The organism is Phycicoccus sp. CSK15P-2, assembly GCF_016888005.1.
Lineage (GTDB): Bacteria > Actinomycetota > Actinomycetes > Actinomycetales > Dermatophilaceae > Phycicoccus.
On the sequence record NZ_JAFDVE010000008.1, the window covers coordinates 57,672 to 173,014 of the forward strand.

A 115,343-nucleotide genomic window follows, 5' to 3' on the forward strand; every position below is an offset into this window, starting at 1 on the left:
CCGACCCCGGCCACCTGCGCCTCGGTCGCCGAGGTCGTGTAGTTGCCGATGTCCGGGTTGTAGCCCTTCCCCGGGTTCTGAGCCAGCTTCGAGCCCAACGCCGGTTGCGGAGCCCGTGTGTAGAACGAGTACCTCGGAGACCGACCACTGTGCACCTGCGACTCGTCGTGCGCGTGTACCTTCCACGAGTACGTCGTGTTCCACCTCAGCGTCCCGGCTGGGACCCTCGTCGTGGCCGAGCCTTCCCCCTCCGGTTGGACGAAGTCCTTGCTGTGCACGACGACGCCATCCTCGTCATAGACGTCCACGGTGTAGTGGATATCGCCGGGCCCGTCGGGGTCGTGGCCTCTCACCGTGATGTCCGGCGTCAGCGTCTGCACCACATCTCCGTGGCGCGGCCGCCGCGTGTCCACTTGTGGCGGCAGACCGTCGGTCATGACGAGCACCAAGGTGGGCGCATACGCACCGTCGGCGTAGTCGGCCGACGTGTACAACGCTCGCTGGGCCGGGTCGCTCTCGTCCGCGGTCACGGCCAGACCGAGGTTCCGACCAGAGGTCCATCCCTCGATCAGAGAGTTCGCGGAAGCGGGGATCCACCCACCGACCGACGGGTCGAGCGCAGTGTTCGTGCACGCCTCCTCGGCCGGGGGCTCCCACCTGTTCCCTGACGTGTCGATCCGCGGCCCCGGATACTCGGCGCCGGCGAGGTCTGCGGATGTCCATTCCTCCTCGACCTCGTGGACGTACATCGGCGCCGCGCTGCACTCCGGCCGGTACATCAGGTGCAAGCGCACGTGCGCGTCGAAGATCGTCGGCTTCTCGGGCGTCACCGCCGAGTCGATGTCGAACTGGAGGAAGGTCCGGGACTTCACCCCGGCCTCGTCGATCCCCGTCGACAGGTAGTCACCGTTCTGCACCGACGCACCCGTCTCGGGGTCGCTGTCGACGAAGACGTCACCGTCGGTGAGGATGTTCTCGTCCGGTTGAGCCGTCACCGTCGGGTCCACCCGCACCGGGTAGACCCGCTCCGGGTCCGCCAGCCACTCCCGGTCGGCGGCCAGCTCGATCGCCGGCCCACCGTTCACGATCACCAACCGCATCGACACCGCCGAGGAGCGTGCCGGCAGCCGGGTCTTCTCGTCCACCGACGAGTCCTGCATGAACGGTGCCGGGATCGACGCGGACAGCTTGCCCTTCGCGTCGACCAGCTCGATCGTGCCGCCCTCGCCCTCGCGGGCCGCCAACCCGTCCAGGGCCAGCGGGAACACCCACTCCGACGCCGCCTTCTCGGACGCCAGCACCAACGTCTCCTTCACCCCGTCCGGCCGTGCCACCAGCTCGAGATCGGTCTCCGGCAGCACCCCCGGGTAGGTGGCCGTCGTGCCGTCCACCCTCGCCTCGACCGCCGCGGCGTCCGCGAGGCTCCACCCCACGGAACCACCCGACGGCAAGGACACCTCCACCAGAGCCTCGCCGTCCGATGTCGCCCGGGCTGCCCTTCCGTCGGTCGACGACTCGGCGTCCCCCGTGCCGGCAGGCGTCTCGTGGCGGGGCGCCCCCCCCGCCCCCCGGGGGGGGGGGGGGCCCCCCCCCCCCGGGGGGGGGCGCCCCCCCCCCCCCCCCCCCCCCCCCCCCCCCCCCCGCCCCCCCGGGGGGGGGGGGGCCCCCCCCGCGGGGGGGGGCCCCCCTGACGATGTGCTGTGCGGATGCCTGGGCCGGTCCTCGTGACCGCCCTCGACGGGCGTCGTCCCCCGCCGGTTCGTCCGTCCCCCGGACGGTTGTCCACAGGTTCTTCCACAGCTGGGGACGAATCACACGCATGTAATCCACAGGGAGCGGCCGGGCCACACGCGCACGTCGCCCTTGTCAGGCGAGGGCGTACTTCGCCACGGCCAGGGCGAGGAGCACGAGCCCGAGCCCGCCGAGCGCGGCCCAGTGGACGCGCCGGTCCGGCGGCTGCATCGGGCCCCGCGACCGGCCGAGGTAGGCGATGGCCGCGGCGGCCGCGGCTCCGGTGACCAGTCCCCCGAGGTGCGCCTGCCAGGCGATGTTCGGCACGACGAACCCGAGGACGGCGTTGGCACCGATGACGACGTACATCCCCGCGGCCGAGCGACCGAGCCGGCGCTGCAGGACGAGGAACGCCCCGAACAGCCCGAAGACCGCGCCGGACGCGCCGACCGCCCCTTGGTACCAGGAGCCACCGTCCCCGACCGCGAGCTGGGCCGGCGAGGGCGGGAACGCGAGGAGCAGGAGGACGACGGAGCCGCCGAAGGCGCTCAGCAGGTAGAGCGCGATGAACCGGGCACGGCCGAGCAGCGGCTCGAGGTACTGCCCCATGATCCACAGGGCGTACATGTTGAACAGGATGTGCAGCACGCTCCCGTGCGCGAAGCCCGAGGAGAGGAAGCGCCAGGGCTCGGTGTCCCCGTAGGCCGGCACCATGGCGATCCGTCCGCTGAGACCGGGGACCACCTGCTGGAGCACGTAGACGACCGCGCAGATGCCGATGACCCACGTCGTGACCAGCGGCCGGCCGTCGGTGGCGGCGCCCCCGAAGACCGTGCGCCCCTGGCGCATTGAGCGGGCGCCCTCCTTGACGCAGTCGACGCACTGGATGCCGACCGCCGCCGGCCGCTGGCACTCCGGGCAGGTGGGCCTGCCGCAGCGCTGGCAGCGCACGTAGGACTCACGGTCGGGGTGCCGCGGGCAGACGGGGACCTGCTCCTCGGCGGGCGGCAGGGACGACGGGTCGGTCATGGCGAGGGCTGGCCCGGGATGCTGCGGGTGGTCAGTCGTCGATCTCGACGCGCTCGATGACGACGTCCTCGACGGGCTTGTCCTGCGCGCCCGTGCGGACGGCGGCGAGCGTGTCGACGACCTGGCGGCTGGCGGCGTCCGCGACCTCGCCGAAGATCGTGTGCTTGCCGTTGAGCCACGTGGTGGGCGCGACGGTGATGAAGAACTGGGAGCCGTTGGTGCCCTTGCCCATCCGCTTGCCGGCGTTGGCCATCGCGAGGAGGTAGGGCCGGTCGAACTGCTTGTCGGGGTGGATCTCGTCGTCGAAGGTGTAGCCCGGGCCGCCCATCCCACGGCCGAGCGGGCAGCCGCCCTGGATCATGAAGTCGGGGATGATCCGGTGGAAGACGAGGCCGTCGTAGAACGGCGTGGGGTTGGACCGGCCGGCGTCGTCGGTGTACTCCTTCTCGCCCTTGGCGAGACCGACGAAGTTCTCGACGGTCTTCGGGGCCTCGTTGGAGAAGAGCTCGACGACGATCGGGCCGTGGTTCGTGTGCAGCGTTGCCTTCATGCCGTCGATCCTCTCACGCGGGCCCGGCGCCGCCCCGGGGGACGTCCGCGACCCGCCATCGAGGAGGACCTGATGTACCCCGAGCAGGCGAAACAGGGCAGGATGGGGGAAAGACGTCCAGCCAAGGAGGACATGTGTTCCGCAAGAAGAGCAGGACCGACCAGGCCAGGGACGCCGTGAGCGACGCCGCGGCGTCGGTGGGTTCGGCCGCCGGGGACGCCGCCGACCGTGCGTCGCACCAGGCGAAGGACCTGCGCAAGAAGGGGAAGGCGGAGGCCAAGCACCTCCGGAAGACCACCAAGGCCGAGGCGAAGGAGCTCCGCAAGCGCACCGAGCAGGCGCAGCGGGACGCCGCCGACCAGTACGAGGCCGCCCGCGGGCGGGCTCACGAGTACGCCGGCAGCGCTCGCGACGCCGCCGACACCGCGCGGATCAAGGCTTCCGCCTACGCCGATGTGACGCGCGAGAAGGCGCACGAGGCCGCGGACACGCTCGGCCCGAAGGTCGAGCATGCCCGGGACACGTTCGTCGAGGACGTCGTACCGAAGATCGCCGCCGCGGTCGCCACCATCCTGGCCGGCGCCGCGACCGCGAAGGAGCAGGCCCAGGAGGCCGCCGAGCGCGCGCCGGACGCCTACGCCGTCCTCAAGGGGGACGCCACCGCCAAGCCGTCGAAGAAGGGCGGCAAGGGCAAGTGGCTGCTCCTCGGGGCGGTCGCCGCCGGTGCGGCCGTCGTCGCGTACCGCAAGAGCACCGAACGTCCGGACCCGTGGGCCAGCGCGGGCACGTACACGCCGCCGCAGTCCGCGTCGGCGAAGCTCAGCTCCACCGTCGGCGCCGCGAAGGAGAGAGCGGGCGAGGCCAAGGACGCCGCGACCGCCAAGGCTGCCGAGCTCAAGGACGCGGCGGCCACGAAGGTCGAGGAGGCCAAGGGTGCCGCCGGCCTGGAGACCGACAAGGGGTCGGCCACGTGGAGCGACGCCGGTGCCGGCTCGTCCGACGTGCCGTCCACCACGGGGACCTCCGAGGGCACCGACCTCTCGACGCCGAACCTCGACGCCGGGACGGGCGAGGCCGGCGAGGAGCCGCTGACGCTCGCGGAGCACGCCACGGAGGAGGCCGCCGAGACCCCCGCAGGTGCGGTCACGCTGCCGGAGAAGGCCGCTGCCCCGCAGGAGGACGGCACGGCCCCGGAGGGCTTCTCCGTCAAGGGCAACGCCGGCTCCGGGCTCTACCACGAGCCGGGCAGCCGCTGGTACGAGTCCACTGTCGCCGAGTTCTGGTTCAGGTCCGCCGAGGACGCCGAGTCCGCGGGCTACAAGAAGGCCGGGTCCCCGAAGGGCTGACCTCCGCCATCCATGCCGACGCCGGCCGTCCCTCCGCGGGGTGGCCGGCGTCGTGTGTGGGGGCCTAGGCGGTGACGCGGTCGACGAGGCCGACGAGCTCGGCGACGTCCCGGTCCCCGTCGAGGATCTCCGGGAGGACGGACGCCTCGCGGCGCAGCACCTCCGGGCCTGCCCAGCGGGACCAGGGGCCGCCGGTGAGGTGGTCGGTGAGCATCGCGACGACGAGGTCCTGCCGCAGCCGTGGCGACGCCTCGGCGAGGTCGCTCGGGCAGTCGCCGATGGTGAGCCACCGGAAACGCTCGACGGGGCGGCCGGAGTCGTCGAGGTACCGGACGGTGGCGGTGACGAAGGCGTCCCGTCCGCCGCCGTCGCGCAGCTCGACGTCGTAGAGGGCGGTCGTCGCGTGTCCCGCCAGCACCTCACCGCCGTCCACGGCGTCGTTGCGGAAGTCGCGGTCCGCGACGGCACGGTTCTCGTAGCCGATGAGGCGGTAGCCGGCCACCTGCTCGGGGTCGAACTCCACCTGCGCCTTGGCATCCCGGGCGGTGACGGCGAGGGTCGCGGTGAGGTCGTGGGCGAAGACGCGCTCGGCCTCGTCGGCGGTGTCGACGTAGACGTGCCATCCGTCGCCGTTGTCGGCCAGCTGCTCGAGGAGCTCGTCGTCGTAGTCGGCGATGCCGACGCCGACGGACACGAGGTTGATGCCGGCACGCGCCTCGGTGCTGATCCGCTCGAGGATGCCGCCGGACGTCGTCTCACCGACGTTGGCGACGCCGTCACTGACGAGGACGACACGGGTCATCCGTTCCTCGGAGGCCATGTCGGCGGCGAGGTCGTACCCGAGAGCGAGGCCGGCGGCCGCGTTCGTGGAGTCCATGGGGCGCAGGCTGTCGACGGCCTCGAAGATGCGGCCGGCATCGGCCACGCGGGTCGGCTCGAGCGCCAGCCGGGCCTCGGTGGAGTAGCAGACCATGGCGACGCGGTCGTCGCGGTCGAGGGAGGAAACGAGTGCGCGCAGCGCGGTCTTCGTCGTCTCCATCTTGCCGGCCTCCCGCATCGAGCCGGAGCAGTCGACGACGAGGGAGAGGTCGACCCCGCTCCGGTTCTCGTGGTCGGGGTCGGCGGCGCGGATGCCGACACGGACGATGCGGTGGCGCGGCTGGAACGGGAGGGTGGCGGCATCGATGTGCACGTCGAGGCCGTCGCTCGGCGCGTCGTAGTCCTGCTCGAAGTAGTTGACGAACTCCTCGGTGCGGACCTCGTCCGCCGGCGGCGTGTACCCGCGGGAGACGGCGTCGCGGAAGCGGGTGTAGGAACCGGTGTCGATGTCGAGGGCGAACGTGGACAGCGGGTCGGCGGCGGCGTCGGTCATCGACTCGTCGAGGGGACGCTCGCGGTCCCGGAGGTCACGCGGCGGGTTCTCGTCGAGCTGCGTCGAGGGCGGTTCGGCGCCGCGGTTCGGGCCCGGCTGGATGGGGCCTGCCGCGCGGTCCCGCGCGGATGTCTCGTCGCTCGTCGAGCCACTCGCGCATCCGGTGGCGGCGAGCGCGATCACGAGCGCGGCGCCGGTCAGTGTGCTGGTCCTGCGGTGTGTGGTCCCCATGATGCCCCTCCGGGTCGACGTCGGTGTCTCGCTGTGACCGGACGCTAGGGCTCTCGGATCCGCTCCGGCGCAACGGTTATCGGGACGTGACCGGACCGATGTCGGTTCGTGTCCGACGAGTCGCGTTCGTGTCCGTCCCGTGGCCGCGCCGTGACCAACCCGGGATCGCTGGTCGCCTCGGCGGGGCGGATCCGCCCGTCCGGGTGACAGGGAGGCAACGGCGGACGGATGATGCTGGGGTGCGACGGTCGCGCCGGCTCGGGTCGTGGGTCGTCGCCGCGGTAGCCGCGGTGACGCTCCCCGCAGTCGTGTGCGTGCCCGCATGGAGCGCCGAGCCACCGCCGGCTCCGTCGTCCGATGCCGGCCCGCCGAGCGACGAGGACGTCGAGAAGGCGGACGAGGCCGCGGCAGAGGCGGCCGAGGAGGTCGCCGCGATCACGGCGAAGCTGGAGAAGGCCGAGGAACGGCTCGAAGCGATTCAGCTGCAGGTGAGTGAGGCCGTCGCAGCGCACGAGCTCGCGGAGCGCCGCCTGACCGCAGCCGAGGAGGCAGAGCAGCGGGCCCAGGATGAGCTGTCGGCCGCGCAGGCCGCGCACGCGTCGGCGACCGAGGCGCTGGCCGGCGAGGCGGCGCAGCTCTACATGCAGGGTGGAGGCCTCCAGGACCTCACGACGCTGCTGCTCTCACCGCCCAACACGATGTCGGACCTCGCGTTCGTCCTCGACGGCAACGCGCGCCGCGCCCAGCGGCAGCTCGACCGTGCGACGGCTGCCGAGTGGCAGGCCACCGTCCGGGCGGAGGAGCTGTCCCGGGCTCGGGACGCCCGGGAGTCGGCTGCCGGTCGGGCGGCGACCACCCGCGCGTCCACCGAGGAGGAGGCCGAGGAGGCGAGCGCCGAAGCCGCGAGGCTCGGGGAGGAACAGGAGCGCCTGGCCACCCGACTGGCCGAGCTCGAGAAGGGCGCGGCCGACCTGGCGCGCCAGCGGGAGGCTGCGGCCGGGTTGGGTAGCGCGCTCGTCGGGGTGCAGGCGGGGGACGCCTCGGGCGCCGGGCCCGCGGCCGCCCAACGCATCGCGCGTGACGCGATGCCGGCGTTCGGCTGGGACGACGACGAGTTCGCCTGCCTCGTCACGCTGTGGCACTTCGAGTCCGGATGGAGCTGGAGCGCGACGAACCGGTCGTCCGGGGCGTACGGCATCCCGCAGGCCCTACCCGGCTGGAAGATGGCGAGCGCCGGCAGCGACTGGCTCACCAACCCGGCGACGCAGATCGCGTGGGGGCTGGGGTACATCGACCAGGTCTACGGCTCGCCGTGCACGGCGCTCAAGGCCTTCAACTCCCGCTCCCCCCACTGGTACTGAGGTTCCACGTCCGCATCCGTCGGCGTCGGAGGGGCCGGCCGGCTGCTGCCTCGTGGGGCGAGGGGCGGGCGAGCCGCCGGCTCAGCTCTCATCAGGCTTGTAATGGAAAGTATTTATGCCATTAAGCGCTATAGTGGAAGCGATAATTGCCATTGAGGAGTTCCATGCGGCGCCCCACCCCCGCCAAGACCCGGCGTGCCGCCGCCCAGATCGGCGAGCACGTCCTCACCTGGCGCAAGCTGCACGAGCTCACCGCCGAGCAGGTGTGCCAGCGTGCCGGCATCTCGCGCCCCACGCTGCGTAAGGTCGAGTCGGGCGACCCGACCGTGAGCCTCGAGACGTTCCTGAACGTCCTGCGCGCGCTGGGGCGGCTCGACTCCGTCGTCACCGCGCTGGATCCGTACGAGACCGAGCTCGGGCGTGCGCGCGCTGACCAGGCGCTCCCGGAGCGAGTACGTCGATGACCGAGGAACTGGAGGTTGCCGGTGAGGTCTCCGAGGCGACCCGGGCCTGGCGCGAGGTGGCTGCGTCCAACGGCATTCCGGATTCGGAGATGACGCGCTTCGAGGGGGCCTTCGAGGGGCTGCGGGACGACATGGACCGCCGCAGCTGATCGAAGGCGGGAGCACCGAGGAGCGCCTGGTTCGGGCCGGATCAACGCGCCGGTTCGGTCACCCGTCGACCTCTGCAAGAAGGCGTTCCTGGGCGGCCTCGAGCGCCGAGCGGTGCATCCGTCGGTACTCGATGGCCACCGGCGGAGCTTCTCAAGCCACACGACATCCAGCTACCGGAACGGTGGAATCGCACGTAGTTCTCGGACTGCGGATCCGAGGTGCGCTCAGCCCCTCCGCGTCCCCTTGATCCGCTTGTACTGGTCGACGGCCTTGCGGGAACTGCGCCAGACACCATCGGAACCTTGGACGGCATCGAGACGCCCACGCTGCGCCGCCTGTCGGAGGGCAGCGATGCTGAACTCCTCGTTGGCCAGGGCTGCCAGTGGGACGATCCGGGCCGGGCCGGCAACGTTCGGAACGATGAACCGGTTGAGGTTGTCGTACATGGCCCGAGCGAGGAGCTCGCCAAGCGGCCCGACGTCGCCCACGTCGGCCTTCTGCAGGGCCGTCAGATACGTGGTCCGCTGCTTCTTCAACACCACGACCGGGGGGTATCCCAAGCGCACGAGGATGAGGTTGAGGACCAGGCGGCCGGTTCGGCCGTTGCCATCGATGAAGGGGTGGATCCGCTCGAACTGCTCGTGGATCCGGGCAAGTCGCTCCGGGACAGGCGTCTCCGACTCGGCGAGGAGCCCGCCTTCCCTGTCGTTGACGGCCTGAACCCAACCCTGCACCTGGGCATCGACCAGCGGCCAGGCGGGAGGGGTCATCCCTCCGCCGAACGGATGGATGTCGTGCTGGCGGAAGTTGCCCGGGCCTTCGTGGTCGGTGGCGTCGGGATGGGGAGCGACTTGCCAGATCGGGTCCATGGCGAGCTTGTGGATGTGCCGCAGCTCGTGGACGGAGACAAGACCCCCGTCGTGCCAGTCACCGGGTTCGAGAGCCTGTGCGTACACCCACTGCGCCGCATCCCCGTACCCCTTGACCTCCATGTACTCCTTGAGGGGCTTGGCACCGACTGCCCTCCCTCGCTCGAGCAGGAGCTCGACCTCCCGCAGGACAAGTGTGTTGCCCTCGAGCGCTGTTGAGTGGTGCGCCTCCAGATGCCAGATGTCCGACCAGATTGCCTCTGACTCCTTCGGTGACGGAAGGCCGCCCAGACGGTCGCGCAACTCTGCGAGGGCTGCCTCGAGCCGGGTGTAGACGGTCGCCCGCGATGGCCGTCCGCGAGCCATGCCGCCTCCGTTTGATGCGCTGGTCGACTAGATGCTGGATCTTATCAACTTAGTTGATCACCCTAGGCGGGACCCAATTGATCTGATCAACGAGCAGCACATCCATCCGGGTACGGCCCTACCCGCCGACGGACAAACTGCTGGGCGCTAGCAGGTATCCGCGACGAGAGCACAACTGCTGCCACGCCTCCTCGTCGACCGCTGCATAGTTGCGTCCCCGGCACCTTGCACAACCGCGTCCAGGCAACCTTGCTGACGAGGTCCTCCGAGGCGACCGAAGCCGTGTTGATCGCTCTGACTGTCTCCTCGTCCGTGGCCACGGCTCAAGGGTATGGCGCGCCCCTCGCGAGTCGCAGCCAAGAGCCGCCGCACAGCGATGGCGCCGTCTGACGGCACTAGGGATCTGCAACCTCAACCTTGAGGTGTCCGTCGTCGCGGGCAACCCAGAACACGTCCAGCCTCAAGCGGTCCTTCGCCAGCCTAGGCAGCCGGTCGATGAGCCCCCCGTATTGACGGTTCCGAGGGAGCGCTATGCCGTACCGGGCGTGAGGGTCGTTCATTCGCTGCACTAGTTCGCCGAGGGCGCCGAGGAAGTAGTTGACCTGCTGAGGTCCGCTCTGACCGACTTCGCCCTTGGCCTCGATGACGTAGCGTCGGCCATCTGCGTGTCGGGCATCGATGTCGATGCCGCGGGTGCGTCCCCAGGCGACAGTGACTTGGAAGCCGCGATCGACGAGATAGGCCCGAACCGCTTCCTTGACCTCGTCTTCAACGATGCGGGTGGCGCTCGCTGCTGCGGGGCGTGCCGGTGATGGTGATACGACGCTGAGATCGTCGGCGGCGCCATCGAAGAGTGCGTTGACGATCTTCCCATTCGGACCGGGGAGACGCCGGAGGCGACCTTGGGCCTCCAAGCGGCGCGCCACCTGGTTCACCGACTGCCGATGGGGCACGTCCAGACGACGAGCGAGGACGTCGTCGTCCAGTGGTTCGAACCGGATCGCCGCCAAGACCCGTTCGGCCAAGCTGCTCATGCAGCCAATCTGCCAGAGCTCAGCAAGGACGGCGGGTCGCGGCGCACCTTGCCCCGCGTGGGTCGACGAGTACATCGAGCGGCGGGCCGCCGAGGCCGACTGGCCATTCGAGGTGGAGGACGACTGGCCGTGAGCCGGCGGCCGAACGGGGGGTCGATCTACCCGCACCGCAACGGCTGGTCCGCGCACGTGTGGATCGTCACCCCGACCAGGCGCCGGCAGCGCAAGTCGGTGTACGGGAAGACCCGCGAGGAGGTCCACGCCAAGTGGCTCCGCCTCCACCAGCAGGCGCGGCGGGGACCGGTGGCGCCGGTCTCCCCGCGCCTGTGGGACTTCCTCCGGCGGTGGCTGCGCGAGACGGTCAAGCCCAACCTGCCGCCGGCGACCGCGGCGAACTACGAGATGTTCGCCCGCCTCTACATCGTCCCCGACCTCGGCAACCGCCCACTCGACAAGCTCATGGTCCGCGACGTCCAGGTCTGGGTGAACGCGCTCCGGACACGGTGCCCGTGCTGCGCCCAGGGCAAGGACGCGGTGCGTGCCGTGCCGCACGCGGATGACGCTGAGTCAGCTGGGAAGTCAGCTCGGCCAGGTGTGATCGCGGATACCCGCAGCTACTTCGTTTCGTTCGGATGGTTGGTGTGGCAGTCGACAAGCACCACTGTCTGGCCGTTGACGTAGAACCAGATGCGAGCTCCGTTACTGAGCTCGTGCTGCCAGCGCTCGTGTGTACCGCCCTGGTGGGTCACCTGCGCCAGGTCTCCCTTCAGGGGATGGTTCTTGGGCTGCCGCTCTTTGGGGCGCTTGGTCAAGAAGTCCCAAGCATCCACGAGCGCGTTGCGCTGGGTCGCCTTGAGATCCGTCCAGCCCTTCTCGGCTTGACGCGTACCGAAGACGATCGTGTACTCAGCCTTCTTGATCGGCCTGGGAACCTCGTGGCGCTTCGCCATCAGGCCTGACGCGGGTCGGTGGCCTCGGGCAGGTCATCGTACCAATCCAGCTCGTCGTCGGGAGTGAATCCGGCAGCCTTGGCCTGTGCGGTGTTGAACCACTCATGAAGGTCGACTAGAAACGGTCCGAAGTCCTGAACAGCAGCACAGCCTCGAGCGCTCTGGACGATCTCCATGGCGAAGGTCTCTCGCTCGGATTCGCTGAGGAAGCGCATCCATGGGAACCGATCCTGCAGCCGATCCACGAATGGTTGAGACTCAGGCCCAAGGGAAGCCGCGATCAAGTCAGCCGCCATGCGAAGCACGGTGCTCTGTCGCTCAACCTCACTCTTTCGCGTGAGGACAAGCGTCTCTCCATCACGCCGTGTGATCTCAACAGCCCCCTGATCCGCAGCCTGGAAGACCTCGGCCGAGTTGCGGGACAACGCCGAGGACTGGACGACACGGGACATGGTCAGGCTCATGCGGACCATTGTTCTGAATATGTTCAGAACTGTCAAGTCGCACCGTCGAACCGCTTGCCACCCCGACCTTGGCGAAGCGCTGCAGTACTTCACTGGGGTACGGACGCGAAAGAGGCCCTTCCCGTCGAACGGAAAGGTCCTCTGACCTGTGGTGGAGCCAAGGGGACGCGCCACGGCTCGCTGGCGCTCACCGCGGGGATCCGGAACCTGAGCGTTCGAGTCGCTTGGGCCGTGAACACGGATGGGACCGGCTGTCGCCGGTCCCATCCGTGTTCACTCGAGTGGAGCCAAGGGGACTCGAACCCCTAACCCCCTGCTTGCAAAGCAGGTGCGCTACCAATTGCGCCATGGCCCCTGGGTGTCCGGCGGCCCCCGGAGGAAGCCCGGCCGGACGAGGGTTCAGCTCTGGGGGGTGTCGGTGGCCTCGGCCCAGAGCCGGTTCTCGGCCTGCTTGTCCTTGATCTGCTTCGTGATCGCGAACGCGCCGGCGGCCGACGCGAGGAGAACGAGGAGCTTCTTCACGGAGTACACCACCTGTGGCCGGGGGAGGTCGGATGGTGGGCCTAACAGGACTTGAACCTGTGACCTCTTCCTTATCAGGGAAGCGCTCTAACCGTCTGAGCTATAGGCCCGTCGCCGACCGGCGTAGCGCCCCCGACGAGGGAGGCGCGGTTGACGAGGTTACCCCACCCCGAGGCCCCGCCCCAAAACGAGCGGGACGCGACGAGCGCGGCGAGATGCACCCCCTGAAGGTGGGGGTGATGGCATCGGAACTGGGGTGATCACCCCACATCCGGCGCCATCAAAGGAGCCACCAGCGCACCGCACGGACCATCGGGCAACCAGCCCGCAGCACAGCCGGTGCAGGCCCGGACGGCGCCGGCTCGATCAGTCGTCCGTGAGGGTCAGCTGGAGGCCGCCGACCAGGGCCGCGGAGACGTTGTAGAGGAACGCCGCCAGCGTCGCGATCGCGGTGAAGAGGATGACGTCGACGACCCCGACGACGATCGACAGCGACACGACCCGCGAGAAGCCGACGAAGTCGAGGATGTCGAAGCTCTGGCTGCCGTCCTGGATGACCTGACCGATGACACCGTTCACCTGGTCGAAGACGCCCATCGCGTCGAGGACCGTCCAGCAGACCACCGTGGCGACGACGAGCGCGATGCCGAGCGCCACCGACAGGAGGAACGACACCTTCATCGCCGACCACGGGTCGATGCGCGAGACGGTCAGCCGGGCCCGGCGCCCCATCGGCCCACGAGCCCCGCCCGTGGCACCGGACGGGCGAACCGACGCCTGGCGGACCTCCGCCGACCCCCGGCCGGTGGGACGAGTGGCCGGTGGCTGCGGACGCTCGGTACGCGTGGGGAGGGGAGCGGTGCGGCCGTCGGACGTCTGCTGACCGACACGGCGCAGCGAGGAGTTGCCGTGGGAACCGGACGCGCCGTCGCTCTGCCCGGCCGACGGCCGACGCGGAGACGAGGAGCGCACCGGGCGCCCCGCGTGGTCTGCGGTGCTCACTCAGTACCTCCTGGGATCATGCGTCGCTGTCCGACGGTACGGCATCCGGCTCGACGACTGCGAGTCCGCCACCCTACGGACGCTCAGGAAGGTCCGAACCGCCGACCTCGTCGGCCGCGTCCGAGCCACTCGGAGCGCCGGCCGCACCGGTCACGTCGCCGTCGACGACGGCCTCCGTGGCCTCGGCCGTGACCGCCGCGGCCTCCTCGGCGGACTCCAGCCCGGCCTCGACCGCGGCCTCCTCGGCGACCTTCTCGGGGTTGCGTGCCACGGCGACCACGCGGTCACCGTTGCCCGGCTTGACGAGGATGACGCCCTGGGTGTTGCGGCCCTTCGGCGCGATGCCGTCGGTCGTCGCCCGGACGATGTTGCCCTTCTCGAACACGACGAGCAGCTCGTCACCGCCGACGGTCGTCAGGGCCCCGGCGAGGTCGCCGTTGCGCTCGGTGATCTTCGCGACCGCGACACCCAGCGTGGCGCGCCCCTTGGCGTTCCATTCGGTGGCCGAGGTGCGCTTGGCCATCCCGTTCTCGAAGACGACGAAGACGTCCGGCTCGGTGCCCTCGGCGATGACCGACATCGACAGCAGCGTGTCGTCCCCGCGGAACTTCATCCCCGTGACGCCGCTCGTGCCCCGCCCCATCGGCCGCAGCTGGGCGTCGTCGGCGTGGAAGCGCACCGACTGCCCCTTGCGCGAGACGAGGAGGAGGTCGTCGTCCGCGGAGACCAGCCCGACGCCGACGAGCTCGTCGCCCTCGCGCAGGTTGACCGCGATGAGCCCGCCCGTGCGGGGGCTGTCGTACTCGGTGAGCCGGGTCTTCTTGACGAGCCCTCCGCGGGTCGCGAGGACGAGGTACGACGCGTCCTCGTAGGACCGGATGGCGAGCACCTGGGCGATCTCCTCACCCGGCTGGAACGCGAGGAGGTTCGCGACGTGCTGGCCCTTGGAGTCGCGGCCGGCATCCGGCAGCTCGTACGCCTTGGCCCGGTAGACCCGGCCGAGGTTCGTGAAGAAGAGCAGCCAGTGGTGCGACGTGGTGGCCATGAAGTGCTCGACCATGTCCTCGCCGCGCAGCTGCGCCCCGCGCACGCCCTTGCCGCCCGGCTTCTGCGCGCGGTAGGCGTCGACCCGGGTGCGCTTGGCGTACCCGCCCCGGGTGATCGTCACGACGACGTCCTCCTCGGGGATCAGGTCCTCCATCGACATGTCGCCGTCCCCGGGCATGATCGTCGTCCGCCGCTCGTCGCCGTACTTGCCGACGATCGCGCCGAGCTCCTCCGACACGATGTCCCGCTGCCGCCCCGGCTTGGCGAGGATGTCCTGGTAGTCCTCGATCTGCGTCTGCAGCTCGTCGTGCTGGTCGATGATCTTCTGCCGCTCAAGGGCCGCGAGCCGGCGCAGCTGGAGGTTGAGGATGGCCGTCGCCTGGATCTCGTCGATCCCGAGCAGCTCGATGAGGCCGGTGCGGGCCTCCTCGACCGTCGGGCTGCGGCGGATCAGCGCGATGACGTCGTCCAGCATGTCGAGCGCCTTGAGGTAGCCGCGGAGAATGTGGATCTCCTCCTCGGCCTTGCGCAGCCGGTACTCGGTGCGCCGGCGGATGACCTCGACCTGGTGGTCGACCCAGTGCCGCACGAAGGCGTCGATCGGGAGGGTGCGCGGCACGCCGTCGACGAGCGCGAGCATGTTCGCGCCGAACGTCGTCTGCAGCTGGGTGTGCTTGAACAGGTTGTTGAGGACGACCTTCGCCACCGCGTCCCGCTTGAGGACGATGACGAGCCGCTGCCCCGTGCGCCCCGAGGTCTCGTCGCGGATGTCGGCGATGCCCGCGAGCCGGCCGTCCTTGACGTGCTCGGCGATCTTCTGCGCCAGGCTGTCCGGGTTCACCTGGTACGGCAGCTCGGTGACGACGAGGCACTGCCGGCCCTGGATCTCCTCGACCTCGACGACCGAGCGCATGATGACCGAGCCGCGGCCGGTGCGGTAGGCGTCCTCGATGCCCTGGTGGCCCATGATGAGCGCGCCGGTGGGGAAGTCCGGGCCCTTGATCTCCCGCATGACGGCCTCGAGCGTCTCCTCGCGGGAGGCGTCCGGGTGGCGCAGCACCCACTCGGCGGCCGCGGCGACCTCGCCGAGGTTGTGCGGCGGGATCTGGGTGGCCATCCCGACCGCGATGCCCGCGCTGCCGTTGACGAGCAGGTTGGGGAAGCGGCTCGGCAGGACGGTCGGCTCGAGCGTCTTGCCGTCGTAGTTGGGCGCGAAGTCGACGGTCTCCTCGTCGATGTCGCGCACCATCTCCATCGACAGCGGCGCCATCCGGCACTCGGTGTACCGCGGGGCGGCGGCCGGGTCGTCACCCGGGGAGCCGAAGTTGCCCTGGCCCTGGACGAGCGGGTAGCGCAGCGACCAGTCCTGGACGAGGCGGACGAGGGCGTCGTAGATGGCCGTGTCGCCGTGCGGGTGGTACTGGCCCATGACGTCGCCGACGACGCGGCTGCACTTGTTGAAGCCACGGTCCGGGCGGTAGCCGCCGTCGTACATCGCGTAGAGCACGCGGCGGTGCACCGGCTTGAGGCCGTCGCGGACGTCGGGCAGCGCCCGGGAGACGATGACCGACATCGCGTACTCGATGTACGAGCGCTGCATCTCGGCGTTGAGGTCGATCGGCTCCGTGCGGTCGGTCTCGACGGGCTGGTCAGTCATCGGTGTCCTTGCTGGCGATCAGTGAAGAGGCGGCTTCGGGCGGGAACCTCCGGTCGGACACCCCGAAGTTCGGGGTGCGTGACCGAACGTTCCGGCACCAGGCGAAAAAGAGGAGGCATCAGATGTCGAGGAAGCGGACGTCGCGGGCGTTGCGCTGGATGAACGAGCGCCGCGACTCGACGTCCTCGCCCATGAGCACCGAGAAGATCTCGTCGGCCGCGGCGGCGTCGTCGAGGGTGACCTGGAGGAGCACCCGCTGGTCGGGGTCCATCGTCGTCTCCCAGAGCTCCTGGTAGTCCATCTCGCCGAGACCCTTGTACCGCTGGATCGGGTTGTCCTTCGGCAGCCGGCGGCCCTTGCCCTGGCCCTCGGCCACGAGGGCGTCGCGCTCGCGGTCGGTGAAGGCGAACTCGTGCGTCGCGTTGCTCCACTTGAGGCGGTACAGCGGCGGCTGCGCGAGGTAGACGTAGCCGGCCTCGATCATTGGCTTCATGAACCGGAAGAGCAGGGTGAGCAGCAGCGTGCGGATGTGCATGCCGTCGACGTCGGCATCCGCCATCAGCACGATCTTGTGGTAGCGCGCCTTCTCGATGTCGAAGTCCTCGCCGATGCCGGTGCCGAACGCCGAGATGAGCGCCTGGACCTCGGTGTTGGCGAGGATCTTGTCGAGCCGGGCCTTCTCGACGTTGAGGATCTTGCCGCGGATCGGGAGGATCGCCTGGGTGTACGGGTTGCGCCCGCGCACCGCCGAGCCGCCGGCCGAGTCGCCCTCGACGATGAAGACCTCCGAGACCGCCGGGTCCTTGGCCTGGCAGTCGCGCAGCTTGCCGGGCAGCCCGCCGGACTCCAGGACCCGCTTGCGGGTGGCCTCGCGCGCCTTGCGGGCCGCCATCCGGGCCGTCGCCGCCTGCACGGCCTTGCGGACGATGTCCTTGCCCTCGCTCGGGTGCCGCTCGAGCCAGTCGCCGAACTCGTCGGTCATCGCCCGCTGGACGAACCCCTTGACCTCGGAGTTGCCGAGCTTGGTCTTCGTCTGGCCCTCGAACTGCGGCTCGCCGAGCTTGACCGAGATGACGGCCGTCAGGCCCTCGCGGACGTCCTCGCCGGTGAGGTTCTCGTCCTTGTCCTTGAGGAGGTTCTGGCGCCGGGCGAAGTCGTTGACGAGCTTGGTGAGCGCCGCGCGGAAGCCCTCCTCGTGGGTGCCGCCCTCGTGGGTGTTGACCGTGTTCGCGTAGCTGTGCACCGACTCGCTGTACGCGGTGGTCCACTGCATCGCGAGCTCGAGCGAGAGCGCGCGCTCCTCGTCCTCGACCTCGATCGAGATGACCTCGTCGTGCACCGGGTCGGTCTTCTTGCTGCCGACGAGGTGGTGCACGTAGTCGACGAGGCCGCCGTCGTAGCGGTACGTGACCGAGCGGGCGGTGGTCGTGCGGGTCTCGCCGGTGGACTCGGCGTCCTCGGCGTCCTCGACCTGTGCGACGTCGGCGTCGACGCCGTCGAGGTCCGGCTCGTCGTCGGCCTGGACCCGCTCGTCGGTGAGGCGGATCGTCAGGCCCTTGTTGAGGAACGCCGTCTGCTGGAACCGCGAGCGCAGCGTCTCGTAGTCGTAGGTCGTCGTCTCGAAGATCTCCGGGCTGGCCCAGAACGTGATGGTCGACCCGGTGCGGTCGGTCTCCTCCTCCCGGCGCAGCGGGCCGGTGGGCACGCCGCGGTCGAAGGACATCCGGTGGGCGTGGCCCTTCTGCCGGACGCAGACGTCGAGGCGCGTGGACAGCGCGTTGACGACCGAGGAGCCGACGCCGTGCAGACCGCCGGAGACCTTGTACCCGCCGCCGCCGAACTTGCCGCCGGCGTGCAGCTGGGTGAGGACGAGCTCGACGGCGCTCACCCCCTCGGTGGGGTGGATGTCGGTGGGGATGCCGCGGCCGTTGTCGCGGACCCGGACGGCGCCGTCGGCCATGAGCGTGACGTCGATCGTGTCGGCGTACCCGGCCAGGGCCTCGTCGACGGCGTTGTCGACGATCTCCCAGACGAGGTGGTGCAGCCCCCGCTCACCCGTGGAGCCGATGTACATGCCGGGGCGCTTGCGGACCGCCTCGAGCCCCTCGAGGACGGTGATCGCGGCCGCGTCGTAGGCGGGACCGTCGGGGAGGACCGGAGCCTGCTCCGGCGGGACCGTGGGGTCGGTGCCGGGGGCGTCGGGGGTCTGGTCGGGCTGGTCCGCCACGGGTCTCCTTCAACGGGCACGGCGCCGCCGACGGGTGGTCGGCCACGCTCACGGCACGCGCCCTCGGGTGGAGTCCACCCGAGGGCGCGGGATCACCCTCCATCCTAGCGGTCGGGTCGGACGGGACAACGCCCTGGGAGGCCCGTGGCGGTGGTTTTCCCGGCAGTACGCACCCCGGGACGGCCCCCTCCACGCGAACGGGGCCCTCAGCGGCCCTGACGGGCCGTCATGGGAGGCGCCCGAGCCATCCGACGGAAGAACCCCCGGGCCCGCACCGCCGTGCGGGCCCGGGGGTCCCGGGGGAGGAGGCGGAGGGGGTCAGGCGTCCGGCACGCAGCACCCGATGAGACCGGCCACCGCGTCGGCGAGCACCTGGGTGCGCTCGGCGTCCACGGGGGCGCGGCCGAGCAGCATCCCGACGACGTGCAGCGCGCGCACCGCGTCGGCGACGTCGGTCCCGTCCGGAGCCGCGAGGAGGCGCCCGACGGCGGGGTGCGCGCCGTTGAGGACGAGCACGGATGCGCCGCCCTCGCTCGGGTGCCAGAGCGCGGGACGGGTGGCCGGCACGAAGTCCTTGACCTCCACGGCGACACCGGCCTCGGCGAGAGCGTCGGAGGCGCGGCCGGCCAGGCGGGCCGCGGCCTGCTCGTCGCCGTGCTCGCTCGGCCGCGCGATGGCGACGACGTCGCCCGGGCCGATCTCGTGGAAGGTCTTGCCCTCGGGGTCGACGACACCGAGCAGCCGCGCGTCGTGTGCGCCGCCGGCGTCGAGGACGAGGGTGCCGGCGTGGACGGCGACGTCCTCGAGGGCGGCGTAGACGTCGGCGTCGGTGACGTAAGGGACCTTCTCGCCGGACGACGTCAGCTCGTCCAGGGTGCGGTTCCCGAGCGTCGTCGTGAACGGGATGGTCGAGCGCAGGAGGTCGCGCATGTTCTCGTCGTCGACCGCGAGCGCCTTGAGCCCGTGCGAGTGCAGCCGCATGACGTGGACGTACGCGCCCGGCTCCATCGCCTGGATCATGATGAGCTCGCTGAGCAGCGCCTGGCCGAGCCGGTCCCGGACCATGTCGAGCGAGCCGGTCTCCTGGAAGGCCTCACGGGACGCGGTCAGCGAGAGGTCGCCGCCGTCGATCACCGCGCGGCAGAAGAACGCCCAGCCGGGGAGGATGTGGCTGTCGCTGTCGGCGACGAGCATCCCGCGCGAGTAGAGCAGGTCACCGGTGCGGTGGCCCGGCAGCGCGGTGTACGGCAGGACGAAGCCGACGCCGCGGACGTCGCACGTCGACGAGTCGAGCGGGACGATGCCGAGCGGCTCGAAGCCGAGGCGCTCGCGGCACCAGCGCACCTGCTCCTCGATCGGCAGGTCCCACGGCGGGGTCTCCTTCGAGACGAGCCGGCCGTCGACCTCGACGTGCACGGGGAGGTGCTCGACGAACGCGGTCGCGAGCTCGAGGGCGGTCTCCGGGGAGCACCAGGACAGGTCGCCGTGGCGCGGGTGGACGCGCACCTCGGTACCGGGGGTGTCCAGCGGCTCGTCCGCGACGGTGACGCTGAACGTGCCGTCGGCGCGGCCGACCCAGTGGATCGTCTCGGCGTCCGGCTCCTTGGCCGAGCGGGAGCGCATCTCGACCTCGTCGGCGACGAGGAAGCAGGACAGCAGGCCGATCCCGAACTGTCCGAGCAGCTTGCGGCGCGCGCCGGCGAAGTCACCGCCCTTGCTCGTCCCGCCGACCGTCGCGAGAAGGGTGCGGACCTCGTCGGCGGTGAGGCCGATGCCGTCGTCGCGCACGACGAGCGGGCTCTTGCCGTCGGCGGAGGTCACCGTCACCTTGCCCTCGAAGCCCTCCTCGACGCGGCCCCGCGCCTCGAGCGCGTCGGTGGCGTTCTGCAGGAGCTCGCGCAGGTAGACCTTCGGGCTGCTGTAGAGGTGGTGGCTGAGGATGTCGACGATCCCGCGGAGGTCGACGTGGAACTGCTCACGGTCCTCGGCGGCGTCGGGGTCGTCGGTCTCGACGCGGTCAGCGGTCTGGGTCACGGCGGGGGCCTTCCTCGGATGCGGTCGGGTGGCTCGGTCGTTCGGCCGACGTTTCTGCGGGTCCGGCCCCCGTCCCCGGTCGGTCTCCCTACTGTCGCCGGTATGGGCTACTGGAGAACGACCGGACTGACGGCCGGGACCGGGACGGACGAGCCGACCGAGGTCTCCTCCGCGCCCGTGTCCGGTGCGCGCGGGACCTCCCTGGAGGGTCGGGAGGGCCACGGTGCCCCGAACGGTCACGAGGCTGCCGTAGCACGCTCGGCGTCGGGCACGACCGACCCGGGTGTCGGCTCTTCGGGGGACGCCATCGGCCCGAACGGCGGATGGGCCTCCGGGACTCCGACCGACGGCTACGCCGCCTCGCTCGACCAGGTGCTCGCCGTACGCGGCGCCCTCGGTGCGGCAGTCGTGGACAGCAGCACCGGCCGTGCTCTCGCGACGGCCGGCGACCCTGCTGACGTCAACCTCCACGCGGCGGCCGCCGGGACCTCGAACGTCGTCCTCGCGCAGCAGCTGACGCTGGACGACCTCGGGAGCGAGGAAAAGGTCACCGACATCGTCGTGACCCTGCGGACCCGCTACCACCTGGCCCGGATGGTGGAGGCGTTCCCCGGCGTGTTCGTCTACGCCGTGCTCGACCGCGACCGCGCCGACCTCGCCACCGCGCGCGCCGCGCTGGCCGAGGTCGAGCGTGGGCTCGTCGCCTGAGCCCTCCGGACCGGTAGCGCCCGGGCGGCCCGGGGGTCTGCTCAGAACCCCAGGGTGCGTTCGAACAGCGCCCGGACGTCGTCGTCGAGCACCGGCTCCGGGAGCTCGACGGCCCCCGGGTGCACGGGGGAGGACACCGAGTAGTGGAACGCATCCGGCACCTCACGCCTGCCCTGGGCGGCCTCGGCGATGCCGGACAGGCGACCCTGCACCAGCAACCCCTGCCAGGCGTGCAGGTCGGGGTCGGGGAGGTCGCCGATGACCACCGTGCGCTCCAGGACGATGCCCGCCACCCCGCCGGTGCGGCGCACGCTCACCTCCGTGTGCGGTGACGGCCTGTCGGCACCCGCCCCGCCGGGGTCCCCGACATCGGTGCCGTCGAGCTCGATGTCTCCCGGCACCTCGTCCGCCGGGCCGTCGCCGGCCGCGGCGTCCGGGCCGAGGCCGACCCCGGCCCATGCGGCCCGCAGCGCCTCGACGACGGGCGATCCGTCGCCGTGCCGGGCGGTGGCCGCGGCGAGGGTGAGCCCGGCGAAGGTCTCGAAGTCGCAGTCCGCCCGGATCTCGCCGGTGACCGTGTCGTACCAGACCTGGCCGGCGACCTCCCACGCGAACCCACCGACCGCGACCGCGAAGTCGTGGAAAGCCTTGTTCGGGATGCCCGAGTTGATGTGCACCCCACCGTTGTCACCGGTGGTCTCGACGTAGTCGCGCATGTGGGCCGGCTGCGGGTCGGTCCCCAGCCGCGGGTCGTCGTACGCCGTACCCGGTGCGGCCATCGACCGCAGGGCGACGCCCTGCACGCCCGGCGCGAGGAGCTCGGCGCCGACGAGCCAGTCGGCCTCCTCCGCGGTCTGGCCGAGCACGCGCTGCTTGACGAGGACCCCGAAGACGTCCGAGACCGACTCGTTGAGCGCCCCGGACTGGTCGCGGTAGTTGAGCCCGGAGGTGTACTGCGTGACCCCGTGCGCGAGCTCGTGACCGATGACGTCGAGGCTGCGGGTGAAGCCGAGGAAGACGACGCCGTCGCCGTCGCCGAAGACCATCTGGGTGCCGTCCCAGAAGGCGTTGTCGTAGTCGCGGCCGTAATGGACGGTGGCGAGGAGCGGCAGGCCCTTGTCGTCGAGCGAGTTGCGGTCGTACGCCTCGCGCCAGAGCGTCCAGGTGTCGCCGAGGCCGTCGTAGGCCTGGCCGACGGCCTCGTCACCGGTGGCCGGGCCGCCCTCGCCGCGGACGAGGACGCCGGGCAGCGTGGTGCCCTGCTCGGCGTCGTACACGGCGCGCTGCGGGGACTCCGGCGTTCCCGGGTCGAGCGCCGGACGCTCGACGAGCCCCTCGGGGCGGACCTCGGCGGTCATCCGGCCGCGGCGCAGCTGCTCGTCGACGAGGAGGGTGGACTCGGCCGGCCCCTGCACCCGTGGGTCCTGGGACGCGGCCAGTGCCGTGAGCACGTAGGGCGGGACGATGGTGCATGACGGTGTGTGAGCGGTCATGTGTCCACGATGCACGGCCGCACCCACACAGGGCGCCCGAGCGTGCGGGGGAGTTCTCCCCGTGGTCCGGTCGCGGGCGCGCCGCTAGCGTCGAGCCATGGGTGACACCTCCTTCACCGTCGACCTCGGCGCGGTCCGGGGCGTGGCGACCGACATCACGACGACGTCCGAGAGCGCGGGCGAGATCGACGTCGCCACCCCGCTGTCCGCCGTGGCGGCGGCGCTGCCCCGGTCCGAGACCGCGGGCCGCGTCCCGGACGCCTCCTTCGAGCTCGGTGCAGCGGTCGCCGTGTGGGCCGGCCGGGTGGCCGGCGCCGCCGAGGACGTCACCGCGAGCGCCGACCAGTACGCGGAGGACGACGCCCGCAGCGCGGCACGCGTCCAGCGGCTCGGAGGGCCGACGCCATGACCACGGTCGCCGAGGTCCTCGCCTGGAACCCGGACGCCGTCACCACGGCCGGCACCGAGGTCTCCACCGCCGCCGACACGCTGCTCGACCGGGTCCGTGACCTCGAGTCCGCCGCCGACACGCTCTCCGACGGATGGCAGGGCGTCGCCGCCGACGCCGCGCACCGTGCCGTCGTCTCGCAACGGGACACCGGCAAGGACCTCGTCGCGGCCCTGGACGCCGTGAGCTCCGCCCTCGAGACGGGAGCGACGTCCATCGCCACGGCCCGCTCCTCGCTCATCTGGATCCGGGACGACGACGCGGGCCGCGGCTACCAGGTGATGGACGACGGCAGTGTCGTCCCGCCGCCCATCCAGCCGGTGCTGTACGCCCCGGAGGACGCCGCGCGCGTGCAGGCCGAGCTCGACCGCGAGCGCACGGCCCGCGAGGAGGAGGCCCGGCACATCGCCGGCGAGGTCGGCCGGGCGGTCGACGACGCCGTCCTCGCCGATCACACGCTGGCCGAGGCGCTGCGCACGGTGGAGCTCCCGCAGGACCTGCGCACGACCGTCGAGGAGATCCGCCGCCGGCACGACGCCGGTGAGGACACCTGGGACATCCTCGGCAGCCTCGGGTTCGTCGGCGGCGCGGCGGTCACGGTCAAAGCGCTGCTCGGGGTGTGGAAGGCCGGGACGAAGCTCTCCGCCCTCGCGTCGTTCTACGGCAACGCGGTCCGCGGCGGCCTCGCCTACGGCCAGGCCGTGCGTTGGCTGACCACCGGCGCCGGGGACGCGTCGGCGTTCCTCCGGGCGGTGCGTGCCGCCGAGGGGCTCGAGACGGCGGCCGGTGTGTTCCAGTTCGGGAAGACCCCGACGTGGCTGGTCGGGGCCCGCACCGCGGCAGGCAAGGCGTTCCTCCCGCTGACCATCGCCACCGGCACGATGGACGCGATCACGGGCGGCGGCTACGACGGCTCCCGGGGCACCGCGACCCGCGTGCTCGGAGGTGCCGGGGCGGCCGGCGCGGCCGGGCTCCTCGGTGGCGCCGCGATGTACGGAGGTGCGGCGGCCTTCATGGCGAGCAACCCCGTCGGTTGGGGCATCGCCGCCACCGCCGTCACCGCCTACACGCTGTGGACCGCCGGGAACTTCGTCTACGACCACTGGGACGACATCAGCGACTTCGCCGGGTCGGCGGCGTCCTGGGTCGGCGACCGGGGGGCCGACATCGGCAACGCCGTCGACTCCGCCACCGACTGGGCGGGCGACCGGCTCTCGGGAGCCGCCGACACCGCGGGAGACATGCTCTCGGGCGCGGCGTCCGGCCTCGGCGGTGCACTCGACAAGGTCGGCATCTTCTGACGACGATGACGGACATGACCGACCACGTGCCTGCTGCCGGTGAACGCGTCGTCCTCGGCCGGATGTCCTCGGCCGGCATCGACCGGTGGATCTTCGTCGGGAGCGCCGTCATGGCGCTCGGCATCGGCGGGTGGGCGCTGGTGACCCGTCCGGAGAGCCGCGGCTGGGTGCTGGCCGTCCTCGTGCTCATGGTGCTGACGCCGCTCGCGATGGTCTCCCGCGTGTGGCTGGAGCCGGCCATGGCCGGCCGGCCGGCCGCCCTCGTGCAGAAGTACCTGTGGCGCCCGGCCACCCGGGTCCCGATGGAGGAGGGTGCCCGGGTCGAGGTCGTGCACCGCGGTCCGGCTGCCGCGCTCGAGGCGAGGGGCCGGTCCGGGCGTCCGGTCCGCGTCCCGCTGGCGGTCGGGGGCGACTCGCACCAGAGCCGGACCCCCGACGAGCTGCGGGCCCTCGCCGCCGCCGTCGCGGCTCCCGGTGTGCAGGGCGGCCGGTCGGTGGGGGTGCTGCTGCAGGCCCAGGCCGACCACGTCGAGATCGCCGCGCCGGTCCCCGAGTCACCCGTGTTCGGCGGGGGGAGTGCCACGTGGTCCGCCCTGCGGCCGAAGGGCCGCCGGACCGGAGGAGACGACGGATGAGTGACGGCTGGGAGCCCGGGACCCGCTCCGGCGCAGGGCCGGACGCCACCTCCGACCCGCACGCCGCAGGGGAGACGGCGGGCCCCGCCGAGCCCGACGGCTCCGGACCCCTCACCGTCGGACGGCTCACCGACGAGGAGCTCGCGGTCGTCGCGGGCCTCGACGATCTCGCTGTCCTCCCCGTGCTCGGCGAGATGTCCGACGAGCACCGGGACGTGGCGGTCCGGACCGCCTACCGCTCGCTCGTCGCGCGCGGGCTGCTCGAGGCCCCGACCCCGGAGGAGCAGGCCGAGGCCGTGCGGCAGGCGGAGGCCGAAGGGCCGGACGACGTGCAGGTGCCGGTCCGGGTCCCCGAGTCGCTCTCCCACGTCCTCGCCCTGCGCCGCGGCGCCGAGCGGGCCGTCGCCGTCTCCCGCACGACCTCGCTCGGCGAGGAGTACCGGTACGCCTACCTCGCGGCGGACGTCGTCCTCGAGGAGCACGTCACGGCGACCGGCCTGCACACCTTCCACGTGAGCCGGGGCGAGTCGGTCGTCGACACCCTCGCCGGGTGGGCGCTGCACCCGGAGGCCGGCGACGGCCACGGCGACCCGGTCCTCCTGCCGGCCGCGGACGACCCCGCCCCGCCCCGCGAGCTCCTCGAGACCCTCGGTGCGGCGCTGCTGCGCGCCGACCTCGTGCTGCGCGTCCCGGGCGACGAGCACCCGCCGATGCTCGGGGTCTTCAGCGGGCCCGCCGGCACGTGGCTCGGCCGGGCCCGGCTCGGTGGCGGGTCGGGCGTCGAGCTCGAGCCGGTGCCGGTGGAACAGGTGCGCGAGGTGCTCGCGGCCTTCGTCGCGTCCGACGCCGGCTGACAGCCCGGACGGTCTGCCGGTCCGCTCAGCGGCGGACCGCGGCGGCCATGAGCCGCTGGGCCAGCTCGGAGTGGAAGAGGTCGCCGGAGATCCGGGCCATGACGTCGCCGTCGGAGTCGAAGTCGGCGAGGAGGTCGGCGGTGAGGATGCCCTTGGCGATGCTCAGCCCCTGCCGTGTGCCGGCCCGCAGGTCGTCGAGCACGGCGGCCACGGCGGCGTCCATCCCCGTCTCGTCGGCCACGTGCGTGACGAGCCCGCCCTCGCGCCCCTCGGCGGCGTTGACCGTCCGCCCGGTGAGGAACCAGTCGGCAGCCGCACGGGCCGTGAGCCGGTGCCGCAGCGGGATGGAGATCGTCGCGGCCGCGAGCCCGAGCCGGACCTCGGTGAGCGCGAACGTGACGTCGTCGCGGCAGACGACGATGTCGGCCGAGGCCACGAGACCGAGGCCGCCGGCGCGCACCGGGCCGTCGAGCCGGACGACGACCGGCACGGGGAGCGCGACCATCCGGCGCTGGAGGTCGATGAGCCCGCGCGCGGTCTCGACCATGTCGACCTCGGCGGCCTCCTTGAGGTCGGCGCCGGCGCAGAACACCCGGTGGCTCGAGCACAGCAGCACGCCGTGCACGGACTCGTCGGTGCCGAGGGCGTCGAGGTGGCCGACGAGGTCGGCGACGAGGCGCCGGGAGAGGGCGTTGCGGTTGCCCGGGGAGTCGAGGGTGAGGACCGCGATGCGGTCGGTGTCCTCGCGGTGGACGAGGGGTGCGTCCCCGGTGTCGTCTGCGTCGTCGGCCACGGGGCGACCCTAGCCGTAGGTGTCGCGGGGGCCGCGGCCGTCCTGGGCGCGGTGCCGGCCGCGGGACCACGTGGGTGCGCTCGGGCCGACCACCCGCAGCGCCGTGACCGTGCCCTCGCCGACGTCCGCGGCGAGGCGTGCCATGAGGCTCGACTCGAGCAGCCGCAGCTGGGTGGCCCACGCGGTGGAGTCGGCGCGGACGGTGAGGACGCCGTCGACGAAGTCGGTGGGCGTGCTGTGGGCCGCGACCTCCTCGCCGACGATCTGCGGCCAGCGCCCGATGACCGACCCCACGGCGACGTCGGCGCCCCATCCGCGCTCGGAGACGAAGCGGTCGATCTGGTCGCCGAGCAGCTGGGGGTCGCGGCCGCCGTCCCGGCGCGAGCCGCCGGGAAGGTCCTTGGCGCGGCGGCGTGGCTTGAGCCCGGGGCGCAGCCCCTTGGCGCGGGCGGCGGCCCGGGCCCGGGCGAGTGCCTCCGCCGGTGCCGGCACGGCGGGGTCGGACGCCTCGGGCGCGGGCGTCTCGGGCTCGGGCGGGCCCGTCGAGGACGGGTCCGTCGAGGAGGGGTCAGGCATCGGCGGTGTCCTCGGGTGGTTCCTCGGAGCCTGCGGGGGCGTCCTCCGGTACGTCGGCGGACGAGTCGCCCGGCGCCTCGGCCGGTGCCTCTTCCGCCGTATCGGGTGCGTCGTCCGGGGGGCCGCCCACGGCTCCGAGGGTGACCGGGACCGTCCGGCCCGTCAAGGACTCCGGCACGTCCTCCGGCACCGCGGCGGTCACGAGCACCTGCTCGGCGTCGGAGACCATCGCCGCGAGCCGCTCGCGCCGGCCGGAGTCGAGCTCGGCGAAGACGTCGTCGAGGACGAGCACCGGGTCGTCGCCGAGGTCGGTGCGGAGCAGCTGGAACGCCGCGAGCCGCAGCCCGAGCGCGAACGACCACGACTCACCGTGGCTCGCGTACCCCTTCGCCGGGAGCTCGCCCAGGGTGAGCACCATGTCGTCGCGGTGCGGCCCGACGAGGCACACCCCGCGCTCGACCTCCTGGTCGCGGACCTCGGCGAGCGAGTCGACGATCTCGGCGTGCAGCTCGGGGATCTCCGGGACCTCCCCGGACGCCACCCGCGCGGCCGTCGGCTCGCGGAGCGACGAGCGGTAGGCGACCCGGGCGTCCGACTGGCCGTTGCTCACCTCGTCGTAGGCCTTCGCGAGGTACGGGACGAGGTCGCGCAGCAGCCGCAGCCGCGCGTAGAGCAGCTGCGAGCCGACCGTGGCCAGCTGGTCGTCCCACACCGAGAGCGTGTGCAGCGCCGACGCCGCCTCGGACGCCGGGTCGAGCGACTCCGACCCGGGGCGCGGCCGCCGCCCCCGGCCACGCCGTGACAGGTACGGCTGGGCCGACTTCAGGAGGGCCGAGCGCTGCTTGACGATCCGGTCGTACTCCTGGCGCACCCCTGCCCAGCGCGGCTGGCGCGCGACGAGGAGGTCGTCGAGGAACCGCCGGCGCTCGCCGGGGTCGCCCTTGACAAGAGCGAGGTCCTCCGGCGCGAACAGCACCGTCCGCAGCGTGCCCAGGACCTCACGCGGCCGCACCGGCGAGCGGTTCAGCCGCGCCCGGTTCGCCTTCCCCGGGGTGATCTCGAGCTCGACCGTCGTCTCACGCCCGCGGCTGACCACCGCCCCCCGCACGACCGCCCTCGGGGCACCGAACCGGACGAGCGGGGCATCCGTCGCGACCCGATGGCTCGAGAGCGATGCGAGGTAGCCGACCGCCTCGACGAGGTTCGTCTTGCCCTGGCCGTTGAGCCCGACGAGCGTCGTGACCCCCGGCTCGAGCGGCAGCTCGGCGACCGGGTAGCTGCGGAAGTCGGCGACCGACAGGTGCCGGACGTGCACCCGGTGGGTCAGCCCTTCTTCGCGGCGCGCGTGCGGGTGGAGCCCGAGCGCCCGGGGGAGGCGGGCCCGGCCTTGGCCGCCTTCGCCGCCTTCTTCGCGGCGGTCTTCTTCGTCGGTGCCTTCTCCTTGCGGGCGGCCTTCTTCGTCGCGGCGTCCGCGCTGCGCACCCCGGACCTCGCCTCGGCGCGCAGCTTCTCGCCCTCGGCGACGGTCATCACCTGGTGGCCGCCGAAGCCGCCGCGCAGCGCGGCGACGGCCTGCATCGTCGGCGAGGTCTCCTGCCGGGAGGCGAACCGCGCGAAGAGCGAGGCGCTGATGACCGGCATCGGCACGGCGAGCTCGATGGCCTCCTCGACGGTCCAGCGGCCCTCGCCCGAGTCGGAGGTGTAGTCGGAGACGTCGTCCAGGGTGGGGTTGTCCTCGAGGGCGGCGACCATGAGGTCGAGCAGCCAGGACCGGACGACCGTGCCACGGCTCCAGGCCTTGAAGGCGCCCGGGACGTCGTCGACGATGTCCTTCTTCACGAGCAGCTCGTAGCCCTCGGCGTACGCGGCCATCAAGCCGTACTCGATACCGTTGTGGACCATCTTCGTGTAGTGCCCGGCGCCGACCTTGCCGGCGTGGACGAAGCCCTCCTCGCGCGGCCCCTCCGGGCGGAGGGCGTCGAAGATCGGCATCGCCTTGCGGACGTTCGCCTTCGTGCCGCCGGCCATCAGCCCGTAGCCGTTCTCGAGCCCCCAGATGCCGCCGGAGACACCGCAGTCGACGTAGCCGACGCCCTTGTCCTTGAGCAGCGCCTCGTTCTCGACGTCGTCCGTCCACTTGCTGTTGCCGCCGTCGATGACGAGGTCGCCCTTGTCGAGCAGGTCACCGAGCGCCGTGACGGTGTCGCGGGTGGGGGCACCGTGCGGGACCATGACCCAGACGACGCGCGGGGCGTCCAGCCTCTTGACCATGTCGGCGAGGCTGCTGGCGTCCGACACCTGCTTGTTGCGGTCGTACCCGACGACCTCGTGCCCGGAGCGGCGCAGCCGCTCGCGCATGTTGCCGCCCATCTTCCCGAGGCCGACCAGTCCCAGCTGCATCAGAGGCTCCTTGGTTCGTCGGTGACGCGTGCGTTGTCCTGCAGGCTACTCACCGACCGGGGACCGGTGGAGCCGCCGGCCTCGACCGCGGACGGGTCAGGACGCGTAGCGCACCGGCATGAGGACGTACCGGTACGAGGTGTCGGCCTCGCTCTCCTGCTCGGCCTGGCCGGTGAGCACCGCCGGGCGGGACGCCTGGGTGAACGAGATCCGCGACCAGTCGGTGCCGACGGCGCCGAGGCCGTCGAGGAGATAGCCGGGGTTGAACGCGATCTCGATCTCGGGACCGGTGAGGACGCACTCGACCGCCTCCGACGCCTGGGCGTCGTCGCCGGTGCCCGCCTCGATGGCCACCTGGTCGTCGCCGAAGCGCAGCCGCACCGGGGTGTTCCGCTCGGCGACGAGCGCGACGCGCTTGACGGCCTCGACGAGCTCGGAGGTCTTGACGACCGCCTCGGTCTCGGACGACGTCGGGAAGATCGACGCGACCTTGGGGTACTCGCCGTCGAGGAGACGGGTGGTGGTCCGGCGGCGGCCGGCCTCGAAGCCGGCGAGCCCGTCCCCGCCCGCGGTGGCACCGAGCGCGACGTCGATCGACCCGCTCGCGCCGAGGCTGCGCGCCGTCTCGGACAACGTGCGCGCCGGGACGAGGACGACGTGGCTGGCATCCGTCGCCGTGGGGTTCCAGTGCAGCTCGCGCATCGCGAGGCGGTAGCGGTCGGTGGCGAGGAGGGTCATCGTGTCTCCCTCGACCTCCACGCGCACGCCGGTGAGGATCGGGAGGGTGTCGCCGCGGTCGGCCGCGACCGAGACCTGGGCGACCGCCTGGGTGAAGAGGTGGCCGTCGACCTGGCCGGTGGGCTCCGGGCTCGTCGGCAGGGTGGGGTAGTCGTCGGCCGGCATCATCAGGAGGCTGAACCGGGAGGCGCCACACGTGACCTGCACCTTGCTGCCCTCGGCCTGGACGTCGATGGGACGGTCCGGCAGGTTGCGGGAGATGTCGGCGAGGAGACGACCGAGGACGAGGACGGTGCCCGCCTCCGCGACGTCGGCCGCGACGCTGATCCGGGCCGAGACCTCGTAGTCGAAGGCCGAGAGGGTCAGGGTGCCGTCGTCGGAGGCCTCGAGGAGGATGCCCGCGAGGACCGGGACCGGCGGGCGCGCGGGCAGCCCGCGGGCCACCCAGGTGACCGCCTCGGCCAGGACGTCGCGCTCGACGCGGAACTTCACGGCATACCGCCCTATCCGGTGCGCGCTCGCGCACCCGTGAGTCGTGCTGGGTCTTCCCCGCGTGCGGGCGTGCGAGGACATCCGGTGACGGGGGAATGACACTAGTGCAACCAGTGCCGCTCCGGTACTCGGTCGTCCGGGGCGGCCCAGCCGGGTCGTGATCGGGGTGGACTCCTCTCCTTCCAGGTCTCGTCACAGTGGTAGGAGCTGTGGATGCTGTGGACGGTGCGGTGTCCGTGCAGGTCATCCGATGCGTCCGGGATGTGGAGGACCTCGTGGGCGGACCGTGGAGGACGGCCACGTCCTGTTGACGGACATCCGGCGTTCACACGACGTCCACCGGAGACGCCATGGTCGTCCACGGTGCTCGACCGCTCGTCCACAGCCGTCCACAGGGTCATGTGGACAACGGGGTGGGGATTGGTGGAGGAGGCCTCTGGTGGGGGCTTTGTCCACAGGCTTGTGCCCAGGGCGTGGACGCGCGTGTCGAACCCTGGACGCGGAGTGTCGCGCCCGGCGTGTCGTCGATGTGGTCCGGAGAGTGTTGGCGCGGGGGCTTGGACGGAGGTTCCACACGGCCTGTGGACAACGTGTGGACGACCGGTGGACGCCGTACACGGCGTGATGTGGACGAGGTTGTTGACCGAAGGTGGACGAAGCCGGCGGACTTCACGACGGCCCCCTCGGGCGCGAGCCGGTGAGGACGTGCTGGCCGGCGCGGCGTGCGCGGGGGAGGAGGCGGTGGGTCAGCGCGACTGCTGCTTGATCCGGTTCGTCAGCTCGGTCACCTGGTTGTAGATGGCGCGGCGTTCGGCCATGAGCTGGCGGATCTTCTTCTCTGCGTGCATGACGGTCGTGTGGTCACGACCGCCGAACTGCTGGCCGATCTTCGGCAGCGAGAGGTCGGTGAGCTCACGGCACAGGTACATCGCGATCTGCCGCGCCGTGACGAGTACGCGGGAACGGGACTGGCCCTGGAGGTCCTCGATCGTCAGCCCGAAGTACGCGGCGGTCTGGGCGATGATCGTCGCCGGCGTGACCTGGCTCGTGGAGTCGTCCGGGATGAGGTCGCGCAGCACGATCTCGGCGAGGCTCATGTCGACCGGCTGGCGGTTGAGGCTGGCGAACGCGGTGACCCGGATCAGGGCACCCTCGAGCTCGCGGATGTTCGTGGAGATCCGGGAGGCGATGAACTCGTGGACGTCCTCGGGGACGCTGAGCCGCTCCTGGATCGCCTTCTTGCGCAGGATCGCGATCCGCGTCTCGAGGTCGGGGGGCTGGACGTCGGTGAGCAGGCCCATCTCGAACCGGCTGCGCATCCGCGCCTCGAAGCCCGTGAGCAGCTTGGGCGGGACGTCGCTCGTGATGACGACCTGCTTGCCGGCGTTGTGCAGCGTGTTGAAGGTGTGGAAGAACTCCTCCTGCGTCTGCACCTTGCCCTGGAGGAACTGGATGTCGTCGATGAGCAGGACGTCGACGTCGCGGTACCGGCGCTGGAAGTTCGCGGCCTTGTCGTCGCGGATGCTGTTGATGAAGTCGTTGGTGAACTCCTCGGAGTTCACGTACCGCACCCGGACCCCACCGAACAGCGCGCGGGCGTAGTGGCCGATCGCGTGCAGCAGATGCGTCTTGCCGAGCCCGGAGTCGCCGTAGACGAACAGCGGGTTGTACGCCTTGGCCGGCGCCTCCGCGACGGCCACCGCCGCGGCGTGTGCGAAGCGGTTGGACGCGCCGATGACGAAGGTGTCGAAGGTGTACTTCGCGTTGAGCCGGGTGACCTCGACCTGTTCGGGCTGGCTGCTGCCCGGGCGCGGCCTCCGGGCGCCGGGGACCTCGACGAGGCCGTCGAGCGAGTCCGTGGTGTCGACGCCGTTGGTGGACCGGCCGTCGGCGGACGGCAGGGGTACGACGCCGCCCACCGGGGTGTCCTGGCGGCCGACGTAGTCGCCCGGGTCGGTGTCGTCGTCGAGGTCGAGGTCGTCGATCGCCCGTCGCCGGCTCGCGGCCCGCTCGGCGTGGCCCTCGTCGCCGCCGTCCGGCACCGTCGCAGGGGCCTCGGCCAGGGCGGGGTCGACGGTGACGGCCAGCCGGACGTCGCGGCCGATCCGCTCGCTGAGGGTCTGGGTGACGCGGTCGCGCAGCCGGGTCTCGACCTGGTCCTTGGTGAAGTCGTTGGGGACGGCGATGAGCGCGGTGTCGTCGAGGAGGCCCACGAGCCGGGCGAGGGAGAGGAAGGCGCGCTGCTGGACCGCGATGCCGTCCTCGTCGAGGGCCTCGAGGGTGGCCTGCCACAGCTCGGCCATCATCTGGTCCGGCAAGGTGTCTCCCCTGTTCCTCTCGGCGCTCGCCAATCACTGCGCCGCACCACAGCGGGATGCGACCTGTCCACACCGTTGTCCACAGCTTGTGGGTACGTGGACGAGAACCGCTGGGCCGGGTTCCCCAACGACGGCGACACCCCGTGTGTCGCTGCCCGCGCTGGACGATGCTCCGTGCGATGGTAGATGGTTCGGCCGCCTCGTGGCGAAGCGACGTCCGAGTTTGGTCGCCCGGCTCGGCCTCCGGTACCGTAAGGCGGTCTGTTCGTCGGCTGTTTTCGCCTGTCCTTGACCACCGCGACCCGTGGGTGGGACCGGTCACGGGCCTCCGATGACAGCCGACCAGGCTCCCCCGACCACCGGGCCCCCTCGGGCCCGCTCAGTGCGAAAGAGACGATCGTGAGCAAGCGGACCTTCCAGCCGAACAACCGCCGCCGCGCCAAGACGCACGGCTTCCGCCTCCGGATGCGCACCCGCGCCGGCCGCGCCATCCTCGCCAACCGGCGTCGCAAGGGCCGCGCGCAGCTCTCCGCCTGAGGCTGCCGGTGCTTCCGGCGCCGAACCGTCTGCGGGAGCGGGCGGACTTCGCGTCGGTCGCCCGGGGCCGCGGAAGCTCTCGCGCCGGCTCACGCCTCCTCGTGGTCCACGCCACCCGAACCGACACGCGTGCGGACGCCCCGCCGCGGGTCGGTTTCGTCGTGTCCAAGGGGGTGGGGAACGCCGTGGTCCGCAACCGCACCAAGCGGCGCCTGCGCGCCCTGGCGGCACCGCTGGTCCGTGAGCTCCCGGCCGGTGTCGACGTCGTCGTCCGGGCCAACCCACCGGCCGGGTCCGCCGGCTGGGATCAGCTGGCGCAGGCATTGGAACCGTTGTGGCACAAGGCTGTTCGCCGCGCGATGGGGGCGGCATGAGCATCGGCCGCCTCCTCGTGACGCCGCTGGTGTGGCTCGTCAAGGGCTACCAGCGGTTCATCAGCCCACTGCGTCCGCCGACCTGCCGGTACTACCCGTCGTGCTCGGCCTACGCCGTCACGGCGCTCGAGCGCTTCGGGCCGGTGCGGGGTGGGTGGATGGCCGCGAGCCGTCTCCTCCGGTGCCACCCGTGGACCCCGGGAGGGGTCGACCACGTCCCGGACCGCGACCCCGTCACGGGGCGTCCGGTCCCCGGGACCACCGGCCCCAAGCCCTACGCCGGAACCCCAGCTCCCCGGGAGTCGTCCTCCCACTGACCCCCGTCATCCCCGGGTGACACCAGCCGCCGGCCCAGCGTCGGCCCGTCGAAGGACATCATGGTCGACCTGTTCAACAGCATCATGGCCCCGATCGAGTGGCTCGTGGCCACGATCATGTTCGGCTTCCACACGGTCTTCACCTCGATCGGGCTGCCCTCGGCGGCCGGGGTCACCTGGGCGCTGTCGATCGTCGGTCTCGTCATCGTCATGCGGGCGGCGATGATCCCGCTGTTCGTCAAGCAGATCAACGCCCAGCGCAAGCTGCAGCTCATCCAGCCCGAGATCCAGAAGATCCAGAAGAAGTACAAGGGCAAGACCGACCCTGAGTCCCGCCAGGCGATGACCCAGGAGACGATGGACCTCTACAAGAAGGAGGGCACGAACCCGTTCAGCTCGTGTCTTCCGATCCTCGTCCAGTCCCCGTTCTTCTTCGGTCTCTTCCGGGTGCTCAACGGTCTCGACGAGATCGCCCGCGGTGAGCGGGAGGGCATCGGCCCGATCACCCGCGGCGTCGCGTCCGAGGCGGAGCGGGCGCAGCTCTTCGGAGCGCAGCTGTCCGACACGTTCCTCGGCGCGGACGGCCTCGCCACCCAGATCGTCACCGTCATCCTCATCATCCTCATGTCGGCGACGACGTTCCTCACGCAGCGACAGCTGATGACGAAGAACATGCCGCAGTCCGCCCTGGACAGCCCCTTCGCGAAGCAGCAGAAGATGCTGCTCTACATCTTCCCGGTCATCTTCGCCGTGTCCGGTGTCAACTTCCCGATCGGTGTCCTCATCTACTGGTTCACGACGAACGTGTGGTCGATGACCCAGCAGTTCTACGTGATCCGCCGGATGCCTGCGCCCGGTTCCGCGGCCGAGCGCGCGTACCACGACCGCCTGCGCAAGAAGGGCAAGCCGGTCCCCGGTGCCCCGTCGCCCGAGGAGCAGGAGGCGGCCGATGCCGCCGCGAAGCCGGCCGGCCAGCGAAACCAGCCCAAGTCGAAGAAGCGGGCCAAAGGCAGCGGCGGCAAGCCGCGCAAGAACGGCCCCACGCAGTAGCCCGGTCCGCGGCGGCCGTCCCACGTGGCGCGTCGCGAAGTGACGGACCCCCTGAGCCCATTCCCCCTGATCCGGAGGACCTCATGAGCGAGCACGACACCGACCACGCCGGCGTGGAGCCGGACGACACCGTCACCGACGAGTCGGGTGCGCCCGACACGGCACTGCCGGAGGAGGTGTCGGCTCCGGAGCGGATGGCCGCCGAGTCGACGACCGCCGAGGCCGAGGCGCCTGCCGACGAGGTGAGTCCCACTGTGGAGGCCGGGGCCGAGGAGGACGGTGCGGACGGCGGGACGCCCGAAGGGGGCGCCACCGCGCACGAGAACGGGGCCACCGTCGCGGCCGGGGCGGAGACGGCCGCTGCGGTGACGCCCGGCGAGCCCGCCGAGACCGGCACCCCGGGCGGCAACGCGGAGGCTGCGGCCGTCATGTCCGCCGGTGTGGTCGCGGAAGGTGCGTCCGACGAGACGGGCGATGAGCCACGAGTCGGCGACGACTCCGCGGGGGTTGACTCGTCGGGTGAGGAGTCGTCGGGCGACGACTCGGCAGATGATGAAGCGGGGAGTGAGGAGGAGGCGTCGGCCGGCGGTTCCTCGGGGGGCCGGTCGCGCCGCAGCGACCTCGAACGCGAGGGCGAGGTCGCGGCCGACTTCATCGAGACCCTCCTCGACATCTGCGACCTGGATGGCGACCTCGACGTCGACGTCGACGGTGACCGCGCGGCGGTCGCGCTCGTCGACAGCGACGAGGGGCGCGTGCCTCGTCGGCTCGTGGGTCAGGACGCCCAGGTGCTCGATGCGCTCCAGGAGCTCACCCGTCTGGCGGTGCAGTCCGAGACCGGGGAGCGCAGCCGCCTCATGCTGGACATCGCCGGTCACCGTGCGGCTCGCCGCGCCGAGCTCGTCCGGATCGCTCAGGAGGCGATCAGCGAGGTGAAGGAGAACGGGTCGCCCGCCTCGCTGTCGCCCATGTCCGCGTTCGAGCGCAAGGTCGTGCACGACGAGGTCCTGGCGGCCGGCCTGTCCTCCGAGTCCGAGGGGTCCGAGCCGCGACGGTACGTCGTGATCAGCCCTGCGTGAGGGTGCGTTTCACGTGAAACACGAGCACGACCGTCCGGGTCCGCCAGCCCCACCGGCCGCACCTTCGGGTGCGGCCGTGGTGTTCGGTGACCGTCTGCCGGCCGCGGAGCGCTTCGTGGCCATCCTTGCCGACACCGGCGTGAGCCACGGACTGATCGGCCCTCGGGAGGTTCCGCGCCTCTGGGAACGACACGTGCTCAACTGCGGGGTGCTCGAGGACGCGTTCCCCGACGGAGCACGTCTCGTCGACGTCGGTTCCGGTGCGGGTCTCCCGGGTGTGGCGCTGGCACTGGCTCGTCCTGACCTGACCGTCACGCTCGTCGAGCCGATGCTGCGCCGGACGGCTTGGCTCTCGACCGTCGTCGAGGAGCTGGGCCTCGACGAACAGGTGACCGTGCGGCGGTCCCGAGCCGAGCAGGTCCACGGTGAGCTGATCGCGCCGTTCGTCACGGCGCGTGCTGTGGCCCGCCTCGACACCCTCGCTGGGTGGTGCGTGCCCTTGCTCGAGCCGGGTGGCGTTCTCGTCGCGATGAAGGGACGCAGCGCCCATGAGGAGCTCGCCGACTGCCGGCGGGTGCTCGGGAAGCTCGGCGTGGTCGAGGCGACGGTGAGCCTGCACGGCGACGAGGTCCTCGAGGAGCCGGTGCTCAGCGTCGACCTGCGGGTCGGGGAGCCCGGCGCGGTGGGGGTCGACCGGGCCGGTCGTGATCGCTCGCGGCGGCGAGGTCGGGGTGGTTCTGGAGGGTCTGCGCGAGTGTCCCGGTGAGAGGCCTCCGAACGCCTGACAGCACGGTCGAGTCCGGGGCGGTGTGCCGAACGGGCGGGGCGCTGTCGTGATGGATGGGGTCCGTCGGGACGCCTCGCCGTGATGAACGGTCACCCGCGACGTCCGGGCGTCCAGCACTGCGTCGCCTCGTCGGGGTGGAGTGGCGTCGAGTCGAGACGTCGGATCGGGCGACGAGGTGCCCGGCTCGCTGCCGTGGCCCGGTGTGCACCGGGCCGCTGGGGTGGGCGCGAACTGAGGGGCGTTTCACGTGAAACGGGAGCCTTTGCCGGGTGTCTGCGGAAGCCTCCGTGATCGCTCCCTTCCGGGTGGTCCCCGAGGTTGAGCGTTTCACGTGAAACGCGTCGTCTCGTCCGGGCTCGTGTCGGGCAGGTGTCACGAGGATGCCGGTCGGGAGCGTCCGTCACGACGTGGTCTCACTGTGTCCAGCTCGGCCTGACCGAGCCGAGACGGTGCCGCCGGTCGCTGCGCCGGCCTGGCGTCCTCGAGTGAGCCGTTCCTCTCCGGAGGGCGTGCTGCGCGTGGCCGCCGGTCGCGTCCTCGGCCGGGAGCTCACAGGGGTCGGGGCGAGGACGGTCAGGAGCCGACCCCGGACGTGATGACACGCTCGTCGGCTGCGGCGTTCGCGGGTTCCGACGTACCAGCTGCGGGTGTCGTGCTCGAGCCCTTCGCGGGCAGGAGCGTGGCGGTCTCGACGAGGTCCCGGATGGCCGGCTCGGTCGTCGCGGGTGGTCGCGTCGGCGACGTGCTCGGTCGGTTCGGTGCCAGGTGGACAGGTCCGGACGCACCGTCTCACTCGTGTGCGGAGGTGGACGAACCAGCGCCGGGCTGCGGACCGTCGGGTCGCACGGGGGTACATCGGCCGGGGGACCGGCGTCGGCCGGCCGATGAGACCCGCGGGACCACCCCGGGCGGACGAGGCCGACGGACACGAGACCCACGCGATGTCACCGGTCACTCGGGGCCCGGAACGCGGGGTCTCCCTCCTACCCCCTCGGGCACGCCTGTCGGCGTGCGTGCCCGAGGCCGGAGGGTTCGCTGCGGACTGCACGTGCAGGGCTGTCGGCGTGCGAGCAGGAGGAGGAGCTCATCCGGACCCTCCTTCTCGGGGCCGCCGGCTCCCGGGCGGAAGGCCCGCTGTGGGACCCCCGCCGGAGGAGGGCCGTTGGTCGAGCGATGCGTGGACGGGTGCGAGGTCGACCGCGGGCCGAGGGTCGCCGCCGGGGGACCGTGGCCGAGACGAGCAGTGACCCTCGGCCATGGGGCCTCTGCGCGACATGTTCGGGTAGGTCGGTGTCCCCCCGAAGGCTCCCTCGGCATGGGTCCTCTACCGGGAGCGTCGAAGGGTGTCGTGTGGGGGGACCGGGTGGATGCGTCGCCCGACCGGGCCGAGCCGGCGCCTGAAGCTCGTCGGCCGGTCGGGGTCGCCCGTGCTCGACGCGGGGTGCTCGGCGAGGGGCTCGACGTCGCATGAGCCCGGCGGACCGCCGGAACATCTGCGGCGCCGAAGGATCCGTGCCGTTGCCGGCCCGAGGGCATGAGCCGAGACAGCACGGCACGGGGAGGCCCAGCGAGCGCTGTCCAGGCGGTGGGTAACCGGTCGGCCGTCGAGGCGTCGACATCGCACCCCAGGCGGGCGGGGGAGTGGACGCCGGGGAGCGAGCCGAGAACCACGCCGCCGTGTCCCAGGGTGGGGCCGGTGCGGCCGACCTGCGGTGGACGCGCAGGCAGCCCGCGTCGACGAAACGATCTGAGCGTCGTTGACACTGAGGCGGGCGCGTCACCGTGAGTACAGGACGGGAGGGGCCGCGCACGCGTGGATGTCGATCAGCAGCCGTGACCCAGGCGCCCCGATCGTCAAGGGTGCCGCGGTGCCGCGCGGGTGGCCACCCCGGTGTCGGGGCAGCTGGGTCCGGGCGTTCACCACCTGTTCGGAAGGCGTGCACCGTGAAGGGTTGTCCACAGGTTGTCCACCGGGGTCGTGGACATCGAAACCACGACCCTGCCTACGTCGTTTGCCCACGTCGGCCGCGCCAGGAGACAGGTTTCACGTGAAACAGGCTCGGCGGAGGAGCCCGTCGTCCCCTGGACTACCCCCATGTTGTCCACAGGGTGTCCACGGCTGCTTTGGCGTGTCGCCCGGCGGTGATGTTGGATGGCCTGGTTGTCGTGAGGAGGTTTCACGTGGACGACACCCACACCGAGTCGGTCGTGGCACGCGGGCTCGGCTTCCCACGAGCTGATGGCGTGACCAGTCCCGGACTCGGATGGCCCATGCTCGAGAGCATGAGCGCCACGCTCACGCCGTCGGTCGCAGCCGTTTCACGTGAAACGCTCGATGACGAGGCTCCTCCCATCGTCGACGGACCGAGCCCTGACCTTGGCACCGTCGGCCATGTTTCACGTGAAACCAACGGCGCGGCATCGAGCGCTGGTCCGACGACTTCGAACCGCACCACCGATGACTCCGAGGAGCGAGCCGCCATCGCTGCATCCATCCCAGGCGCCGACGCCCACACCCCTCTCGCCCAGGCGGTCGCCGAAGACGCTCGCAAACGGATCACGCTGAGTGGTCGGTCCGTGCCTCGTCCCGCCCGGACCCGTGTGCTCACGGTCGCCAACCAGAAGGGTGGCGTCGGTAAGACCACGACGACCGTCAACGTGGCCGGCGCCCTCGCTCAAGCCGGCTCGACCGTGCTCGTCGTCGACCTCGACCCCCAGGGCAACGCGAGCACGGCCCTCGGCATCGACCACCACTCGGAGGTGCCCAGCGTCTACGACGTCCTCGTCGACGGCGTGGAGATCGAGGACGTCGTCCAGCCGTGCCCCGACATCCCCAACCTCGTCTGCGCGCCCGCGACGATCGACCTCGCGGGTGCGGAGATCGAGCTCGTCTCCCTGGTCGCCCGCGAGACCCGACTGCAGAAGGCGATCGCCGGATACGTCGAGCGACGCACGGCGGCGGGGGAGCGACTCGACTACGTCCTCGTGGACTGCCCACCGAGCCTGGGGCTGCTCACGGTCAACGCGTTCGTGGCGGCCAGCGAGGTCTTCATCCCGATCCAGTGCGAGTACTACGCCCTGGAGGGTCTGTCCCAGCTGCTCAAGAACATCGAGCTGATCCGCAGCCACCTCAACCCGGCGCTGCACGTCTCGACCATCCTCCTGACGATGCACGACGCTCGGACCCGCCTGTCCGCCCAGGTCGCGGACGAGGTGCGCAGCCACTTCGGACGCGAGACGCTGCGCGCGACGGTACCGCGCAGCGTCCGGATCTCCGAGGCGCCGAGCCACGGCCAGACCGTCATGACCTACGACCCCAACAGCAGCGGGGCACTCTGCTACCTCGAGGCGGCCGTCGAGCTGGCCGAGCGGGGAGCCCCGGAGACGGAGGACAACCGATGACCGAGAAGCGACGAGCTCTCGGCCGTGGCCTCGGCGCCCTGATCCCGAGCCAGCCGTCGACCGACCGGCCGGTCGACGTGTTCTTCAAGGACCGCGAGGGCGGCCCGACCGCGGCCACCGCGGGGAGTGAACGGCCCCAGCCGACCGATGGCCCAGCCGGTCCTCCCGCCACCGGCCCCATCGAGCCGACGGAGGTCACCGGCGAGCAGCTCAAGCCGGTGCCCGGCGCCGAGTTCGCCGAGGTCCCGCTCGACGCGATCCGCCCGAACCCCCGTCAGCCGCGCACCGTCTTCGACGAGGAGGCGCTCGCCGAGCTCGTCCACTCGATCAAGGAGATCGGCGTCCTCCAGCCGGTCGTCGTCCGTCCGGTCCCCGGTGCGGGCCCGGACGACGACGTGCGGTACGAGCTCATCATGGGCGAGCGGCGCTGGCGGGCGTCGCGCGAGGCCGGCAAGGAGACCGTCCCGGCGATCGTCCGCTCCACGGAGGAGGACGACCTGCTCCGGGATGCCCTGCTCGAGAACCTGCACCGCAGCCAGCTGAACCCGCTCGAGGAAGCGGCCGCCTACCAGCAGCTGCTCGACGACTTCGGCTGCACCCAGGAAGAGCTCGCCGGCAGGATCGGCCGGTCCCGCCCGCAGATCTCCAACACGCTCCGCCTGCTGCGGCTCCCCCCGCACGTGGCTCGCCGGGTCGCGGCCGGTGTGCTCAGCGCCGGGCACGCCCGAGCACTCCTCGGGATGAGCGACGGCGCCACCATGGAGCGGATGGCCCAGCGCATCGTGGCCGAAGGGCTCAGTGTCCGGAGCGTCGAGGAGCTCGTCGCCCTGGGCCAGGACGACTCATCGCCCACCCCACGGGCCAGGCCTCGCCCGGGCGGCCGCCGGCCGCAGCTCGACGATCTCGCAGCCGACCTGTCGGACCGGCTGGACACGCGGGTACGGATCGCCCTCGGCCAGCGCAAGGGCCGGCTGACGGTGGAGTTCGCGTCGGTGGAGGACCTCAACCGCATCCTCGACACGATGCACCTCCGTACCCGCGCCGACGAGGCGGACCGAGCCGGCTGAGGTGACCTGGTCCGCGAGGCCGGGCGCCCGCGGTGGTCGGCGGCCCGGTCGGGTGGGCGTGCGGCCTGTCGGAGGCCGCAGGCGCTCGTCGGTCGCCCGCCGGCCCCAGGGCGCGACCCACGCACGAGGCGGAGTGCTGCGGCCGGCCCTGGCCACCGACGACGAACGGGCCCACCCGGGAAGGGGTGGGCCCGTTCGTCGTCGGGGCTGCTCAGCCCAGGAACTCCTCGAGCTCGCGCAGCAGGACGGGCTTGGGCTTGGCGCCGACGATCGTCTTGACGATCTCGCCCCCCTGGTAGACGTGCATCGTCGGGATGCTCGTGATGCCGAGACGTCCGGTGACACCGGGGTTCTCGTCCGTGTTGAGCTTCACGACGGAGACCTTGTCCCCGTGGTCACGGGCGATCTCCTCGAGCACCGGGGCGACCGCGCGGCACGGGCCGCACCACGGTGCCCAGAAGTCGACGAGGACCGGCTTGTCGTTCTGGACGACGTCGGTGTCGAAGGTGGCGTCGGAAGTGTTCGTGACGTCTGCCATGGGGTTCCTTTCGGGATGCCCACCGGGGGTCGGCCGGTGGGTGGTCGGGACGAGGGGTGTGGTCGGGACGGGGTGGAGTGGACGATCGGAGGTCGGCGGGGGAGGGGCCGGGTCGGTCCGGTCGGGAGTGCCCGCCCCCACCGACAGGGGCCCGTGGGTCAGTGGGCGAGGAAGCGTTCGGCGTCGAGGGCCGCAGCACAGCCGGAGCCGGCGGCGGTGATGGCCTGGCGGTACGTGCGGTCGACGAGGTCGCCGCAGGCGAAGACACCCGGGACATTGGTCTTCGAGGTACGGCCCTCGGTGAGCACGTAGCCCTCGGCGTCGAGGTCGACGACGCCCTTGACGAGCTCGTTGCGGGGGTCGTGTCCGATCGCGATGAACAGGCCCGTGACCTCGAGGTCGCTCGTCCCACCCGTCACGGTGTCGCGCAGGGTGAGGCCGGTGACCTTCTCCTCGCCGTGCACGGCGTCGACGGCGCTGTTCCACGTGAAACGCACCTTCTCGTCGGCCATCGCGCGCTCGGCCATGATCCTGCTCGCCCGCAGCTCGTCCCGCCGCACGACGACCGTGACGGAGCGGGCGAACTTCGTGAGGAAGGTGGCCTCCTCCATCGCCGAGTCCCCACCGCCGACGACGGCGATGTCTTGGTCGCGGAAGAAGAACCCGTCACAGGTGGCGCACCACGACACCCCGTGACCGGAGAGCCGCTTCTCGTCGGGGAGACCGAGCTCGCGGTATGCCGAGCCCATCGCGAGAATGACTGCGCGAGAGCGGTACTCGTTGCCCGAGCCGTCGCGGACGAGCTTGACGTCGCCCTCGAGCTCGACGTGCTCGACGTCGTCGGTGACGATCTCGGCGCCGAAGCGCTCGGCCTGGGCCCGCATGTTCTCCATGAGGTCAGGGCCCATGATGCCGTCGCGGAACCCCGGGAAGTTCTCGACCTCGGTGGTGTTCATCAACGCGCCACCGGCCGTCACGGATCCCTCGATGACGAGCGGCTCGAGGTTGGCCCGCGCCGCGTACACCGCGGCGGTCCAGCCGGCGGGGCCGGAGCCGATGATGATGACGTTGCGGACGTCGGAGGTCACGGGACACATCCCCTTGTGGTGATCGCTGGGCGGGACCGCTACATGCGGTGGTTCCTACAACCGATCCTAGGGCCGGGAATGTTCCGCCCGGACGCCGCCCCGCCGACGCGGGTTCAGGGGACCGGGACCGGGCCGGCGAGGACGTCGGGCTCGACAGCGGGGGTGCTCCCGCAGGTCGGCGCGACCGCCCAGACCGTTCGGGTGCCGTCGTCGCCGCGCGCGACGACCAGGGCGGCCGGGACGGTGTCGACGGTCGTCAGGACGACCACCACGGCGTCGGCGGGCCGGACCCCGAGTGCGGTGGAGCAGGCCCGTGCGACCACGGGGTCGGCGAGTCCGGACGCGCCGGAGCCGTCCGCCTGCTCGTTCGGCGCGACCTGCGGTTGTTCCGGCGCTGCGGCCATCCCGCCGATGAGAGAGGCCGTGGCAGGCCCGAGGTCGTCAGCGGTGACGTCCATGCCGCTCGCGACCACCTCCACACGCATCGCCTCGTCGCCGCCCAGCCGCTCGGTCGGGGCCAGGGCGCCCGACCGGTCGGCCTCGGGGCCCGTACCGGCCGACTCGTCAGAGCCTGGCTCGGGGACACCGAGCGAGGCGACCGTCCCCCCTGGACGCAGTGACTCCAGCACGACGCCCCCGACGCCCAGCGCCGCCACGACGGCCGCGGCAACCCCGACGAGCCGCCAGCGTGCCCGGCGGGGCATCGGGACGACGACGCCCTCCCCGGCCCTCGCCTCCGACGGGGCCTCCGGGGCGGACCAGCCGTCACGCAGGCGAGCCTCGTCGGCGAGGGCGGCACCGATGCGGTCGACGAGGTCCGCGGGCATGGGTGCGGGGTCGGGCAGGCTCCCGAGCAGGGCACGCATCCCCGTGGGATCGTGGTCGACCGGGTCGGTGTCGTCGTGGCGTCGGCTCACGAGCTGCTCCGGGACTGGGGGTGGACGGGCGGTCGGGCATGCTGTTCCGCGCCACGACAGGACGCGGCACGGACGTGCGGCATGAGGTAGGACGTCACGTCGCCTCCTGCGGTTCCCCGGGACCTGACGAGGTCTTCACGTCGGCTGAGGACGGCCTCAGCATCTCGGCGAGCGCCTCACGCCCGCGGAAGCACCGGGACTTCACCGTCCCTTCGGCGATCTCGAGCGCCGCGGCCGCCTCGGCGACCGACATCCCGTGCATGTCGACGAGCACGAGCGCGAGCCGCTGACCTTCGGGAAGCCGGGCGAGGGCCTCTCGGACGACGATGGCGGTCTCGGTGGACCCGTGGTGGTCGTGACGGTCGGGGAGGTCGAGCTCCCCGAGGTCCCCGGCGCGGCGCAGGGCGGTCTTCTCGCGGCGGAGGCGGTCCAGGCAGGCGTTGACGACGATGCGGTGCAGCCAGGTCGTGACCGCGGCGTCCCCGCGGTAGGCGTCGGCCCGGCGGAACGCGGACACGAAGGCCTCCTGCACGGCGTCGGCCGCGAGCTCGGGGCTGCCGCAGGTACGCATGGCGACGGCGTACATCCGGTCACGGTGGCGCCGGAAGAGCTCTCCGAAAGCCTCACCCCCGTCTCCCTCGACATGCCGGGCGAGCAGCGCCGCGTCGTCGAGCGCGCGCACCTCGTCCACGGTCCCCACGAGAGCCCTCTCAGCCGACGACGACGACCTCGTCGAGCGTGGCACGTCGCTTGCCCCGGTCGTCCGGGTAGAGGCGGGTGTACCAGACGACGATGTACTGGCCGGAGACGTCTTCCGGGACGGCGATCTCGAGGTCGCCGCTGGCTTCCTTCTCCTCGCCGACCTTCTTGGCCTCCTCGAGGGAGGCGTTCGGCCCGACGTAGACCTCGAGGTCGACCTTCTGGGGGATGGTGAGGCGCACGGCCTGTGGCTTCTTGTTCGGCCCGAGGTCGACGATGAGACCGAGGCCCTTCTTCAGGCCACCGAACTCGTCGGTGCGATAGTTCTCGCTGAACCAGCCGGTGCCCTTGTCGCCGTCGTACGTCTTCGGCGTGAGGTTGTTGTTCTCCGCGCCGTCACCGCCCGGGTCATGGGCCTCGACCTTGAGGATGGCGAGCGGCTCGGGCTCGCCACCTCCTTCGTCACCGGAGTCGCCGCCGGCACCCTGCTCGCCACCGTCGGCGGACGCGGACGGGTCGGAGGTGGGGACGGGCCCGGCGGTGGGGCCGGGGTCGCCGAGTCCGAGGTCGGTGCGCGAGCCGATCTTGCTGACGCCGACGATCCCGATGACGAGGGCGACGATGAGGAAGGCGGCGACGATGCCGAGGGCGAGCCGCGACTCGTCACGGGTCAGCGGCTCCGCCGGCACCATGGGCGCGATCGCGGCGTCCTCGTCGTCCCACTCGGCGGGCGGCTCGGCGCGCGAGGTGTCGGGGGAGAGCTCGGAGACGCGGTCGACGGCGCGGCGGGCCAGGACGGACACCCGCGAGCCGACCGTCCCGAGCGCGCCGGCGACGGCAGCGCCGGCGGCCCCGGCGCGTGCGGGTACCGGTGAGGCGCCGGTACGGGAGGCCGGGACGAGCGCGGCGGGACGACGGACGGGCAGGGAGCGGACCCCGCCGGACTGGCCCGGGCCGGATGTGGACGCACCGGATGTGGACGGGCCGGAGGAGAACCGGCCGTTCGCCGAGCCACCGTTCGCGGACGCACCGTTGGGGCCGGCGTCCGCGAGCAGGGGAGACGACGCGGCGGGGGTCGCGGCCTTCCCACCGCCCCGACCGAACGGCTCGGAGCCGGGACCGGCGAGCCACGCCGGGGGCGGCGGGCGACCGTCCGCGTCGTCGTCGGTGTCCGCGCCACCGGGCTCGTCGGCCGACTCGGTGGGCGTGGTCGGCCGGGTGGGGGAGGGCGCGGGCGCGCCGGACCCGGCCGGCGCCTCGGACGTGGGCTCCGACCGCGGCGGGTCCGCGGGGTCGGGGACGGAGTGCAGCGGCTCGAACGTCGCCGTCGCCTCGGGGTCTGACCGGTCACCGGTGCGGCGGGTGTCCGTGGAGGCGGACGCGGACGCGCCCCGACCGGCGGCTGCAGCGGCGACAGCGGCCGTGGCCCCTGCTGCTGCCCCGAGGGCTCCACGGCCGGCGGCGGCGGTGGCTGCCGTGGCCCTCCGGGCCTGTGTGCCGGCCTTCCGCGCGGCCGACCCGGTCTTCCTCGCCGCACCGCTCGTGGGCTCGCGGTCGTCGTTCGCGGCGCTGACGGCGGGCAGGGTGGCGGTGCTCGAGGTCGTCCCCTCGGCGTCCGGACGTGCGCCGTCGGCGTCCTCCGCCGTCGTCGGCCCCTCCACGGGCCCGGTCGCGGGTGCCGGCTCGGGGGTGGTCCGGGTGGGGGTGGTCCGGGTGGGGGTGACGGGGCGGCCGAGGACCTGGCGGGAGGGCCACGGTGCGACCTGGCGTGCGTAGTCGCCCGGGCTCGTGGGGCCCTGGTCCTCGTTGAGCGTCAGACGGCAGAGGGCATCGAGGTCACGCGGCACGCCCGCGGCGATCTCGGACGGCGACGCGACGCCGCCGGGGACGCGGGGAGCGGACGTGAGACCACCCGACCCCGCGGCGAGCGGCCAGAGACCGGTGAGACCCGCGTAGGCGAGGGCGACGACGCCGACGGCGTCCTGCCGCGCGGCCTCCTCGCCGTCGCGGCCCTCCTGGCCCGCGCGGACGGCGGCGAGCTCGATACCTCGCAGCCGGACCTCGCCGTCCGTGCTCCGCAGGACGTCCTCGGGGGTGAGGTCGAGGTGGTGCAGGCCGCGCTGCCGGGCGGTCTCGAGGGCGGAGGCGACCTCGCCGGTGACGCGGCGCACCTCGTCCCCGGGCATCCCGCCGTCGGTGACGAGGGAGGTCAGCGTGCGGGCGTCGCCGAGGTCCTCCTCGACGACATAGGCGACCTCGCCGTCCTCGCCGACGTCGAGGACACGGACGAGGACGGGGTGTGCGACGGACCCGGCGCGACGAGCGGCATCGAGGAACGCCGGCGCCCGGTGGTCCTCCCGGGAGATGACGAGGAGGGAGACCGTGCGCCCGAGCGTCGTGTCGTCGGCGGTCCAGCGCTCGACGTCGCGCTCCTGGGCAAGGCGACGGTGCACCGTGTAGCGACCCCCGAGGACGGTGCCGGGACCCACACCTTTCACCGGCTCCTCCTTCCGGTCGCGTGTCATGCTCGCCCCGCGCCCCGACGGCGCAGGTCAACCCATCGTAGGGGGTTGCTCAGGCCCGGCGGAGACCGCGCACCCGGCGAAGCACGGGGCCCAGCAGCCGGCCGACCTCCTCGACACCGAGGAGATGCGCCACGCCCCACGTGACGGCGACCTCGACGACGCCTGCCGTACCGAGGACCAGCACCCCCGTGACGAACGTGCCGATGCCGCGCTCGACCCCGAAGTCGGGGAAGAGCGCGCGGATGACGAGGCCCAGCACGACGGCCGTGACGACGGCCGGCACACCGACCCGCAGGTACACCGACCCGGCGCCGCGGAGCCCGATGTGCCCGTGCTGGCGGCGCAGGACGGCCCATCCGACGGCGGCACCGACGACGTACGCGAAGGTCTGGCCGAAGGCGAGGACGGTGGCGGTGCGCTGCGGCGGCAGGGTGGCGGCGAACGCGGCGACCGTCATCGACAGGCCGGTGACGACGCACTGCGTGCGGAACGACCAGAACGTCTGCTGCTGCGCGTAGAACACCCGGTCGTTGAGGTACACCCAGCCGAGCGGGACGACGCCGCCGAAGAGCCCGACGAGCACGGAGGCGATGGCCTCGGTGTCGGTGAGCGGGTTCTCGAAGAAGAAGGTGGCCGTGACGAGCGGCACCGTGGCGAGGACGAGCGCGGCGACGGGCAGCAGCAGGGGAGCGGGCATCCGTAGCCCCTGCTCGTGGTGCCGCATCACCGAGGCGTGGTCGTCGCGGCTCGCCGCCTCGGAGAGCTGGGTGTACAGCGCGGTGACGAGCGAGACGGTGACGATGCCGTGCGGGAGCATGAGCAGCAGCTGGGCGGGGTTGAAGGCCGCGATACCGGCGGCGCCCTGGATGCCGGCGTCGTCGGCGCGGCTCGCGGCGTTGGTGAGCACCTTCGTCGTGACCCAGTACCCGACCTGGACGACGACGATCGACCCGAAGCTCCACTTGGCGACGTCCGACACGGCCTCGAAGCCGTGCCCGCGCAGGCCCCACCGTGGGCGGTACCGGAAGCCCATCCGGCGCAGTGGCACGACGAGCGCGGCCGCCTGCACCGCGATCGAGATCGTCGCCGTACCGGCGAGGATGAGAACCATCCGCGGCGTCCAGGCGCCGGGGTCGACCCGCACGGGGAGGTCCTCGGCGAGGAACCAGAGCAGCCCGCCGATGGCGACGAGGTTGGCGGCGAGCGGCGCCCACGTGAAGGCCGCGAAACGGCCGTTCGCGTTGAGCACCTGGCCGAAGATCGTGTACAGCCCGTAGAAGAGGACCTGCGGAACACAGATGAACGCGAAGACGGTGGCGAGCTTGAGGGCGCCGGCGTCCGTCGTGTCGAAGTAGAGCCGGACGAGCAGGGGGGAGAGCGCGGTGAGCACGACCGCCGCGACGGCGAACAGCGCGATGGCCGCGGTGATGAGCCGGTTGACGAAGTCCTCGCCGGCGTCGGGGCGGGTACGGGCCCGGATGATCTGCGGGACGAGGACGGCGTTCAGCGTGCCGCCCGCGAGGAGCAGGTAGAGGCTGTTCGGCAGGGTGTTCGCGACGGTGAACGCCTCCGCCGCGAGGCCGGTGCCGCCGATGACGGAGGTCAGGAGCAGCGCCCGGAGCATCCCCGCGAGCCTGCTGCTCAACGTGCCTGCTGCCATGACCGCCCCGGAGCGTCCGACGCTCTGGGCCGGCGCGCTCACCCCGAGTCCCCCGCGAGCCGCTGCCAGGCGAGCCGAGCGATCCGCCGCTCGTTGGGGAAGGTGAGGTGCCGGTGCGCGTCCTCGAGCGCGAACCAGGCGACGTCGATGGCCTCGTGGTCGGGGTCGTTCTCGATCGTCAGGATCCCGCCGGTGGCCTCGAGGAGGTAGTGGTGCACGTACTTGTGGATGCGCCGGTCGCCGGCGGCGAACCAGTAGTCGATGGTGCCGAGCTCGATGAGGACACGGCCCTCGATGCCGGTCTCCTCCGCGACCTCCCGGACGGCCGTCTCGGGGAGGGTCTCCTCGCCCTCGATGTGGCCCTTCGGAAGGCACCACTCGACCCGCCCGGCCCGGTTGCGACGGGCGATGACGGCGATCCGCGCGCGCCCTTCGTGGACGTCGACGACGACGCCGCCCGCGCTGCGTTCCTCGACCGCCGGGAGCCGCCGGGCCGGAGCCCCGGTCGGATCGGCAGCGGCGTGGCTCATCCGCTCACTGTAACCGCCGGGCCGTCGACGGACGGGGCGTGCGGGGCCGATCGCAGGCCCGTCGTCGCGGCTCCGCAGGCGGCCGGCAGCCCTCGCGGAGGACCGTAAAGGTTTCGTAAACCATGCCCTCGACACGGGTGCACGAAGACGTCGGTTCCGCCAGACTCTCGCATGGCGTCGAGGGCCCGTGCCCTCGTGACGCCCATGGCGTACCGGTCGGCGCCATGTGGACGAGGGGTGTCGGGGAGCTGGTCGGTCGTGGGGTTCAGGCGGTTCGTGGTGGTGGCGCTGACCGCGCCTCTGGTCGTCGTGGGAGCGGTCCCTGCCTCCGCGGCCCTCGCACCGACCGTTGCCTCTGCCGTCGCGGGGCCGTCCGTCGCATCGGTCGACGACCAGGAGGTGACCGAGCCGCCGACGGTGGGCTCGGTGTCGCCGAGGAAGGGCGCCGCCGGCACGACCGTGACCGTCGTGGGCTCCGGTTTCGCCACCGACCCTGACGCCAACCACGTGACCCTCAACGGTCATGACGTCGAGGTCACGGAGGCGTCGGCGTCGTCGCTCTCACTGGTCGTCCCGGAGTCGGCCACGTCGGGGCGGTTCGTCGTCGAGACGCCGACGGGGTCGGTGCGCACGAACGACTTCGTCGTCCCGCCGGCGGGCGCGACGGTCGAGCACGTCGCGGGCGTGGCACGGCTCGAGCCGGGCGGGGCCGCGGAGACGATCACGATCCCCGAGCGGGACGACGTCGGGATGTTCCTCTTCGACGGATCCCCGGGGCAGAGCATCAGCGCGCTCTTGTCGGAAGGCACCATCGGGTCCTCCCCGTGCTGCGCGTTCAACCTCTCGGTGACCGCACCCTCGGGTGCGGTGCTCATGTCGCCGAACTTCCGACCCACCGTCGGCACGTTCATCGAGCCCATCACGCTCGCCGAGGCGGGCACGTACAGCATCGTCGTCGATCCTGTCGGATCGTCCACAGGCTCGATGACCGGCACGGTCTTCGACATACCGGAGGACTCCGAAAGCGACATCGAGCCCGGGGGTGAGCCGGCGACGCTCACGACGACTGTTCCCGGCCAGCGTGCGCTGGCGAGGTTCACCGGCACAGCAGGCCAGCGGGTCAGTCTCAGCACCGCTCCGGCGACGTTCGGGACCTCGTCGTGCTGCGATGCCGTCCTCGCGATCGTCGGACCGGCGGGGACGGCAGTCCTGGGGCCGACATCGGTGGGCGTCCACGCCCAGTTCAACGGGCCCGTCACTCTTGGAACGAGTGGCGAGTACACCGTGTCGGTCGATCCTCGATCGCACTTGACCGGCAGCGTGGAGCTGACTCTCCATGACCTCCCCCCTGACCCGAGGTACACCCTGGAGGTCGGCGGTGAGCCGGTCGAGGTCGTCACGGAGGCTCCGGGTCAGGACGCGGTCGTGGCATTCACCGCGAAGCAGGGGGACCGGGTCGCGTTCCGCTTGAAGGACGTCACCTTCTACCCGTCGGCGTGCTGTGCGATGGACTTCTCCTTGCGCTCTCCCGATGGCGTGACGATCTCGGGGCCGTCCGCCGTCGGCCCGGGGTACCGCTACGTCGAGCACATGACCATGCCATCCGACGGCATCTACGAGGTGGTCCTGGACCCTCGGCACGACAGCACGGGGCACGCGACGGTCGAGGCACTCGTCGTTCCCGACGACCAGGTCCTCGGCGTGGAAGCGGACGGCACCAAGGCAGTGGTGGAGACCACCGGTCCTGGCCAGAACGCCGTCGTGGAGTTCGACGCGGAGGCGAACTCCACCGTCACCGCGATCCTCAGCGACGTGGCCCTGGGGACGAGCGGATGCTGTGACGCCAGGTACGGCATCACCGGGCCGGACGGCCGCTACGTCGTCTCCCCGTGGTGGTTCGACAGCAGGGGAGCCTTCATCGACCAGACGGTCCTGCCGGCCACCGGGCGCTACCGCTTCACCATCGACCCGAACGGCGAGAACACTGGGGTCGCGACGTTGCAGGTCTTCACCATCGGGTCCGAGATGACCAAGGAGGTCGTGCCGGGTGGCGACGCCGTCGAGCTGAGGACGACCATCCCGGGCCAGAACGCCCATGCCACGTTCGTGGGTGCCGCCACTCAGCGGGTATCGGTGCAGGTCAGCGGTAGCACGTTCGACGGGTGTACCTGGTGTGGGGCCCATCTGCGCGTCAAGGATCCCTCGGGGCAGTTCCTGGTCAACTCGACGCTCTTCGGGACCAACGGAGTCTCGAGCGACGTCGTCCTGCCGACGGACGGCACGTACACGATCGACATCGACCCAGAGGCGACGCGAACTGGCACGGTGCTCGTCAAGGTGACGTCCGGTCCGAGCGCTCCGGGTATCACCAGCACGACGCACCCCGACCCGGACCTGGCGTATGCAGATGGTGACTTCGCCGCGACGTGGGCTCCGGGAGCCGGCGGCGAGGTCGTCGGCTGGTCCGTGGTCGTTGACGACGAACCGGGCACGGTGCCGGACGAGTCCGTCTCACAGACCGAGGCCGAAATGTCGACGACCGTTGGCGAAGGCCAGTGGTACCTGCATGTCCGGGGCATCGACGACGCCGGCTTCGGGGGGGCCACCGCCCACTTCCCGTTCCGCTACGACGTGACGGGACCCCCGGCACCTGAGATCGAGAGCTCCTCCCACCCCGACCCCGAGGCCTTCTACAACGAGACCCGGCTCGTCGCCTCATGGGACGAGCCGGCCGACCCGAGCGGGATCGCGGGGTACGCGGTCGTGGTCGACGACGCACCCGGGACCGTGCCGGGCGAGGCGGTGACGCAGACGGAGAGGTCGCTGGAGCTCGAGCTCGACGAGGGGCTGCACTACGTGCACGTCCGCGCCGTCGACGGGGCGGGGTACTGGGGGGAGACGGCGACCTTCGGCGTCCGGGTCGACACCACCGGGCCGGGGGCTCCCGAGGTGACGAGCAGCACGCACCCGGACCCTGACACGACGTACACCTCGACCGCGCTCGTCGCCGCCTGGGACGAGCCCACGGACGTGGCGGGCATCGAGGGCTACGCGGTGGTGCTCGACAAGGAGGAGGGCACCGAGCCCCGGAACGCTGTCACTCAGACCGAGCGGTCGTACTCGACGACCGTGGGCGGCGGGGTCTGGTACCTGCACGTGAGAGCGGTGGACTCCGCAGGCAACGCGGGGGAGACGGCGCACCTGCGGGTCAACGTGGACGACGCGGACGGTGCCGGGCCCACGATGGTTCCGGGATACATCGAGGAGGACACGGTCTGGGGCCCGCAAGGGTCTCCCTATGTCATCGACCGCACTGCAGTTCGACCGAACGCCTCTCTGACGATCCTGCCGGGGACGGTCGTCAAGTTCACACGACCGGACAGGATCAGCGCCCTGGAGGCCGACGGCCAGCTGCTCGTCCTCGGGAGCCCCACCCGTCCCGTGGTCTTCACGTCCTTCAAGGACGACACCGCCGGAGGCGACACGAACGGCGACGGCAGCGCCAGCGCGCCGGGGCGCGGCGACTGGCGGACCATCAGCGTCTCCGGGGGCGGAGACCCGTTCACGCTGGGCGGGCAGCGCCCGGTGAGCGTCATCGACCACGCGGACATCCGTTACGGGGGCTGGGGCTCCGGCATCATGCTGTGCAGCGGCGGCTCGCAGGTCAGCGTCGGGGCGAGCGCCCGGGCCGTCGTCTCGAACTCGCGGTTCCGCGACTCCCAATACAACAGCATCACGGGGGGCGGCTCGGAGGGGTTCCTGGGCATCTACGGGAACTCTTTCGAGTCGGGCAACTGCGGGGTCAACCTGCGGGCCGGCGACGTCGTCGGGAACGTCTTCGAAGACAACTTCGGGGAGTACGCGTTCTTCTCCAACTCCCCGTACGACCTGCGCTTCCAGCGCAACGTCGTGCACGGCGGAAGTCTCGTCATCGGGGCGGCCCCCACCCGTGAGCAGGCCGACGTCCGGTTCAACTCGTTCTACGGCAAGACGTGGGACTGGCCCGCAGCGGACCAGGACCTCACCGACTACTCCCTCAACTGGTGGGGGTACGACCTCAACGCCGAGGTGCTGCCGGAGTGCATGCACATCGACGCCGTCAATGCCCACAACCCACCGTTGGACGCGCCGGGGACGGTCGAGTGCATCCAGCAGGGGAAGGACCTCGTCCATCCGCAGGGGTACTTCACCGAGGTCAAGCCCGCGCTGAGCTCACCGCCGGCGTCACTGCCGATGAGCGTCCGCGAGGCGAGCTCGCCTCGGGTCGGTCCGGTCAACGCGTACTCCGGCGCGCTGACGTACAGCATCGAGGACCTGGCCCTCGAGGACGCCGGCAAGCTGATCAGCGCCGTCCGCACCTACCGCAGCGACCGACCGGCCGGCTCCGAGCTCGGCCCGGGATGGTTCACCGCCTTCGACGAGAAGCTCTCGACGAACGACAGCACGAGCATCATGGCGACGGCCACGGGGGACCTCACCTTCACGGACGACCCCGCGGCGGGCGTCGTCCCGACGGCGGGTGTCTCCGCGGACTTCACGACCGGAGAGGACGGCAGTGCGGTCACGACGACGGACCGGACGACCTACCGGTTCGACGCGAACGGCGAGCTGTCCGGGATGCTGCTCGGCGACCCGGGGCACGAGGTCGACGTCGACCGTGCGGACGGGAAGCTCAGCCGGGTAACCGGTTCATCGGGGCGGTCGATCACCTACGAACGCGCCGACGGTCACCTGCGGACGATGCGTGACTCCACCGGACGCGAGGTGACGTACACCTACGAGGACGGCCGGGTGGTCACGGCCACGGGTGTCGACGGCAGGACGACGACGTACTCGTACGACCCGGACGGTCGACTCACGAAGGTCACCGCACCGAGTGGGGCCGAGCAGCTGGCCGTCCACTACGACTCGTCCGGACGCGTTGACTGGGTCGAGGAGGCCGGCTCGGGCCGCTCCGAGCTGACGTACGACCCGGAGGGGCAGCGAACACTCGTGAAGCGGGCCGACGGCAGCACGCTCGAGCTCCTCTACGACGAGTACGGGCGCAGCGTGCAGGAACGGGTGCGCGGGGGTGCCGGCACGCACACCGTCTACGACGGTGAAGGTCGCGCCGTCGTCTCGGTGGCCGGTGTGCCGTCGAAGCCGATGACCCGCTACAGCGCGGCTGCCACGGCGACCCTGTTCGACGACCGCGGCGACCCCGTGCTCGAGGTCGACCCGGTCGGTCGCAGCACTGCGACCACCTTCACCGCTGCGCACAAGCCGCTCGTGACGAAGCGGCCGGACGGCTCCACCATCGTGCGCACGTACGACGACGACGGCCGCCTGGACACCGTGAAGGACGCCGAGGGCCACGTCCAGGAGTTCACGTACAACGACCGCGGACAGGTCACCTCCGCGAAGGACCCGGTGGGTCGGACGTCCACGCTGACGTACGAGGACGACGGCGACCTGGAGAAGGTCGTCGACGTCCACGGCGGCACGACGGGCATCACCAACGACGACCTCGGCCGGCCGGTGTCGGTCACGACGGCGGACGGCGCGGTGCGGCGTTCGACGTACACCCCGTGGGGGGCGGTCCGCACCGAGACCGCACCCCGCGGAGGGGTCACGACATCGGTGTACGACGCCGACCGCGCCCTGGTGCGGGTCACCGACGCCGAGGACGGGGTCACCCGGATCACCCGGGACGACGCCGGCCGGGTGGTGGCGTCCACCGACCCCGCAGGTGGGACGACGAAGGTCGAGTACGACGCGGTCGGCCGGGTCGCGAAGGTGACCGACGCCCGGGGCCACGCGTACGCCCGGGCCTACACCGTGGACGGGTTCGTGCGGTCGACGACCGCGCCCGACGGTGCACGCACGACGATCGACACGGACCCACTCGGACGCCCCGTGCGGGTGACCGACCCGCTGGACAACGTCACCCAGTACACGCTCGACCGCACCGGCCGGTTGCTCCGGCGGGAGGCCCCCGACGGTGCGGTCCACCGGTACGCCCTCGACGCCCTGGGCCGGGTGACGGCGTACACCGCGCCGGACAGTGGGGTGTGGAAGACCTCGTACAGCCCGAACGGGAAAGTCACGTCGTCGACGGACCCGCTCTCGCGCACCGTCACCCGGAGCTACGACCCGGTCGGGCGGCCGACGCGGGTCGTCGACGCGGCCGGGGTCGCGACGGACACCACCTATGACGACGACGCCCGGCAGGCCAGGACGACCGATGCACTGGGCTTGGTCGGCAGGGTGACCCTCGACCGGATGGGCCGCGTCGTCGTCGAGGCCGACGGCAGCGGTGCCGAGACGAGGACCGCCTACGACGCCGACGGGAACGTCGCGACCGTGACCGACCCGGACGGGGGTGTCGAGCGTTTCGACTACGACCTGGCCGGTCGTCTGGTCGAGCAGACGGACGGCGAAGGCCGCACCACGACACTGACCCTGGACGATGCGGGCCGGGCCGTGCAGGCCCACCTCGGGGACGGGTCGGCGGAGGCCTACGCGTACGACGAGAACGGCAACCTCGCGTCGAGGACGGACGGCGAGGACCACACCTGGAGCTTCACCTACGACGAGGCGAACCGGCTGCTCACGGAGACGGACCCGCTGGAGCACGTCACCTCGTACGTCTACGACGCCGCTGGACGGACGACGAAGGCCACCGACCCGACCGGGGTGTCCAGAGGATGGCGCTACGACGCCGAGCACCGGGTGACCGCCGAGGTCGACGGTGCCGGCGAGGCCTGGACCTCCACCTACGACCTCGCCGGCAACCTGACCGGGACCCGCGACCCCGCCGGTGTGACGCGGGCGTTCACGTACGACCGGGCCGGTCAGCTCCTCCGGGACTCCGGCGGGCCCACAGGTCTCGTGCAGTACACGTACGACGAGGCGGGCCGGATGGCCACTCGGAAGGACGCGCGGAACCAGACGCGGACGTTCGAGTACGACATCCGGTCCCGTCCGACGGCGACCGTCGACGAGCTCGGCCAGCGAAGCGAGGTGGCCGTCGACCTTGCCGGGCGGGTCACGAGGACGACGAGCCCGAGCGGGCGGGTCGAGTCCTGGGAGTACACGCCCGCGGGCAGGCTCAAGGGTGCCGTGAACGGCGCCGGCGAGAAGAGCGTCTACGGCTACGACGCCTCGGGCCTCCTCGGCAGCGTGACGAACCCTGCGGGCCACGAGTGGCGCTTCACCTACGACACTGCGGGCCGGATGGCCACGCAGAAGACGCCGACCGGGGCCGTGACGAGCTTCGGCTACGACGACGCGGGCCGGTTGAAGACCAAGAACCTGCCCTCCGGCGACACCGTCACGTCGGTGTGGGACGCCGCGGGGCGCCTGCGGTCCGAGGCCGGCTCGGGCATCACGCGGTCCTTCGAGCGTGACGCCGCCGGGCGGCTGACGGAGGCGTCCGCGGGCGGTGTCACGACGAGCCTGACGTACAACGGACGCGGCCTGCTGCGGTCGACGACCGACGACCTGGGGGCCACGACGTACGAGTACGACGCGGCACAGCGGCTCTCGGAGACGACGCTCGCGTCCGGCTCCACCGACCGGTTCACCTACGACAGCCACGGACGGCTCGGCTCGGTACGGGGCAGCACCAACTTCGACAACGTCTACGACGACCTGGGGCGCGTCGTCCAGCGCACGGCCGTCGGGCCGACGCGGGGTGACAACCACGAGTTCCGGACGTTCGACAAGCTGGGTCGGCTCACGGGGAAGCGGGACTTCTCGAGGCGGTACGAAACCGCCGTCACGTACACCGCCGACTCGCAGATCAAGACGCTCTCCCAGGTCGCCCCGGGCAACGACGCGTCGAACAGCACGTCCTACGAGTACGACGACGCGGGCCGGCTCGTGGCCGAAGCCGTGACTCCGACCGACGGGGCGACGAGCACCACTCGGTACGGCTGGGACGCCGCATCCAACCGGGCGTCCGTCACCCTCCCCGACGGGTCCACCGTGGAGTCCACGTACGACGACGACGGCGTCCTTCTCGGGTCGAGCGACGGGACGCAGGTCGACCACGACGCGAACGGCAACATCATCGGCGTCACGGGCCCGAGCGGGCCTCGGTCGTACGAGTACGACGCCTTCGGGCAGCTGACGGCGGCCACTGTCGGCGGCACGGAGGTCGGGTACACCAACGACGCGCTCGGACGCCTCGCGGTGACGTCCCAGGGCACGGCGACCTCTCGGGTCGGGTACGTGGGGTCCACCGACCTGGTCGCCTCGTACGAGGACGCGCAGGGCGTCGCGACCCTGATGTCGCGTGACCCGGCGGGTGAGCTGCTGGCACAGGAGACAGTCGGAGGGTCGACGAGCAAGGTGGTGTCGAGCGTCCACGGCGACGTCGGGGCGGTCCTCGGCGAGCGGGACACCTCCTCGGCGTCGAACGTCTACACGGCGTTCGGGCAGGCCTCCACGGCGGGTGAGATGCCGTCGCCACTCGGCTTCCAGTCGATGGTGACCGACGAGGTCACGGGCCTGGTCGACATGGGCTTCCGCAGCTACGACCCGACGACGGGGCGGTTCACCGCGCCGGACGACGTGGTCGGTGCGCTGGGTTCGCCGGTGACGTTGAACCGGTACACGTACGCCAACGCCGACCCGCTCAACTACTTCGACCCGGACGGCCACTGGGGCTGGAGCGACGTGAAGAAGCTGAGTCAGAGTGCCCTTGGGCGGATCTCGGACGGGAAGGACAGCGTGACCTCTGCGTTGTCCGGGGCGTGGGAGTCGTTCCGGACCGATGCCGGGCGCGGATGGCGGCAGCTGAAGAACGACGTCCAGAACTCTGCGGCGTATCGCCAGGCGCGCAGCTCGTTCCGTGACGCGCCGCAGGTCGCGAACCGGTATGCGCCGGTGGTGATGAGCAAGGTCGCGCAGATGGATGGGCACGACTTGCTGGGCGCCGTCGGCCTGTTCCCGTTCGCCGGTGAGGCCGCGGATGCGGTCAACGCGGTGTGGTACGCGTCGGAGGGGGACTACGCGAACGCGGGGTTGTCGGCTGCGGCGACTTTGCCTTTCGTCGGGTGGGGTGCGACGGGCGGGAAGTTCTTGTGGAAGTCGGCTCGTGCTGAGCGGCGGGTCGCGGGTGTGGAGCGGTACTCGGTGCGGTCGGGGCTGGATCCGCCGGTGTCGGGGGGTCGTCCGGCGGCGCGTGTGGAGGGTTCGCCGGGGCGTGCCCCTGGCCCGAGCAACGCGTCGGCTGCGGCAGAGACCCCAACCTCGCTACCCTCAACCCATGCCGCAAACGGCGCAGAGGACGCTGCGGGGATTGTCTACCGCCGCACGGATCTGATGGGTGGGAAGCCGTACATCGGCCAGGCCAAGAACGACGCACGGTACATCGTTCGACAGTCGGAGCATGCCAGGGCGCATCCTGATGCGGACTTCGAGTTCGAGATCATCGGCCGGGCGGAGCCGGGCGCTCAGTTGGATCGGATGGAGGAGTTCTACATCCGGCGCGGTGGCGGCCCGACGAACTTGAGCAATCCAGACGGTGGACTGTCGAACTGGCGCCATCAAATGAACGACTCGCGCTATCTCGGAGCTGGAGGGGACCTTTGGTAGCCAAGCGACCTCAGGTAGGTGACGTCTTCACCATCCCTACCGGTGACGGCAGGGCCGGCATCGGCCAAGTCGTTGCGACCTATGGGAAGGACGCCTACTTCTTGGCTGTCTTTGAGCGCGTTGTCCCTGAGGGCGATAGCTCGTCGGCGGCCACTGAAGCTCTTTCGGGCGTGGTCCGGTTCCTGGCTCTCTCTCTGGATGCCAAGTTCCACGCCGGCCACTGGCCGATCGTCACTCAAGCGCCGGTTCGTGCAGACCTGCCGCTTCCGGCCTACAAGGAGGCTGTTACGACGGCCGACCACATCGACGTTGTCGACTACTCCGGGACGAGGCGACGTAGGGCCAGCAGGGATGAGGCCGCGCTCCTGTCGAACCGTAAGGTCGTAGCGCCCGTGCGACTGGAGCGTGCGCTTCGGGCGAGTTTGGGCCTTGAGCCGTGGTTGGAAGCCTTCGATGACCTCAGACCGCACGGGATCACCACACGGGAGGCGTTCGCCTGACGGACGTCCTTAACCGGCGGTGCTGAGGGCGGCGCGGATGCGGGTGTTGGCGAGGAGTCCGTCGAGGATGTGTAGGAGGGCGTCGCGGTCGGCGTCGGTGAGGTTGTCGAGGTCGGCGAGGCGGTCGGTGAGGGGGTTGTCGCCGCGTAGGGCGCGCCTGGGGGCGTCGTCGAGCAGGAGGTAGTCGCAGCTCACGTCGAAGATGTCGGCGAGGCGCAGGACGGCTTCGACGGAGGGGGTGATCTTGCCGTTCTCGTAGCGGCTGATCTGTCCGGCGTCAGCGTTCTGGCGCGTGGCGAGGTCGGCTTGGGACCAGCCGTGTACCTTGCGGAGGCTCTGAGGCGTTCGCCGAGCTCAGCGACCACGGGTGATTCTCCACGGGCGAGCTGATCCTCGACCTGCCAGACGTGTGACCCCTTCTGGTCGCAGGGCGTGAAGGACGCAAGGCCTCCGATCATTCGATATGTAGTCGATTGGTATACACTCCAATGGTGGACGACCTGCTCGATCTGGACCAGTTCGGCGACGACCCGTTCGAGGTCGATTCGCAGGTCGCCCACCTCTTCAATCACCCCACCTTGGACTGGAAGACGTCGTGGACGTCTGGGAGAACGACCCGCTGTTCTACCCGGCGAAACCTCCAGCGCACTGGCTGATGGTCGCCGAGGTGGAAGGCCGGGTCCTGGTCGTCCCGATCGCACCACCGCGATCCGGCGACCCGAGCAGTTGCCGACCGATCGGCTGTTGCGAGGCCAGTCCTGGCCTTGCATCCACCTACCGGAGGGACCGTGATGAGTACTGAGCAGATGACCCCGGACGAGGAGTACGAGTTCTACGCCCGTCCCGAGAACCAGAAGCCCCAGGGCAGCCCGCGTCGGCGCAACCGCCGGTTGACCGCACCGATCCCAGTGCGGTTCACCGACGAGCAACTCGATGCGATCCGCCAGCGCGCGGAGGCTGATGACCGGTCGGTGTCGGCGTGGATCCGCCGTGCCGTCGAGCACGAACTGGACCGCCGCCCCGCGTGACCCGACAGCCATGAGGCTCGCGGCCGTGTCCGGAGGGTGGACTCAAGGTGCGAGACTCCAGGAGTTGCTTGGGTTGAGTGGTGAGTTCAGTGCGCGGTCGCGGAAGGCCCGAGGCCAAGTGCGGATCGCGGTGACGGGCCGCTGACCTCACGACTCGGGACCGGTGTCACCAACGCCATGAGCAGCTACACCTAGGCTTGTCGCCTGTGTCCACCGCCCAGCCCTCGGCCGCGCTGATGCGCGAGGCCGTCGCCAACCTCGCGCCCGTCCTGCCCGTCCTCACCGACCTCGGTGAGCGGTTCACGGCCGCGGGCCACGAGCTGGCGCTCGTCGGAGGGCCGGTGCGCGACGCTTTCCTCGGCCGCCCGGCGACCGACCTGGACCTCACGACCTCGGCCCGCCCCGACGACATCGAGCCGATGCTCGCCGCGTGGGGCACGGCCACCTGGGACATGGGCCGCGAGTTCGGCACCATCGGCGCCCGCCGCGGCGACACCGTCGTCGAGGTCACCACGTACCGCGCCGACGCCTACGACGGGAAGACCCGCAAGCCGGTCGTCGCGTTCGGCGACTCGCTCGACGACGACCTCGTCCGCCGCGACTTCGCCGTCAACGCGATGGCCCTGCGCCTGCCCGACCTCGCCTTCGTCGACCCGCACGGCGGCCTCACCGACCTCCAGGCGAAGGCCCTGCGCACCCCGTCCGCACCCGAGGTGTCCTTCGGCGACGACCCGCTGCGGATGATGCGCGCGGCCCGGTTCGTCGCGCAGCTCGGCTTCGTGCCGGCCCCCGAGGTGCTCACGGCGATGGCCGAGATGGCCGAGTCCATCGGCATCGTCTCGGCCGAGCGGGTGCGCGACGAGCTCGTCAAGCTGCTCATGGCGCCGCACCCGCGCGCCGGCCTCGAGCTGCTCGTGGCATCCGGCCTCGCCGACCACGTCCTCCCCGAGCTGCCGGCGCTCAAGCTCGAGATCGACGAGCACCACCGCCACAAGGACGTCTACCACCACTCGATGATCGTGCTCGAGCAGGCCATCGACCTCGAGGGCCCGGCCGGCGGCCCGCCCGAGTCGGTGCCGGGGCCCGACCTCGTCCTGCGCCTCGCGGCGATCCTGCACGACATCGGCAAGCCCGCCACCCGGCGGTTCGAGGACGGCGGCGGCGTCTCGTTCCACCACCACGAGGTCGTCGGCGCCAAGCTCGCGGCCAAGCGGATGAAGGCACTGCGCTTCGACAAGGAGACGACCAAGCAGGTGGCCCGGCTCGTCGAGCTGCACCTGCGCTTCCACGGCTACGGCGACGGCGCCTGGACCGACTCGGCCGTCCGCCGCTACGTCACCGACGCCGGCGACCTCCTGCCGCGGCTGCACCGCCTGACCCGCGCCGACTGCACGACCCGCAACGTCAAGAAGGCCCGCCGGCTGTCGGCCGCCTACGACGACCTCGAGCAGCGCATCGACCGCCTCACCGCCGAGGAGGAGCTCAAGGCCGTCCGCCCCGAGCTCGACGGCAACGAGATCGGCGAGGCCCTCGGCATCCGGCCCGGCCCGGTGCTCGGGCGCGCCTACAAGCACCTGCTCGCCGTGCGGCTCGACGACGGCCCCATCGGCCAGGAGGCTGCCCGCGAACGCCTCCTCAGCTGGTGGGCCGAGCAGCCCGAGTCCCGCGACGCGTGACGCCCCCGTGATGCAGATTGCCCAAGTCCTGCGACGTTTGGTTACGCTGTCGGGCGTGTCCGAGCGCCGGAAGTCCGGTAGTGCCTCGCTCGCGGCAGGGGGCAGTACAGGCACGTCTTCTGCGCGCCCGCGCAACAACCGCTGGCCCACCGCCGGTCTGATGCTCCTGGACATCGCGGTCCTCGTCGTCATCATCCTCGTCCTCGCGATTGCCCGGTACGACCTGGTGGCGGCGGAGGTGAACCGTCGCGGGCTGGTCATCGCAGTGGGGCTGGCGGCCGCGGTGTACACCACCACCTACGGGCTGCTCGTCAACCGGCGCTTCCGCTGGGGCAGCCCGGACGAGCTCGTCGGTCTGGCCCTCGTGGTCGCCGTCCTCATGGCCGCCCTGACGACGGCCTCGGTCTCCACCGCACCGACCGTGCTGCCGGCGACGGTGGCGCTCACGGCCCCGCCGTGCGCGTCGAGTGCCTGGCTCGGGATGCGGTATCTCGCCCGGCAGTACCACCGGGCTCGGCGGCGTCGCAGCCGGCGGGACGCGCGCCGGGCGGTGGTCGTCGGCGCGGGCTGGGGTGGTCAGCAGGCGGTCTCGATGATGCTCGACGACCCGGTCAGCAGCCTCACGCCGGTCGGCGTCGTCGACGACGACCCGCGCAAGCAGTCGCTGTCGATCAGCGGCGTCCGGGTCCGCGGCCGGATCGTCGACCTCCCCTCGGTGTGCACCGCGCTGGATGCCGACGTCGTCCTGCTGGCGATCCCCAGCGCGGCGGCACCGCTCGTGGAGCGTGTCGTGGACTTGGCCGACGCCAGCGACACCGAGCTCATGGTCCTTCCCTCCTTCGACGAGATGCTCGCCGTCCACCGGCTCGACCACGACAGTGAGGCGTCCGGGCCGAAGACCGACCGCTCGAGCTCAGACGCCGTCGACGTCACACCCCGTGCCGCCTTCCGGAGTGTCCACATCGAGGACCTCCTGGGCCGTGGCGTGGCCGACATCGACAACGCGGGCATCGAGCAGTACCTCCGCGGCCGGGTGGTGCTCGTCACGGGCGCCGGCGGGTCCATCGGATCACAGCTCTGCCGCGAGATCACCGCCTTCGGGCCCTCACGTCTCGTGATGACCGACCGCGACGACAGCCTGCTCCACGGCGTGCAGCTCTCGGTCGACGGCCGCGGGCTCCTCGACTCCGACGACATAGTCCTCGGCGACCTTCGCGACCGCACGTTCGTCCGCACCCTGGTGCACGAGCACCGTCCCGACGTCGTCTTCCACGCTGCCGCCGTCAAGCACCTCACCCTGGCCGAGCGGTTTCCCGCCGAGGCGTTCCTCACCAACGTCGCAGCCACGGCGGACCTTCTCGCGGCGTGCGTCGAGGCAGGCGTCTCCCGTTTCGTCAACATCTCCACCGACAAGGCGGCCGACCCGAGCAGCACCCTCGGCTACAGCAAGCGGGTCACCGAGCGGCTGGCCGCGACGTTCGGCACCCGTTCCGGTGTGGACGCCCGCTACATCTCGGTCCGGTTCGGCAACGTCCTCGGGTCAAGGGGCTCGGCCTTGGCGACCTTCGCCGCTCAGCTGTCCGCCGGACTGCCGTTGACGATCACGTCCCCCGAGATGACGCGCTACTTCATGACGGTCCACGAGGCGACCCAGCTCGTGCTCCAGGCAGCGGTGCACGGCCACACCGGCGAAGGGCTCGTCCTCGACATGGGGAAGCCGCACAACATCGAGGACCTCGCCCGGCGCTTCGCGGGTCTCCAGGGCTACCCGCCACCGGTGATCCGCTACACCGGTGTGCGGCCCGGCGAGAAGCTCGAGGAGCGGGTCCTGGCGAAAGACGAACCGGACACCAGGCCCTTCCACCCGCTGGTCACCCACGTCCCGATGCCCGTCCTCCACACGTCGTCCCTGGACGAGATCGAGCGCATCCGGTCCGCCATCGTCCGCGGACGCACGCCGGACGTCTCCGGTGCACTGCGCGTCCTGTCCGCGTCCGAGTCACCTGTCGGGGGCGACTCCCGCCCCATACCGAGCGGGCGCGCGTGAGCCCCTGGCTGCCGTGGCTCGCGGCGGCCGGCGCAGCGGCACTCGCGAGCAGCGTCTTCGTCCGCGTGCTGCTGCCGGTGCTGGCCCGGCGGGCGGTTCTCGATGTGCCCGTCGAACGTTCCCTGCACGACTCACCCGTTCCGCGTGGTGGTGGGCTGGCCGTTCTCGGTGGGGCGCTCGTCGGGGTGCTACTGGCCGCCGTGGTCGGCCTGCCGGGCGGTCTGACGGCTCGCGAGGTGGGTGTCTCCGGCGCCCTGCTCGCGCTGGTCCCGGTCACCGTGCTCGCGGCCGTCGGCTTCGCGGACGACCTGCGGTCGGTGTCGGCCGGACCCCGCCTCCTGCTGCAGGTGCTCGTGGGGACCGCGATCGGATGTGGGCTCGTCGCCTGGCTGGACGCCTCGTGGGTGTGGGTGCCTCTGGTGCTCGTGCTGACCGTTCTGCTCGTCAACGTCACGAACTTCATGGACGGTGCCAACGGGCTCACCTCCGGGCACGCCGTGGTCGCCGGTCTGTGGTACGCAGCAGCGGCGGCGGGGACCGACCTTCCCGGTGCCGTGGTGCTGGCGCTGGCCGTGGCCGGTGCCTCCGCGGGTTTCGTGCCGTCGAACGCCCCCGTGGCGTCGATCTTCCTCGGTGACGTCGGCTCCTACGCCCTGGGGGCCACCTGGGCGGTGCTGGCCTCGTGGCTCGTCCTGGGTGGGGCCAGGGTGGACGTGGTCCTGGCCCCTCTCGCCGTGCTTCTCGCGGATGCCGGTACCACGTTGGTCCGCCGTCTCGCGGTGGGTGACAGGGTGACCCAGCCGCACCGGCTGCACGTCTACCAGCGGCTCGTCCGCGGGGGATGGTCACATGTCCGCGTCGCGTCGCTCGTCATGGGTGTCACGGTCGTCATCTGCCTGCTGAGCGTCCCGTCGCTGCTCGGGGCGCCCCTCGTCGTCCGCATGGTGAGCGGTGTCCTGACGGCGCTGCTCCTGGCCGGCTACCTCGCCCTGCCGGCGAGGGTCGGGCCGGCGGCTCGATGGCGGACCGTCCGGGAGGCATCCCGGTGAAGGTCCTCCTGCTCACCCATTACTACGCCCCCGAGGTCGGCGCTCCACAGCACCGGTGGTCGGCACTGGCCCGCCACCTGTGCGGCACCGGGCACGACCTGCACGTCGTCGCGCCCGCGCCTCACTACCCGACCGGTCGTCTCCTCCCCGGCCACGGCGATGAGGTCCGAGGCACGGTCCACCAGGGAGAGCACGGTGAGGTCGTGCACCGGGTGGCGTTCCGTCCGCATCGCGGTGGGGTGGGGGACAGGCTCGCCGACGAGGCTGTCGCGGCGGCCGACGCGGTGCGCATCGTCCGGGCCGGGCTCGGCGGCTGGAAGCCCGACGTCGTCGTCAGCACGGTGCCCTCGCTTCCCATGCTGTGGGCCGGGGAGCAGGCAGCTCGGGCCGCCGGCGCGCCGTTCGTCGCCGAGGTGCGGGACGCCTGGCCGGACCTGCTCGAGGTCACCGACGACTGGGACGATGCACCGCGGCCCGGTGTCGGTGGACGGGCTCGACGGCGCGCCCGGCGCTGGCTGTCGTTCGCCGGCCCCTGGACGACTCGGGTGCAGCGTCGGGCCGATGTCGTCGTGACCACGACCGAGAGTTTCGCGGACGTCCTTCGGGGGCGGGGGATGCGCGAGGTCCATGTCATCCGCAACGCCGCGCACGAGGTACCGGACTACACCCCGGTGCCGCGCCCGGTGGCCGGCGAGCTGCGCGTCCTCTACGCGGGGACCATGGGGCGGGCCCAAGGTCTCTCGACGGCCGTGCGCGCCGCCGCGCTGGCCCAGCAGCGCGGTGTCCACATGATCTTGCGCCTCGTCGGATCCGGGGCCGACCGGCCGTCCCTGCAACGGCTGGCGCGAGAGACCGGTGGGCCGGTGGAGATCCTGGACCCCGTCCCGCGGCAGCGGATGGCCGAACAGTACGCCTGGGCCGACACCGCGCTGGTCTCGTTGCGTCCGTGGCCGGCCCTGGAATGGACGGTCCCCTCGAAGCTCTACGAGATCATGGGCCTCGGCCTGCACGTGACGGCCGTCGTGGCCGGAGAGGCACGCGAGATCGTCGAAGGACGCGGCGCCGGTGACGTCTCGGCCCCTGGGGACGTCCCGGGGTTGGCCTCGTTGTGGGAGTCGCTCGCCGCGGACCGGGACCGACTGACCGTGCGTGCGAGCGCACGTGAGTGGGTCGAGGAGCACGCGCACGCGGAAGCCCTGGGGGCACACTACGCGGATCTCCTCACGTGGGCGGTGGCGTCGCATGGCCGGTGACCCACGACCGGCCACGCGGCGCGTCGCGGCCCTGGCTCGCAACGTCGGGATGCTCGCCGCCACGGCCGGCGCGCGTCTCGAGGACGACCCGGTGCGTCTGGCGGTCCTCGCTGTCCGCCGGCTCCCCCTGCGGGCTCGCCGCCCCGTCGCCGCAGCCCTGGTGAGGGGCGGCCGGCGGAGCGGCCGCCCGGTCCTGCACGGGCTGGGCCTGGTGCTCGCCGACCGCCCGGACGAGGCGCGGAGCCTGCTCGGCAGCCGGGTGCCTCCCGGCCGGCTCGCCGGGGAGATCGCCGTCGAGCTGGGTCTCACCCTGCCCACAGATGCTTCGGCCGCGGTGCGGGCCCGTCGGACGTGGCAGCGCGGTGACCTCGCCGGCGCCGTCGAGGTGCTGCGGTCCTCCGATGCCCGGGGCGCACGCCGACAGGCGGCACGACTGGAGTCCGAGCGGCGGACGTACCTGCCGGGACAGCGTCTTGCCGGGCCTCCGCCCGGGCGGCATCGGCGTCCCGCCGCGTCCGGACGCACCGGCGGCGTCTCGGTGCTCCATCTGCTGACGAACTCGCTGCCGTGGACCCAGTCCGGCTACGCCCTCCGCTCGCACGGCATCCTGCGTGCGCAGCGGGCCGCCGGAGCGCGGGCGGAGGCCGTGACCCGGGTCGGGTACCCGGTCGTCGTGGGTCTGCCCTGGGCTGCGGAGACCGACGTCGTCGACGGCGTGCCCTACCACCGGCTGATCCCGCGTCGGCTCGGGGCGACGCCCGAGGCGCGCCTCGAGCAGGCGGCGACCCTGCTCGCCGGCCACGTCGACCGCGCTGGTGCCGACGTGCTCCACACGACCACCCACTACGTCAACGGGCTCGTCGCGGAGGCCGTGGCCCGGTCCCGCGGCGTGCCCTGGGTCTACGAGATGCGCGGGCAGCTGGAGAAGACGTGGCTGGCGACCTTCCCCGCCGGCGAGCGCGAGACCGTCCGTGCCAGTGAGCGCTACCGGCTCTGGCGTGCCAAGGAGGTCGAGACGGCGCGCGCGGCCGACCACGTCGTCGCGCTGTCGCAGGTGCTCCGCCGCGAGCTCTGCGCTGCCGGTGTCGACCCGGCACGGGTGTCGGTCGTCCCCAACGCCGTCGACGCCGCACTCGTCGAGGCGGGCCGGACCTCCCCAGCGCCCCCGGACGCCCGACGTTCGGTGGGGCTCCCGGAGGAGGGCATGTGGGTCGGTACCGTCTCCTCTCTCGTCACGTACGAGGGGCTGGACATCCTGCTCCACGCCGTGGCGCGGCTGCGTCGCGAAGGCCTCGACGTGCGCTGTGCGATCGTCGGCGACGGGTCCGCCCGTGCCGGGCTCGTCCGGCTCGCCGGGACGCTGGGACTCGACGGTGCCGCGGTTCTTCCCGGTCGGGTGGACCGCAGCGCCGCGACCGCCTGGGTCTGGGCACTCGACCTCGTGGCCACCCCGCGGCGGGACACCGAGGTGACCCGGAGCGTGACCCCGCTCAAGCCGGTGGAGGCGATGGCGCTCGGACGCCCCGTCGTCGTGAGCGACCTGCCGGCGCTCGCGGAGGTCGTCGGCGACGAGGGCGCCGGTCTACTCGTGACCCCGGAGGATCCGGACGCCCTGGCGGATACGATTCGAGAGCTGTACGCCGACCCCCTGCGCAGGTCGGAGATCGCTGGTCGAGGGCGCGAGGTCGCCGCGACGCGGACCTGGCAGGAGATGGCCCGGCGGTACCTGTCCGTCTACCAGACCCTCGGGAGCGCCCGGTGAGCCCATCCACCTCCGCAGGCGTCCCCCTCGTCGTCGAGGACGTCGACGTCAGCCGCCTGCGCCCCGTCGGCCGGCGCCCCAACATCGCCCGGTACATCGCGAACCTCTGGGGCCGCCGGCACTTCATCGTCGCCGACTCGCGGGTCCGTGCCCTCTCCGGTGAACGCGACACCATCCTCGGCAGGTTCTGGCTCGTCGGCAGGCCCCTCCTCGACGGCGTCACCTTCTTCCTGATCTTCGGGGTGCTTCTCAACGCCTCCCGGGGCATCGACAACTACATCGGCTTCCTCCTCATCGGTGTGTTCCTCTTCACCTGGACCTCGCAGTCACTGACGCAAGGCGCAGCCTCCCTCAACTCGGGGCGCAACCTCATCCGTGGTTTCGCGTTCCCGCGGGCGTCCATCCCTCTCGCGCTCGCGCTCCGGGAGGCCATCGCGATGGGCCCCCGACTGCTCACCCTCGTGGCGATGATCCTCGTCATCCCGCCGCACGCGCAGATCTCCTGGTACTGGGTGCTCTTTCCCGGGGTCCTCGTCCTCCAGGGGATGTTCAACGTGGGGGTCGTCCTCTACGCGGCCCGCCTCGTGCACGCGGTTCCCGACCTGCGTCTCCTGCTCGGCTTCTCGTCCCGGCTCTGGATGTACGGCTCGGGCGTCATGTACTCGATCGACCGGTTCGTCGAGCATCCCCAGGCGCTCGCGGTGATGCAGCTCAACCCGGCCTACTGCGTGCTCGAGATCAGCCGTGACCTCCTGCTCTACGCGACGCTTCCCGAGCCGCGGCTGTGGCTGACCCTCGCCGCGTGGGCGGCCGCCACCCCCGTGCTCGGCTTCCTCTACTTCTGGCAGGGCGAGGAGGAGTACGGCCGTGAGTGAGCTGTCCTCGCCGGTCCCCCGCGACGGCATCCCCCTCGGTGAGCCCACGGTCAGCGTGCGCCGGCTGTCCGTGCACTACCGCGTCGCCAGCACCGAGCTGGGTGCCACGCTCACCCGCCGCGACCGGGTCCGTCGCCGGGTCGGTCTGCCCCGGACGGTCACGGTCAGGGCGTTGGACGACGTGTCCTTCGTCGCCCGGGCGGGGGAGTCGATCGGTGTCGTGGGCCAGAACGGCTCCGGCAAGAGCACCTTGCTGCGCATCGTCGCCGGCCTCGAGACACCGACGAGTGGCGAGGTGCTCGCGACCTCGACCCCGACGTTCCTCAGCGTCAACGCGGCCCTCGTCCCGGAGGTCTCCGGGCTGCAGAACATCCGTCTCGGGCTGCTGGCCATGGGCCGCTCGCCGGCGGAGGTGGACGAGCTGGTCCCGGACGTCATCAAGCTCGCCGGGATCGGCAACGCCGTGCACCGCCCGATGCGCTCGTACTCCTCGGGGATGGGCGCCCGCCTGCGGTTCGCCATCGCCGCGGCGGCCCGCCCGGAGATCCTCTTGATCGACGAGGCCCTTGCCACCGGCGACGCCGCGTCGAAGGAGCGGAGCGAGAAGCGGATGGCGGAGATCAGGTCGACCGCCGGCACGATCTTCCTCGTCTCGCACGCCGCCCAGACCATCGAGGAGATGTGCACGCGGGCGATCTGGCTGCACGACGGCGAGCTCGTCCTCGACGGCCCGGCCGAGGAGACCGCACGCTCCTACCGGTGGTGGGCGTGGAACGTCGCCAAGGGCGAGGACGACGTCGCCGCCGACGTCCTGGAGAAGTGCCGGGCCCGGCTCCGTGCGACGCTGGTCCGGCACGAGGACCCGAAGCAGCACATCCCCCGTCATTCCCCTGCCTCCTGAGGAGTACCACGCATGTCCCGCCGCGTCATGACGGTCTACGGCACCAGGCCCGAGGCCATCAAGGTGGCCCCCGTCGTCCGGGCGCTCGAGAAACACTCCGAGCTCGAGTCGGTCACCGTCGTCACGGGCCAGCACCGCGAGATGTTGGACCAGGTCAACGCCATCTTCGGGATCACGCCCGACCACGACCTCGACGTCTTCGCCCACGGACAGACCCTCAACGGCCTCATGGCCAAGGTCTTCGGCCGGCTCGACCCGGTGCTCGTCGACGAGCAGCCCGACGCCGTCCTCGTGCAGGGTGACACCTCGACCGTGGCGGCCGCCTCGATCGCCGCGTTCTACCGGGGGATCCCGGTCGTCCACCTCGAGGCCGGGCTGCGCAGCGGCGACATCCACTCGCCGTTCCCCGAGGAGGCCAACCGCCGGCTGACGAGCCAGGTGACGGCGCTGCACCTGGCGCCGACCCCGACCTCCCGCGAGAACCTCCTGCGCGAGGCCACCGACCCGGGGACGGTCGTGGTCACGGGCAACACCGTGATCGACGCGCTGCTGCACACGGTCGAGCAGGACATCCCGTTCACCGACGACCGCCTGGCACGGCTGGAGAAGGAAGGCCGCCCGCTCCTGCTCGTCACGACCCACCGGCGGGAGAGCTGGGGCGGGGCGATGGAAGGGGTCGGGCGGGCGCTCGGCCGCCTGGCCGCCGCCTACCCGGACACCACGGTCGTCCTGCCGGCACACCGCAACCCCATCGTCCGCGAGGCGATCCTGCCGCACGTCAAGAGCTACGAGAACGTGCTGGTCACCGAACCGATGGCCTACGGCGAGTTCACCCGCCTCATGGCACTGGCCACGGTGGTCCTCACGGACTCCGGCGGAGTGCAGGAGGAGGCTCCCTCGCTCGGTAAGCCGGTGCTCGTCATGCGGGAGAACACCGAGCGCCCGGAGGCGGTCGACGCCGGCACGGTCCGGCTCATCGGGACCGACGAGGAACGGGTCGTCGAGGAGGTGTCCCGGCTGTTCGACGTCGAGAGCGCCCATCGGGCGATGGCGAACGCCGTGAACCCCTACGGCGACGGGAAGGCGGCTGCGCGCTCCGTGGCCGCGATCGCCGCGACGTTCGGGCTCGGGGAGCGACTGCCCGACTTCGGGTCGTGACCGCTCCGGAACGGCCCCACGCCCCAGCGCGGACGGTCCTCATCTACGGCAGCTGCGTCTCGCGTGACACTTTCGAGTACCTGCAGCCGCTCGGCTACCGCCTCGTCGACTACGTCGCGCGCCAGAGCCTGGTCAGCGCCTTCAGCGCGGTGGACACCGCGCTGCTCGTCCCGTTCGAGGCCGACTCGGCCTTCCAGCGCAGGATGCTCGAGAACGACTGGCGTGCGAGCCTCGTCCCCACTCTGGAAGCCAAGGGCGGCCGGGCGGACGTGCTGCTTTGGGATCTCTGTGACGAGCGCCTCGGCATCCGTGAGCTCTCCGATGGGGGCTTCGTCACGAGGTCGGTCGACCTCATCTCGACCGGGGTGGACGCCCGCATGACGGGGCTCAGCGCCCTCGTCGACCTCGGCAGCCCCCGTCATCTCGAGCTCTGGACGGAGGCGCTGAGCTCCTGGCGCTCGTTGCTCTCCCGGGCAGGGCTGCTCGAGCGGCTCGTGCTGCTCGCCCCGCCCTGGGCCGAGAAGACACGGGACGGGGCGGCGTCTCCGACGAGCTTCGGACGCACCGCCCGGCAGGCGAACGCGCTCTTCGACATCTACCACGAGCGCGCCGCGAACCTGCTCGGCTGCCCTGTGGTCTCGCTCGACCGGGGCGAGGCGCGCAGCGACTCCGACCACCGCTGGGGCCTCGCGCCGTTCCACTACACCGAACAGAACTACGTCTCACTCGCCGCCGGGATCGACTCCGCGGTCTCTGCGCTGCTCCAGGACGGCGTGGCCGACACGAGGCCGGGCGGATGAGCCGCCACATCGAGCCGGGAACGACCGGAACACCCGCTGACGCGGCGCCGCCACTCCCGCAGGGGAGCGGCAGGTCCCCTAGGCTGTCCGGGGATGGGCGGGACAGTGTGGACGACGCGGACCGACTCCGCCCGCAGCTCGACGTCGCCGGGTCTGCACAACCCGGCGACGTCCACCCCTCCGACCCTGTGACGACGACCATGACCGACATCTTCGACACGACGACCACGGCCGCAGAGACCGACGAGTCGGACACCGAGGACGCCGTGTCCGAGTTCGCCTCGGTCACGACGGACGAGCAGGAGGAGTGGCGGGGACCTGTGTCGGACCGGCGGGCCCAGGTCCTGCTCGTGGCCAACACCTACCCGAGCGACCAGGCCCTGTACCGCAACGCCTTCATCCACCGCCGGGTCCTCGCCTACCTCGAGGCAGGCATCGACGTCGAGGTCTACTACCTCCATCCACCGGTCGAGGAGAGCTACGGCTATCTGTTCGACGGTGTCCAGGTCACGGTCGGGGGGCCGGCGGACTACGAGCAGCGCATCGCTGCGCACCGATACCGGACGATCCTGGTGCACTTCGCGAACGAGCACATGATCCGGCCCGTCGTGGAACACCAGCCGGAGACGCCCGTCATCGTGTGGGTGCACGGGTTCGAGGCCGAGGCCTGGCACCGCCGATGGTTCAACTTCACCGACAGCGCGACCCAGATCCGGCAGGCCCTCGCGAAGCGGGACGACTACCACGTCGACCAGCTCCGCCTCATGGGCCGGCTCATGTCAGCCACCGACCTCGACGTGCGCATCGTCCATGTCTCGGACTGGTTCCGGCGGAACATCGTCGAGCCGGACACCGGAGTGTCGACCCGTCATCCGTACGTGATCCCGAACATCGTCGACGGCGACTTCTTCCCCTACCGCGAGAAGGAACCCGAGCATCGCCTGCGAGTCCTGTCGATCCGCCCGTTCGCCTCGCACAAGTACGCCAACGACCAGACGGTGGCAGCCATCCTCGAGCTCTCGACCCGCCCGTTCTTCGACCGCCTGAGCTTCACCATCCGGGGCGAGGGGCCGATGTTCGCCGAGACAGTCTCTCCACTGCGGGACCTACCCTCGGTCTCCGTCCAGGAGGGTTTCCTCCGTCAGGAGGAGATCGCCGAGCTCCACGTGGAGCACGGCGTCTTCCTGGCTCCCACCCGGTTCGACTCGCAGGGCGTCTCGATGTGCGAGGCGATGGCGAGTGGGCTCGTCCCTGTGTCGACCGCCATCGCGGCGATCCCGGAGTTCGTGGAAGACCGTGTCACGGGCCTGCTGACGGCTCCTGAGGACCCTGCGGGCCTGGCCGACCGGATCGAGATGCTCTACTACAACCCGGAGCTGTTCCAGCGGCTGTCCGAGAGTGCTGCGCGACGCGTCCGTGAGCAGTGTGGTCACGAGGCAACCGTCAGCCGGGAGATCGAGATGATCGGACGAGACCTGTGACGGGCCTGGAGCCGGTCGACTGGAAGTCGGCGTACGCCTACCTCGAGCTCGAGCTGGAGTCGGTACTTCTCCGCGTCGCCGAGCGCCTGGAGCAGCTGGAGGCCGGAGCAGGTGGGGTCGGTTTCGCCCACGTGCGAGCCGTCACGCTGTGGCAGCAGGAGTCGGGAGACCTCGAGAGCGTCGTCGTGGCGGACGGTGCCTCCCTGTCCTACGAGTTCGCCGTGTACCGCGACGAGGTGCTCGTGCGCGAGCAGACCAACGGCCCCTCCAACACCCTGCGCTGGACCCCGAGCCGGTCGGGGACCTACCGCGTTCACGGCGTCGCCACGAGCGCCTCCGGGGGAGAAGCTGACAGCGCGTCCTCCGTGGACCTGACCGTCACGGTGGCGGAGAGGTGACGACCATGTCCAGCAGGCCCTTTCGCGTCCTGGTCTCCGCCTATGTCGACCTCAACGTCATCGACGGGTCGGCCTTCTTCGTCTCCGGTGTCGCCTCCCTCCTCACGAGCGCGCCGGGCATGGCCGTCCACGTGGTGACGGCGACTCCGATCAGACGACCGGTGGTCATCCAGGAGATGCTGCTCAACAACCGCGTCACCGTCACCGACCCCTTCCGGGACGTGACGTTGACAGCGAGGTTGCCGGAGCTCGCGGACGCGAGCTGGATGGACGAGCAGACGTCGGCGCGGGTCCTGAGCCACTACCTCGACCAGGGCCACTACGACGTCATCATCGTCCGGAGCACCGAGGTCGCCCACACGCTCGCGGAGCTGCACCCGGACCTCGGTCGGAGACTGTGCGTGTATGTGACGGGCGTCGTCGCCTCCGACGCCGACCTCGACCCCGTCGTGAGCCACCGGCTCGGCGCTCTCCTCGACCGGGGCGCCACCTTGCTCTGCCAGACGCCCGAGATGCGTGAGCACCTGCTGGGTGCGCTGGCCCAGGAAAGCCGGGCGGAGGCGGTCGCTCTGCTGAGCCCCGCGGTGCCGTCGGAGCACGACGTCGTCCTCCCGCAGTCACAGGGTCCGTTGCTGCTCACCTACACCGGGAAGTTCGCCCCCGCATGGCACACCGTCGAGATGCTGGCCGCCTTCAAGGAGGCGTCCTCGGCGGGTGCGGACCTGCGTCTCGTCGTGGCCGGGGACCACTTCAAGCGGCCGCCCGAGTGGCCCTCCTTCGTCGCCGAGGTCCGTTACCTCCTCGGCTCTCACCCGGGAGTCTCGTGGGTGGGTGCGGTGACGCGAGCGGACGCGCGAGCTCTCGTGGCAGGGTCGGACGTGGGTATCGGATGGCGCAACACATCGCTCGACTCCAGCCTCGAGCTCTCGACCAAGCTCCTCGAGCACGGTGTCCTGGGACGGCCGTGCGTCATCAACCCGACGCCCATGCACCGCCGGCTGTTCGGCGACGACTACCCGCTCTTCGCCGCGTCCACCACTCAGTTTGTCGACCTCCTCCAGCGAATGGACCGGGACCGGGCGATGGTGCGCGACGCAGCCCGGACCGCGCAGGTGGTCTCTGCTGACTACACCTACGAGACCGTCTTCCGTGACCTGTTCCCGACCCTGCTCACCGCGTCCGGTCTGCCCGACGACCCCTCGAGTGGGTTGGCGGACGACATCTCCGCGTTGTGTGCCACCTCCGACCGTCTCGTCCGCCGGGGCGACCAATGGGTCGGATGGCTCACCGACAGCACTGACGGCGCACGGATCTTGCACCGACTGGTCTCGGGCGGGCCGGTCGTCGACGTCGAGCGCCTGGGTCCCTTCGTGCGCTTCACCCAGGGGCCCGGAGACGGTTCGCCTCAGAGCGAGGCCGACCAGGCGGCCTGCCTCGCTCTCGCCGAGGGGGCTCTCTTCGATGGTGGCGGGGCTCCGGCTGACGTGCCGATGTCTGCCGAGGTGACGGTCGCGCACGACGCGGGCGGCCGGGTCAGGCTGGCCCAGCCCGTCGCCACTGTGCCCGCTCCCGGTGGGGAGGACGGAGGGACCGGCGCGGTGACACGTGCCCATGAGCAGGAGCTGGCCACGATGACGGCCCGTTACGAGGCACTCGCGGGCACGGTGCTCGGGCGCCTCCAGCGGGCGTACTGGCGCCTTCGGCGGCGTGTGCGACGGCGCGGAGCGCACCGGTGAGGCGACCCCAGGCAGACGCGCTCCCGGGTTTTTCGGAGCCGGCGGGGTCGTCCGAACGTCCGTCTCGTGCCCCTTCGCCTTCGTCCGTGGCGGGACGGTTCTTACCCTGGGAGGGATCGTGTCGGGACCCGGCGCCCGCACGAGCGGAGTTCTAAGGAGCGATCGACGGTGGTCCCTGCACGGCGCGTCTTCTCATCGGTGATCTCGGTGCTGCTGGCCGCAGCACTGGCAATGTCGATCGCGGTGACGGCGCGTGCCGCGTCCCCGGAGGTCAGCGGTTCGGAACGCGACCTGGGTGCCCAGATTCCCGGGAAGCCCGAGGGGTTGCGCTCGGAGGACTCAGACCAAGGGCTCGTCGGTGGGCGCTACCTCACCTTCTTCGTCAACAACGGGGGTTCGGGCCGCTTGGCGCGCTTCTTCGCCATGGACCTCGACGGCACGAAGGTTGCCGAGGTCGACGTTCCACAGGGGACGGACATCAAGGGTCTTGTCTACGTTCCGGCATCCAAGACCGTGTTCTTCGCCGCGAACAGCGCGACGTACGCGTTCGTCTATCGATGGGACGGGTCGACCTTGCGCAAGGTCGCCAGCATCGCGAACCAGGCCGTCATGCGCCTGGCGGCCGCACCCGACGGCGCCGTCTATCTCGGCACCTTCGCCCCCTCGAACGGGCGGCTCTACGTCTACGAGAGTGGCGGGCTGAAGGACCTGGGACAGCCGATGTCCGGCGAGTCCTACGTCCGCTCGCTCGCTGTCGATGCGGGCTCCGTCTGGGTCTCGAACTACCGATCCGCCGCGGCCAAGCTCGTTCGCGTGAACCGTAGCACCGGGGCGGGCACGACGATCGCGACGCCATCCGCCTTCTCGTCGCAGTGGTCGGCCTTCCACATGACCTTGGCGGGCGACTACCTCTTCATGCGTACGGTCAACGACCCACGGCTTTTCGCCTACAACACACGCACCGGGAAGTTCGCCACCTTCGACGACCAGGTCGCCAGAGACCGGTCGGTCCCGGAGACCCCGAACGTCGTCCCGTACATCGACGGCATCTCCCCCTACGGCATCTCTCCGCTCATCGAGGGCAGGTACGTCTACTTCCAGCGTTCCGGGGCGGGCATCATGCGGGTCGACCTCACGAACAACCTCAAGACGATCAGGGTCGACAAGTGGAACGGTACGGACAACCCGGAGTCGTGGCCGGCCGCGTCCGTTCCAGGGCCGGTGTCTTACGCGTGGCTCTCCGGGGTCGGCGGCCGGCCCGGACCGTCCCTCGTGACGACCACGATCGACGCCAAGGTGTATGTCAACACGGCCAATCAGAGCGAGCCGCTCGTGCTGACGCTCCCGGCGAGGGGCACGCCGTCGACGATAAACAGTCTCGGAACCACCCCGACGGGGACGGTCCTGTCCGGCGGCTTCGACCTCCCGGAGGGCATCGGCACCTACACCCCGGGCACGGGAGACACCGGGCTGCTCGACGGACCGCAGATCGAGGGCTTCGGCACCTTCGACTCCTCGACGGTCATGGGCGGCTACACGGGCAACTCCTCGACGTCGGCGCCGTTGTACCTCTACTCCGGGTCCGGGCAGCCGACCCTGAAGAGGTACATCAACAACAGCCAGGAGCGGCCGGTCGCCATCGCGCAGGTCGGCCGCCGGGTGGCCGTCGGAACAGTCCCGATCAAGAACCAGCTGGGTGGGGCCCTGAGCATCTGGGACCCCGCGACCAACGCGATCACCGTCAAGCGCAACCTCATCCCGAACCACAGCGTCGTCTCGCTGGCGGCCCAGGGCAAGTTCGTCGTGGGTGGTTCCTCGAACACGGGCGGAACGGGCTCGACCCCGACGGCGACCGACGGCAAGATCTTCACCTACGACACCACGAGCGGAGCACTCAAGACCTTCACCCCTCCGCGGGCGTCGTCGGCCACCTACTCCTGGGTGGCGGCCATCACCCCGGACCCGAGCCAGGCGAACCACTACTGGGCTCTCTCGACCGGCTACCTCATCCAGTTCAAGGTCTCGTCCACCGGGACGATCAGCCTGACTCGCGATCTCGGCGCCTTTCCCAACACCTCCTCGCCCACCGGCAAGGAGCTCGGGATCGCGTTCGTCGGCGAGACCATGTTCGCGACCGTCGGCCAAGGGCTCTCGGCGATCAACCCGGTCACGGGTGAGCAGACGGTCGTCGCAGCGAAGACCAGCGCCGGGGCCGTCACCGGTCTGGTGAGGTCCGGGTCGTCCGATCTCTACTTCGCCCGCGGGGCCAGGCTGTACCGGTACAGCGTCGACAGCGCGTCGACCTCGACGTCGCTCCTGGCGCCGGTCGTGACCTCGCCCGACATCAAGAGCACCGTGGCTCCGGGCGCGATCTCCTTCTCGGGAACCGGGACGAAGAACTCGACCGTCGAGGTCAGCGACGGGTCACGGACCCGGTCCGCGCTCGTGCGGGACGACGGGACCTGGGAGCTGGCCCCGATGGACTTCGACACCGGGACCTTCGACCTGACCTTCACGGCGTCGATGGACGGGTTCTCGTCGAGGACGACCCGGGTCTCGCTGTCCGTCGCGCCCACCACCGACGACCGGTGCGCGATCGAGAAGCCGGTCCCGACGAACATCGCCGTCGGCGGCTACAACAAGCCCAACACCAACTACGCCTTCGAGGGGACCGGGACCCCGGGCTCGGTGGTCACGATGGTGAGCGGCAGCCGGACGCGCACGGCGACGGTGCGCGAGGACGGCACCTGGTCGATGAACCCCGTGTGGTTCGGATGGTGGTCCGGGATGGTGCCGTTCACCGCGTCCCGCGAGGGCTGCCCGAGCGTGACGAACGAGGTCACGGCCTGGTTCGTCGAGCGGGGGACCTACCACGTCCCGACTCTGCTCATCAGCCACACCGAGACCCACTGGTACCCCGGAGGTGAGATCGCGTTCAAGGGCAAGGGCACGCCGGGTGCGCTGGTCACCTTCCTCATCGGCAACCAGACACGGTTCGCGGCCGTCAGCAGTACCGGTCGGTGGACGATGCGAGCGGTGGCCGTCTCGGACGCCCCGGTGTCCTTCAGCCTGTTGTCCGAGCTGCCCGACTACCCGGACCAGAACGCCGCGTTCGACGTGCACTTCGGGACCGCACCGACGTCGGTCGTGGCGCCGCTCGTGTCGAGCCACACCGCGGGCTCGACCGTCGCTGCGGGTGACACCGTGTTCAGCGGCAAGGGCGCGCCACGGAGCAAGATCTCGCTCGCCGTGGGCGGCACCACGGTCAGCGCCTACGTCCGCTCGAGCGGCCGGTGGGACCTGCCGCCGGTCTCCGTGCCGGCAGGCAGGCAGACTCTGCGCTTCACGGCGTCCTCCCCGGGCCTGTCACCCCAGTCCACCTCGGTGACGATGTCGTTCTCCGGCTGAGCTCTGCACGTCTCCGGCGAGGAGCGCACCGGAACACGTCACGGTACGTCGCCCGGGGAGCGAGAGAGGGGCAGCCTCGATGGCCCGTGCACGAGCCCGGCAGCGCCGGCCGGCGTGGGCCCGTCCAGGTTGGACTCGGCACCTCGAGGGGCGCAGGTTGCGGCCTCGCAGCCAGGCGCTATCTTGAGCCCTTGGTCGGCACATCCGGGCGAGCGAGGAGGACACGTGACGCAAGGGGGTCGCGATGTGTCATCCGCGGACGGTGTCGAGGACCCCGGCATCGACCGGTGGCTGCCCGATGCCGTGGACGGATTGCTGAACAGCGGCCTGGTGGTCCCTGCCTTCGAGATGGTTCGGAGCGTCGAGGCGTGGGAGGTCCTCTCTGCTCCGGTCCTGCGCCGACTGTGCGTGGCCCTTCGTGGGCAGGGCTTCCTCGACCGGGCGCTGCGCGCCGCGGACGCGCTGGAGGTGAGGGACGGAGGCCCCGCCGAGCTGGGAGCGTCCCTACGTGGTGAGCTGGCGGTGCTCGGCGGGAGCTTCTCGGCCGAGGTCCCCGAGCCGGAGTCGCCTTTCGTCGCCCGGGCCGGTCGAGTGCTCAACGTCGTCGGAACCTCCCTTCCCGAGGTCGACTCGACCTTCACCCGACGCACTCAGGCGACAGCTCGCAGAATGTCCAGACTCGGGCTCGAGGTCTCCGTCGTGACCCAGATGGGCATCGGGGAGACCGACGGGTACGCCGTCGAGGAGGTCGACGGCGTCGAGTACCACCGGATCCCCGGTCCGCCCCGGCGCGAGATCCCGATGGACGAGTGGCTCATGGTGTTCGCCAACCGACTCTCCGCGGTTGTCCGCAAGGTGCGCCCCGGTGTGGTGGTGGCGTCGTCGGACTTCGTCAACGGGCTCGCCGCGCAGGCTGTGTGCAGGCCCTACGGGATCCCGCTGGTCTACGACGTCCGCGGACTGTGGGAGGACTCTTGGCTCGACCGGCAACGGGCGAGCAACTCGTGGACCGAGGAGCAGGTTCCGGAGCGGTGGGGGATGCCGGAGGCCTGGTCGATGCGCCGCGAGCGCGAGCTGCAGCTGGTCGAGACGGCCGATGCCGTCGTGACCGCCGGCGCACAGACGACACAGAAGCTGGTGGAGCTCGGCACGGCTGCCGAGAGGGTCACCGAGATCGGCGATGTCGAGAGCGACGCCGAGCGGTGGCTGGGTGTCTATGAAGACCTCGGCGCCCTCGAGCCGGGCGCTCGGGAGATCGCCCGGCTCGGCGACGGCCCTCCCGACCCGGCCGACGTCCGTCGCCGCGTGCGTGGGAGCGAGCGCATGCCCCTGGACCGCATCGCCGGTTTCGGTGGTTTCGGGACCACTCGGAGCATCAGGGAGGGGGGGTGGCGGCACAGCAGCCTGGAGCCCGTGCATATCACCAGTCCTTTCGACTGGGCCGGTGCCTGCCTCGACAACCGGTCGCAGGGCTTCCATCTCCATGCCTGGGACTTCATGGTTCCTTTCCTGAAGAGCTGGAACCGCAAGGGCGACCGGGAGTCCCTGACTTGGTGTCTCGAGCGCGCGAGCGACTGGGCGGCCACGTTCACCGTGGGGGACGCGCAGGGAACGATGGCCTGGTACGACATGGCCATCGGCCTGCGCGCGCCGCGCCTCGCGTACCTGCTGCAGGAGGCCGTGCACGAGGACGAGCCGGACGAGGTCGTGCAGCGGCTGGCACACGCCGTGGTCCGCCACCAGCACGAGCTGTTCCGCGACGAGGCGTTCAACCCGCGGACCAACCACGGCTTCTACAGCGCCGTCGGTCAGCTGAGCTTCGCGCGCCGGTTGTCGGCGCTCGACGCCATGGACGTGATGACCCGGCAGGGTGAGCAGCGTCTCAAGGTGGTCGTCGCGACCCAGTTCGCCGAGGACGGGGGGCACCTCGAGCACTCGCCCGACTACCACCGCATGCTCCTCGCGTCCTTCCGGGACGCGATGGAGGACGGTCTGCTGACCGACCCCGAGGTCGCCGCCCGCCTGTCGCGCGCCGAGGAGGTCATGGGGTGGTTCATCCAGCCCGACCGGAGGATCGTGCAGATCGGGGACTCACCCGCTCGGCTGGTGTCACCCGAGGACCGGGCGGCACAGGAGCCACACACGCAGTTCATCGCGAGTGTCGGTCGCGAAGGGAGTCGGAACGAGTCCGATCTCCTCGTGCTGCGCCAGTCGGGCTACGGCATCGTGCGCTCTCCCCAGCCGCACAGACGGGAAGACCACCTCCGGGCGGGCTACCTGACTCTCGTCGCGGGCTTCCACTCGCGGGCCCACAAGCACTGCGACGACCTCTCTCTGACGTGGTTCGACCAGGAGCAGGAGATCCTCGTCGACTCCGGACGGTTCGGGTATCTGGATCCCCTCCCACCGGACTCACCGGATCGTGCCCGGGGCTTCTTCTACGGTCGGCCCGAGCGTCAGTACGTGGAGAGCACACCGGCGCACAACACCGTGCAGGCCGGCGACGCCGACCACGAGCGGCGGGACCGTGAGCCGTACGGCTCCGGGATCGTCTCCGGCGAGGAGCGGGACGGCCACTTCCGCCTCGTGGGTCGGGTCGGGCACCTCGGGTGGGACCACGAGCGCACGGTGACCTACCGGCCAGGGACGTGGCTACTCGTCGAGGACCGGGTGAGCTCCCCGGATCCACAGGACTTCACGGTCTGGTGGAACCTGGCCGAGACATTGACCGACCCGAAGGCCACCGGCTCCGAGGTGTCGTTCGGGCTGACGGGCTCGGACCGGCACCTTCGGGTCGTCTCCCTGTCGGGTGAGGAGCAGGTACCCGTCGTGAAGGGTCAGGACGACCCTCTTCGGGGATGGCGGGCGGCGGTCGACTACGAGTTCACCCCGGTGTGGTCGCTCGCCCACCGTGCCGCCGGAGTGACCGAGCACGTCATGGTCACGCTGCTCACCTTCGACGAGTCGCAGACCTCCCGACCTCGGTCCCCCTTCGATGAGTGACCGTGCCGGCGGCGACGGATGAGTACACGCATCGGGCGCTTCTTCGTCCTCGACCTCGGGGCCGACGAGCTCGTCGTCCTGCCCACGCTCGCCGACGCCGAGGGTCCGAGCCGTGTCGTGGTCCGTGACCAGGAGACCTCGCAGCTCGTCATGAGCGAGGTCATCGCCCGTGGAGGACATCTGCGCGTCCCGCTGGCGAAGGTCTGGCCACTCGCGTCCCACTCCGTCAAGCTCCAGCGACAGCAGGACGACGCCTGGGTCGACCACGTGCCCTTCACCCCCCTCCAGTCCGTCGCCGAGCTGGACAGGGACCGCATCACCCCCGGTGACTGGGGAGTGCCCGAGCGGTGCGTCGCCGTGCTCCGGGAGCCGGGCACCCGTCGGGTCCTGATGCGCCGGGCCGTCCCGGCGGGAGGCTCGACGACCTGGACCTACCCGGCGGACGCCGAGTCGGAGCTGCTGCTGGAGTTCAACCACCCCTCGGACGACGGCGTCGGGCTCGGAGCCAGGGTCGGACCGACGCTCCGATGGTCGCCGGTCGCGTTCCGTGGCGTCGTACCGGCCGAGGTCTCACACCACGAGGACGAGCTCGCGCACACCATCCGCCACGACGTCACGCTTGCGCCGCGGGTCCTCGCGAAGGCGGGTCGGCCCCTCCTCGTCACCGAGGGCTACATCGGTGCGTGGGACGACGGCGAGCCGGTGGTGGAGGCGATGGACTTCGTCCTGGGGCGCCAGGAGATGCTCTTCCAGCCGACGGTGCCCGACGCCTCACGGCGCTCGGGTCGGGTCGTCTACCTGGGTCGGCCGCACAGCTCGTGGGGCCACTTCCTGACCCAAGGTCTGGCTCGGGTCTGGTACGCCCTCGAGCACCCCGACACACCGGTGGTGTGGGACAGCCCCGCTCCGCTGCCGGCGCATCAGCAGGTCGTGCTGGACCTGCTCGGGATGCGAAACCCGCAGCATCTGCTCACCGAGCCGGTCCGTTGGGAGGAGGTCGTGTTCCCCTTTCCCGGGGTCTGCATCGGGGACTACGTGCTGCCCGGGTACGTGCGTAGTGTCGGAGTGGTCCCGCCGTCGCCCGTCGTCCCCGGGAAGCGGGTGTTCCTCACCAGGACCGGGGTGAGCGACTTTCCCGGCGGCCCGGAGAAGGAGATCGACCGCATCGCCGAGAGCCACGGCTTCACCGTCCTGCACCCGCAGCGACTCTCGGTCGAGGCCCAGCTCGCCGAGATCTCCTCCGCGGAGACCGTGCTCGCCGTGGAGGGGTCGTCGTTGCACACTCCTCTGCTGCTGGGTGGTCCCCTGACAACGAGGTTCTGGGCCCTGACCCGCCACCGCCGCGGCGGCGGCCTGTTCGAGCACATCCGGCGGCACAAGCGGCTCCGCTACGAGACGCTCGACTTCCTGCGGACCCGGGCGCGCCGGGCCCGAGAAGTCATCGACATCGACCTCGAGCGGCTCGACGAGGCCCTGACCGAGACGGACGGCTTCACGCGGGACCTACACCTCCTCGAGCCCCACCGCGAGCATCCGTCGTCCGCCGAGACGTCGTACCTGTCCCACCTACGGATGACGCAGGTCCGCTCCGGCCGCGCGGAGACCGCGCTCAGCGACCTCCGAACGGCCGTGCTGGCAGGTGACCACGACCGGGCCCGGGCCTTGTCGCGGCGCTGACGGCCGGATCACGCGTGCCAGCGGGTGGTGCGAGGTCACCCGCTGTGCGTTGGGCCCCGCCTGAGGTCGGCGAAAACCTCCGAGACCACCCCGGCGATCAGGTCCCTGGGCGGTCGCGTATGGTCAGGACCCCAGTCTCCTTCGACGAGCCGAAGTCTCCGGCCGTTCACGGCCTCGCGGAAGGGCTGGAGGTGGTGGGTGACATGGTGTTCGTCGGCGCGGTTCTGCAGGTAGACGACATCGACGTCCGGTCGGGTTCGGCCGTACACCTCCGCGAGGTCACAGGTGACCCGGCTCCGGAGCAGGCGCGCGACCTCGGCCTCGTCCCCCTGCGCTCCCCAGCACCGCTCGGCGTACGGCATCCACCACCGGGTGTGGAAGTTCAGGATGTTCGTCTGCGGGTTGGCGACGACGGCGGTGCTCGCGGGGACGTGCCGGGCGATGTCCAAAGACGCGAAACCCCCTCCCGAGCCGCCGAAGAACACGACGTGGCGCGCTCCCGACAGCTCGACGAGGCGTAGGACGAACTCATGGATCCGCGTCTGGCTCACCGCTGTGGACCCGGCGAACCACGCGAGCAGGACGCCCTCGGCCAGGCACGGGTCCGACACGAGGATCCGGTTGGCCTCCTTGGCGGCGAGGGTCGCTCCCGTGAAGTGGGGCACCGTGGTGCCGTCACGGCTGACCGCAGCATGGAACGACACGAAGGTGACGTCGGCGCCGATGAGGTCAACGAGGGCGTCCAGGGGCGGTGCGTCGTCGTGCTGGACGGAGACGACGTGTTCGCCGGGGCGTGGACAGATGTCCGCGATGTCACGGTAGATGTGTTCGGGACGTCTCCACCGGGCGACATCGCGGACCGGAGCGGACACTAGGCGCCGCTCGGTCGCGTCGTCGGCACGTCCGCCATGTCGCCCACGTCCATCCCCAGGGAACGGTAGACGTCGAGGTACACCCGGGCGTTGAGGTCCCAGGTGCGCTCGCTGCGCGTCCACGAGGCGCCTGTGCTCGCCATCGTGGCCATCCGGTCGGGGTCGGCGAGCAGGGCGGCCACGGTCGTCGCGAGGTCGAGGACGTCTCCCGCTCGGAACAGCGTCGCGGCCCCGCTGTCCTCCGCGATCTCCGCGAGGGCTCCGACGTCCGAGAAGACGCACGGTCTCCCCGTGGACATCGCCTCGTACGGCTTCAGAGGGGTGACCAGCTCGGTGACCGCTGCACGCTTGCGCGGGACCACGAAGAGGTCGATCGCCCCGTAGTACTCGAGGACGCTGTCGTGGGGGACCCGGCCGGTGAAGACCGCGCCCCGCATCCCCAGACTCTCGGCGAGCAGACGGAGCGTCTCGAGCTCGGCACCGTCACCGACGACGAGGAGCTGCACCGGCCCGCCCGAGATCCGGCCGACCTGGAGGGCCAGCTCGCAGGAGTAGGCGTCGAGGGACTCCGGGTCCAGCGACGGGTGGCGCGGGCGCAGGCGCTCGGACAGCACCTCCGTGCGCGTGGGGCTGTCCTCGACGGGGACGTCCTGCGAGCGCAGCGTGTCCAGTGCGACCTCGACGTCGGACATGGCCCGCACGAGCGTGTCGATGCCTTCGTACTCGACGATGGACGAGATGTAGCCGACGACCATGGTGTCGGGCGAGAACCCCAGCTGCTCGCGCAGTGCGTGGCTTCGTCCCACCACCGGGAAGTCCTCGACCGCGACGGCGTTGGGTGCGATGCTGACGGGTGGGGCAGGCAGGTCCAGGGAGGTCGCGACCTCGCCGATGTGTGACTGCATCACGCGGGCGAGGGTCACGACGGCGGAGGCGGAGCTGCGCATCTGCGCCTCCCGCTCGACGCGGAGGCGGTAGACCTCGGGCAGGCCTACCCGTGCCTCGAGCTCGGCGAGGTCCTGCCACCCCTCCGCGTTGGCGGTCCGGGACAGCCAGCTCTCCTCCCAGAAGCCGCGGGTCTCGTTGACCACTGGGATGCCGTACTGGGTCGCGACGGGGTGGGCGATCACCGCGTTGATGAAGTCGGAGTGCACGTGCAGGGCGGCGGGGCGCACCATCGACACGGTCTCCGCAAGAGCGCGGACGTTGGCCTCGACCCACTCGTCCCACGGGACCGCTCCACGCTGGGGGCCACCGAGCAGGAAGTAGCGGACCCCGCCGTGGACGTAGGTCTCCGTCAGCTCGTGTGCACGTGCCGTTGCTCCCGACTGCGTGACGACCACCGGGGTGATGCCCGCCCTGGCCTGCGCCTCGACCGTGTACTGCGTCCGAAGGGTGTAGCCGGACTGCCTCTCCGGAAGGGCGCTGCCGACGACGTGGACGACCGTGTCGGCGTTGGGCGGGCCCTCCAGCGGGGGCAGCGGGACGTCCCCGGTGACCCGCCCCTCGTACAGGTCCAGCTCCGATGCCAGGAGCGCCGCGGCACGCATGTCCTCCGGCTTGCCGAAGCGGGTCGCGATGCTACCCATCAGGTGCGCCGCGTTGCCCAGGAAGCCGAGCTGACGGAGCCGCCTCATGAGCCGTCGGGTCTCGGTGAGGCCCAGGCTCTCCACGATGTCGGGTCGTGCCTCCAGGAGGCGGATCGAGTCCAGGGGCCGGTCTCGGGCAACAGCGGCGCGGACCTGGTTCGTCGCCTGTCGGAGGCTCAGCACCTCCTCGAGCGGGACTCCCCGGGAATGCGCCAGGGTCGTGAGCGACTGGACCGTCTCGTACATGTCCTCGGCCAGTCCCGGGTGAGGGTCACGGGCAGCCCGCTCCTGCTCGTCGAGCCGCGCACCGAGGCTGTCGACGCGGGGATCCGCGACGGGGCGCTGCTCGAGCTCGACGACGCGCGCGTCCGTCTCGGCGAGGCGGCTGTCGAGCAGGGCGACGCGAGGGTCCTCCGTGCGACGCTTCTCTACCTCGTCGAGGCGACTGCCGAGGAGTGCCAGTGACTCGGGCGAGACCGCTGCCGCGAGGCGCTTCTCCAGGTTGGCGATCCGCGTGGCCTGGATGTTTGCCCGTCTGCGGTAGGCCTGCGCGCCGACGACGACGATCGTCGCCGTGGAGACGGACGCGAGCAGCCCGATGGCGCCGAGCATCGCGAGGAGCCCACCGTCCGTCCACCCGACGACCAGGAGCAGCACGACGGACGCGACGACGCCCAGCATCAGCACCACTCCGGCGACGACGAGCACGGTTCGCTGTACGGACGTCATCGGACTCAGCGCCAGACGCCTCGGGTGTCGATGAGCACCTTCTCCATGAGTCGCTCGCGTGGCACGTTCTTGAACTCCTTGTGATCGACGAGGAGGACGACGACGTCGGCCTTCTCCAAGGCGTCGTCCACCGGGGTGAGCGACACGTTCGACCGGTCGGCGAGCGCGTCGGGAAGGGTGTCGATGTTCGGCTCCACCGCGAGGATGCTCGCCTCCGGCAGCCGCTCGGCGAGGGCGGTCGTGATGCCGAGCGCCGGCGACTCGCGCAGGTCGTCGATGTCGGGCTTGAAGGCGAGACCCAGGGCGGCCACCACGGGGTCCTTGAACCTCTCCGCCCGCTCCTGCACCTGACGGAGCACGACCTCCGGCTTCCCGTCGTTGACCTCGCGGGCGGTGCGGATGAGCCGCGCCTCCTCCGGCACGGCGCTGACGATGAACCAGGGGTCGACCGCGATGCAGTGGCCACCGACGCCGGGGCCGGGCTGGAGGATGTTGACCCGGGGGTGCTTGTTCGCCAGCTCGATGAGCTCGAAGACGTCGATGCCCAGCCGGTCGGCGATGACGGACAGCTCGTTGGCGAAGGCGATGTTCACGTCGCGGAACGAGTTCTCGGTGAGCTTGGCCATCTCGGCCGTCGTGGCGTCGGTGAGGTGCAGCTGCGCACCGCAGAACACCTGGTACACGTCGCGCGCCCGGGTGGCGGCCTCCGGGGTGAGGCCACCGATGATCCGGTCGTTCGTCACGAGCTCGATCATCACCCGGCCGGGCAGCACGCGCTCCGGGCAGTGCGCCACGTGCACGACCGGCCGGCTCCGGGACCCGTCGAGGGACAGGTCCTCGCGGGCCGCCATCACCCGCCGGGCCATGTGCTCGGTCGTCCCCGGGGGGGAGGTCGACTCGAGGATGAGCAGCTCGCCGCCCCGCAGCTGCGGCGCGATCGCGTCGGTGGCCGCGTCGATGTAGGACAGGTCGGCCTCGTAGCCGTCCTTGAACGGCGTCGGGACGGCGACGATGTACACGTCCGCCTGGGGGGTGTCCTTCTGGGCCCGTAGCCGGCCCTGGCTCACCGCGCCCGCGACGTGGGTCGCGAGGTCCGGTTCCACGAACGGCACCTCACCACGGTTCACCGCGTCGACGTGGCGGTCGCTGACGTCGACCCCGACGACGTCGACCCCGTTCGTGGCGAGGATGGCTGCGGTCGGCAACCCGATGTAGCCGAGGCCGATGACGGCGACGGTCAGGCTCTCCACAAGGGCCTCCAGACTCAGACAAGGACGTGGGACTCGAGACGGCCGTAGCCGACCATCCGGGAGCTCGCCAGCAGCTCGGCTGTCGTCGCCCCCCAGGTGTGGCCCCCTGCGCAGCGCCTGACCTGGACGAATCCGAAGCGGTCAGCAGAATACACGCGGCCGCCCTCGGCCACGATTCGGCGAAGGAACCCGGTGTCCTCACCCCGGGTCACCTCGGCGAACGGGCTGGCCAGGGCGACGGCGCGCGGGGTGACGATGGTCGGCCCCATGACGAGGTCGGTGTAGCGGTGCTCGCGCTCGGGGAAGCGCAGGATCGTCGCGCCCAGCGACTCCAGGTACATGTGGTGCGCCTGCTTCCCCACGACCTCCGCCCCGGAGTAGTCGAGTGCGTACAGCTGGTCGGAGAGGTACTGCGGGCCGTAGAGGTCGTCGTCGTCGATCTTGGCGACGACCTCGCCGTCGGCGGCGTCGACGAGCGCGTTGAGGCACGTCCCGAGCGGGTCCGAGGCGGCGGCGTGCAGCCGGACGAGGTCAGCGATGCCCAGCTCCGCGGCCAGGGCAGGTACGCCGTCGTCCAGCTCGAAGCCGTGGCCCAGCACGAGCACCTGGAGGTCGACCTCCTGCTGCGCCGCCAGCTGCCTCAGGACGTGCTCCACCTGGTGCGGACGGTTCGTGGACACGAGCGCGCTCACGGAGGGCCGGCGTCCCGGAGCGGCGGCCAGCCCGGCCGCCGACAGCACCGCGTCGACCCGGTGGCCGTACGTGTGCTCGCCCCAGATCCGCCGCTGGGCGAGGTGCACCGTCCGGTCCCGCAGCTCGGGGCTGTTGACGAGCGCCCGGATGGTCCACTCCGCGTCCCGGGCCGCACCGACCTGGAGCACCTCGTCGTCCGCGAAGAACCGGCCGATGGCTTCGCTCGGGGTCGAGACGACCGGGGTGCCGGACGCGCTGGCCTCGAAGATCCGGCGAGCGCACATGCTCGGGCTGTCGACGACGGAGTTGACGTTGAGGACGACCTTGTACGCACGGGTCGCGGTGAGCATCCGCTGGTAGTCCAGGCTGCCCACGACGCGCGAGTCGAAGGGTGGGGGGAACTGGTAGCGATCGTCGTGGCCGAGGTAGCGGGAGTAGATCTCCAGACCGGTGTCCATCCGCGACGAGACGCGGTCGGCGGCTCCGAGCAGCAGGTCCATCTGCTCGCGTCGCTCGGGGTGGCGGTGCGCGAAGTACATCCCGGCGAACACGACGTCCCGGCTCTGGTGCTCGGCGGAGGCCAGCCGGACCGGGTTGTGCACCGCGGGCTGCGCGGCGAAGGGCAGCACCCCGACGCGGTCGTGGCCGAGGTCCCGGCGGTAGTCCTCGAGCCGCCGCTCGTCCGTGGTGAAGACGTGGTCGAACAGCCGTGCGGTGTCGAGGAAGTCGCCGTAGTGTGCGGGGTCCTCCTTGTTCCAGAAGACGGTGGGCACGCCCTGGTCACGGCACCACTCCACGAGCTCGACGACCGCCGGCCGGGGCGCCGACGGGCCGGTGAGGTGGTACTGCCAGGCGTCGCCGTTGCCGTGCCAGGCGGACTCGACGAAGAGCAGGTCGATCATCCGCGGCTCGCGCACCTGCGTCGGCCACTCGTCCGGGGTGAGGAGGACCTGGTCCCACTCGTACCGGTACGCCAGGGCGGAGAAGTCGTCGAGGACGGCACCGACACGTAGCCCGGCCCGGACGGGTGGCCGGTCGGGCAGCTGCCACGGACGGACCTCGACGCCGTGACGTCCCACGTGCACCGCCCCGATGGGCGCGCCGCCGGCGCCTCGCCGCGCGAGATGTCTCCGCAGCTGGTCGACGCCGCCGTGTCTCAGGTGCCAGAACGCCCGGCGTAGGTCTGCGACCCGGGGCCCCCGTGCAGGCATGGAGTCTCCCCTCGTTCACGGGTTCACGGGCCTGGCGGGCGCACCATGCGTGCGGCCTCGCACGCCAGCGTACGTGAAGGGCCTGGCGCACCTCGCAGGTCACATCCCGCTCGTTTTGTCACAATGGGGTGATGCAGCGCTTTCGAGGAACCGACGTGGGCCTGGGCCTCGTCGTCCTCGCCGTCAACGTCGGGCTGGTCGTCGGGGTCGTCCAGCTCACGAGTCGCACAGCGGAGACACAGGCAGCTCCTACGCCTTCGATCTCCGCTTCCCCCAGCCCGACTCCCTCGCCGACGCCGACGCCCTCACCGAGCTCCCAGGAGCCCGCACTGAGCGCGATCCTGGCCTCGGGCGACCCCGTCGACATCACGGTCCTGGGGGACCAGACCGGAGACGGGTCGGGGGAGTGGGTCGGCGTTCTCGCCGGTCTGGTCGCGCAGGACCGCGAGGTCGAGCTCTCCACCCTGTCCGAGAGCGACCCGACCGTGTACGACGAGCCCGAGACCATCGGCAGCAGTGGTGCGAAGGTGTCCATCCACAACGGCAGCCGGGCCGGGACCAAGGCCCGGTACGCCGCGAGCCGGATCGCGTTCCTGGTCCCGGAGGACAGCGACCTCGTCATCTTCAGCTACGGCCGCAACGACACCGCGAAGTCGGTGCGCTCGGGGCTGAGGCAGACGGCCGACGCCGTGCGTGAGCAGGCTCCCGACGCGCGGCTCGCCCTGGTCCTCCAGCCGCCGGTCGCCGGCGACGACGACCGTGCCGTGCGCGAGGCCGTCGCGGACGTCGGCCGGTCCGACGGGTACGACGTGCTCGACGTCGCCGAGGTCTTCATCGGGTCCGGGGAGCCGGACGCCTACGTCTCGAGTCGTGACCCGTCGGTGATGTCCACGGTCGGAGACGACGTCTGGGGGAGCACCGTCCACGCGCTGCTGACGGGGGAGAGCCCGCCCGATCTCCAGCAGACAGCCACCGAAACCCCGGGGACCGGGACGGGCACCACCGACGGGGGGTCGACCGGCACCGGCTCGGGGGGCGGTAGCGGCAGTGGCGGCGGCGGGACCGGGGGTGGCGGTGGCGATACCGGTGGCGGCGGGACCGGCGGAGGAGGGGGAGGTGGCGGCGGTGGCGGCACCGACCCGGACCCGGATCCGACTCCCACCGTGGAACCCACCGAGGACGAGCCGAGACCCACGCAGACGCCGACCCTCCCACGTCCCACGCAGACCTTCACCCCGAGGCGGCTCGACGGCTGATCCGGCACGCGACGGCGTGGCCGCGTGCCCGTGGGGAGTGCTCCCCGTCGTGGGTACCGCGTTACGGGTCTAGGCTTCCCGGGACATCCGCCGACCGCACAGGGAAAGATGCCGACATGACCGCGCTCGCCCACCCGGGTCCGGCCTCGCCGGCACCGCCCGGCGTCCGCCTCGAGGTCCCGGACGCCTGGGAGGCCGTGCCGTCCGGCGCGGCGCTGCTGCGAGCACGCGCCGCGGGGTCCCGCGGTGACACCGTCGAGGTCACCGTCCGCCAGCACGTCGCTGCGACCGGCCTCGGCTCGGAGGCCCTCGTCGCCACCCTCGCGGCCGACGCCGGCCCCGGCGGCGCCGAGGTCGAGGACCCCTTCGTCGTCGAGCTCGAGGGGCGCGAGTGGCACGCCCGCAACGTGTCGTGGGACGAGGGCGACACCCCGGTCGTCGAGGTGCACCTCGCCACCACCGTGGCCGACGCCGACCCCGTGAGCACCCATGTCGTCGCCGTCGGCCGGGTCCGGGGCGCGGGCCTGGACGACGACTACGACCTCCTCCAGACGGTGCTGGAGACCCTCGTCGTCGAGGGTGCCCCGTGACACCGGCCGGGCGCGTGCTGCGCGGGTCCTCGATGCTCGTCCGCGCCGCCGGAGCGACACACGTCGGCCGGGTCCGCGACCACAACGAGGACAGCATCGTCGCCGGTGCCCGCGTGTTCGCCGTGGCCGACGGGATGGGCGGCCACGCCGGGGGAGAGGTCGCGTCCCGGATCGCCGTCGAGGCGCTCGGCGCGCTCGAGGAGACCCCCGCCTCCCGCCCCGAGGACGTCACCGCGGTGCTGAAGGCCGCGAACACCCGCATCCTCGAGGCCCAGCAGGACGACCCCGGCCTGCGCGGCATGGGGACGACCGTCACCGGCGTCACCGTCGTCGACGCCGGCGGCCGCGAGCACTGGCTCGTCTTCAACATCGGCGACTCGCGCGTCTACCGCCTCGCCGACAACCGCATGCACCAGGTGACCCGGGACCACTCCGAGGTCCGCGAGCTCGTCGACGCCGGCCTCCTCGACCCCTCCGACGTCGCCACCCACCCGCTGCGCAACGTGATCACCCGGTCCCTCGGCACCGAGCCCACCCCCGACCCGGACGTCTGGGTGCTCGCCCCGACGCCGGGCGAGCGGTTCGTCGTGTGCAGCGACGGCCTCTCCAACGAGCTCGACGACCGCGACATCATGCTGCTCGCCCGGCAGCACGCCGACCCGCAGACCGCCGCCGACGAGCTCGTCGGCGCCGCCGTCCGGTCCGGCGGCCGGGACAACGTCTCCGTCGTCGTCGTCGCCGTCGACCCCGGCGAGGACGACGACGACGCGGACACCGCACCCCGCTCCGGGCTCAGCCGCGGCTGAGGGACGAGCGCGTCACTCCGCGGTCGTCGGGAGCGACGCGACGACCTCCAGGCGGGTGCCACCGATGACCTGGTGCACCTCGACCGTCGCGATCGTCCACGTCGGGCTCCGGTAGCGCTCGAGGGCGGCGACGAGCGCCTCCAGGACCGGCAGCGTCGTGGCGTCGGTGACCCGCGCGACCACCATCCGTGGCGCGAACAGGCGGCGGTCGACGTAGAGGCCGAGGTCCTCGACCATCTGGGGAAGCCCCTTCGCGAGGCCGACCGCGGTGTCGACGTCGCCCTCGAGGTGCAGCGCGATGCCGGGGTCGCCGTCCTCGAGGGCCCAGACGCCTGCGAGCCGCACCCGGGGGGCCGTGTCCCTCTCCACCAGCTTCCGCGCGAGCACGTTGCACACGGTGGAGGTGTCCGGCCGGGTGAGGTTGCCCAGGCCCATGACCGGGAGCCGCATGAGGTGCGCGGGGACGAGCTCGAGCTCGCGCGCGGCACCGGGAACGGCCTCCAGCAGGGCGGAGATCTCGTCCGAGACGCCCTCCGGAGGCACGATTGCCACGGATACCTGCACGGAACGCCTCCTCGCCTCACGGGTCGACACATTGTGGCGTGACGCGGTGCCGGATGCGACGTGCGACGCGGCCGGTCCGGCGAGTCGCCGCCACCCGGCCGCCACCGGGCGTTGGTCGGGGAGGTCGGCACCGCCGCACGGACCGTGCCGGTCGTGGGTACGCTGATGGTCGTCCCTGCCCGCCCGTGCCCGCCGATCGAGGAGCCGCCCGTGACCACGGTCCGCTCCAGGACGCAGCCCGGCTTCGTGGAGGTCACCGCGCCGGGCGTCACCGCCGTTCTCGAGGTGGCGGAGCGGCACGTCGAGGCGCTGACCGGCGCCGCCGAGGACGGGCTGGTCGGGCTGCTCGACCTCCTGTGCTCCCGCGGCCTGCACGTCGTCCCGTCCTTCGCGATCGTCGCCGAGGAGGACGGACGGGTGCGTGCGCTCGTCCGCGGTAGCGGCACCGTCGTCGTCGAGGGTGGCGAGGAGCTGGCCGCCGAGGGGCGGCTGCCCTGGCGCGACGTCGACCTCGACGTCGCCGAGGACGCCGTCGTCGTCGCGGCCGCGCCCGAGCCGCAGACCCCCCGCGGATGGCGCCGCCCGGCCCGGCTGGGTGGTTCCGCCGCGGCGGCCGCCGTCCCGGTGCCCGATGTGGAGGCGGGCGACGAGCCGGACGCGACCTCCGAACCGGACCCGGACGACGAACCGGACGAGGATGCCCAGAGGGACGAGGCGCCCGAGGTCGAGCCGGAGGCCGAGCACGCACCGGCACCACAGCCCGACCTCACACTGCCCCCGCCCGAGGACGCCCCCGGCGCCCCACCCGTGGAGCGGGTCCCCCCGGCCCCGTCGCCGGAGCGCTCGATCATCGACTCCGTCCCGTGGCGCCGCGCGGCCGATGCGGGCGCCGCGGCCACCTCCACCGCGGCGCTCCCGGCCGTGGCTGCGTCATCCCCGGCCGCCCCGACTCCGCCGCCGGCCCCCGTGCCCTCCTCGGCGTCGCCCACCGCCGAGCACACCGCGGTGCCCGACCCCGAGCCGAAGCCCGAGCCCGACCCCGAGCCTGACCCCGAGCCGAAGCCCGACCCGGCACCGCCTGCCCCGGACGCCACCCAGCCCCCGGACCCGCCGTCCGAGGACGCCCACGCCGAGGCCACCCCGGACGTCACGACGGCCCGCTCCGCCCTGCCTCGCTCCGACGAGGACCTCGACCGGCCGGTCGTCCTCGCGGTGCTGTGCCCGGCCGGGCACCACTCGCCGCCGCACGCCGGCCGCTGCCGTACGTGCCAGCGGGAGATCCCGCCGCAGCAGCCCGCGCCCATCCCGCGTCCCAGCCTCGGCGTGCTGCGGATCAGCACCGGGGGCGTCGTGCCGCTCGACCGCGGCGTGCTCCTCGGCCGCAGCCCGCGGGTCAACGAGGAGCTCCCCCCGAACCAGCGACCGCACCTCATCCGGGTCGGTGGCGCGGACCGCGACATCAGCCGCAACCATGCCGAGGTCGCCATCGAGGGATGGCACGTCCTCGTCCGCGACCTCGGGTCCACGAACGGCACGACCATCGCGCTCCCCGGTGAGGACCCGGTCCGGCTGCGGCCCACCGAGGACCACGGCATCGAGCCCGGCACCGTCATCACCCTCGCGGACGAGGTGTCGCTCACCTACGAGGTCGACGGGTGAGCACCGGCGGCGCGCCGGAGATCCCGGGCCTCACCTTCGTGCGGCCGCTCGGCTCCGGTGGGTACGCGGACGTCTTCCTCTACGAGCAGCAGTCGCCGCGGATGAACGTCGCGGTCAAGGTGCTCAAGCGGCAGGGCCTGACCGCCGCGATCCGCCGGCAGTTCGTCGACGAGGCGAACACGATGGCGCAGCTCGCCGACCACCCGTTCATCGTCCAGGTCTTCCGCTCCGAGCAGACCGCGGACGGCGGGGCGTACCTCGTCATGAAGTACTACCCGCCGCCGAACCTCGCGCAGCGCGCCAAGGACGAGCGGCTCTCCGTCGAGGAGGTGCTGCGCTCGGGCATCCAGCTCGCGAGCGCGGTCGAGACCGCGCACCGCGCCGGCATCGTCCACCGCGACATCAAGCCCGCGAACGTCCTGCTCAGCCAGTACGGCCAGCCGGGGCTCACCGACTTCGGCATCGCCGGTCGCGGCGGCCACACCGAGGACGTCGACGAGGACGTCGGCGTCTCCGTCCCCTGGTCCGCGCCGGAGGTCCTCTACGGGATGAGCAACGGCGACCCCCGCAGCGACGTCTACTCGCTCGCGGCCACGCTGTGGCACCTGCTCGTCGGGCGCTCGCCGTTCGAGCAGCCGGGGGGCGACAACTCGGCCTACGCGCTGATGCCGCGGATCCGGGCCACGCCGGTGCCGACCACCGGACGCGCGGACGTGCCGACCTCCCTCGAGCGCCTCCTCGGCCACGCGATGGCGAAGAACCCCGACGCCCGCCCGCAGACCGCGCTCGAGCTCGCCCGCGGGCTGCAGGCGGTCGAGCAGGAGCAGCGGTTCCCGCGCACCTCGGTGGTCGTCCTCGACGAGGAGGGCAACACGGCCGTCGCCGAGCTGCCGCAGGCCCGCGGCGGCGCCGACGACCACGACCGCACGAGCGTGCGGGCCGTGGCGGTCCCGGCCCAGACGCCCCTGCTGCCGCCGAGCCGCCCGGAGGCCGAGCAGGACGAGGAGGAGGCGCCGGCGACCATCGGTGGCGGCGTCGTCCTCTCGGTGCTCGCCGGGCTCGTCGCCGTCACCGTCGGGGTCGTGGTCTGGGCGCTGTCCGGCGACGACGATCCCGAGCCGCCGGTCGCCAACCCCACGCTGACCCGCACCGGCGCCCCGAGCCGGGCCGTCGACTACCCCGAGCAGCCGGCCATCGACGCCCGTCCGGGCACGGGGGCCGTGACGTTCTCGTGGAACTACGTGGGCGCCGAGGAGGGCGACTTCTTCCAGCTGCGGGTCGCGGACTCCGAGGGTGCGGTCGTGGAGGCTCCTGTCGTCACGGTGAACGACGCGAGCACGTACACCGCCGAGGCCCCGGCCGGTGCGACGGTGTGCGCGCAGGTCGCGGTGTCGCGTGAGTCCGGGCTGACGTCACCGCGCTCGCCGATCCGCTGCGAGGCCGCCGGATGACCTCCACATCCTCGCCTCATGCCGGAAGGTTCGGTCACGCATCCCGGAGCTCGGAGTGCGTGACCGAAGGTTCCGGTGCGAGGATGCTTCGCCGTCACCGGAGCCGACCGACCAGCCACCTGAGGGGGAGACCGTGGGCGTGACCGTGCAGTTCGTCGGCGAGGAGTTCAGCGCACCGGAGGACCGGCCGCTGACGATCGGCCGGGTCGCGGACGTCGAGATCGACGACAACCCCTACCTGCACCGGGTCTTCCTGCAGGTGCACCACGAGCACGGGCTGTGGTGGCTGACCAACGTCGGGTCGACGCTCACGGCGACGGTCGCCGACAAGAAGGGCCTCTTCCAGGCGTGGCTCTCGCCCGGCGCCCGCATCCCGCTCGCGCTCGAGGCCTTCACCGTGTGGTTCACCGCCGGACCGACGACGTACGACTTCGACCTCGTCGTCGACGACACCCCGTTCGTCTCCGTCGAGACCGCGGCCGAGCTCGAGCCGGAGGACTCCAGCGCGCAGACGACGGTCGGCCGGGTGTCGATGACCCCGGACCAGAAGCTCCTCGTCGTCGCCCTCTGCGAGAGCTTCCTGCGCACGACCTACGCGGGCGGCGGGCAGGTGCCGTCCTCGGCGGATGCGGCGGCCCGGCTGGGCTGGACCGTGACGAAGTTCAACCGAAAGCTCGACAACGTCTGCCAGAAGCTCGCCGACGCCGGCACTCGCGGGCTGCACGGTGGGCCGGGCAAGCTCGCGAGCAACCGCAAGTCCCGGCTCGTCGAGCACGCGCTGTCCACCCGGATGGTCACCGAGCACGACCTCGCGCTGCTCCCCGAACCGGAGGAACCCGCGCAGGCCTGACCGCGAGCGGGACCGGGCGACTCCCGCGGTGCGAGGGGGAGGGGATGTCTGCCGCGGCGCGACTGGATACCCGCGTGCGAGTGGATGCGGACGCGTGTCGCGGTGCGAGGGGGAGGAGCGGCCGCCGCGACGCGAGGAGTGCGGACGGCTGCCGCGGTGTGTGCGCCGCCGACCCTGTGCTCTGCTTCTCCTGACGAAGCAGAGCACAGGCGCGGGAAAGAGTGGGTCTGTGCAGAAGCCCTATCGCGGGTGAAGGGTTTCGTTCCGCCGCGGCAGCAGCTCTGCCGACCTCCTGGTCCGGCGCCGGAGTCCGGGCGGGTCGGGTGGCTCCGTCGGCACCGGACAGGGGGGAGGCCCGCCGCTCCGCGGTGGGCAGACCCCCTCCCGGGTGCTCGCCGCGTCGTGCTGAGCCAGGTACTCGCCGCGCTGTGGTGGGCAGACCCCCTCCCGGGTGCTCGCCGCGCTGCGGAGCTTCTGGGACGCTATTCCAACCTCGGTGCGACAGGGGTGACCGCACGGCCCGCGTGGGATCGGGCGCTGCGGGAGGTTCGGACTGTGCCGTGGAAGGCCCAGCACTGACCGGGGCGAGCCGTACGCGGCAGGTCCTCGCAGGACGTGAAGCCGAGGTTCGGGCGGACTACGAGGCGGGCATGGGGTGCGTCGTGTTGGCTCGGAAGTACGGGCTGCCGGAGAACACCATGCTGGACTGGCTTCATCGACAAGGGATCGAGGTCCGCACCCATGGCAAGCTCGCACCCGACGACGTGGTCGAGATCAGGCGGCTTCAGGAGGAGGGCTGGACCCAGCAGCGGATCGCGGATCGCTTCGGGGTGACAAGGGCGGCGGTGTCATTGCGGTTGAAGCGCCAGCCCGCGGGTGATCTCAAGCGACGCGAATGACTCCTTCGCGCGATTCACTGCGCCGAGACATTCAATGTTCGAGGAGCGCACCGCGAGGAAGAGGGACCCGCCGAAGGCTGTCCTTCCTCCGGTGCACATCTGAAACGATGTTCCACGTGAACCTTCGTTCGGTGCGTTCGCTGGGAACGTTCCACGCCCGCCTGACGCGGGACAGCGAGGCGCACCGTCGGGATGGTCAGGTGTACGTCCTACTGAACGACGTGGGCGAGGACGACCGGGGCGGCCGCCTCGTGGAGATCATGTTCGAGGACGGCATCTGGATGTTGGCTACCACCGCCGACCTCGAGCCGCGTGGCACCTGACATCTTGTGCCAGATGTCAGCAGCCACGTTGTTGATCTGCCATGCTCCGCACCGTGGAGCATCGACTGGATCTCGAACCGTGGCTGCGCACGACATGTGGCGTCTACGGCCTTGACGTCCGAGGCATCTTCCAGACGCGCGGCAGCCTTGAGTGGCCTATGACGTTCCAGAACGAGTACGAGCTCGACGCCGCGCTCATGGTGGGTGGCCACCTGCTTCCGCTGCCCAAGGAACCGGCTTCCCTGGCGAACGTCCTCGAGGTGGGCATCGTCGACTACTTGCTCGATGAGGTAGCGGAGCTGGACGGGCTCGAGGCACGACGCGGCACGGAACGCGGCTACCCCGATCTTGAACTCACGGGCGAGGCTCTCGGCGGCGAGTTTCACGCCGTCGACATCAAGGTCGCACGTCGCAAGAAGATCAAGGGTGGGGTAAGCAAGAACACCCAGAGTCGGATCACTCTGTACACGGGCAACACCTACTTCCGGTATCCGCAGCTCCACTGGCCGGGCACGCCCCGCCCGTTCAACGACTACGCGAGTCACCTCGACGTCATCGGCATCTACACGCTCGACGAGAATTCGGCCGCGCGGGTGACGGACCTCGAGCTGATCGTTCAGCAGCCCTGGAAGATCGCCAGCAAGCAGCGCTCCTCCACGACGCGCGAGTACATCGGCGCAGTGGTGGACATCGAGGATCTCCGGGCGGGCAGGGGCGAGTTCGAGACACCCGAGGCGTTCTACTCGTACTGGCGCAAGTTCCCCTTCAAGATCGGTCGAGTGGTCCAGCAGCAGCTCGACAAGCTGCTCCGTGAGCAGTGAGCTCGACCACGATCCGGCGCGCGTTCGAGCGACTGTCGGTGCCGGCTGGCAGAGTGACGCCATGACCGAAGCAAAGGGTGTCGCCGTCTCGCTTTTCTCGGGCGCTGGCGGCCTGGACCTGGGCGCCGAGCGCGCCGGGTTCCACGTGCGCGCGGCCGTTGAGTATGACCGTGACGCGGCCCTGACGATGGAGAAGAACTTCCCAGGTCTCGCGTCGCCAGTCATCCAGGCGGACATCCTCGACACCCCAACCCGAGACATTCTCCGCGCAGCCGGACTCAGCTCGCGCGAGCGCCCAGAACTGCTTATTGGGGGTCCGCCCTGCACTCCGTTCTCGAAGAGCGGCTTCTGGCTGGAGTGGAAGCGTCAGGGACTCGATCCGGATGCCTCGCTCCTGCAGGCCTACACACGGGTTCTCGCTGAGGCGAAGCCGCGTGCCTTCGTGCTGGAGAATGTCTACGCGCTGACGTACAACAACAAGGCCAGCCGGCCGGCTTTCACGCGGCTCCTGAAGGAGCTGCACGAAGCTGGCTATGAGTTCAACTACAAAGTCCTCAATGCCGCCGACTACGGCGTCCCCCAGGCGCGGCCGAGGCTGTTCATCGTCGGCGTCCGCAAGGGCGGCGAGGTGCCCGTACTGCCGGAGCCGACTCACGGCGGCAGCTGGGAGCGCCGGGCCACGGGAAACGTCGAGCGACCACACGTCACGGCTGGCGAGGCACTTGCGGGCTTGGTCACTGATCCTGAGCCGTCTGAAGTCATCCGCGGTAGCTGGGGACATCTGCTCCCGGCGATTCCTCCCGGCGACAATTACCTTCACTACACGGCCGAGCGCGGTCACCCGGACCCTCAGTTCAAGTACCGCAGCCGGTACTGGTCGTTCTTGCTTAAGCTCGACCCAAACAAGCCGGCCCCGACCATTCAGGCGCAGCCTGGCCCCAATGTGGGACCGTTCCACTGGGAGAGCCGGCGGCTACGCGTGGCTGAGGTCAAGCGGCTGTTCACGTTCCCCGACGAGTTCGAGCTGGTGGGAACGCGCGCCCGGGTGCAGGCACAGCTCGGCAACTCGGTGCCTCCGCTGTTGGCGCAGCGGGTGATCGAGCAGGTCGCCAGGGTGAGCTGAGTGCCGCTGATCTTTGGCACCGAGGCGCCGACACTGTGGGACAGCGACTACGCCGACATCACGGGGGTGCAGTACGAATTCCCAGATCGATACCGAGCTAGTGTCCGGCCCGGAGAGCGGTTCATCTACTACCGCGGGTCACGCAGTGGGGCGAACGGATACTTCGGCGAGGGCGTCGTGGGTCAGATCCGCTCGAGCGCCAAGCCCGAACACCTGATCGCTGCTGTCCACGATGTCGTGCTGTTCGAGGAGTTGGTGCCGATCAAGGACGACCGCGGGTCATACCTGGAGACGGGCTCGACCAAGGGCACGAACTGGGCCAACGGCGTGCGCCGCATCAGCGACGAGACCTTCGAGCGCATCGTGGAGAGTGCCTCCCCGACACCACCCGACGATGCCCCAACCAGCTCGGTCGGCTGGGCCTCTCCTGAACATGCCCAGAAGGTCGAGCGCTACTCGGTCGAGGTGGTCATGGGTCTGCTGGCTGCGGAGTTCGGCAACAAGGCCGTGCGCGAGATGCCTCCAGGCAACCCGGGCTACGACATCGAAGTGCTAGGACACGATGGCACCCTGCATGTTGAGGTCAAAGGAACGGTGCTCCCTGGGCCCGTGTTCCATCTCTCCGCAGGCCAGCGGCGGCATGCCGAGCTGCTCGGTGATGACTTCCGTCTCGTCGTTGTCTACGCCATCAACGTCGCGGCGAAGACCCATGCGGTGACATCCTGCCGCGGCGACGAGCTCGCGCTGCAGGCGCGCCTCGAGCCGGCATCTTGGAGCGGCGTCCTGCTCGCGTGATGGATGCGCGTCAGACGGGCAGCTTCCAGACCTTGTCGTAGGCGGTTTCCGCCAGCAGCTGACAGCGGGCCTCGATCTCTGCAACGGACCAGGCCGACTGATCGAGGACGCCGCCGATGTCGTAGGGCAAGCCTTCCTTGTCGAGAATCTTCTTCTTCTTGGCGAAGTTCTGGTTGTCGAGCTTGCTGTTGACCTTCTCGCTCACCAGGAGCAGGTTGCCGATCGAGCCCACCGTCTCGATGTCGACGCCGGCGGCAATCTGGTCCTGCGACATCAGGTGCTCGATCGTCAGGTCATCCAGTCCCGTCGTCGGATTGGCGTGCCGCAGTAGCCGCTTCAGAACGTACTGAACGATCTTCTTGTCTCGGGTGTAGTCGTTGGTGAAAACAAAGCGCTCTTGGAAGGCGAGGATGAACTGGTCGCGGTCGGGACGGCGCTTGTTGAGCTTGTCCCGGATGTCCTTGAGCACGTCAGCCCGGGTCTGCTGGTTGGCCCCCGCGGCGTAGAGGTCCCGGGCCGCCTTCGCATACATCTGCGAAACGCCGCCACTGCTACTGAGCTGGCTCACCACGGTGTGCTGGAAGTGGTAACGCTCAACCGACTGCAGCGTCTTCTTGAACTGTGCGGCACTGAGTTTGGGCGAGGCCATCCGCGCGCGCATCAGCGCCAACAGCAAGGGCGCGGGCTGGACGACGCCGAACAGCGCCAGCGCCTCCAGGCTGTCGCGGGCGGCGGCCTCCTCGATAGGCCAGGTGCGTGAGGCCGGCTCGATAACCGCGCGGTACAGGGGTCCGTCGACCGTCAACTGGGTGAGGCACTCCTGAGCGGCCGTCTTCGACTGGATGGTCTTCTTGATCTGAGAGAACAGCTTGCGCTGCGCGACGTACTCGGCCCGTGACTGCCACCAATGCAGGATGAATCGGTTGGCGTCGATCCTGGCCCGCCCATCTGATGCCTCCAGCTGGTCGCGCATCTTGTCCCACTTCAGGCGGTAGGTGTCCGCCTTGGCGTTCCTGGTGCCGCGGAGACGGTTCAGCAGATGGTTCTTGAGGAGGTCGACGACCTCCAGGTCCTTTCCTCGGCTGTTGAGCGTCTCGAAGATGATGTAGGCGTCGTCCTCGTTGCCGTGCTCGACCCAGATCACCTTCAGGCCGAGCAGGCGATCGCGGAGTTCGAGTAGCCACTTCTGGGGATTCTGGCGCTTCGCGACCTCCGCCTCGATCAGTCGTTGCACCTGCTGCAGCGCACCCGACAGCGCGACTTCCTCCTCGGTCGAGGGCTCGATGGTGGGGTCAGGCGGCGACTTGAGGATGGCGTTACTCAGGAACGCAGAGCTCGTCTCGGTCTGCAGGGTGAACTGCAGTTCGTTGTTGCGGTCCGCCTTCTCTAGGTACCGGTGGACGCCATCGGCGAGCCTGGTTTCGCCGAGGCTCTCGAGCTGGTCGCGGAGAACCGCGAACATGATGGCGATGGTCGTGAGCCGCTGCTGACCGTCCACGATGCGCCGGATCGGGTTCTTGGCGTCCCGCCAGGCGACCATGGGGCCGATGAAGTAGCCGATCGCGTTGTCGAAGACGACATCGGTCCAGAAGTCCTCAAGGTTGGCGGCCTCCCAGCTGTAAGGCCGCTGGAAGCGCGGGATGACGTAGTAGTCCGCACCGACCAGCAGGTCCTCGATGGACTTCTTCTCAGGATTGAAGTCGATCACAGACACCCGAGTGCTCCGCTCATGTCGCCGCCACTGCCGGCTCGATGCTAGTGAGTTCTGCTCGATGACGTGTGAGGAGTCGGGAAGCTCACGCCCGTCGGGCATGGCTCGCGGCGGCCTCTACCGGGCCTGGGCCTTCCGGACCACGCGCACGATGGCCTCTGCGACGTCCTGGGGCGGCTCGTGTTCCCAGAACCGGAGCACGCGCCAGCCAGCATTCTCCAGGCGGCTCGTCGTATCGATGTCCCGCTCGACGTTCCGCGCCAGCTTCCGCCGCCAGTAGTCGGCGTTCGCTTGGGACGGCACGCGGGCGTGCTGGGCGCAACCGTGCCAGTAGCAACCGTCGATGAAAACAGCGATGCGCTGCTTCGTGAACACAATGTCGGCTCGGCGCGGGAGGGCGGGATCGGGACGCGTGTCGACTCGATACCGCAGTCCTGCGGCGTGGATGAGCCGACGTACGGCCAGCTCGGGCTTGGTGTCACGCGAGCGGTTTCCCTGCATGGCCTTGCGCGCGGCCGGTGACGATGCCCAGGGCTCATACGGGACGGCAAGGACGTCTCCTGTCATGGCTTGGCTCGAGTGCGGGGGCGACCCCGGCTCGGTGCCGGCGCGCCGCCCTTGGCGTTTGTCTCCCGGTCGATGTCAGCCAGCTCAACACCTCGGTATCGGTTAATCGAGCCTGCCAGCGCGTCTGGCTCCAGCGTCTGTTCGCAGATGAGTGCGGCGAGGAGCTCGTTTGCGCTCGAAGTCCCATCCAGGGTGGACGACCGGCCGGCCAGATCGACAAGAAGCCGAAGGCGGTCATCGACCTCGGTCGGCCACTCGATGCTGGTCCTGCGCTTCCGTGCGACCACGCGGACACTCACTCTCGGAGAGACTGGCGAATTATATATATCGACGGTAGGTTAGCGCCACGGACCCTGCAAGTCGTCGAAAGGTCTTCAGGATGGGGCGGAGCGCACAGCGCCCGTGGAGCAAGCCTTGGGCGGTGGCAGAGCTCTTCGCTGGGGTGGGATCGGTTGCCGAGGGTTTCCGGCGGGGAGCCGGCTTCGACGTCGCCTACTTGAATGATGTTGACCCAGCTGCTCGTGACACGTACCAGGAGAACTACGGCAAGGACGTGCCGTACGACCTGATCGATGTGCAGGGCGTAACTGCGGATCGCATCCGGGAGAAGGTCGACGGCAAGCCCATCGCCGGCCTGCTCGGGTGTCCGCCGTGCCAGGGTTGGTCGACGGCGGGGCCGCGCCGAGAAGGGGACGTCAGGAATGCGCTCCTGGGTGACTTCTTCCGACTCATCACAGACTTACGGCCCATGTTCTTCGTCATGGAGAACGTGCCAGCGGTGTCTGATCGAGTCGAACTCTCCAGGGCATTGCAAGAGCTATCGCCGCACTACCGCACGTGGGTAGGCGTCCTGAATGCCGCTTCATTCGGTTTGCCGCAGTCGCGACAGCGCACGCTCGTCATTGGCTACGACGTCCGCACGGGCGTGCAACCGCTGCCGCCTGCCCCGACGCACGCGGGAGTCCGACGCGTCTGGGACTACCGAAGCGAGCAGCTCGTCAAGCCATCGGCCGACACCATCGACACCATTCTGGGTGCTGCTCCGCGACTCGGATCGACTGTCAGTTCGGCCTACTCCATGGCTGCTCACTATCGCGGTGGCGTCGAGCCGCTCAAGAATTTCGTGACGGTGGGCGAGGCGTTGCGGGACCTCGACCCGGAGTCGGGGCAGAAGCCCTCGGACTACGTGCGGGGACTCGGAGGCGGTTGGCTGCCCCCAGAGAACCATCGGCCGTGGGGCCATGGCCCAGACCTGGTGGCGAGGCTGAGCAAGGTCGCCGAGGGCGGCCGCCCGTCGTCGGACGTTACGGCGGGCAAGCGGTACTACTCCCAGGCATACGCTCGGCTGCATCGGCGGGGCTTGGCGCGGACCATCACGACAAACTTCCACAACCCTGGCTCTGGAAGGTTCCTGCACTACTCCCAACCTCGGTCCCTCACCGTCCGGGAAGCTGCCCGCCTCCAGGGCTTCCGGGACGACTTCCGGTTCATCCACCACCCGAGCTGGCAGGAGCGGCTCGTGGGCAACGCATTCCCGCCTCTCTGGGCCGAGGTGATCGCGCGACACGTGGGGCAGCAGCTCGGCGAGTCACTTGCGCTGTCGGACTTCTGATGTACCGTTAACCACATCAGGTTTACCGGTTAATAGGAGACGGCATGTCGGAGCTTGCAGCCATCACTGCGGACGACAGCCAGTTCGTCGAGGCGGAGCTGCTGCCGCCCGACGATCAGACTGCCCACCGCATCCTCGGCACGGTCATCAGCGACCAGTCGTCACCCACCTTCGAGGAGGTGCGGTTCCGGCTGCACCCCAGTGCGGCGGTGAGCCCCGGGGAATTCGTCTCCATCGAGGCCGTCCGCCCTGATGCGGCGGACCGCTCGTGGGTGCTCGCGCGCGTCCTCGACGTCCACGAGATCAACCCGCACGAGGACCCGCAGAGCGCGACCGTGCGCGACGTCCTGCCGTTCGACAGTGACTACGCGCACGAGGGCGAGTCGACCGTCATCTACCGAATCGCTCGTACCGAGCCGGTCGAGGAGCTGCCGGCGAACGGCCAGGCCGGGACGACGGAGGTCCGGACGCTGCCGCCCGCGGGTGCGATCGTCATCCGGCCATCCGCCGAGCAGATCAGCGTCGCGATGGGCTTCCCGTCGGATCCGAATGAGGGCATCCATGTCGGGAACCTGCACAACGACGAGCGCGTGCAGGTCACGTTGAGCCCCGGCGCCGTCCAGCGCCACATCCTCATCGTCGGTGGCATCGGCAGCGGAAAGAGCTACACCCGAGGGGTGATCGGGGAGGAGCTGCACTGCCTCGGGGTTCCCCAGGTGAACCTGGACGTCAACGGCGAGATGGTGAATGCCGCCGTGGAGCTCGGCGGCGTCAACCTGGAGCCGGGGAGGGGAGGGTTCACACTCCCCCTGGGCTCACTCACCCGCGAGGATCTGATCGACGCGGTGGCCGGGGTCAACCGCGGCACCAACATCGAGACCCTCATCGGCTACTCGTTCGACGTCTTGCGCCGGGAGATCCAGCGGGGAAGCCGTTCCGCCTTCAGCGTGGACGACCTCGTGACGGAGATCGAGAACCAGGCGCCGAACCTGAACATGCAGGCGGCGAACACCCTCCGGCCGGCCCAGCAGCGTGTGAAGGCGTTGGAGCGACTCAAGTACATCGGTCCGCGATTCGACTGGGTCAGTGCGCTTCAGCCCGGCGCCTTCGTCAACATCGACTGCCGCGGGCTCCTGCTCAGCGACCTGAGGATCATCGCGGCGGCAGTCGCTCGTGATCTGCAGGACCTGGCCCGTGAGAAGAAGATCCCGTTCACGGTGCTGTCCATCGATGAGTTCCACCTGGTGGCGCCGAGCGACGACAAGCAGGTGTCGACGCAGGTGCTGCGCGAGATCGCCCGTATCGGCCGTCACTACCGCCTGGGCCTGATCCTCACGACCCAGAGTCCGGCCGACGTCGATCGGTCCATCCTCAAGCGGTTGCTCACGCGGTTCGTCCACTCGATCGAACCGGACCAGCTCGACTCGCTGCGGGGCATCTTCGCGGACGCACCCGCCGAGATGGTTCGCGGCCTGCCCAAGCTGCCCCAGGGCACCTGCGCGCTGACCGGGGTGGCGGAGACCGTGCGTCACGCGACGATCGTCGACGTCCGCCGGCGTGTGACGCACCACGGCGGCGCAACGCCCGACGTCTGGGCCGACTTCCGTGCTCGCGGGTGGGCCGGCAAGCGCTCCGTCAGCGACATCAAGGCGGATCGACCGGAGCCGACGGTGCAGTCCGATGTCTGACGGCCGCAAGCTCGACGTCGCCGAGCGGGAACAGGCGATCATCAAGTTTCTCCGGACAATTGACCCGGCTGTCGGGGCAACGATCGCGCAGGTCCACGAAAGGCTCACGGGGGAGGGCATCCCGCTCGTGGCGGACGGCGCTCCCATCAAGGACAGCGTGACGGTTCAGGCGTACCACAAGCTTGTTGCGCGCATGGTGCTCGATCACCGGCTCGTCGAGGTCACCGGGCAGGAGGCCGGTCCGACCCGCTACACCCTTGCGCCGACCCTGCACGCCGACACGGCTGTCCGGCTGGACGACATCCGGGACGCACTGGCGGACATGACGCCCACCGAGGCACTGGCGGAGCTCACCTATGCCCGCGAGTCGGTTCGCGGGGAGAAGCGTAAGCGGCTGTTGCATCGCACCGCGCAGCAGCTGCAGAAGCTAGCGCCGCGGCCGTTTATCAAGGACCTCATCCTAGCCAAGGTCGCCACTTACAACGCGGACGTCGACATCTGGGAGGACCACGGCGACACCGATGACCGCCACCGCAGCCGGGTCAAGAACGCCCGGATGGAGCTCGAGAACCTCTGCTACCGGTGGTTGGGGCTCAGTCACGAGGCGGTCGACGTGCCACCGGCATCTTCAGTCGCCACCGGCTCATTCAGGACGATGCGCACCGGTATCAACGAGCAGCGCCTCGATGCTGAACTGACGAAGCGCGTGTACGGAGAGTCGTTCATCGAGTTCGTCCCGTTCGAGAACCCCTCGGCCCCGAAAGACTGGACCAATGTGGTCGTAGCCGGCAGCGACGGCTCGACGTACTCCAGCGTCATGCAGATCGACACGGCCTCGAACTTCGTCGATGCCGGTGGCAGCGAGGTCGTGACGTTCAACAACTCGATCGTCTACCTGCACATGGAGGGCGCCAACCGGGAGCAGCATCCCACGCCGATGTACAGCGTCCCCATCACAAGGAGTGCGATCGACAGCCCGCACAACTCGGGCATGGTGATGGCGCCGTTCATGTTCCGAAACGCCGGGCTCTCAGACAGCGAGTACGAGCACATGGCCAAGTGCGCAACGGACGTCGTGCAGTGGCGTGCGGACGAGCGTGTCTTTCTCGGGTCGGCGCCGGCGCTGGGCGGCGATGGGCGGATGCTGCCGTCCCCGCGAGTGCACTTGCGAGATGGCACCGTGACGCTCCAGGAGCGCGAGCTCAACCACTACCAGCGAAACGACCCGTACGGCGACATGGTGCGTCAAGGCGTCCGCCTGTGCGAGAGCATCCTGCGGCACATCATGTCGAGCCGGCAGCCCCCGATCCTGGCTGGCGCCGTCAAGAGCAGCCAGCTCCGCCTGTTCGCGACGCTCATCAGCACCTTGATCGCCCAGGGCCACGCTGCGTCCGGTATCGAACCGATCGACCCGACATGGGACGCCTCGCGTGGTGCCATGCTGACCGACAACGAGATCGTCACGGCCGTGCTGAGCACGCTGGCTAACGAATCGTCGGATGGCTACTTCTGCACCTGTGTTGTCGTGCGCCCGTTTCACGCCACCACGGACCTGCACCGGCAGTACGAGTACGAGGTTACCGACTTCTGGACCGAGCGCATTCGGCAACGTCAAGAGGCACACCTGGCCGATCCGGATTCCGACACGTACTGGGTAACCGTCGACGCCATCGAGGATGACCCGTTCGTGAGGATGTGCGAGTACGCCGACTACGCGCTCTTCTACGTCGGGCACACTGCGGGTGACCCGGCGCCGCTGGCGCCGCGCTACGAGTTCCTGGAGTCGATCCGTGACCGCCGTCCAGAGGAGGCGAGTGCCCGCGTTCGGCGCAATGTCGAGCTGATCGTGGCGTCGCTTCAGCACACCAAGTTCACGCCCGATCTGGACCATAACTTCCTCACAGGGAAGCGGCTCGTGAAGATCGTGCCGCGTGTCATCTACACGGCGCACGAGTACTGCAAGGCGCTCGGGCGTCGACTTGAATCGGAGCTCAAGTCGATGGTTGTCGCCCAGCTCGTCCGCGTAGGACGGGCTCGTCGGCCCGAAGACGTCACGGTCAAGACCTATCCGCTCGACAGCAAGTACTACCTGCAGAGGCAGCGGGAGACTGAAACAACACCGATCGAGGCGAGCGACGGCGAGGAGGGCTCCCCAGCGTCGGGTGACGACTGAGCGCCGAGTACCGGAATCCAGCTCAGCCCCTCCACCAATCAGACCGCCGAGCTGACGCTCTCGAGTAGTGGCGACGCGGGGCTGTCGACGTAATCTTCTTCGACCATGTACAGGCCGGCCAGTCCCTCCCAACCGGGGAACAGTCGCGTCAGCTCGGCTCGAACCGATTCAACCTAGGCGTCGTTGAGCCCGAGCAGTTCTCGCGCCAGGATTTTTCGGTTCCAGACGTCGAATCCAATCGCGGAGTGATCGCGCACAGCGTGGCTAGCGATGACTGCGGCGGTATAGGGTCCCACGCCCTTGATTGTCTGGAACTTCTCCATCAGCGACTCTTTGTCGGTGGTGTCGAGGGTGTCGGGGTCATGCTCGATGAAGAACTCTGCGAAGCGTCCGATGTACTTGGCGCGGTAGCCGAGTCGATCAACTTCGCGAAGCTGTTCCTCGGTGATCGACACGATGTCCTTCGGCGTGAAGAAGGCGCGCAGGCTGACACCGTCGAAGGACACGACGTGCCCATAGTGGTCGAGGAGGTTCCGGCTCCCTGGGGGTAAGGACCCTCAAGGTTGGAATAAGCGCCGCATGGCGGTGGGGGGGGGGTGATCGAGGTTCCGGAGTGGGCGGGCCCAGGGTCGGTCCCCGACGGAGGTGGGAGCCGCCAGGCGCGGCCCGTGTCGTCTCCGAGGAAGGTGGCGATCGATGGGGAGTCCTCCCCATCGATCCCGCTCCGATAACGCCCGGGCCTCGCCTACCATTGCCGCTGAGGGCGCGCAAGCTGGGGCCGCTCGCAGGGGCACCACCGGACGAGGAGCCAGTTGTCGTGAGCCGTGGAGCAGTCGCGCGCACCCGGGGTCGTGCCCGGCGCCGCACCGCGAGCCTGGTCACGGTCGTCCTCGTGGCCTCGGGGCTCGGGTACGCCGCGATGGCCAGCGACGGCACGACGGTCCACGAGGCCGACCTCAACGACGCCGGCGTCTGGGTCAGCTCCGGCGTCCAGGCGAAGTTCGCCAAGGCCAACGTGCCGATCGGCCAGCTCGACACCGGCGTCGCCACGGACGTCCCGACGGGCAGCGGCCTCGATGTCCTCCAGGACGGCGCCGCGGTCCTCGGCCTCTCCACGGGCACCGGCGAGCTCTTCACCATCGACCCGCGGACGTCCACCGCCGGCGACGCCGTCTCCACGGTCGCCGCACCCAAGGCGCCCGAGGGCCGCTTCTCGCCCCGCCCCGCCGACCTCCGCGGCGGCACCGTCGCGGTCCTCGATCCCTCGACCGGCAAGGTCTACGCCGACCGGGTCGACTCCCGGAGCCCCATCAGCAGCCTGCCGGGCATCGCGGTGGGTGCCGAGCCGGTCGCGACGATCGGCAAGGAGGGAGCGATCGCCGTCGGCGTCGACGGCACGATCCACGCCGTGTCCGGTGCGAACGGCAAGGTCGTCACCGTTCCGGTGGCGCCCCGCGGCTTCGGGACACCGACCGTGGTCGAGACCGCGCTGCGCGGGCAGAGTCCGGACATCACGGCGGTCGGTGCCCGCTGGGTCACGTACGACGCCGCCACCGACACGGTGTACACGGCGGAGACACCGGAGGGCCGGGACGCCCAGCTCACCCTGGCCGACGGCTCCCGGCTCGTGGCCCTGCAGCAGCCCGGCCCGGAGTCGGACTTCGTGGCCGTCCAGTCCGTCGACCGCGCGGCCCAGGTGGCGCTCGACGGCGGAGAGCCGACCGGTGGGGTGGTCGTCGGCGAGCTCGTCGACCGCGTGCCCGGCGCCACGACCGTCGCCCGGCCGGTCGTCCTCGACGGCTGCCTGCACGCCGCGTGGGCCGAGCGCTCGCGGGTCTTCTACGGCGCCAACTGCGGGCGGGTCGACGACGAGCCCACCGCGACGCTCCCCGCGGACGGCGAGCAGCCCACGAGGGACGGTGTGGCGTTCCGGGTCAACCGGGGCCTGGTCGTCCTCAACGACCTCGACAACGGCGGCGTCTGGGACCTCGACGACAAGCCGACCAAGATCGACAACTGGGACGCGCTGACGCCGCCCACCCGCCGGGACGACAAGAACGACAAGAAGGACGAGAACCTCCTCGACGAGGCCGTCCTCCAGCAGCCGCCGAAGGCCGTCCCCGACAACACCACGGTGCGTGCCGGCCTGACGAGCAAGCTGCACGTCCTGGACAACGACACCGACGTCGCGGGCTCGGTCCTGGCGATCGACCCCCGCGACCTCACCGAGCCGAGCCTGGACGGCGTGACGGCCACCGTCTCGGCCGACGGGCAGGCCGTCGACGTCTCGGTCCCGGACGGCTTCGAGAACCGCCAGTTCTCCCTCACGTACAAGGTCAACAACGGCAAGGCGGTCTCCAAGGAGGCCGCGGAGGTCTCGGTGCGGATCGTGCCGGACACCGTGAACGGCCCGCCCGTGCTGCGCCCGGGTGCCGAGCTGACCACGGCGAAGTACCCGGTCATCGCCGGCCACCGGCTCTCCGTGCCGGTCCTCGCGGACTGGCGCGACCCCGAGAACGACATCCTCGCCGCGCGCGCCGACCGCGAGGGCAGCGTCGTCGACGGCGCGGGCCGGATCACCCTCACCGCCCCGACCAAGAAGGGCACCCAGCCCGTCGGCTACCTCGTGAGCGACGGCCGGGGTGGCGAGACCGACGGCACCGTGAGCGCCCAGGTCCTCGACACCTCGGGTGACACGAAGTTCGTCGCCCCCAAGACCCAGCCGGACGCCGTGCGCGGCGTCGTCGGCAAGCCGCTGCAGGTCGACCCGCTCGGGAACGACATCGCGGGCGCCGACCCGGGCGAGCCGGACGCCGTCCTCAAGCTGCGCTCCGAGGTGCGCCCCGTCGGCCCGCTCCAGGTCGACACGGACCTCGCCACCGGCACCGTCACGGTCACGGGCAGCGCAGCCGGCACCTATGAGCTCTCGTACTCCGCCGTCACCGGCGCCGGCGCCGCGCCCGGGCGCATCCGCGTCGACCTCGTCGTCCCGCCGGAGGGTGCCCCGCCGGTCTCGGTGCCGGACACCGCGACCCTCCACGACCAGGCCCCGGCGATGGTCGACGTCCTTGCCAACGACTACTCACCGCGGGGCGACGTGCTCGTCACGGCGTCGGTGTCGGCGTCCGGTGACTCCTCGTGGCTCCAGCCGTCGATCTACCAGGGCCGGTGGGTCCGCCTCGAGGCGCTCGAGCCCGCTCCCACAGAGGCCGCCGGGCGCCGCGGGGTCGTCACGTACACCGTGAGCGACGGCACCCAGCGGGTGTCGGGGCAGGTGGCCGTGCTCCAGCAGGGGGCCATCGAGGACACCCTCCCGATCGTCCAGGACGACAAGGCCACGGTGCGTGAGGGCGACACCGTGACCATCCCGGTCCTCGACAACGACACGATGGCCGACGGCATCCCGCTGCGCCTCGACCCGAGCAGCGTCAAGGTCGTGAGCAAGGGCGACGGACCGCGCGCCTTCGCCAGCGGGAACGTCATCCGGTACGTCCCCGAGGCCACCGGGCTCACCGCGTCGAGGTTCGTCACCCTCGAGTACGCCGCGTACGCCGAGGGCAACAAGGAGCGGGCCCAGTCCGCCCGGGTCCGGGTCGAGGTCACCCCGCTGCCGAACCAGCAGCGGGTCAACCAGGCGCCGGTCGCCCGCAGCTTCTCGGCCACGGTCACGGCCGGCGACCCGCTGACCATGACGATCCCGACCTTCGGCGTCGACGCCGACGGCGACTCGGTCACCGTCACCGGTGTCGTCGGCGACGAGGGTGGCCCGGTCGACCTCACCTTCGGCCGCGTCGTCGGCATCGGCCCGACGACCATCAAGTACGAGGCCTACCCTCTCGCGGCCGGCACCGAGGTCATCACCTACGAGGTGCAGGACCGCTTCGGCGCGACGAGCCGGGCCTTCGTGCGGGTCGGCGTCGTCCAGCCGGGAGACCCGCAGCCGCCGGTCGCCGTCCCGGACGAGGTCTTCGCCGCGCCGGGCAAGACCGTCACCGTCAAGCCACTCGTCAACGACCTCATCGCCCGTGGCGACGTCGTCGAGGTCGAGACCGAGACCCTCAACGACGACGCGACGATGAAGCAGTGGCGGGTCGACGAGGACCACACGGTGACCACGAAGGTCCCCGACGACACGACCGCGCTGCACCAGATGGTCTACGGCATCAGCGACGGCCTCTTCGACCCGTCCCGCGCGAGCATCCTCGTGCGGCCGGTGCCGGGGTACGAGAACCCGCCCGTGGCCAACGACGACGTCGCGGCACCTAAGCCCGGGGAGTCCTCGACCCTCGTCGACGTCCTCGCCAACGACACCGACGTCGACTCCGACCCCGCCACGCTCGAGGTCGTCGACGTCCTCTCCGCGGACGCGGCGATCGACCCGTCCGGCAAGGTCCGCGTCCAGGTGCTCGACCACGCCTACTCCGTCCCGTACGTCATCCAGGACGAGGACGGCCTGCAGGCGATGGCCCTCGTCCACGTCCCGACCGGCGCGAACGGCCAGCCGTTCGTCGTCGCGGGGACGCTCGTCGAGATGGACCCGGACTCCTCGAAGACCGTGCCGCTCGCCGACCACGTCAAGTCCCCGCGGGACCGCGTCGTCTCGGTGACGACCGCCGACACGCTGTCGGCGTCGCCGGCCGAGAACCTCGAGGTCTCGCTCACCGACAACCGCACGCTCCAGCTCACGTCGAGCAACGGCTACGTCGGCCCGGCCGCGGTCATGCTCGAGGTCACCGACCAGACCGAGGTCGACCAGGCCGACTACGGGACGGCGTACGTCTCGATCCCCGTGCAGATCGGTCCGAAGGTCCCGCTCATGCGCTGTCCCGACGGCGCCGTCACGGTCAACGCCGGCGGTCTCGAGCGGTTCGTCGACATCCCGACGTTCTGCCACGCCTGGCTGCCGGTCGGGATGACGCTCGACGACGTCGAGTTCAGGACCTCCTGGGCGACCGAGGCGGACGCCGAGATGCGCGTCGACGGTCCGGGCAACCGGCGGATCACGCTGCGCGCGGACTCCGGCGCGAAGACCTCGCAGGGTGCGCTCGAGGTCACCTCCGCGGGTCTCGACCAGCCCTCGACGATCAACGTGCAGGTGGTGGGACGGCCCGCGGACGGTGCGCAGGACGCCGGCCGGGAGGACGACGACCCCCTGCCCCCGGCCCGGGTCCGGCCGATCAGCGTCACCGGGCTCGAGGAGGGCCAGTCCCGCACGGTCGACGTCCGGCCCTACCTCGACTCGCCCCTGCCGGAGCCGCGGTGCTCGGTCACCCAGGCGGTCGTGTCGTCCGGCTCCGGCCTCACCGCGCGGGCGAGCGGCTGCGAGGTGACCCTCCAGGTCGGCGCCGCGCCGTCCCTCGAGGCGTCCGTGGACATCCAGGTCGTCGACGGCCCGGACCGCGAGGCCTCCCCCGGCCGGATCTCGGTGACGATGCTCGGCAAGCCCTCGGTGCCGCGCCAGGTCGGCGCGGTCGCCGACCGGGACGCCGGCGGCCAGGCGCGGGTGTCCTGGCTGCCGCCGGAGTACGACGGCGGCTCGGTCGTCACGAGGTACGTCGTCCGGTGGACCGGCGGCTCCACCGGCAGCACCGAGTGCTCGGCGTCCCCGTGCACCGTCACCGGGCTGACGAACGGCGAGGACTACCGCTTCACCGTCGCCGCCGTGAACGGCGTGGGCGAGGGCGAGCAGTCCGCGCCCACCCCGCCGGTGCGGCCGGACCGCCTGCCCGAGCAGGTCACCGGCGTCCGGATGGTCTCCCGCGGCGACGGCAGGCTGGTGATCGCGTGGAACGAGCCCGTCAACGAGGGCAGCGCCATCCGCAAGTACGTCGTGCGGCTCATCTCCTCGGGTGGCAAGACCAAGACCCAGGACGTCCCTGCCCCCACGCTCCGGACGACCGTCGGCGGTCTGGACAACATGGAGGAGCAGTCCGTCCAGGTGCAGGCCTGGAACGAGCTCGGCGCCGGTCCGTTCGGCCCGGAGGTGACGATGCAGTCGGCCGGCACCCCGCCGGCGCTGCCGAAGCCGGACATCGCGGCGAGCGG

87 protein-coding genes, 2 tRNA genes and 1 pseudogene (2 of these 90 cut by a window edge) are annotated in these 115,343 nt (G+C 71.0%); 52 read left to right on the plus strand and 38 right to left on the minus strand.

Going from position 1 to position 115,343, the window contains the following annotated elements; translation table 11 throughout:
* From JQN72_RS04190 to JQN72_RS04200, 3 genes are all read right to left on the minus strand, one after another.
* Positions 1-1,433 carry the 5' end (the start) of a LamG-like jellyroll fold domain-containing protein gene (locus JQN72_RS04190; RefSeq protein ID WP_204133911.1) on the minus strand. 8,959 nt of this gene lie to the left of the window's left edge, so the window shows 1,433 of its 10,392 coding nt (coding positions 1-1,433); the start codon lies at positions 1,431-1,433; its stop codon lies off the left edge, out of view.
* A gap of 433 nt (positions 1,434-1,866) precedes the next feature.
* The gene (locus tag JQN72_RS04195) at positions 1,867-2,760 is read right to left on the minus strand and encodes a rhomboid family intramembrane serine protease (RefSeq protein WP_204133912.1); all 894 of its coding nucleotides are present in this window, start codon (positions 2,758-2,760) and stop codon (positions 1,867-1,869) included.
* A gap of 31 nt (positions 2,761-2,791) precedes the next feature.
* A complete protein-coding gene (locus tag JQN72_RS04200; protein ID WP_204133913.1) occupies positions 2,792-3,310 on the minus strand; it encodes a peptidylprolyl isomerase in 519 nt (172 codons plus the stop codon).
* 134 nt (positions 3,311-3,444) lie between these two features.
* On the opposite strand from JQN72_RS04200, the gene JQN72_RS19035 reads away from it, so the two are divergent.
* Complete coding sequence (locus tag JQN72_RS19035) at positions 3,445-4,656, plus strand: hypothetical protein (protein WP_204133914.1); 1,212 nt, start codon at positions 3,445-3,447, stop codon at positions 4,654-4,656.
* Between the two features lie 64 nt (positions 4,657-4,720).
* Here JQN72_RS19035 and JQN72_RS04210 read toward each other — a convergent pair whose 3' ends face one another.
* Entirely contained in the window at positions 4,721-6,259 is a 1,539-nt protein-coding gene (locus JQN72_RS04210; protein ID WP_204133915.1) for a von Willebrand factor type A domain-containing protein, read from the minus strand.
* Between the two features lie 239 nt (positions 6,260-6,498).
* Here JQN72_RS04210 and JQN72_RS04215 point away from each other — a divergent pair, with 239 nt between their 5' ends.
* From JQN72_RS04215 to JQN72_RS04225, 3 genes are all read left to right on the plus strand, one after another.
* A complete protein-coding gene (locus tag JQN72_RS04215) occupies positions 6,499-7,620 on the plus strand; it encodes a hypothetical protein (RefSeq protein ID WP_204133916.1) in 1,122 nt (373 codons plus the stop codon).
* A 164-nt stretch (positions 7,621-7,784) separates the two neighbouring features.
* Positions 7,785-8,084, plus strand: coding sequence for a helix-turn-helix domain-containing protein (locus JQN72_RS04220; RefSeq protein WP_204133917.1), 300 nt, complete (start codon positions 7,785-7,787; stop codon positions 8,082-8,084).
* Positions 8,081-8,233 (plus strand): hypothetical protein, encoded by a 153-nt coding sequence (locus tag JQN72_RS04225; protein ID WP_204133918.1) that lies wholly within the window; start codon positions 8,081-8,083, stop codon positions 8,231-8,233. Before JQN72_RS04220 ends, JQN72_RS04225 begins: the two co-directional genes overlap by 4 nt.
* A 225-nt stretch (positions 8,234-8,458) precedes the next feature.
* Here JQN72_RS04225 and JQN72_RS04230 read toward each other — a convergent pair whose 3' ends face one another.
* The gene (locus JQN72_RS04230; protein WP_204133919.1) at positions 8,459-9,469 is read right to left on the minus strand and encodes a Fic family protein; all 1,011 of its coding nucleotides are present in this window, start codon (positions 9,467-9,469) and stop codon (positions 8,459-8,461) included.
* A gap of 395 nt (positions 9,470-9,864) precedes the next feature.
* On the minus strand, positions 9,865-10,503 hold the full coding sequence (locus tag JQN72_RS04235) for a restriction endonuclease (RefSeq protein ID WP_204133920.1): 639 nt from the start codon (positions 10,501-10,503) through the stop codon (positions 9,865-9,867).
* Positions 10,504-10,632: 129 nt separating this feature from the next.
* Here JQN72_RS04235 and JQN72_RS04240 point away from each other — a divergent pair, with 129 nt between their 5' ends.
* Positions 10,633-11,184 carry an N-terminal phage integrase SAM-like domain-containing protein gene (locus JQN72_RS04240; protein ID WP_204133921.1) on the plus strand — a complete coding sequence of 184 codons (552 nt, stop codon included), beginning with the start codon at positions 10,633-10,635 and terminating at the stop codon, positions 11,182-11,184.
* On the opposite strand, the gene JQN72_RS04245 is transcribed toward JQN72_RS04240, so the two are convergent.
* The 9 genes from JQN72_RS04245 to JQN72_RS04280 form a co-directional block, all read right to left on the minus strand.
* On the minus strand, positions 11,118-11,453 hold the full coding sequence (locus JQN72_RS04245; protein WP_204133922.1) for a hypothetical protein: 336 nt from the start codon (positions 11,451-11,453) through the stop codon (positions 11,118-11,120). The two genes, JQN72_RS04240 and JQN72_RS04245, sit on opposite strands and share 67 nt — an antisense overlap.
* Positions 11,453-11,917, minus strand: coding sequence for a type II toxin-antitoxin system Phd/YefM family antitoxin (locus JQN72_RS04250; RefSeq protein WP_204133923.1), 465 nt, complete (start codon positions 11,915-11,917; stop codon positions 11,453-11,455). Before JQN72_RS04250 ends, JQN72_RS04245 begins: the two co-directional genes overlap by 1 nt.
* 282 nt (positions 11,918-12,199) lie before the next feature.
* A tRNA-Ala gene (locus JQN72_RS04255) sits at positions 12,200-12,272 on the minus strand.
* A 44-nt stretch (positions 12,273-12,316) separates the two neighbouring features.
* Positions 12,317-12,439, minus strand: coding sequence for a DLW-39 family protein (locus JQN72_RS18230; protein ID WP_239100092.1), 123 nt, complete (start codon positions 12,437-12,439; stop codon positions 12,317-12,319).
* 33 nt (positions 12,440-12,472) lie between these two features.
* Positions 12,473-12,549, minus strand: a tRNA-Ile gene (locus JQN72_RS04260).
* A gap of 256 nt (positions 12,550-12,805) precedes the next feature.
* Entirely contained in the window at positions 12,806-13,441 is a 636-nt protein-coding gene (locus tag JQN72_RS04265; protein ID WP_307812414.1) for a DUF3566 domain-containing protein, read from the minus strand.
* Between the two features lie 73 nt (positions 13,442-13,514).
* Positions 13,515-16,145, minus strand: coding sequence for a DNA gyrase subunit A (gyrA, locus tag JQN72_RS04270; RefSeq protein ID WP_204133924.1), 2,631 nt, complete (start codon positions 16,143-16,145; stop codon positions 13,515-13,517).
* A 118-nt stretch (positions 16,146-16,263) separates the two neighbouring features.
* Positions 16,264-18,372, minus strand: a complete 2,109-nt coding sequence (gene gyrB, locus JQN72_RS04275) for a DNA topoisomerase (ATP-hydrolyzing) subunit B (protein ID WP_204133925.1) — start codon at positions 18,370-18,372, stop codon at positions 16,264-16,266.
* Between the two features lie 318 nt (positions 18,373-18,690).
* Positions 18,691-20,406: an HSP90 family protein gene (locus tag JQN72_RS04280; protein WP_204133926.1), complete on the minus strand. Its 1,716-nt coding sequence runs from the start codon at positions 20,404-20,406 to the stop codon at positions 18,691-18,693.
* Between the two features lie 102 nt (positions 20,407-20,508).
* On the opposite strand from JQN72_RS04280, the gene JQN72_RS04285 reads away from it, so the two are divergent.
* The gene (locus tag JQN72_RS04285; protein WP_204133927.1) at positions 20,509-21,114 is read left to right on the plus strand and encodes a hypothetical protein; all 606 of its coding nucleotides are present in this window, start codon (positions 20,509-20,511) and stop codon (positions 21,112-21,114) included.
* A 41-nt stretch (positions 21,115-21,155) separates the two neighbouring features.
* Here JQN72_RS04285 and JQN72_RS04290 read toward each other — a convergent pair whose 3' ends face one another.
* Positions 21,156-22,607 (minus strand): protealysin inhibitor emfourin, encoded by a 1,452-nt coding sequence (locus JQN72_RS04290; RefSeq protein WP_204133928.1) that lies wholly within the window; start codon positions 22,605-22,607, stop codon positions 21,156-21,158.
* A 97-nt stretch (positions 22,608-22,704) separates the two neighbouring features.
* On the opposite strand from JQN72_RS04290, the gene JQN72_RS04295 reads away from it, so the two are divergent.
* From JQN72_RS04295 to JQN72_RS04310, 4 genes are read left to right on the plus strand one after another with little or no spacing between them, the layout of a single operon-like run.
* Positions 22,705-23,016 (plus strand): hypothetical protein, encoded by a 312-nt coding sequence (locus tag JQN72_RS04295; protein ID WP_204133929.1) that lies wholly within the window; start codon positions 22,705-22,707, stop codon positions 23,014-23,016.
* Entirely contained in the window at positions 23,013-24,356 is a 1,344-nt protein-coding gene (locus tag JQN72_RS04300) for a WXG100 family type VII secretion target (RefSeq protein ID WP_204133930.1), read from the plus strand. Before JQN72_RS04295 ends, JQN72_RS04300 begins: the two co-directional genes overlap by 4 nt.
* Before the next feature lie 14 nt (positions 24,357-24,370).
* Entirely contained in the window at positions 24,371-24,991 is a 621-nt protein-coding gene (locus JQN72_RS04305) for a hypothetical protein (protein WP_204133931.1), read from the plus strand.
* Positions 24,988-25,845 (plus strand): hypothetical protein, encoded by an 858-nt coding sequence (locus tag JQN72_RS04310; RefSeq protein WP_204133932.1) that lies wholly within the window; start codon positions 24,988-24,990, stop codon positions 25,843-25,845. The genes JQN72_RS04305 and JQN72_RS04310 overlap by 4 nt, the downstream gene beginning before the upstream one ends.
* A 25-nt stretch (positions 25,846-25,870) precedes the next feature.
* On the opposite strand, the gene JQN72_RS04315 is transcribed toward JQN72_RS04310, so the two are convergent.
* The 6 genes from JQN72_RS04315 to dnaA all read right to left on the minus strand — a co-directional run bounded on the left by JQN72_RS04315 (position 25,871) and on the right by dnaA (position 33,147).
* Positions 25,871-26,638: an enoyl-CoA hydratase-related protein gene (locus JQN72_RS04315; RefSeq protein ID WP_204133933.1), complete on the minus strand. Its 768-nt coding sequence runs from the start codon at positions 26,636-26,638 to the stop codon at positions 25,871-25,873.
* 9 nt (positions 26,639-26,647) lie between these two features.
* Positions 26,648-27,214 carry a DUF721 domain-containing protein gene (locus tag JQN72_RS04320; protein ID WP_204133934.1) on the minus strand — a complete coding sequence of 189 codons (567 nt, stop codon included), beginning with the start codon at positions 27,212-27,214 and terminating at the stop codon, positions 26,648-26,650.
* Positions 27,207-28,529, minus strand: a complete 1,323-nt coding sequence (recF, locus tag JQN72_RS04325; protein WP_204133935.1) for a DNA replication/repair protein RecF — start codon at positions 28,527-28,529, stop codon at positions 27,207-27,209. Before recF ends, JQN72_RS04320 begins: the two co-directional genes overlap by 8 nt.
* A gap of 8 nt (positions 28,530-28,537) precedes the next feature.
* Positions 28,538-29,614, minus strand: a complete 1,077-nt coding sequence (gene gnd / locus JQN72_RS04330) for a phosphogluconate dehydrogenase (NAD(+)-dependent, decarboxylating) (protein ID WP_204133936.1) — start codon at positions 29,612-29,614, stop codon at positions 28,538-28,540.
* A gap of 96 nt (positions 29,615-29,710) precedes the next feature.
* The gene (gene dnaN, locus JQN72_RS04335; protein ID WP_204133937.1) at positions 29,711-30,844 is read right to left on the minus strand and encodes a DNA polymerase III subunit beta; all 1,134 of its coding nucleotides are present in this window, start codon (positions 30,842-30,844) and stop codon (positions 29,711-29,713) included.
* A 746-nt stretch (positions 30,845-31,590) separates the two neighbouring features.
* Positions 31,591-33,147 carry a chromosomal replication initiator protein DnaA gene (gene dnaA / locus JQN72_RS04340; RefSeq protein WP_204134038.1) on the minus strand — a complete coding sequence of 519 codons (1,557 nt, stop codon included), beginning with the start codon at positions 33,145-33,147 and terminating at the stop codon, positions 31,591-31,593.
* A gap of 414 nt (positions 33,148-33,561) precedes the next feature.
* Here dnaA and rpmH point away from each other — a divergent pair, with 414 nt between their 5' ends.
* From rpmH to JQN72_RS04380, 8 genes are all read left to right on the plus strand, one after another.
* Entirely contained in the window at positions 33,562-33,699 is a 138-nt protein-coding gene (gene rpmH / locus JQN72_RS04345) for a 50S ribosomal protein L34 (protein ID WP_204133938.1), read from the plus strand.
* Between the two features lie 8 nt (positions 33,700-33,707).
* Positions 33,708-34,073 (plus strand): ribonuclease P protein component, encoded by a 366-nt coding sequence (gene rnpA / locus JQN72_RS04350; protein ID WP_204133939.1) that lies wholly within the window; start codon positions 33,708-33,710, stop codon positions 34,071-34,073.
* Complete coding sequence (yidD, locus tag JQN72_RS04355) at positions 34,070-34,390, plus strand: membrane protein insertion efficiency factor YidD (RefSeq protein ID WP_204133940.1); 321 nt, start codon at positions 34,070-34,072, stop codon at positions 34,388-34,390. Before rnpA ends, yidD begins: the two co-directional genes overlap by 4 nt.
* 60 nt (positions 34,391-34,450) lie before the next feature.
* Positions 34,451-35,440 carry a membrane protein insertase YidC gene (yidC, locus tag JQN72_RS04360; protein ID WP_204133941.1) on the plus strand — a complete coding sequence of 330 codons (990 nt, stop codon included), beginning with the start codon at positions 34,451-34,453 and terminating at the stop codon, positions 35,438-35,440.
* Between the two features lie 428 nt (positions 35,441-35,868).
* Complete coding sequence (locus tag JQN72_RS04365) at positions 35,869-36,519, plus strand: R3H domain-containing nucleic acid-binding protein (protein WP_204134039.1); 651 nt, start codon at positions 35,869-35,871, stop codon at positions 36,517-36,519.
* A gap of 76 nt (positions 36,520-36,595) precedes the next feature.
* On the plus strand, positions 36,596-37,285 hold the full coding sequence (gene rsmG / locus JQN72_RS04370; RefSeq protein ID WP_307812415.1) for a 16S rRNA (guanine(527)-N(7))-methyltransferase RsmG: 690 nt from the start codon (positions 36,596-36,598) through the stop codon (positions 37,283-37,285).
* A 2,304-nt stretch (positions 37,286-39,589) separates the two neighbouring features.
* Positions 39,590-40,708 (plus strand): ParA family protein, encoded by a 1,119-nt coding sequence (locus tag JQN72_RS04375; protein ID WP_374190871.1) that lies wholly within the window; start codon positions 39,590-39,592, stop codon positions 40,706-40,708.
* Positions 40,705-41,775 carry a ParB/RepB/Spo0J family partition protein gene (locus JQN72_RS04380; RefSeq protein ID WP_204133943.1) on the plus strand — a complete coding sequence of 357 codons (1,071 nt, stop codon included), beginning with the start codon at positions 40,705-40,707 and terminating at the stop codon, positions 41,773-41,775. The genes JQN72_RS04375 and JQN72_RS04380 overlap by 4 nt, the downstream gene beginning before the upstream one ends.
* A 211-nt stretch (positions 41,776-41,986) precedes the next feature.
* Here JQN72_RS04380 and trxA read toward each other — a convergent pair whose 3' ends face one another.
* From trxA to JQN72_RS04415, 7 genes are all read right to left on the minus strand, one after another.
* Positions 41,987-42,313, minus strand: a complete 327-nt coding sequence (trxA, locus tag JQN72_RS04385) for a thioredoxin (RefSeq protein ID WP_204133944.1) — start codon at positions 42,311-42,313, stop codon at positions 41,987-41,989.
* Between the two features lie 158 nt (positions 42,314-42,471).
* Positions 42,472-43,410: a thioredoxin-disulfide reductase gene (gene trxB, locus JQN72_RS04390; RefSeq protein WP_204133945.1), complete on the minus strand. Its 939-nt coding sequence runs from the start codon at positions 43,408-43,410 to the stop codon at positions 42,472-42,474.
* A 104-nt stretch (positions 43,411-43,514) separates the two neighbouring features.
* Positions 43,515-44,318 carry a hypothetical protein gene (locus JQN72_RS04395; RefSeq protein ID WP_204133946.1) on the minus strand — a complete coding sequence of 268 codons (804 nt, stop codon included), beginning with the start codon at positions 44,316-44,318 and terminating at the stop codon, positions 43,515-43,517.
* A 94-nt stretch (positions 44,319-44,412) separates the two neighbouring features.
* Entirely contained in the window at positions 44,413-45,009 is a 597-nt protein-coding gene (gene sigM, locus JQN72_RS04400; protein ID WP_204133947.1) for an RNA polymerase sigma factor SigM, read from the minus strand.
* Positions 45,010-45,028: 19 nt separating this feature from the next.
* Positions 45,029-47,515: a protein kinase family protein gene (locus JQN72_RS04405; protein WP_204133948.1), complete on the minus strand. Its 2,487-nt coding sequence runs from the start codon at positions 47,513-47,515 to the stop codon at positions 45,029-45,031.
* A 76-nt stretch (positions 47,516-47,591) separates the two neighbouring features.
* Entirely contained in the window at positions 47,592-49,244 is a 1,653-nt protein-coding gene (murJ, locus tag JQN72_RS04410; RefSeq protein ID WP_204133949.1) for a murein biosynthesis integral membrane protein MurJ, read from the minus strand.
* Positions 49,241-49,732 (minus strand): NUDIX hydrolase, encoded by a 492-nt coding sequence (locus JQN72_RS04415; protein ID WP_204133950.1) that lies wholly within the window; start codon positions 49,730-49,732, stop codon positions 49,241-49,243. The genes murJ and JQN72_RS04415 overlap by 4 nt, the downstream gene beginning before the upstream one ends.
* Before the next feature lie 399 nt (positions 49,733-50,131).
* Here JQN72_RS04415 and JQN72_RS04420 point away from each other — a divergent pair, with 399 nt between their 5' ends.
* Both JQN72_RS04420 and JQN72_RS04425 read left to right on the plus strand, forming a co-directional pair.
* Complete coding sequence (locus JQN72_RS04420) at positions 50,132-59,314, plus strand: RHS repeat-associated core domain-containing protein (protein WP_204133951.1); 9,183 nt, start codon at positions 50,132-50,134, stop codon at positions 59,312-59,314.
* Entirely contained in the window at positions 59,308-59,814 is a 507-nt protein-coding gene (locus JQN72_RS04425) for a hypothetical protein (RefSeq protein WP_204133952.1), read from the plus strand. The genes JQN72_RS04420 and JQN72_RS04425 overlap by 7 nt, the downstream gene beginning before the upstream one ends.
* Positions 59,815-59,823: 9 nt before the next feature.
* Here JQN72_RS04425 and JQN72_RS18675 read toward each other — a convergent pair.
* Positions 59,824-60,141: pseudogene (locus JQN72_RS18675) on the minus strand (helix-turn-helix domain-containing protein); the annotation flags it as partial.
* A 164-nt stretch (positions 60,142-60,305) separates the two neighbouring features.
* On the opposite strand from JQN72_RS18675, the gene JQN72_RS04435 reads away from it, so the two are divergent.
* From JQN72_RS04435 to JQN72_RS04515, 17 genes are all read left to right on the plus strand, one after another.
* Positions 60,306-60,470 (plus strand): hypothetical protein, encoded by a 165-nt coding sequence (locus JQN72_RS04435; RefSeq protein ID WP_204133953.1) that lies wholly within the window; start codon positions 60,306-60,308, stop codon positions 60,468-60,470.
* Positions 60,471-60,605: 135 nt separating this feature from the next.
* Positions 60,606-60,842: a ribbon-helix-helix protein, CopG family gene (locus JQN72_RS04440; protein WP_204133954.1), complete on the plus strand. Its 237-nt coding sequence runs from the start codon at positions 60,606-60,608 to the stop codon at positions 60,840-60,842.
* 236 nt (positions 60,843-61,078) lie between these two features.
* On the plus strand, positions 61,079-62,518 hold the full coding sequence (locus tag JQN72_RS04445; RefSeq protein WP_204134041.1) for a CCA tRNA nucleotidyltransferase: 1,440 nt from the start codon (positions 61,079-61,081) through the stop codon (positions 62,516-62,518).
* A 160-nt stretch (positions 62,519-62,678) separates the two neighbouring features.
* Positions 62,679-64,565, plus strand: coding sequence for a polysaccharide biosynthesis protein (locus JQN72_RS04450; RefSeq protein ID WP_204133955.1), 1,887 nt, complete (start codon positions 62,679-62,681; stop codon positions 64,563-64,565).
* Positions 64,562-65,614: a UDP-phosphate glycosyltransferase gene (locus JQN72_RS04455; RefSeq protein WP_204133956.1), complete on the plus strand. Its 1,053-nt coding sequence runs from the start codon at positions 64,562-64,564 to the stop codon at positions 65,612-65,614. The genes JQN72_RS04450 and JQN72_RS04455 overlap by 4 nt, the downstream gene beginning before the upstream one ends.
* Complete coding sequence (locus JQN72_RS04460; RefSeq protein ID WP_204133957.1) at positions 65,611-66,867, plus strand: glycosyltransferase family 4 protein; 1,257 nt, start codon at positions 65,611-65,613, stop codon at positions 66,865-66,867. The genes JQN72_RS04455 and JQN72_RS04460 overlap by 4 nt, the downstream gene beginning before the upstream one ends.
* Positions 66,857-68,629, plus strand: coding sequence for a glycosyltransferase family 4 protein (locus tag JQN72_RS04465; RefSeq protein WP_204133958.1), 1,773 nt, complete (start codon positions 66,857-66,859; stop codon positions 68,627-68,629). Before JQN72_RS04460 ends, JQN72_RS04465 begins: the two co-directional genes overlap by 11 nt.
* Complete coding sequence (locus JQN72_RS04470) at positions 68,626-69,504, plus strand: ABC transporter permease (RefSeq protein ID WP_204133959.1); 879 nt, start codon at positions 68,626-68,628, stop codon at positions 69,502-69,504. Before JQN72_RS04465 ends, JQN72_RS04470 begins: the two co-directional genes overlap by 4 nt.
* On the plus strand, positions 69,497-70,405 hold the full coding sequence (locus tag JQN72_RS04475; protein ID WP_204133960.1) for an ABC transporter ATP-binding protein: 909 nt from the start codon (positions 69,497-69,499) through the stop codon (positions 70,403-70,405). The genes JQN72_RS04470 and JQN72_RS04475 overlap by 8 nt, the downstream gene beginning before the upstream one ends.
* A gap of 12 nt (positions 70,406-70,417) precedes the next feature.
* On the plus strand, positions 70,418-71,563 hold the full coding sequence (gene wecB, locus JQN72_RS04480; protein WP_204133961.1) for a non-hydrolyzing UDP-N-acetylglucosamine 2-epimerase: 1,146 nt from the start codon (positions 70,418-70,420) through the stop codon (positions 71,561-71,563).
* On the plus strand, positions 71,560-72,363 hold the full coding sequence (locus JQN72_RS04485; RefSeq protein ID WP_204133962.1) for a DUF6270 domain-containing protein: 804 nt from the start codon (positions 71,560-71,562) through the stop codon (positions 72,361-72,363). Before wecB ends, JQN72_RS04485 begins: the two co-directional genes overlap by 4 nt.
* Before the next feature lie 200 nt (positions 72,364-72,563).
* Positions 72,564-73,844: a glycosyltransferase family 4 protein gene (locus JQN72_RS04490; RefSeq protein ID WP_204133963.1), complete on the plus strand. Its 1,281-nt coding sequence runs from the start codon at positions 72,564-72,566 to the stop codon at positions 73,842-73,844.
* Positions 73,841-74,242 carry a hypothetical protein gene (locus JQN72_RS04495; RefSeq protein ID WP_204133964.1) on the plus strand — a complete coding sequence of 134 codons (402 nt, stop codon included), beginning with the start codon at positions 73,841-73,843 and terminating at the stop codon, positions 74,240-74,242. Before JQN72_RS04490 ends, JQN72_RS04495 begins: the two co-directional genes overlap by 4 nt.
* A gap of 5 nt (positions 74,243-74,247) precedes the next feature.
* Complete coding sequence (locus tag JQN72_RS04500; protein WP_204133965.1) at positions 74,248-75,978, plus strand: hypothetical protein; 1,731 nt, start codon at positions 74,248-74,250, stop codon at positions 75,976-75,978.
* A 168-nt stretch (positions 75,979-76,146) separates the two neighbouring features.
* On the plus strand, positions 76,147-79,386 hold the full coding sequence (locus JQN72_RS04505) for a hypothetical protein (protein WP_204133966.1): 3,240 nt from the start codon (positions 76,147-76,149) through the stop codon (positions 79,384-79,386).
* Positions 79,387-79,632: 246 nt separating this feature from the next.
* On the plus strand, positions 79,633-82,389 hold the full coding sequence (locus JQN72_RS04510; protein ID WP_204133967.1) for a heparinase II/III family protein: 2,757 nt from the start codon (positions 79,633-79,635) through the stop codon (positions 82,387-82,389).
* An 18-nt stretch (positions 82,390-82,407) separates the two neighbouring features.
* Positions 82,408-84,066 carry a glycosyltransferase 61 family protein gene (locus JQN72_RS04515; protein WP_204133968.1) on the plus strand — a complete coding sequence of 553 codons (1,659 nt, stop codon included), beginning with the start codon at positions 82,408-82,410 and terminating at the stop codon, positions 84,064-84,066.
* A gap of 35 nt (positions 84,067-84,101) precedes the next feature.
* Here JQN72_RS04515 and JQN72_RS04520 read toward each other — a convergent pair whose 3' ends face one another.
* The 4 genes from JQN72_RS04520 to JQN72_RS04535 are packed head-to-tail and all read right to left on the minus strand — an operon-like array spanning position 84,102 to position 90,410.
* Positions 84,102-84,938 (minus strand): hypothetical protein, encoded by an 837-nt coding sequence (locus JQN72_RS04520; RefSeq protein WP_204133969.1) that lies wholly within the window; start codon positions 84,936-84,938, stop codon positions 84,102-84,104.
* Complete coding sequence (locus tag JQN72_RS04525; RefSeq protein ID WP_204133970.1) at positions 84,938-87,256, minus strand: glycosyltransferase family 4 protein; 2,319 nt, start codon at positions 87,254-87,256, stop codon at positions 84,938-84,940. The genes JQN72_RS04520 and JQN72_RS04525 overlap by 1 nt, the downstream gene beginning before the upstream one ends.
* Before the next feature lie 5 nt (positions 87,257-87,261).
* Positions 87,262-88,497, minus strand: a complete 1,236-nt coding sequence (gene wecC / locus JQN72_RS04530) for a UDP-N-acetyl-D-mannosamine dehydrogenase (protein ID WP_239100129.1) — start codon at positions 88,495-88,497, stop codon at positions 87,262-87,264.
* 23 nt (positions 88,498-88,520) lie between these two features.
* The gene (locus tag JQN72_RS04535; protein ID WP_204133972.1) at positions 88,521-90,410 is read right to left on the minus strand and encodes a glycosyltransferase; all 1,890 of its coding nucleotides are present in this window, start codon (positions 90,408-90,410) and stop codon (positions 88,521-88,523) included.
* 131 nt (positions 90,411-90,541) lie between these two features.
* On the opposite strand from JQN72_RS04535, the gene JQN72_RS04540 reads away from it, so the two are divergent.
* The 3 genes from JQN72_RS04540 to JQN72_RS04550 all read left to right on the plus strand — a co-directional run bounded on the left by JQN72_RS04540 (position 90,542) and on the right by JQN72_RS04550 (position 93,062).
* Positions 90,542-91,666, plus strand: a complete 1,125-nt coding sequence (locus JQN72_RS04540) for an SGNH/GDSL hydrolase family protein (protein WP_204133973.1) — start codon at positions 90,542-90,544, stop codon at positions 91,664-91,666.
* Positions 91,667-91,782: 116 nt separating this feature from the next.
* On the plus strand, positions 91,783-92,256 hold the full coding sequence (locus JQN72_RS04545) for a hypothetical protein (protein WP_204133974.1): 474 nt from the start codon (positions 91,783-91,785) through the stop codon (positions 92,254-92,256).
* Entirely contained in the window at positions 92,253-93,062 is an 810-nt protein-coding gene (locus JQN72_RS04550; protein WP_307812417.1) for a protein phosphatase 2C domain-containing protein, read from the plus strand. The genes JQN72_RS04545 and JQN72_RS04550 overlap by 4 nt, the downstream gene beginning before the upstream one ends.
* A 12-nt stretch (positions 93,063-93,074) precedes the next feature.
* Here the strand turns inward: JQN72_RS04550 and JQN72_RS04555 are convergent, their stop codons facing one another.
* Positions 93,075-93,626 (minus strand): 2'-5' RNA ligase family protein, encoded by a 552-nt coding sequence (locus JQN72_RS04555; RefSeq protein ID WP_204133975.1) that lies wholly within the window; start codon positions 93,624-93,626, stop codon positions 93,075-93,077.
* A gap of 210 nt (positions 93,627-93,836) precedes the next feature.
* Here JQN72_RS04555 and JQN72_RS04560 point away from each other — a divergent pair, with 210 nt between their 5' ends.
* The 8 genes from JQN72_RS04560 (at position 93,837) to JQN72_RS04595 (ending at position 101,547) form a co-directional block, all read left to right on the plus strand.
* A complete protein-coding gene (locus tag JQN72_RS04560) occupies positions 93,837-95,285 on the plus strand; it encodes an FHA domain-containing protein (protein WP_204133976.1) in 1,449 nt (482 codons plus the stop codon).
* Positions 95,282-96,736, plus strand: coding sequence for a serine/threonine-protein kinase (locus tag JQN72_RS04565; protein ID WP_204133977.1), 1,455 nt, complete (start codon positions 95,282-95,284; stop codon positions 96,734-96,736). Before JQN72_RS04560 ends, JQN72_RS04565 begins: the two co-directional genes overlap by 4 nt.
* A gap of 133 nt (positions 96,737-96,869) precedes the next feature.
* Positions 96,870-97,586 (plus strand): hypothetical protein, encoded by a 717-nt coding sequence (locus JQN72_RS04570; RefSeq protein WP_204133978.1) that lies wholly within the window; start codon positions 96,870-96,872, stop codon positions 97,584-97,586.
* Positions 97,587-98,146: 560 nt separating this feature from the next.
* Positions 98,147-98,485: a hypothetical protein gene (locus tag JQN72_RS04575; RefSeq protein ID WP_204133979.1), complete on the plus strand. Its 339-nt coding sequence runs from the start codon at positions 98,147-98,149 to the stop codon at positions 98,483-98,485.
* A gap of 116 nt (positions 98,486-98,601) precedes the next feature.
* Entirely contained in the window at positions 98,602-98,808 is a 207-nt protein-coding gene (locus tag JQN72_RS04580) for a hypothetical protein (protein WP_204133980.1), read from the plus strand.
* A 53-nt stretch (positions 98,809-98,861) separates the two neighbouring features.
* On the plus strand, positions 98,862-99,629 hold the full coding sequence (locus tag JQN72_RS04585) for a type II restriction endonuclease (protein WP_204133981.1): 768 nt from the start codon (positions 98,862-98,864) through the stop codon (positions 99,627-99,629).
* A complete protein-coding gene (locus JQN72_RS04590; protein WP_307812418.1) occupies positions 99,619-100,752 on the plus strand; it encodes a DNA cytosine methyltransferase in 1,134 nt (377 codons plus the stop codon). Before JQN72_RS04585 ends, JQN72_RS04590 begins: the two co-directional genes overlap by 11 nt.
* The gene (locus JQN72_RS04595) at positions 100,753-101,547 is read left to right on the plus strand and encodes a DUF3883 domain-containing protein (RefSeq protein ID WP_204133982.1); all 795 of its coding nucleotides are present in this window, start codon (positions 100,753-100,755) and stop codon (positions 101,545-101,547) included.
* Between the two features lie 10 nt (positions 101,548-101,557).
* Here JQN72_RS04595 and JQN72_RS04600 read toward each other — a convergent pair whose 3' ends face one another.
* Both JQN72_RS04600 and JQN72_RS04605 read right to left on the minus strand, forming a co-directional pair.
* Positions 101,558-103,261, minus strand: coding sequence for a DUF262 domain-containing protein (locus JQN72_RS04600; RefSeq protein ID WP_204133983.1), 1,704 nt, complete (start codon positions 103,259-103,261; stop codon positions 101,558-101,560).
* A gap of 114 nt (positions 103,262-103,375) precedes the next feature.
* Entirely contained in the window at positions 103,376-103,825 is a 450-nt protein-coding gene (locus tag JQN72_RS04605; RefSeq protein ID WP_204133984.1) for a very short patch repair endonuclease, read from the minus strand.
* A gap of 421 nt (positions 103,826-104,246) precedes the next feature.
* Here JQN72_RS04605 and JQN72_RS04610 point away from each other — a divergent pair, with 421 nt between their 5' ends.
* From JQN72_RS04610 to JQN72_RS04620, 3 genes are read left to right on the plus strand one after another with little or no spacing between them, the layout of a single operon-like run.
* Positions 104,247-105,437 (plus strand): DNA cytosine methyltransferase, encoded by a 1,191-nt coding sequence (locus JQN72_RS04610; protein WP_204133985.1) that lies wholly within the window; start codon positions 104,247-104,249, stop codon positions 105,435-105,437.
* A gap of 44 nt (positions 105,438-105,481) precedes the next feature.
* Complete coding sequence (locus JQN72_RS04615; RefSeq protein ID WP_239100097.1) at positions 105,482-107,125, plus strand: ATP-binding protein; 1,644 nt, start codon at positions 105,482-105,484, stop codon at positions 107,123-107,125.
* Positions 107,118-109,298 (plus strand): hypothetical protein, encoded by a 2,181-nt coding sequence (locus JQN72_RS04620; RefSeq protein ID WP_204133987.1) that lies wholly within the window; start codon positions 107,118-107,120, stop codon positions 109,296-109,298. The genes JQN72_RS04615 and JQN72_RS04620 overlap by 8 nt, the downstream gene beginning before the upstream one ends.
* Positions 109,299-109,471: 173 nt before the next feature.
* On the opposite strand, the gene JQN72_RS04625 is transcribed toward JQN72_RS04620, so the two are convergent.
* Positions 109,472-109,804 (minus strand): hypothetical protein, encoded by a 333-nt coding sequence (locus JQN72_RS04625; protein WP_204133988.1) that lies wholly within the window; start codon positions 109,802-109,804, stop codon positions 109,472-109,474.
* A gap of 311 nt (positions 109,805-110,115) precedes the next feature.
* Here JQN72_RS04625 and JQN72_RS18840 point away from each other — a divergent pair, with 311 nt between their 5' ends.
* Positions 110,116-115,343 carry the 5' portion of an Ig-like domain-containing protein gene (locus tag JQN72_RS18840; protein WP_204133989.1) on the plus strand. It continues 1,138 nt past the right edge of the window, so 5,228 of the gene's 6,366 nt are visible here — the first part of the coding sequence; it begins with the start codon at positions 110,116-110,118; the stop codon falls past the right edge of the window.

Bases quoted from the DNA above. Each gene is read 5' to 3' on its own strand.
- JQN72_RS04365 (WP_204134039.1), top strand. From the start codon at position 35,869: ATGTCCGCCGGTGTGGTCGCGGAAGGTGCGTCCGACGAGACGGGCGAT.
- JQN72_RS04310 (WP_204133932.1), top strand. From the start codon at position 24,988: ATGAGTGACGGCTGGGAGCCCGGGACCCGCTCCGGCGCAGGGCCGGAC.
- JQN72_RS04450 (WP_204133955.1), top strand. From the start codon at position 62,679: ATGCTCCTGGACATCGCGGTCCTCGTCGTCATCATCCTCGTCCTCGCG.
- JQN72_RS04245 (WP_204133922.1), bottom strand. From the start codon at position 11,453: ATGGCGAAGCGCCACGAGGTTCCCAGGCCGATCAAGAAGGCTGAGTAC.
- JQN72_RS04540 (WP_204133973.1), top strand. From the start codon at position 90,542: ATGCAGCGCTTTCGAGGAACCGACGTGGGCCTGGGCCTCGTCGTCCTC.
- JQN72_RS04545 (WP_204133974.1), top strand. From the start codon at position 91,783: ATGACCGCGCTCGCCCACCCGGGTCCGGCCTCGCCGGCACCGCCCGGC.
- JQN72_RS04500 (WP_204133965.1), top strand. From the start codon at position 74,248: ATGTCCAGCAGGCCCTTTCGCGTCCTGGTCTCCGCCTATGTCGACCTC.
- JQN72_RS04375 (WP_374190871.1), top strand. From the start codon at position 39,590: ATGAGCGCCACGCTCACGCCGTCGGTCGCAGCCGTTTCACGTGAAACG.
- gnd (WP_204133936.1), bottom strand. From the start codon at position 29,614: ATGCAGCTGGGACTGGTCGGCCTCGGGAAGATGGGCGGCAACATGCGC.
- JQN72_RS04210 (WP_204133915.1), bottom strand. From the start codon at position 6,259: ATGGGGACCACACACCGCAGGACCAGCACACTGACCGGCGCCGCGCTC.
- JQN72_RS04445 (WP_204134041.1), top strand. From the start codon at position 61,079: ATGCGCGAGGCCGTCGCCAACCTCGCGCCCGTCCTGCCCGTCCTCACC.
- JQN72_RS04200 (WP_204133913.1), bottom strand. From the start codon at position 3,310: ATGAAGGCAACGCTGCACACGAACCACGGCCCGATCGTCGTCGAGCTC.
- JQN72_RS04490 (WP_204133963.1), top strand. From the start codon at position 72,564: ATGACCGACATCTTCGACACGACGACCACGGCCGCAGAGACCGACGAG.
- JQN72_RS04415 (WP_204133950.1), bottom strand. From the start codon at position 49,732: ATGAGCCACGCCGCTGCCGATCCGACCGGGGCTCCGGCCCGGCGGCTC.
- JQN72_RS04290 (WP_204133928.1), bottom strand. From the start codon at position 22,607: ATGACCGCTCACACACCGTCATGCACCATCGTCCCGCCCTACGTGCTC.
- JQN72_RS04225 (WP_204133918.1), top strand. From the start codon at position 8,081: ATGACCGAGGAACTGGAGGTTGCCGGTGAGGTCTCCGAGGCGACCCGG.
- yidD (WP_204133940.1), top strand. From the start codon at position 34,070: ATGAGCATCGGCCGCCTCCTCGTGACGCCGCTGGTGTGGCTCGTCAAG.
- JQN72_RS04620 (WP_204133987.1), top strand. From the start codon at position 107,118: ATGTCTGACGGCCGCAAGCTCGACGTCGCCGAGCGGGAACAGGCGATC.
- JQN72_RS04515 (WP_204133968.1), top strand. From the start codon at position 82,408: ATGAGTACACGCATCGGGCGCTTCTTCGTCCTCGACCTCGGGGCCGAC.
- JQN72_RS04230 (WP_204133919.1), bottom strand. From the start codon at position 9,469: ATGGCTCGCGGACGGCCATCGCGGGCGACCGTCTACACCCGGCTCGAG.
- trxB (WP_204133945.1), bottom strand. From the start codon at position 43,410: ATGTGTCCCGTGACCTCCGACGTCCGCAACGTCATCATCATCGGCTCC.
- JQN72_RS04525 (WP_204133970.1), bottom strand. From the start codon at position 87,256: ATGACGTCCGTACAGCGAACCGTGCTCGTCGTCGCCGGAGTGGTGCTG.
- trxA (WP_204133944.1), bottom strand. From the start codon at position 42,313: ATGGCAGACGTCACGAACACTTCCGACGCCACCTTCGACACCGACGTC.
- JQN72_RS04605 (WP_204133984.1), bottom strand. From the start codon at position 103,825: ATGACAGGAGACGTCCTTGCCGTCCCGTATGAGCCCTGGGCATCGTCA.
- JQN72_RS04440 (WP_204133954.1), top strand. From the start codon at position 60,606: ATGAGTACTGAGCAGATGACCCCGGACGAGGAGTACGAGTTCTACGCC.
- JQN72_RS04380 (WP_204133943.1), top strand. From the start codon at position 40,705: ATGACCGAGAAGCGACGAGCTCTCGGCCGTGGCCTCGGCGCCCTGATC.
- JQN72_RS04295 (WP_204133929.1), top strand. From the start codon at position 22,705: ATGGGTGACACCTCCTTCACCGTCGACCTCGGCGCGGTCCGGGGCGTG.
- JQN72_RS04250 (WP_204133923.1), bottom strand. From the start codon at position 11,917: ATGAGCCTGACCATGTCCCGTGTCGTCCAGTCCTCGGCGTTGTCCCGC.
- JQN72_RS04300 (WP_204133930.1), top strand. From the start codon at position 23,013: ATGACCACGGTCGCCGAGGTCCTCGCCTGGAACCCGGACGCCGTCACC.
- dnaA (WP_204134038.1), bottom strand. From the start codon at position 33,147: ATGGCCGAGCTGTGGCAGGCCACCCTCGAGGCCCTCGACGAGGACGGC.
- JQN72_RS04220 (WP_204133917.1), top strand. From the start codon at position 7,785: ATGCGGCGCCCCACCCCCGCCAAGACCCGGCGTGCCGCCGCCCAGATC.
- wecB (WP_204133961.1), top strand. From the start codon at position 70,418: ATGTCCCGCCGCGTCATGACGGTCTACGGCACCAGGCCCGAGGCCATC.
- JQN72_RS04535 (WP_204133972.1), bottom strand. From the start codon at position 90,410: ATGCCTGCACGGGGGCCCCGGGTCGCAGACCTACGCCGGGCGTTCTGG.
- yidC (WP_204133941.1), top strand. From the start codon at position 34,451: ATGGTCGACCTGTTCAACAGCATCATGGCCCCGATCGAGTGGCTCGTG.
- JQN72_RS04235 (WP_204133920.1), bottom strand. From the start codon at position 10,503: ATGAGCAGCTTGGCCGAACGGGTCTTGGCGGCGATCCGGTTCGAACCA.
- JQN72_RS04465 (WP_204133958.1), top strand. From the start codon at position 66,857: ATGGCCGGTGACCCACGACCGGCCACGCGGCGCGTCGCGGCCCTGGCT.
- JQN72_RS04320 (WP_204133934.1), bottom strand. From the start codon at position 27,214: ATGCCTGACCCCTCCTCGACGGACCCGTCCTCGACGGGCCCGCCCGAG.
- JQN72_RS04305 (WP_204133931.1), top strand. From the start codon at position 24,371: ATGACCGACCACGTGCCTGCTGCCGGTGAACGCGTCGTCCTCGGCCGG.
- gyrA (WP_204133924.1), bottom strand. From the start codon at position 16,145: ATGACTGACCAGCCCGTCGAGACCGACCGCACGGAGCCGATCGACCTC.
- JQN72_RS04195 (WP_204133912.1), bottom strand. From the start codon at position 2,760: ATGACCGACCCGTCGTCCCTGCCGCCCGCCGAGGAGCAGGTCCCCGTC.
- JQN72_RS04285 (WP_204133927.1), top strand. From the start codon at position 20,509: ATGGGCTACTGGAGAACGACCGGACTGACGGCCGGGACCGGGACGGAC.
- JQN72_RS04615 (WP_239100097.1), top strand. From the start codon at position 105,482: ATGTCGGAGCTTGCAGCCATCACTGCGGACGACAGCCAGTTCGTCGAG.